The sequence below is a fragment of the Sphingobium sp. CR2-8 genome, assembly GCF_035818615.1.
Classification (GTDB): domain Bacteria; phylum Pseudomonadota; class Alphaproteobacteria; order Sphingomonadales; family Sphingomonadaceae; genus Sphingobium.
Genome location: NZ_JAYKZY010000002.1, coordinates 854479 through 967001, shown reverse-complemented (window position 1 = coordinate 967001; position 112523 = coordinate 854479). Strand labels below are relative to the sequence as shown.

At 66.0% G+C, this 112523-nt stretch carries 109 protein-coding genes, 1 tRNA gene, 1 pseudogene and 1 riboswitch (2 of these 112 only partly in view); of the genes and pseudogenes, 33 read left to right on the top strand and 78 right to left on the bottom strand.

What is annotated here, in order from left to right; genetic code table 11:
• The 3 genes from obgE to U5A82_RS08585 all read left to right on the top strand — a co-directional run.
• Positions 1–716 carry the 3' portion of a GTPase ObgE gene (gene obgE, locus U5A82_RS08595; protein WP_326290158.1) on the top strand. 382 nt of this gene lie to the left of the window's left edge, so only the last 716 of its 1098 coding nucleotides appear in the window; its start codon lies beyond the left edge, outside the window; it ends in the stop codon at positions 714–716.
• A 99-nt stretch (positions 717–815) separates the two neighbouring features.
• A complete protein-coding gene (gene proB / locus U5A82_RS08590; protein WP_326290157.1) occupies positions 816–1958 on the top strand; it encodes a glutamate 5-kinase in 1143 nt (380 codons plus the stop codon).
• 14 nt (positions 1959–1972) lie between these two features.
• Complete coding sequence (locus U5A82_RS08585) at positions 1973–2881, top strand: NAD-dependent epimerase/dehydratase family protein (RefSeq protein WP_326290155.1); 909 nt, start codon at positions 1973–1975, stop codon at positions 2879–2881.
• 230 nt (positions 2882–3111) lie between these two features.
• On the opposite strand, the gene U5A82_RS08580 is transcribed toward U5A82_RS08585, so the two are convergent.
• On the bottom strand, positions 3112–3630 hold the full coding sequence (locus U5A82_RS08580; protein ID WP_326290153.1) for a CvpA family protein: 519 nt from the start codon (positions 3628–3630) through the stop codon (positions 3112–3114).
• A gap of 114 nt (positions 3631–3744) precedes the next feature.
• Positions 3745–5112, bottom strand: coding sequence for a DNA repair protein RadA (radA, locus tag U5A82_RS08575; protein ID WP_326292887.1), 1368 nt, complete (start codon positions 5110–5112; stop codon positions 3745–3747).
• An 88-nt stretch (positions 5113–5200) separates the two neighbouring features.
• Between radA and U5A82_RS08570 the strand changes: the two genes are divergently transcribed.
• From U5A82_RS08570 to U5A82_RS08560, 3 genes are all read left to right on the top strand, one after another.
• The gene (locus U5A82_RS08570; RefSeq protein WP_326290151.1) at positions 5201–5899 is read left to right on the top strand and encodes an endonuclease/exonuclease/phosphatase family protein; all 699 of its coding nucleotides are present in this window, start codon (positions 5201–5203) and stop codon (positions 5897–5899) included.
• Positions 5900–6071: 172 nt separating this feature from the next.
• Positions 6072–8405, top strand: a complete 2334-nt coding sequence (locus tag U5A82_RS08565; RefSeq protein WP_326290150.1) for a patatin-like protein — start codon at positions 6072–6074, stop codon at positions 8403–8405.
• Positions 8402–8908: a hypothetical protein gene (locus tag U5A82_RS08560; RefSeq protein ID WP_326290148.1), complete on the top strand. Its 507-nt coding sequence runs from the start codon at positions 8402–8404 to the stop codon at positions 8906–8908. The genes U5A82_RS08565 and U5A82_RS08560 overlap by 4 nt, the downstream gene beginning before the upstream one ends.
• 174 nt (positions 8909–9082) lie before the next feature.
• On the opposite strand, the gene U5A82_RS08555 is transcribed toward U5A82_RS08560, so the two are convergent.
• Positions 9083–9373, bottom strand: a complete 291-nt coding sequence (locus tag U5A82_RS08555) for a 4a-hydroxytetrahydrobiopterin dehydratase (RefSeq protein WP_326290146.1) — start codon at positions 9371–9373, stop codon at positions 9083–9085.
• A gap of 40 nt (positions 9374–9413) precedes the next feature.
• Here U5A82_RS08555 and U5A82_RS08550 point away from each other — a divergent pair, with 40 nt between their 5' ends.
• The 4 genes from U5A82_RS08550 (at position 9414) to U5A82_RS08535 (ending at position 12416) form a co-directional block, all read left to right on the top strand.
• Positions 9414–9821, top strand: a complete 408-nt coding sequence (locus U5A82_RS08550) for a metallopeptidase family protein (protein ID WP_326290144.1) — start codon at positions 9414–9416, stop codon at positions 9819–9821.
• Positions 9818–10417 carry a heme ABC exporter ATP-binding protein CcmA gene (gene ccmA, locus U5A82_RS08545; RefSeq protein WP_326290143.1) on the top strand — a complete coding sequence of 200 codons (600 nt, stop codon included), beginning with the start codon at positions 9818–9820 and terminating at the stop codon, positions 10415–10417. Before U5A82_RS08550 ends, ccmA begins: the two co-directional genes overlap by 4 nt.
• Positions 10418–10419: 2 nt before the next feature.
• Complete coding sequence (locus U5A82_RS08540; RefSeq protein ID WP_442802162.1) at positions 10420–11061, top strand: heme exporter protein CcmB; 642 nt, start codon at positions 10420–10422, stop codon at positions 11059–11061.
• Between the two features lie 458 nt (positions 11062–11519).
• Positions 11520–12416, top strand: a complete 897-nt coding sequence (locus U5A82_RS08535; RefSeq protein WP_326290139.1) for a DMT family transporter — start codon at positions 11520–11522, stop codon at positions 12414–12416.
• 67 nt (positions 12417–12483) lie between these two features.
• On the opposite strand, the pseudogene U5A82_RS08530 reads toward U5A82_RS08535, so the two are convergent.
• Positions 12484–12761 (bottom strand): annotated as a pseudogene (locus tag U5A82_RS08530) (chorismate mutase).
• Positions 12762–12866: 105 nt separating this feature from the next.
• Here U5A82_RS08530 and U5A82_RS08525 point away from each other — a divergent pair.
• Both U5A82_RS08525 and U5A82_RS08520 read left to right on the top strand, forming a co-directional pair.
• Positions 12867–13895, top strand: coding sequence for a polyprenyl synthetase family protein (locus U5A82_RS08525; protein WP_326290138.1), 1029 nt, complete (start codon positions 12867–12869; stop codon positions 13893–13895).
• A gap of 183 nt (positions 13896–14078) precedes the next feature.
• On the top strand, positions 14079–14858 hold the full coding sequence (locus tag U5A82_RS08520) for a TSUP family transporter (protein ID WP_326290137.1): 780 nt from the start codon (positions 14079–14081) through the stop codon (positions 14856–14858).
• A gap of 76 nt (positions 14859–14934) precedes the next feature.
• Here the strand turns inward: U5A82_RS08520 and U5A82_RS08515 are convergent, their stop codons facing one another.
• Positions 14935–16545 (bottom strand): ATP-binding protein, encoded by a 1611-nt coding sequence (locus U5A82_RS08515; RefSeq protein WP_326290136.1) that lies wholly within the window; start codon positions 16543–16545, stop codon positions 14935–14937.
• A 159-nt stretch (positions 16546–16704) separates the two neighbouring features.
• Between U5A82_RS08515 and hrpB the strand changes: the two genes are divergently transcribed.
• The 5 genes from hrpB (at position 16705) to U5A82_RS08490 (ending at position 23505) form a co-directional block, all read left to right on the top strand.
• On the top strand, positions 16705–19221 hold the full coding sequence (gene hrpB / locus U5A82_RS08510; protein ID WP_326290134.1) for an ATP-dependent helicase HrpB: 2517 nt from the start codon (positions 16705–16707) through the stop codon (positions 19219–19221).
• Between the two features lie 55 nt (positions 19222–19276).
• On the top strand, positions 19277–19555 hold the full coding sequence (locus U5A82_RS08505; RefSeq protein ID WP_326290133.1) for an ETC complex I subunit: 279 nt from the start codon (positions 19277–19279) through the stop codon (positions 19553–19555).
• Positions 19556–19769: 214 nt separating this feature from the next.
• Positions 19770–20012 (top strand): acyl carrier protein, encoded by a 243-nt coding sequence (locus U5A82_RS08500; RefSeq protein WP_326290132.1) that lies wholly within the window; start codon positions 19770–19772, stop codon positions 20010–20012.
• Positions 20013–20116: 104 nt separating this feature from the next.
• Positions 20117–21379, top strand: coding sequence for a serine palmitoyltransferase (spt, locus tag U5A82_RS08495; protein WP_326290131.1), 1263 nt, complete (start codon positions 20117–20119; stop codon positions 21377–21379).
• A gap of 122 nt (positions 21380–21501) precedes the next feature.
• Entirely contained in the window at positions 21502–23505 is a 2004-nt protein-coding gene (locus U5A82_RS08490; RefSeq protein WP_326290130.1) for an ATP-binding protein, read from the top strand.
• Here U5A82_RS08490 and U5A82_RS08485 read toward each other — a convergent pair.
• The 28 genes from U5A82_RS08485 to U5A82_RS08350 all read right to left on the bottom strand — a co-directional run bounded on the left by U5A82_RS08485 (position 23462) and on the right by U5A82_RS08350 (position 55823).
• On the bottom strand, positions 23462–24340 hold the full coding sequence (locus tag U5A82_RS08485) for a hypothetical protein (RefSeq protein ID WP_326290129.1): 879 nt from the start codon (positions 24338–24340) through the stop codon (positions 23462–23464). The genes U5A82_RS08490 and U5A82_RS08485 overlap by 44 nt on opposite strands.
• 95 nt (positions 24341–24435) lie before the next feature.
• The gene (locus tag U5A82_RS08480) at positions 24436–25080 is read right to left on the bottom strand and encodes a DUF938 domain-containing protein (protein WP_326290128.1); all 645 of its coding nucleotides are present in this window, start codon (positions 25078–25080) and stop codon (positions 24436–24438) included.
• Positions 25077–26651, bottom strand: a complete 1575-nt coding sequence (gcvPB, locus tag U5A82_RS08475; RefSeq protein WP_326290127.1) for an aminomethyl-transferring glycine dehydrogenase subunit GcvPB — start codon at positions 26649–26651, stop codon at positions 25077–25079. The genes U5A82_RS08480 and gcvPB overlap by 4 nt, the downstream gene beginning before the upstream one ends.
• A gap of 114 nt (positions 26652–26765) precedes the next feature.
• Complete coding sequence (gcvPA, locus tag U5A82_RS08470; RefSeq protein ID WP_326290126.1) at positions 26766–28124, bottom strand: aminomethyl-transferring glycine dehydrogenase subunit GcvPA; 1359 nt, start codon at positions 28122–28124, stop codon at positions 26766–26768.
• Positions 28125–28333: 209 nt separating this feature from the next.
• Complete coding sequence (gene gcvH / locus U5A82_RS08465) at positions 28334–28705, bottom strand: glycine cleavage system protein GcvH (RefSeq protein ID WP_326290125.1); 372 nt, start codon at positions 28703–28705, stop codon at positions 28334–28336.
• Positions 28706–28735: 30 nt separating this feature from the next.
• Positions 28736–29887: a glycine cleavage system aminomethyltransferase GcvT gene (gcvT, locus tag U5A82_RS08460; RefSeq protein ID WP_326290124.1), complete on the bottom strand. Its 1152-nt coding sequence runs from the start codon at positions 29885–29887 to the stop codon at positions 28736–28738.
• Between the two features lie 179 nt (positions 29888–30066).
• Positions 30067–30166: riboswitch (glycine riboswitch) on the bottom strand.
• Positions 30167–30219: 53 nt separating this feature from the next.
• The gene (locus tag U5A82_RS08455; RefSeq protein ID WP_326290122.1) at positions 30220–31380 is read right to left on the bottom strand and encodes a deoxyguanosinetriphosphate triphosphohydrolase; all 1161 of its coding nucleotides are present in this window, start codon (positions 31378–31380) and stop codon (positions 30220–30222) included.
• Between the two features lie 292 nt (positions 31381–31672).
• Positions 31673–33568 carry a tetratricopeptide repeat protein gene (locus tag U5A82_RS08450; protein WP_326290121.1) on the bottom strand — a complete coding sequence of 632 codons (1896 nt, stop codon included), beginning with the start codon at positions 33566–33568 and terminating at the stop codon, positions 31673–31675.
• Positions 33569–33799: 231 nt separating this feature from the next.
• Positions 33800–35257, bottom strand: coding sequence for a cell division protein FtsZ (gene ftsZ / locus U5A82_RS08445; RefSeq protein WP_326290119.1), 1458 nt, complete (start codon positions 35255–35257; stop codon positions 33800–33802).
• 107 nt (positions 35258–35364) lie between these two features.
• Positions 35365–36648, bottom strand: coding sequence for a cell division protein FtsA (ftsA, locus tag U5A82_RS08440; protein WP_326290117.1), 1284 nt, complete (start codon positions 36646–36648; stop codon positions 35365–35367).
• 5 nt (positions 36649–36653) lie between these two features.
• On the bottom strand, positions 36654–37604 hold the full coding sequence (locus U5A82_RS08435; RefSeq protein WP_326290115.1) for a cell division protein FtsQ/DivIB: 951 nt from the start codon (positions 37602–37604) through the stop codon (positions 36654–36656).
• Complete coding sequence (locus tag U5A82_RS08430) at positions 37597–38553, bottom strand: D-alanine--D-alanine ligase (RefSeq protein ID WP_326290114.1); 957 nt, start codon at positions 38551–38553, stop codon at positions 37597–37599. The genes U5A82_RS08435 and U5A82_RS08430 overlap by 8 nt, the downstream gene beginning before the upstream one ends.
• Before the next feature lie 157 nt (positions 38554–38710).
• A complete protein-coding gene (murB, locus tag U5A82_RS08425; protein ID WP_326290113.1) occupies positions 38711–39625 on the bottom strand; it encodes a UDP-N-acetylmuramate dehydrogenase in 915 nt (304 codons plus the stop codon).
• Positions 39607–39804 (bottom strand): hypothetical protein, encoded by a 198-nt coding sequence (locus tag U5A82_RS08420; RefSeq protein ID WP_326290111.1) that lies wholly within the window; start codon positions 39802–39804, stop codon positions 39607–39609. Before U5A82_RS08420 ends, murB begins: the two co-directional genes overlap by 19 nt.
• Positions 39804–41231, bottom strand: a complete 1428-nt coding sequence (murC, locus tag U5A82_RS08415; protein WP_326290110.1) for a UDP-N-acetylmuramate--L-alanine ligase — start codon at positions 41229–41231, stop codon at positions 39804–39806. The genes U5A82_RS08420 and murC overlap by 1 nt, the downstream gene beginning before the upstream one ends.
• A 163-nt stretch (positions 41232–41394) precedes the next feature.
• Entirely contained in the window at positions 41395–42576 is a 1182-nt protein-coding gene (murG, locus tag U5A82_RS08410; protein WP_326290109.1) for an undecaprenyldiphospho-muramoylpentapeptide beta-N-acetylglucosaminyltransferase, read from the bottom strand.
• A complete protein-coding gene (locus U5A82_RS08405; RefSeq protein WP_326292886.1) occupies positions 42573–43775 on the bottom strand; it encodes an FtsW/RodA/SpoVE family cell cycle protein in 1203 nt (400 codons plus the stop codon). Before U5A82_RS08405 ends, murG begins: the two co-directional genes overlap by 4 nt.
• 46 nt (positions 43776–43821) lie before the next feature.
• Positions 43822–45204 (bottom strand): UDP-N-acetylmuramoyl-L-alanine--D-glutamate ligase, encoded by a 1383-nt coding sequence (gene murD / locus U5A82_RS08400; protein ID WP_326290107.1) that lies wholly within the window; start codon positions 45202–45204, stop codon positions 43822–43824.
• Entirely contained in the window at positions 45201–46274 is a 1074-nt protein-coding gene (mraY, locus tag U5A82_RS08395) for a phospho-N-acetylmuramoyl-pentapeptide-transferase (RefSeq protein ID WP_326290105.1), read from the bottom strand. The genes murD and mraY overlap by 4 nt, the downstream gene beginning before the upstream one ends.
• A complete protein-coding gene (locus U5A82_RS08390) occupies positions 46274–47665 on the bottom strand; it encodes a UDP-N-acetylmuramoyl-tripeptide--D-alanyl-D-alanine ligase (RefSeq protein WP_326292885.1) in 1392 nt (463 codons plus the stop codon). The genes mraY and U5A82_RS08390 overlap by 1 nt, the downstream gene beginning before the upstream one ends.
• Positions 47666–47759: 94 nt before the next feature.
• Positions 47760–49199, bottom strand: coding sequence for a UDP-N-acetylmuramoyl-L-alanyl-D-glutamate--2,6-diaminopimelate ligase (locus tag U5A82_RS08385; protein ID WP_326292884.1), 1440 nt, complete (start codon positions 49197–49199; stop codon positions 47760–47762).
• Positions 49199–50902: a peptidoglycan D,D-transpeptidase FtsI family protein gene (locus U5A82_RS08380; protein WP_326290103.1), complete on the bottom strand. Its 1704-nt coding sequence runs from the start codon at positions 50900–50902 to the stop codon at positions 49199–49201. The genes U5A82_RS08385 and U5A82_RS08380 overlap by 1 nt, the downstream gene beginning before the upstream one ends.
• Complete coding sequence (locus U5A82_RS08375) at positions 50902–51552, bottom strand: colicin transporter (protein ID WP_326290102.1); 651 nt, start codon at positions 51550–51552, stop codon at positions 50902–50904. Before U5A82_RS08375 ends, U5A82_RS08380 begins: the two co-directional genes overlap by 1 nt.
• Positions 51549–52499 carry a 16S rRNA (cytosine(1402)-N(4))-methyltransferase RsmH gene (gene rsmH / locus U5A82_RS08370; protein WP_326290100.1) on the bottom strand — a complete coding sequence of 317 codons (951 nt, stop codon included), beginning with the start codon at positions 52497–52499 and terminating at the stop codon, positions 51549–51551. Before rsmH ends, U5A82_RS08375 begins: the two co-directional genes overlap by 4 nt.
• Entirely contained in the window at positions 52496–52993 is a 498-nt protein-coding gene (locus U5A82_RS08365) for a division/cell wall cluster transcriptional repressor MraZ (RefSeq protein ID WP_326290099.1), read from the bottom strand. The genes rsmH and U5A82_RS08365 overlap by 4 nt, the downstream gene beginning before the upstream one ends.
• A gap of 184 nt (positions 52994–53177) precedes the next feature.
• Positions 53178–54449, bottom strand: coding sequence for a Gldg family protein (locus U5A82_RS08360; protein WP_326292883.1), 1272 nt, complete (start codon positions 54447–54449; stop codon positions 53178–53180).
• 31 nt (positions 54450–54480) lie between these two features.
• Positions 54481–54786, bottom strand: a complete 306-nt coding sequence (locus tag U5A82_RS08355) for a hypothetical protein (protein ID WP_326290097.1) — start codon at positions 54784–54786, stop codon at positions 54481–54483.
• A gap of 41 nt (positions 54787–54827) precedes the next feature.
• Positions 54828–55823, bottom strand: a complete 996-nt coding sequence (locus U5A82_RS08350; RefSeq protein WP_326290096.1) for a cysteine synthase A — start codon at positions 55821–55823, stop codon at positions 54828–54830.
• Positions 55824–56010: 187 nt separating this feature from the next.
• Between U5A82_RS08350 and U5A82_RS08345 the strand changes: the two genes are divergently transcribed.
• Together U5A82_RS08345 and U5A82_RS08340 are read left to right on the top strand one after the other, a co-directional pair.
• Positions 56011–56997, top strand: coding sequence for a cell wall hydrolase (locus U5A82_RS08345; protein ID WP_442802208.1), 987 nt, complete (start codon positions 56011–56013; stop codon positions 56995–56997).
• A 361-nt stretch (positions 56998–57358) separates the two neighbouring features.
• A complete protein-coding gene (locus U5A82_RS08340) occupies positions 57359–57487 on the top strand; it encodes an entericidin A/B family lipoprotein (RefSeq protein WP_326290094.1) in 129 nt (42 codons plus the stop codon).
• A gap of 133 nt (positions 57488–57620) precedes the next feature.
• On the opposite strand, the gene tatC is transcribed toward U5A82_RS08340, so the two are convergent.
• The 9 genes from tatC to U5A82_RS08295 form a co-directional block, all read right to left on the bottom strand.
• On the bottom strand, positions 57621–58400 hold the full coding sequence (tatC, locus tag U5A82_RS08335) for a twin-arginine translocase subunit TatC (protein ID WP_326290093.1): 780 nt from the start codon (positions 58398–58400) through the stop codon (positions 57621–57623).
• The gene (tatB, locus tag U5A82_RS08330) at positions 58397–58882 is read right to left on the bottom strand and encodes a Sec-independent protein translocase protein TatB (protein WP_326290091.1); all 486 of its coding nucleotides are present in this window, start codon (positions 58880–58882) and stop codon (positions 58397–58399) included. Before tatB ends, tatC begins: the two co-directional genes overlap by 4 nt.
• A gap of 27 nt (positions 58883–58909) precedes the next feature.
• The gene (locus U5A82_RS08325) at positions 58910–59158 is read right to left on the bottom strand and encodes a twin-arginine translocase TatA/TatE family subunit (protein WP_326290089.1); all 249 of its coding nucleotides are present in this window, start codon (positions 59156–59158) and stop codon (positions 58910–58912) included.
• A gap of 28 nt (positions 59159–59186) precedes the next feature.
• Positions 59187–59780 (bottom strand): SMC-Scp complex subunit ScpB, encoded by a 594-nt coding sequence (gene scpB, locus U5A82_RS08320; protein WP_326290087.1) that lies wholly within the window; start codon positions 59778–59780, stop codon positions 59187–59189.
• Positions 59777–60568, bottom strand: a complete 792-nt coding sequence (locus U5A82_RS08315; RefSeq protein ID WP_442802161.1) for a segregation and condensation protein A — start codon at positions 60566–60568, stop codon at positions 59777–59779. The genes scpB and U5A82_RS08315 overlap by 4 nt, the downstream gene beginning before the upstream one ends.
• Entirely contained in the window at positions 60565–61578 is a 1014-nt protein-coding gene (gene nagZ / locus U5A82_RS08310) for a beta-N-acetylhexosaminidase (RefSeq protein WP_326290084.1), read from the bottom strand. The genes U5A82_RS08315 and nagZ overlap by 4 nt, the downstream gene beginning before the upstream one ends.
• A gap of 77 nt (positions 61579–61655) precedes the next feature.
• The gene (locus tag U5A82_RS08305) at positions 61656–62378 is read right to left on the bottom strand and encodes an SPOR domain-containing protein (protein WP_326290082.1); all 723 of its coding nucleotides are present in this window, start codon (positions 62376–62378) and stop codon (positions 61656–61658) included.
• Between the two features lie 11 nt (positions 62379–62389).
• Positions 62390–64114, bottom strand: a complete 1725-nt coding sequence (gene argS, locus U5A82_RS08300) for an arginine--tRNA ligase (RefSeq protein ID WP_326290080.1) — start codon at positions 64112–64114, stop codon at positions 62390–62392.
• Between the two features lie 171 nt (positions 64115–64285).
• Complete coding sequence (locus U5A82_RS08295; RefSeq protein ID WP_326292880.1) at positions 64286–64894, bottom strand: hypothetical protein; 609 nt, start codon at positions 64892–64894, stop codon at positions 64286–64288.
• 193 nt (positions 64895–65087) lie between these two features.
• Between U5A82_RS08295 and ispH the strand changes: the two genes are divergently transcribed.
• The 3 genes from ispH (at position 65088) to rnhA (ending at position 67579) form a co-directional block, all read left to right on the top strand.
• A complete protein-coding gene (gene ispH / locus U5A82_RS08290; protein ID WP_326290078.1) occupies positions 65088–66047 on the top strand; it encodes a 4-hydroxy-3-methylbut-2-enyl diphosphate reductase in 960 nt (319 codons plus the stop codon).
• A 3-nt stretch (positions 66048–66050) separates the two neighbouring features.
• Positions 66051–67028 (top strand): homoserine kinase, encoded by a 978-nt coding sequence (thrB, locus tag U5A82_RS08285; protein WP_326290076.1) that lies wholly within the window; start codon positions 66051–66053, stop codon positions 67026–67028.
• Between the two features lie 104 nt (positions 67029–67132).
• Positions 67133–67579 carry a ribonuclease HI gene (rnhA, locus tag U5A82_RS08280; protein ID WP_326290074.1) on the top strand — a complete coding sequence of 149 codons (447 nt, stop codon included), beginning with the start codon at positions 67133–67135 and terminating at the stop codon, positions 67577–67579.
• A 15-nt stretch (positions 67580–67594) separates the two neighbouring features.
• Here rnhA and U5A82_RS08275 read toward each other — a convergent pair whose 3' ends face one another.
• Together U5A82_RS08275 and U5A82_RS08270 are read right to left on the bottom strand one after the other, a co-directional pair.
• Positions 67595–68374 carry a nucleotidyltransferase family protein gene (locus tag U5A82_RS08275; RefSeq protein WP_326290072.1) on the bottom strand — a complete coding sequence of 260 codons (780 nt, stop codon included), beginning with the start codon at positions 68372–68374 and terminating at the stop codon, positions 67595–67597.
• 40 nt (positions 68375–68414) lie between these two features.
• Positions 68415–69944, bottom strand: coding sequence for a peptidoglycan DD-metalloendopeptidase family protein (locus U5A82_RS08270; protein ID WP_473964817.1), 1530 nt, complete (start codon positions 69942–69944; stop codon positions 68415–68417).
• Positions 69945–70166: 222 nt separating this feature from the next.
• Here U5A82_RS08270 and U5A82_RS08265 point away from each other — a divergent pair, with 222 nt between their 5' ends.
• The 4 genes from U5A82_RS08265 to U5A82_RS08250 all read left to right on the top strand — a co-directional run bounded on the left by U5A82_RS08265 (position 70167) and on the right by U5A82_RS08250 (position 74447).
• Positions 70167–72950: a helicase-related protein gene (locus U5A82_RS08265; protein ID WP_326290071.1), complete on the top strand. Its 2784-nt coding sequence runs from the start codon at positions 70167–70169 to the stop codon at positions 72948–72950.
• A complete protein-coding gene (locus U5A82_RS08260; protein WP_326290070.1) occupies positions 72943–73239 on the top strand; it encodes an RNA-binding S4 domain-containing protein in 297 nt (98 codons plus the stop codon). The genes U5A82_RS08265 and U5A82_RS08260 overlap by 8 nt, the downstream gene beginning before the upstream one ends.
• Before the next feature lie 94 nt (positions 73240–73333).
• The gene (fdxA, locus tag U5A82_RS08255) at positions 73334–73672 is read left to right on the top strand and encodes a ferredoxin FdxA (protein WP_326290069.1); all 339 of its coding nucleotides are present in this window, start codon (positions 73334–73336) and stop codon (positions 73670–73672) included.
• Positions 73673–73919: 247 nt separating this feature from the next.
• Positions 73920–74447 (top strand): CarD family transcriptional regulator, encoded by a 528-nt coding sequence (locus U5A82_RS08250; RefSeq protein ID WP_326290068.1) that lies wholly within the window; start codon positions 73920–73922, stop codon positions 74445–74447.
• A 92-nt stretch (positions 74448–74539) separates the two neighbouring features.
• Here U5A82_RS08250 and U5A82_RS08245 read toward each other — a convergent pair whose 3' ends face one another.
• From U5A82_RS08245 to U5A82_RS08195, 11 genes are all read right to left on the bottom strand, one after another.
• Positions 74540–75439: an SGNH/GDSL hydrolase family protein gene (locus U5A82_RS08245; RefSeq protein WP_326290066.1), complete on the bottom strand. Its 900-nt coding sequence runs from the start codon at positions 75437–75439 to the stop codon at positions 74540–74542.
• 155 nt (positions 75440–75594) lie between these two features.
• Positions 75595–75852 (bottom strand): hypothetical protein, encoded by a 258-nt coding sequence (locus tag U5A82_RS08240; protein WP_326290064.1) that lies wholly within the window; start codon positions 75850–75852, stop codon positions 75595–75597.
• A gap of 79 nt (positions 75853–75931) precedes the next feature.
• Positions 75932–76435 carry an asparaginase domain-containing protein gene (locus U5A82_RS08235; protein WP_326290062.1) on the bottom strand — a complete coding sequence of 168 codons (504 nt, stop codon included), beginning with the start codon at positions 76433–76435 and terminating at the stop codon, positions 75932–75934.
• 62 nt (positions 76436–76497) lie between these two features.
• Positions 76498–77307: a pyrroline-5-carboxylate reductase family protein gene (locus U5A82_RS08230; RefSeq protein ID WP_326290060.1), complete on the bottom strand. Its 810-nt coding sequence runs from the start codon at positions 77305–77307 to the stop codon at positions 76498–76500.
• A gap of 4 nt (positions 77308–77311) precedes the next feature.
• Positions 77312–77818, bottom strand: a complete 507-nt coding sequence (locus U5A82_RS08225; RefSeq protein WP_326290058.1) for a type III secretion system chaperone family protein — start codon at positions 77816–77818, stop codon at positions 77312–77314.
• Positions 77819–77860: 42 nt separating this feature from the next.
• Positions 77861–78160 carry an accessory factor UbiK family protein gene (locus U5A82_RS08220; RefSeq protein WP_326290056.1) on the bottom strand — a complete coding sequence of 100 codons (300 nt, stop codon included), beginning with the start codon at positions 78158–78160 and terminating at the stop codon, positions 77861–77863.
• 41 nt (positions 78161–78201) lie between these two features.
• Complete coding sequence (locus tag U5A82_RS08215; protein WP_326290054.1) at positions 78202–78753, bottom strand: TspO/MBR family protein; 552 nt, start codon at positions 78751–78753, stop codon at positions 78202–78204.
• Between the two features lie 26 nt (positions 78754–78779).
• Entirely contained in the window at positions 78780–81884 is a 3105-nt protein-coding gene (locus U5A82_RS08210) for an efflux RND transporter permease subunit (protein ID WP_326290052.1), read from the bottom strand.
• Positions 81884–82963: an efflux RND transporter periplasmic adaptor subunit gene (locus U5A82_RS08205; protein WP_326290051.1), complete on the bottom strand. Its 1080-nt coding sequence runs from the start codon at positions 82961–82963 to the stop codon at positions 81884–81886. Before U5A82_RS08205 ends, U5A82_RS08210 begins: the two co-directional genes overlap by 1 nt.
• Before the next feature lie 97 nt (positions 82964–83060).
• The gene (locus U5A82_RS08200; RefSeq protein ID WP_326290050.1) at positions 83061–83798 is read right to left on the bottom strand and encodes a TlyA family RNA methyltransferase; all 738 of its coding nucleotides are present in this window, start codon (positions 83796–83798) and stop codon (positions 83061–83063) included.
• Positions 83798–85825: a protein-disulfide reductase DsbD family protein gene (locus tag U5A82_RS08195; protein WP_326290048.1), complete on the bottom strand. Its 2028-nt coding sequence runs from the start codon at positions 85823–85825 to the stop codon at positions 83798–83800. Before U5A82_RS08195 ends, U5A82_RS08200 begins: the two co-directional genes overlap by 1 nt.
• 76 nt (positions 85826–85901) lie before the next feature.
• On the opposite strand from U5A82_RS08195, the gene U5A82_RS08190 reads away from it, so the two are divergent.
• Positions 85902–87593, top strand: a complete 1692-nt coding sequence (locus U5A82_RS08190) for an alkaline phosphatase family protein (RefSeq protein WP_326290047.1) — start codon at positions 85902–85904, stop codon at positions 87591–87593.
• 81 nt (positions 87594–87674) lie between these two features.
• Here the strand turns inward: U5A82_RS08190 and epsC are convergent, their stop codons facing one another.
• From epsC to U5A82_RS08145, 9 genes are all read right to left on the bottom strand, one after another.
• Positions 87675–88685 carry a serine O-acetyltransferase EpsC gene (gene epsC / locus U5A82_RS08185; protein ID WP_326290045.1) on the bottom strand — a complete coding sequence of 337 codons (1011 nt, stop codon included), beginning with the start codon at positions 88683–88685 and terminating at the stop codon, positions 87675–87677.
• An 89-nt stretch (positions 88686–88774) separates the two neighbouring features.
• Entirely contained in the window at positions 88775–90115 is a 1341-nt protein-coding gene (locus U5A82_RS08180) for an ATP-binding protein (RefSeq protein ID WP_326290044.1), read from the bottom strand.
• Complete coding sequence (locus U5A82_RS08175; protein ID WP_326290043.1) at positions 90112–90822, bottom strand: response regulator transcription factor; 711 nt, start codon at positions 90820–90822, stop codon at positions 90112–90114. Before U5A82_RS08175 ends, U5A82_RS08180 begins: the two co-directional genes overlap by 4 nt.
• A gap of 192 nt (positions 90823–91014) precedes the next feature.
• On the bottom strand, positions 91015–91860 hold the full coding sequence (locus U5A82_RS08170) for a TorF family putative porin (protein WP_326290042.1): 846 nt from the start codon (positions 91858–91860) through the stop codon (positions 91015–91017).
• A 250-nt stretch (positions 91861–92110) separates the two neighbouring features.
• Positions 92111–93607, bottom strand: coding sequence for a SulP family inorganic anion transporter (locus U5A82_RS08165; RefSeq protein ID WP_326290041.1), 1497 nt, complete (start codon positions 93605–93607; stop codon positions 92111–92113).
• Between the two features lie 3 nt (positions 93608–93610).
• Positions 93611–94309 carry a carbonic anhydrase gene (locus tag U5A82_RS08160; protein WP_326290040.1) on the bottom strand — a complete coding sequence of 233 codons (699 nt, stop codon included), beginning with the start codon at positions 94307–94309 and terminating at the stop codon, positions 93611–93613.
• Positions 94310–94487: 178 nt separating this feature from the next.
• Positions 94488–95198 carry a response regulator transcription factor gene (locus U5A82_RS08155; protein ID WP_326290039.1) on the bottom strand — a complete coding sequence of 237 codons (711 nt, stop codon included), beginning with the start codon at positions 95196–95198 and terminating at the stop codon, positions 94488–94490.
• Positions 95195–95335, bottom strand: coding sequence for a hypothetical protein (locus tag U5A82_RS08150; protein ID WP_326290038.1), 141 nt, complete (start codon positions 95333–95335; stop codon positions 95195–95197). The genes U5A82_RS08155 and U5A82_RS08150 overlap by 4 nt, the downstream gene beginning before the upstream one ends.
• A gap of 100 nt (positions 95336–95435) precedes the next feature.
• A complete protein-coding gene (locus U5A82_RS08145) occupies positions 95436–95966 on the bottom strand; it encodes a 3'-5' exonuclease (RefSeq protein WP_326290037.1) in 531 nt (176 codons plus the stop codon).
• Positions 95967–96177: 211 nt separating this feature from the next.
• Here U5A82_RS08145 and U5A82_RS08140 point away from each other — a divergent pair, with 211 nt between their 5' ends.
• Positions 96178–97146: a magnesium and cobalt transport protein CorA gene (locus tag U5A82_RS08140; protein ID WP_326290035.1), complete on the top strand. Its 969-nt coding sequence runs from the start codon at positions 96178–96180 to the stop codon at positions 97144–97146.
• Between the two features lie 82 nt (positions 97147–97228).
• Here U5A82_RS08140 and U5A82_RS08135 read toward each other — a convergent pair.
• From U5A82_RS08135 to U5A82_RS08115, 5 genes are all read right to left on the bottom strand, one after another.
• Positions 97229–97305, bottom strand: a tRNA-Arg gene (locus U5A82_RS08135).
• 66 nt (positions 97306–97371) lie between these two features.
• Positions 97372–97845 carry a DUF1178 family protein gene (locus U5A82_RS08130; RefSeq protein WP_326290034.1) on the bottom strand — a complete coding sequence of 158 codons (474 nt, stop codon included), beginning with the start codon at positions 97843–97845 and terminating at the stop codon, positions 97372–97374.
• Positions 97842–98672: a carbon-nitrogen hydrolase family protein gene (locus U5A82_RS08125; RefSeq protein WP_326292878.1), complete on the bottom strand. Its 831-nt coding sequence runs from the start codon at positions 98670–98672 to the stop codon at positions 97842–97844. The genes U5A82_RS08130 and U5A82_RS08125 overlap by 4 nt, the downstream gene beginning before the upstream one ends.
• A gap of 8 nt (positions 98673–98680) precedes the next feature.
• Entirely contained in the window at positions 98681–98938 is a 258-nt protein-coding gene (gene grxC / locus U5A82_RS08120; RefSeq protein ID WP_326290033.1) for a glutaredoxin 3, read from the bottom strand.
• Between the two features lie 42 nt (positions 98939–98980).
• On the bottom strand, positions 98981–99718 hold the full coding sequence (locus U5A82_RS08115) for a ComF family protein (RefSeq protein ID WP_326290031.1): 738 nt from the start codon (positions 99716–99718) through the stop codon (positions 98981–98983).
• A gap of 41 nt (positions 99719–99759) precedes the next feature.
• Here U5A82_RS08115 and U5A82_RS08110 point away from each other — a divergent pair, with 41 nt between their 5' ends.
• Positions 99760–100611 carry a methyltransferase domain-containing protein gene (locus U5A82_RS08110; protein ID WP_326290030.1) on the top strand — a complete coding sequence of 284 codons (852 nt, stop codon included), beginning with the start codon at positions 99760–99762 and terminating at the stop codon, positions 100609–100611.
• A 131-nt stretch (positions 100612–100742) separates the two neighbouring features.
• Here the strand turns inward: U5A82_RS08110 and U5A82_RS08105 are convergent, their stop codons facing one another.
• The 3 genes from U5A82_RS08105 to U5A82_RS08095 form a co-directional block, all read right to left on the bottom strand.
• Positions 100743–101135, bottom strand: a complete 393-nt coding sequence (locus U5A82_RS08105) for a PIN-like domain-containing protein (protein ID WP_326290028.1) — start codon at positions 101133–101135, stop codon at positions 100743–100745.
• Positions 101132–101815: a DUF433 domain-containing protein gene (locus U5A82_RS08100; protein ID WP_326290026.1), complete on the bottom strand. Its 684-nt coding sequence runs from the start codon at positions 101813–101815 to the stop codon at positions 101132–101134. Before U5A82_RS08100 ends, U5A82_RS08105 begins: the two co-directional genes overlap by 4 nt.
• Before the next feature lie 334 nt (positions 101816–102149).
• Entirely contained in the window at positions 102150–103028 is an 879-nt protein-coding gene (locus tag U5A82_RS08095) for a metallophosphoesterase family protein (protein ID WP_326290024.1), read from the bottom strand.
• Positions 103029–103110: 82 nt separating this feature from the next.
• On the opposite strand from U5A82_RS08095, the gene U5A82_RS08090 reads away from it, so the two are divergent.
• Entirely contained in the window at positions 103111–104004 is an 894-nt protein-coding gene (locus tag U5A82_RS08090) for a diacylglycerol/lipid kinase family protein (RefSeq protein WP_326290022.1), read from the top strand.
• Between the two features lie 169 nt (positions 104005–104173).
• Here U5A82_RS08090 and rpsI read toward each other — a convergent pair whose 3' ends face one another.
• The 4 genes from rpsI to U5A82_RS08070 form a co-directional block, all read right to left on the bottom strand.
• The gene (gene rpsI / locus U5A82_RS08085) at positions 104174–104740 is read right to left on the bottom strand and encodes a 30S ribosomal protein S9 (protein WP_326290020.1); all 567 of its coding nucleotides are present in this window, start codon (positions 104738–104740) and stop codon (positions 104174–104176) included.
• Positions 104740–105219: a 50S ribosomal protein L13 gene (gene rplM, locus U5A82_RS08080; RefSeq protein WP_326290018.1), complete on the bottom strand. Its 480-nt coding sequence runs from the start codon at positions 105217–105219 to the stop codon at positions 104740–104742. The genes rpsI and rplM overlap by 1 nt, the downstream gene beginning before the upstream one ends.
• Positions 105220–105354: 135 nt before the next feature.
• Complete coding sequence (locus U5A82_RS08075; protein WP_326290017.1) at positions 105355–106143, bottom strand: hypothetical protein; 789 nt, start codon at positions 106141–106143, stop codon at positions 105355–105357.
• Positions 106140–107186 (bottom strand): COX15/CtaA family protein, encoded by a 1047-nt coding sequence (locus U5A82_RS08070; protein WP_326290015.1) that lies wholly within the window; start codon positions 107184–107186, stop codon positions 106140–106142. The genes U5A82_RS08075 and U5A82_RS08070 overlap by 4 nt, the downstream gene beginning before the upstream one ends.
• Positions 107187–107332: 146 nt before the next feature.
• Between U5A82_RS08070 and U5A82_RS08065 the strand changes: the two genes are divergently transcribed.
• Both U5A82_RS08065 and U5A82_RS08060 read left to right on the top strand, forming a co-directional pair.
• Positions 107333–109093, top strand: coding sequence for a hybrid sensor histidine kinase/response regulator (locus U5A82_RS08065; RefSeq protein ID WP_326290013.1), 1761 nt, complete (start codon positions 107333–107335; stop codon positions 109091–109093).
• Positions 109036–109374: a response regulator gene (locus U5A82_RS08060; protein WP_326290011.1), complete on the top strand. Its 339-nt coding sequence runs from the start codon at positions 109036–109038 to the stop codon at positions 109372–109374. Before U5A82_RS08065 ends, U5A82_RS08060 begins: the two co-directional genes overlap by 58 nt.
• Positions 109375–109378: 4 nt before the next feature.
• Here the strand turns inward: U5A82_RS08060 and U5A82_RS08055 are convergent, their stop codons facing one another.
• Entirely contained in the window at positions 109379–110011 is a 633-nt protein-coding gene (locus U5A82_RS08055; protein WP_326290010.1) for a 2-dehydro-3-deoxy-6-phosphogalactonate aldolase, read from the bottom strand.
• Complete coding sequence (locus tag U5A82_RS08050) at positions 110008–110913, bottom strand: 2-dehydro-3-deoxygalactonokinase (RefSeq protein ID WP_326290008.1); 906 nt, start codon at positions 110911–110913, stop codon at positions 110008–110010. Before U5A82_RS08050 ends, U5A82_RS08055 begins: the two co-directional genes overlap by 4 nt.
• Before the next feature lie 139 nt (positions 110914–111052).
• On the opposite strand from U5A82_RS08050, the gene U5A82_RS08045 reads away from it, so the two are divergent.
• Positions 111053–112523: the 5' portion of an IlvD/Edd family dehydratase gene (locus U5A82_RS08045; protein WP_326290006.1), read on the top strand. Its footprint extends 332 nt past the window's final position; 1471 of the gene's 1803 nt are visible here — the first part of the coding sequence; it begins with the start codon at positions 111053–111055; its stop codon lies beyond the right edge, outside the window.

Sequence of the window (112523 nt, the reverse complement as noted above, 5' to 3'; positions counted from 1 at the left end):
GGCAGCGCGTCACCTTCCTGCGCGGAGGCGATGGCGGCCGGGGCAACATGTCCTACAAGACCAGCACCAACCGTGCGCCGCGCCAGCATGGGACGGGCTGGCCGGGCCAGGAAATGTGGGTGTGGCTGCGGCTGAAGCTGCTGGCCGACGTGGGCCTGGTGGGCATGCCCAATGCGGGCAAATCGACCCTGATCAACCAGGTGACGAACACCAAGGCGAAGGTCGGGGCCTATGCCTTCACCACCACCAAGCCGCAACTGGGCGTGGTGCTGCATCGCGACCGCGAGTTCGTGCTGGCGGATATTCCCGGCCTGATCGCGGGTGCGGCGGAAGGCGTGGGCATCGGCGATCGCTTCCTGGGGCATATCGAGCGCTGCCGCGTGCTGCTGCACATGATCGACGCGACGACCGACGATCCGGTCGAGGCGTTCCATATCGTGACCGAGGAACTGGCCGCCTATGGCGAGGGGCTGGACGAAAAGCCGCAGTTGGTGGTGCTGAACAAGGGCGACCTGCTGGGGCAGGAACTGATGGAAGATATTGCCGACCAGTTGCGCGAGGAAGCGGGCGTGGAGGACGTGTTCATCATTTCGGGCGCGACCGGCGAGGGCGTGGGCGCACTGCTGGACGCGGTGCTGCTGATGATGGACGAGGATGCGCGGGACGCGGAAGGCGGCGATGCGGGCGGCGGCGGCGAGGCCTGGTCGCCGATCTGACCATCGGTCAGACCCTCGCGCCGTTCGGGCTGAGCTTGTCGAAGCCCTTTACTATCCTTCAAAGAAGAATGGCCCTTCGACAGGCTCAGGGCGAACGGATTGATAGCTGTGCCTTCTAACCCCCTCTCCGGCTTCCCTCCTGCCCTGGTCCGCCGCCTGGTCGTCAAGATCGGGTCGGCTTTGCTGGTCGATCCGGCGGGCGCGGTGCGGGTGGACTGGTTGCGCACGCTGGTCGCCGACGTCGCGGCGCGCAAAAGCGCGGGGCAGCAGGTCATCATCGTGTCGTCGGGCGCGATCGCGCTGGGTGCGCGGCGGTTGAAGCTGCCCAAAGGCGGGCGCGGCAGTTTGGAAGACGCGCAGGCGGCGGCGGCGACCGGGCAGATCGCGCTGTCGCAATGCTGGGCCAGCCTGCTGGACGAACAGGCCATTACCGCAGCCCAGATGCTGGTGACGCTGGACGACCTGGAAAATCGCCGCCGCTACCTGAATGCGTCGGCGACGCTGGAGCGGCTGATGGCGCTGGGCGTGGTGCCGGTGGTCAATGAAAATGACAGCGTGGCGACAGCCGAAATCCGCTTTGGCGACAATGATCGGCTGGCGGCGCGCATCGGACAGGCGGCACGGGCTGACGCGGTTGTGCTGCTTTCCGATGTCGACGGGCTTTACACCGCGAACCCACACGCCGATGCCAGCGCCATGCTGATTGAAACGATAGAGACGATCGACGCGCGGATCGCGGCGATGGCGGACGGCGGCTCCGCGTCCGGCATGGGATCGGGCGGCATGGTGTCGAAAATCCAGGCGGCGCGGATCGCGACCGGCGCGGGCGCGCATCTGGCGATTATTTCGGGCAAGGTCGATGCGCCGCTGTCGCACTGGGCGGATGGCGGCAAGGGGTCGATCTTCCTCGCGGCGCAAGGAAAAGGGGCGCGCAAGGGCTGGCTGGCCGGGCGATTGACCACGCGTGGGCGGATCATCGTGGATACAGGCGCAGAACGGGCGCTGGGCAAGGGTAACAGCCTGCTGCCCGCAGGCGTCGCCAGCGTCGAGGGCGTGTTCGATCGCGGCGACGTGGTGGATATCGTGGCGCAGGACGGCCGGGTGATCGCGCGCGGGCTGATCGAATATGATAGCGAGGCGGCGGTGAAGATCGCGGGCAGGCGCAGCGAAGATATCGCCGCGCTGCTGGGTGAAATGCCCCGATCGGTGCTGGTCCATCGCGACCATATGGCGATGGTCTGAGGCCGGTGCAGCAGATGCGGATTGCCATAACCGGCGCGACGGGCTTCGTCGGCGCCGAAACGCTGGAACAGGCGCTGAGCGACGGGCTGCGGATCAATGCGCTGACTCGCCGGGCACAGCCGCCGCGCGCGAAGCTGAAATGGGTGCATGGGTCGCTGGAGGATGCAGCCGCGCTGGATACGCTGGTGCGGGATGCCGATGCGGTGATCCATATCGCCGGGGTGGTCAATGCGCCCGATCGCGACGGCTTCGAAGCGGGCAATGCACGCGGCACCATGGCGGTGGTCGATGCGATGCGGAAACGCGGGATCAGGCGGCTGGTCCATGTGTCGTCGCTGGCCGCGCGCGAGCCGGACCTGTCCGACTATGGCTGGTCCAAGGAGCTGGCCGAGAAACATGTGAAGGCGAGCGGGCTGGATTGGACGATCGTGCGGCCGCCCGCCATTTACGGGCCGGGCGACCGGGAGATGCTGGAACTGTTCCGCATGGCCAAGCGCGGGATCATGATGCTGCCGCCGGGCGGGCGGCTGTCGGTGATCCATGTCGGCGACCTGGCGGCGTTGCTGCTGGCGTTGACGCAGGAGCGCGAGAACAGCCTGACGCGCACCTATGAGGTGGATGACGGTACGCCGGGTGGATGGGATCACCAGGATTTCGGCCAGGCGATCGGTCGCGCGGTCGGCAAATCGGTCAGGACATTCGCAACGCCGCAATGGCTGCTGAACGTCGCCGCGCGGACCGACCGGATGCTGCGCGGCCGCCATGCGAAGCTGACGCCCGACAGGGTCGATTATTTCTGCCATCCCGACTGGGTCGTTGGGAAGCGCAGGCAGCCGCCCAAAAGGCTGTGGCTGCCGCAGGTGCGGACCGAGGACGGCCTGCGCGCGACGGTTGCGGCCTATCGGGAGAAGGGGTGGCTTTAGGCGTGGAGTTTCGCAGAATTCGGCGTCGATAGGGGGATGGTTTGGGTGGATTGCCGACATATAGCCCCTCCCTTTTAGGGAGGGGTTGGGGTGGGTAGTGAGCGCAGCGAACACCGGCTCCAGCGACGGTAGAGCGCCGCTAACGCGGCGCACCCACCCCCGGCCCCTCCCTAAAAGGGAGGGGAGCAGAATGAGCGCCTTCTGACCGCCACCTGACACGCCCGCCCAATTCACCGATCCTCTACCGCTGGCTTGCTCGCCCGCTGTTCGGCCAGAAATTCGCTGATCGCCTGGCCGCTGGCGTTGAGCAGCGGGTAGGTGCGCGCGTCGGATAGCCAGTCGGGGCGGCGTGCGCCGCTGCCGTAGAAGGTGTCGTAGACGAGGCTGAAGGTCAGGAAGAGGAGGGTCGCGCCGATGAGGCCCTTCACCGCGCCGAAGCCTGCGCCCAGCACGCGGTCGACGGGGCCGAGGATCGACTGGCGCGTGCGGCGGCCGATGGCGTGGGCGATGAGCTTTCCGGCGCCGAAGGTCACCCCGAACACGAGGACCAGCGCCAGCATCGCCGCGCCGCTGCTGTTGCCGACGAAGGCGCTGAGCAATTCGGTGGCCGACGCATGGAACAGGCGGATCGCGAAGATCGCCAGCACCCAGGCGATGAGCGAGAGGGTTTCCAGCACGAACCCGCGCAGGAGGCCCAGCACGGCGCAACCGCCGATGGCGAGCAGGACGAGGATGTCGATGGCGTTCATGGGCGAGCCTGTATGTCCTGACGCTGTTCCCAGGCGAATGCCGGGTTCCAGTTCCACGCTCTCAACTGGACCCCGGCCTGCGCCGGGGAACAAGCTGGAGATTTCCCGTTGTCGCTATCCGCGTCCCAGCATCTGGTCAACAAGCTGTGCGAGGGTGCGGAAACCGCTGACCGTGATTCCCTTCACCCCATCGACGGCAGACGCGGGGATATAGGCGCGGTTGAAACCGAGCTTCGCGGCTTCGCGCAGGCGCAGCGGGCTATGGGCGACGGGGCGGATCTCGCTCGACAGGGCGACTTCGCCGAACAGGACGATGTCGACGGGGACCGGCCGTTCCGACATGGCGGAGATGAGCGCCGCCGCGACGGCCAGGTCGGCGGCCGGGTCCGACAGGCGATAGCCGCCCGCGACGTTCAGATAGACTTCGCAGGTGGAGAAGCTGAGGCCGCAGCGCGCCTCCAGCACCGCCAGGATCATCGCGAGTCGGCCGCTGTCCCAGCCGACCACCGCGCGCCGGGGCGTCGCGCCGCTGGACAGGCGCACGACCAGCGCCTGGATTTCGACCAGCACCGGGCGGGTGCCCTCCAGCGCGGGGAAGACGGTGGCGCCCGTCACCGTCTCGTCCCGGTTGGTGAGGAACAGGGCGGACGGGTTGGCGACTTCCTCCAGCCCCTCCGCCACCATGGCGAAGACGCCGATCTCGTCCGTGCCGCCGAAGCGGTTCTTGACCGCGCGCAGGATGCGATATTGGTGGCTGCGTTCGCCCTCGAACGCCAGCACCGTGTCGACCATATGTTCCAGCACGCGGGGCCCGGCGATGCTGCCATCCTTGGTCACATGGCCGACCAGGATCAGCGCGGTGCCGCGCTGCTTGGCGAATTTGATGAGTTCCTGGGACGAGGCGCGGACCTGGCTGACGGTGCCGGGTGCGCCTTCGATCAAGTCACTGTGCATGGTCTGGATCGAATCGATCACGAGCAGGGCGGGCGGCGGCCCCTCCGACAGCGTCGTCAGGATATCGCGGACCGAGGTGGCACTGGCGAGCATGACCGGGGCGTTGCCCAGGCCGAGGCGCTGGGCGCGCAGGCGGACCTGATCGGCGGCTTCTTCCCCGCTGATATAGGCCACGGAAAGCCCACGCGCGGCGATGCGGGCGGCGGCCTGCAGCAGCAGGGTCGATTTGCCGATGCCCGGATCGCCGCCGATGAGCGTCGCGGAGCCATGGACGATGCCGCCGCCCAGCGCCCGGTCGAATTCGGCGATGCCGGTGCTGGTGCGCGGGGGCAGTTCGATCCTGCTGTCGAGGCCGACCAGCGTGATGGCGCGTCCGCCATTTTGCAGATCGTGGCGGGCGGAGAAGACGGTTTCAGCCGCTTCCTCCACGATGCTGTTCCATTCGCCGCAATCCTCGCACTGGCCCTGCCACCGGCTGGCGACCGTGCCGCATTGCTGACAGACGAATTTGCGTTTTGCCTTGGCCATGATCGCGATATGCAGCGCGTGCGCGAACATTGCAAGAACATCGAACCCCTGGCTGGAAACATCCCACGCGCTGGCGCATTGGAGGGGCATGAAGACAATCCGCGTCGCGAGCTACAATATCCGCAAGGCCATAGGCACCGATCGACGGCGGATGCCGGAACGGGTGCTGGAGGTGCTGGCGGAAGTGGATGCGGATATCATCGCCCTGCAGGAGGCGGATCGGCGGTTCGGTGTGCGGTCTGCGGCGATCCCGCCGCTGCTGCTGGACAGCCAGAGCGGCTACAAATCCGTGCCGTTGAACGTGCAGGCCGATTCGATGGGCTGGCACGGCAATGCGCTGCTGGTGCGCAAGGACGCCGAACTGGGCGCGCATGACGTGCTGCACCTGCCCTATCTGGAGCCGCGCGGGGCGACCATGGCGGAGGTGACGGTGAAGGGCGCCGCCGTGCGGGTGTTCGGCATGCATCTGGACCTGTCGGGCCTGTGGCGTCGTCGGCAGGCAGCGGCGGTGATCCATGCTGCGGGTCAGGGCCAGGACATGCCGACCGTACTGATGGGCGACCTCAACGAATGGAGCGCCGGACGCGGCTGCCTGGCCGATTTTGGGCGGCACTATAGCTTTGCCCCGTGCGGGCGGAGTTTCCATGCGCGGCGGCCGGTGGCCTGCCTCGACCGGATCATGCATTGCGGGAAACTGACGCTGCAAGATTGCGGCGTGCATGCCAGCGCGGCGGCGCGGAAGGCGTCGGACCATCTGCCGATCTGGGCGGAGTTTGCGGTTGGGTAGAGGCTCCTTTCCCACTTTCTCCAAGAAAGAAGAAAGGCCCCCCTTCGACTGCCTGCCTGCAGCAGTCGCTCAGGACAGGCTTCGACGGGCTCAGGGCGAACGGATTGAGAGGTCGGCACAAGGCTATGGCTAAACCCTCGACAAGTCCCCTGCCCTCTGCGACGTTCGCGGCATGAAGGAGCGGGAATTGCGCCTGGCGCTGGTCTGCTATGGCGGCATCAGCCTGGCGATCTACATGCATGGCATCACCAAGGAGGTGTGGCACCTGGCGCGCGCCAGCCGGGCTTTCCATGAAGGCGGGCCGCCCGGCACGGGGAGCGAGGCGGTCTATCGCCGCCTGCTGGCGGATATGGAAACAGCGAGCGGGGTGCGGTTGCGCGTCATGCCCGACATCATCGCGGGGGCGAGCGCAGGCGGCATCAACGGCATATTCCTGGCGCAGGCGATCGAGACGGGCCAGTCGCTGGAGCCGCTGACCACCCTGTGGCTGGACAATGCCGATGTCGACCAACTGCTGGACCCCGACGCCCGCCCCGCCCGCGCGTTGACCAAATTCTGGGCGACGCCGCTGGTATGGATGGCGGCGCGGCGGCCGGGCGATGCGGTGGAGCGGACCGTCGCGCCCGACACGCGCGAGGAAGTGCGGATGAAGCTGTCCCGCTTCATCCGATCCCGCTGGTTCGAGCCACCCTTTGGCGGGGACATATTCTCCAACATGCTGATCGACGCCTTCGACGCGATGGCCGCGTCGGAGCGGGGCGCGCCCTTGCTGCCCGACGGGCATCCGCTCGACCTGTTCGTGACCGTCACCGATTTCGAAGGCCATCCGCAGAGCCTGAACCTCAACAGTCCAGCGCAGGTGATCGAGACGGAGCATCGTCTGTCGATCGGCTTCAAGGCGCGCGGGCGAGGTGAACGCGCCTTTGCCGATCCGGCGGAACTGGTGTTTGCGGCGCGGGCGACGGCGAGTTTTCCGGGGGCGTTCCCGCCCTTCACCGTGCGCGAACTGGACCGGGTATTGCACCGTCGGCATCGCGGCTGGCCGACGCGCGACGCTTTCCTGGCGCGCGCCCTGCCCCGCCATGCCGCGCGCGGGACGGTGGAGGACGCCGTCCTGATCGACGGATCGGTGCTGGCCAACGCCCCCTTCGCCCAGGCGATCGGCGCGCTGCGCAACCGCCCGTCGCGGCGCGAGGTCGACCGGCGGTTCGTCTATATCGACCCCAAGCCGGGGCACCGATCGATCCGCCTGAACAAGGAAGGCGAACAGCAGGACATCCAGGCGGGCGAGCATCCGCCGCTGCCGGGATTTTTCCGCACCATATTCGGCGCGCTGTCCGACATTCCGCGCGAACAGCCGATCCGCGACAATCTGGATGCGATCGATCGCCATTCGACCGGCATCCGGCGGATCAGGCGCATATTGGACGCGCTGCGCCCCGGGATCGAAGCGGAGGTCGAAAGCGCGATCGGCAAGATGCTGTTCCTGGACCGGCCGACGCCTGCGCGCCTGTCCGCCTGGCGCGCCAAGGCGCAGCAGCGGGCGGCGAGCGCGGCGGGCTTCGCCTATCCGGCCTATGGGCATCTGAAATTATCGGGCATCGTCGAATTGCTTGGCGCGCTGCTGTTCCGACTGAGCGGCGAGGACAGCGCAATGATGCGCGAAAGCTATCGCCAAGCGATCTGGGCCGTCATCCGCGCCGAGGGGGCGGACCAGTTGAGCGAGGCGAACGGGTCGGCCTCCGCCCCGGTGGCGTTCTTTCGCGCCCACGATCTGGCGTTCCGCATTCGCCGCCTGCGCTATCTGGCGCGGCGGCTGGCCGACACGCTGGAACTGGAAGCAGAGGCCGATGACCCGGCGGTGCAGGCGATGCACGACGCCATCTATGGCGCGCTGGCGCTCTATGCCGAATGCGAGGATAGCGATTTTCATGGGGCGGAAGTCGTCGCCGCGGCGAAGAACGTGCCGACCGACGCTGCCGCCGCGCTGGCCGCAGTGGCGCAGGGGCGCGACCTGCAAAAGCGGGATCAGGCGGCCGACCTGTTGCTGGCCGACGCCTTCGCCGCGCTGCCCAAGGCGGGGCGGCGAACGATGCTGCTGGCCTATCTGGGCTTTCCCTTCACCGATATCGCCACATTACCGTTGCTCCAGGGTGACACTCTGGATGAATATGATCCGGTGAAGGTCGACCGGATTTCGCCCGAAGATTGTTCAGCGATCCGTAGCGGCGGCGCGGCCGCCACGCTCAAAGGGATTGAATTCAACAACTTCGGCGCGTTCTTCAGCAGGGTCTATCGCGAAAACGACTATCTATGGGGCCGCCTGCATGGCGTCGAACGCCTTCTGGACATCGTGATTTCGGCAATGCCCATGGCAAGCCGCCTTTCGCCCGAGGCGCTGGCCGACTATAGGCGGGCCGCGTTTCTGGCGATCCTGGACGAAGAAGAGTTGCGGCTGCCCCATGTAGCCGATTTGATCGCCAGCTTGCGGGAGGAGATCGGGTGAGCGGGCGTTTTGGTCTGGTTCCTATGCTGCTGACGCTGACCTTGCTGGTCGGCTGTCGCGGCGCATCCGCCGACAGTGCGCAGACCGACAATGGCGCCGCGCCGCCCGTCGATGTCGCCGCCACGGTAGAGCCGCAACCCGCGCCCTTGCCGCTCGAAAATACCGTCGCTCCGGTCAAGGCGTCGCCGGTCGTGACGGTGCGCGCCCAGCCTGCGCCGCTGCACGCGCTGGACCTGCCCCCGTCCGACGACGACATGTCCGCGCTGCCCTTCCCCCAGGAAGTCACCAGCTTCATGGTCGACCGCGACGGATGCGACCATTTCCGGGGCGAGCAGCCCTATGATGCCGAGCGCCGCGCCTATATCGCCGAGAATATCGCGGAATTGTGCCAGGGCACCGATGCGCGGCTGGCGATGTTGCGGCGGCGCTATGCCGGGGATCGATCCGTGACGGCGGCGCTCAAGGGCTATGAGGCGCATATCGAGGGTGTGACGAGCTATTGAGGACTGGGGATTTAGGATTGGGGGGCATCCCTGCCATTCTTGCTGCCGTCATGCTGAACGTGTTTCAGCATCCATCCAGCCCCTCCAGCATCGCACGATGTGGAGAGATGGACCCTGAAACAAGTTCAGGGTGACGATAAGGACTGCATTCCATTTTAGCCGCATCCGCCGCAATCACCCCGCCAGCGCGTCGATCGCCTTCGCCAAATCGATGTCGCGTTGCGACAGGCCGCCGGCGTCGTGGGTGGTGAGGACGATGTCCACGCGATTATAGACGTTGGACCATTCGGGATGATGATCCGCCTTTTCCGCCAGGATCGCGACCTGCGTCATGAAGCCGAAGGCCCCGACGAAATCGGTGAAGGTGAAGCGGCGCGATATGCCGTCCGGATCGGCGACGCTGGTCCATTGCGGCAGGTCGGCGAGCGCCAGGGCGCGGCTTTCGTCGCTGAGTTTATCGATCATGTCCCTATCCTCATGAAATAGCTTGGGCTATGTGGCAGGCATGTCGCATCACGGTCAACCGCCCCGCTTTGCCCCGACGCCCCAGGAGATCGAGACGCTGGCGCTGGAGGCGTTGAGCCGCCTGCCCGACCCGTTCAACGCGCATCTGTCCGATGTCGTTTTGTTCGTGGAGGAATTTGCGAGCGCAGACATATTGAAAGAGATGGAGATCGACGATCCGTTCGGGCTGACCGGCCTGTATAGCGGACGCCCTGTGGGGCAGGAGGCGCAGACGGGGGACATCCCGCCGACCGTCCATCTGTTCCGCCGTCCACTGCTGGACGAATGGGTGGAAACGGGCGTGCCGCTGGACGTGCTGATCACCCACGTAGTGGTGCATGAAATCGGCCATCATTTCGGCCTGTCCGACATCGACATGCATGTGCTGGAGGATATGGTCGCTCCATGAGCGAGGCGGCGTTGCGCCTGGACGACGTCGCCTGCCTGCGCGGCGGGCGGATGCTGTTTCGGGGCGTGACCCTGGACCTGCGGCCGGGCGGCGGGGCGTTGCTGACCGGGCCGAACGGTGTGGGGAAATCGAGCATCTTGCGGGTCTGCGCGGGGCTGTTGCCCGCCTTTGCCGGGACGGTGGCGCGGGGCGGCGGCGTGGCGATGACCGACGGGCGGCTGGCGCTGGATGGCGAATTGCCGCTGGGACGCGCGCTGCTGTTCTGGGCCACGCTGGACCGGGCGGGGCCAGACGCGGTCGAGGCCGCGCTGGGGGCGATGGCGCTGACTGGCCTCGCCCATGTGCCGGTGCGGATGCTGTCCACGGGGCAACGCAAGCGCGCGATGCTGGCGCGGGTGATCGCCAGCGGGGCGGGCGTCTGGCTGCTGGACGAGCCGGGCAACGGGCTCGATAGGGCGTCGCTGGACCTGCTGGGCCGTGCGGTGGCGGGGCATCTGGCGACGGGCGGGATCGTGGTCGCCGCGTCGCACCAGCCCCTGCCGATCAATGCGCCCGTCACGCTGGACCTGACGGCCTATCAGGCGGACGGGATGTGAGGATGCTCTGGCTGCTTGGCGCGCGCGATCTGCGGCAGGCCTGGGCTTCGGCGGGGCTGTGGCTGCCGGTCGCTTTCCTGCTGCTGGTCGCGAGCCTCTATCCCTTTGCGGTCGGGCCGGATGCGGCGCTGCTGGCGCGGACCGGCGGGGGTATGTTGTGGATCGCGGCCTTGCTCGCCAGCCTGTTGCCGGTCGACCGGCTGGTCGCGCCCGACATGCAGGCGGGAGTGCTGGACCAGATCGCGCTGCGCGGGGTCGGCGAGGAGACGGTGGTGACGGCGCGGCTGGTCGCGCACTGGCTGGGCTTCGGGCCGCCGCTGATGATCGCCACCCTGCCCGCCGCCGCGCTGCTGAAACTGGACGGCGCGACGATCCTGCGGCTGGAAATGGGCCTGTTGATCGGGACGCCCGCGCTGGCGGCGCTGGGGCTGCTGGTGGCGACGCTGACCGCGGGATTGCGGTCGAGCGGCGCGCTGGCCGGGTTGCTGGCGCTGCCGCTGGCGGTGCCGCTGCTGATCTTTGGCGCGGGGACGCTGGGCGACGGCAGCGGGGCGGCGTTGAAGTTCCTGGGCGCGGCGTCGCTGCTGCTGGTGGCCATCACGCCCTTTGCCGGCGGGGCGGCGATCCGGGCGGGGCGGGAATAGGATTATCGCCGCTTAACTTCGCATATTTCCCGTTCGTTTTGAAATTTCGTTGCTTGGGCGTGATCCTATCGGGATGTCCTGGGCGGGCGCAAGGACGATGGGAAAGAACCGGTCGGTTATGGCATGAATGGGAAGCGGTAGGACAGGTCGGTCCGATACGGGCTTCGCTCAGCATGAACGCGCGGGGGTTTGGGCGCTCCGCTGTTGATAGGCTTGGCGTTCGCTTCGCTCGCGACCCACCCCAACCCCTCCCTGGAAGGGAGGGGCTATTAGATCATTGTTCCCCGGGCTGACCCGGGATCCCGCTTCTCCATTTTATGTGCCTGTGCAGTAGCAAAAAGAATAGCGGGACCCCGGATCAAGCCCGGGGTGACGAGATGGCGAGTGAGCGACACTCCCCCCTCTCTTTCCCCTCCCACATCTCGACATTATCCTGTCCTTGGCGCAAAGGCGGCGGCATGTTCGGTCTTGTCGCGCCCCTGTTGTTCGTCCTGATCTGGTCCACCGGCTTCATCGTCGCGCGGGCGATGGTGCCGCATGGCGCGCCGGAGCTGATCCTGGCGATACGGTTGAGCGCGACCGCGCTGCTGCTGAGCGGCGCGGCGCTGTATGCGCGGCAGCGCTGGCCGCGCGGGCGACGGCTGGCCTTGCATATGGCGGCGGGCGCGATGCTGCATGGTTTTTACCTGACGCTGAGTTGGTGGGCGGTGGGCCATGGGATGCCCGCCGGGGTCATGTCGCTGCTGGGGTCGCTCCAGCCGCTGATGGTCGCGGTCGTGAGCGTCGCGCTGCTGGGCGAGCGATTGCCGGGGCGGGCCTGGGGCGGGCTGGGCATCGCGATCGTCGGCGTGGGGTGCGTGCTGATGCCCGCGATCGAGCGGTCGGGCGCGGGCGGGATCGCCATCCTGCCCGTGGTGGCCGGCATGGTCGCGGTGCTGGCGATGGCGGGCGGCACGCTGATCCAGCGCGGTGCGATTGCGGGTGACGGCATCGCCGTGTCGGGCGCGGCGCAGAATATGGGCGGGGCGCTGGTGGCGATCGCCGCGACCCTGCTGGTCGGCGAATATCGCTGGGACGGGGCGCCGATCCTGTGGATCGGCCTGGCCTGGTCGGTGCTGGGGCTGTCGGCGGGCGGGCTGTCGCTGCTGGTATGGCTGGTGCGCCATCAGGGCGCGACGCGCATGTCGATGCTGTTGCTGCTGGTGCCGCCGCTGGCCGCGATCGAGGCGTGGTTGCTTTTTGGCGAGCGGCTGGGCGCGGTGCAGCTTGTGGGCTTTGCGCTTGCGCTGGGCGGCGTGCTGATCGGGCGGGCGCAGGGGAAGCGGGTGGAGGCAGCGGTCGTGGAGCCCGCCTGAAAACTGCGCTGCGGCTTTTCGACAGGCTCGAAGCGAACGGAGGTTGGGTTAAGCCTACGCCGGCCGTTTAAGCTTCGCGCAGTTGCTCGTGGTGGCGGATGACTTCGTCGATGATGAAGCGCAGGAATTTTTCGGTGAAGTCGGGATCGAGCCTCGCGTCGAGCGCCAGCTGGCGCAGACGGGCAATCTGGCGATCTTCCCGACCGGGGTCGGCGGGGGCAGATCGTGAGTCGCCTTATATTCGCCGACGGCCTGCGTCACCTTGAACCGTTCGGCCAGCATGAACACCAGCGCCGCGTCGATATTGTCGATGCTTTCGCGATAGCGGTTCAATGTTTCGTCCATTTACGGTGGCTCCGGTTCCAGATGGCGCGCTTTTTGCCGCATCCGCCGCGTCGTGCAAGCTATTCCCGCTTGCCTTTCACATTTTGCGCCGCCACATGCGCGGTCATGACAGCACCTGCCCCCGGTAACGTCCACCCGATCGGCCGCGCATCCGCCGCGCCATCGCTCGCCCCCATCATGGCGCTGGTCGCCGATGGCATGAACCAGGTCAACGCCGTGATCCTGGACCGGATGCAATCGCGCATCCCGCTGATCCCGGAACTGGCGGGGCACCTGATCGCAGGCGGCGGCAAACGGCTGCGGCCGATGCTGACTTTGGCCTGCGCCGACCTGGTCGGATATGCCGGGTCGCGCCATTACAAGCTGTCGGCGGCGGTCGAGTTCATCCATACCGCCACGCTGCTGCACGACGATGTGGTCGACGGGTCGGGGCTTCGTCGGGGTCGCAAGACCGCCAACATCATCTGGGGCAACAGCGCCAGCGTGCTGGTGGGCGATTTCCTCTTCTCCCGCTCGTTCGAACTGATGGTCGAGGCCGAGTCGCTCAAGGTGCTCAAGATCCTGGCCAATGCGTCGGCGGTGATCGCCGAGGGCGAGGTCAACCAGTTGACCGCGCAGCGCAAGATCGACACCAGCGAAGAGCAATATCTGGACATCATCGGCGCGAAGACCGCCGCCCTGTTCGCCGCCGCATGCCGCATTTCCGCCGTGGTCGCCGACCGCAGCGAGCGCGAGGAGCAGGCGCTGGACGTCTATGGCCGCAACCTTGGCATCGCTTTCCAGCTGATCGACGACGCGATCGATTATGAATCGGACGGCGCGACGATGGGCAAGGATGCGGGCGACGATTTCCGCGACGGCAAGGTGACTTTGCCGGTGATCCTGGCCTATGCGCGGGGCAGCGAGGCGGATCGCGCCTTCTGGAAGGCGGCGATCGCCGGGCACAAGATCAGCGACGAGGATCTGGCCCATGCGACCGGCCTGCTGCGCCAGACCGGCGCGATCGCCGACACGATGGCGCGCGCGCGCCATTATGGGCAGCGGGCGATCGACGCGCTGGGCATGTTCGATGCCGGCAAGGCCAAAGCGGCCCTTACCGAAGCGGTCGAGTTCGCTATAGCGCGGGCCTATTGAGGATTTCGGCAATTGTGTCGTTTATCACGATGATAGCGTTCCGTTCGCCCTGAGCTTGTGGAAGCCTGTCCTGAGCGACTGCTGCAAGCAGTCAGTCGAAGGGGGCTGTTCTTCTTTGTCCGGAAAGGAAGAGGCTTCGACAGGCTCAGCCCGAACGGTTGAGAGGGTGGAGCCTGACCGCCCATGATCCTGTCTCCCGAAACCATCGCCTTCCTCATGGCCGCAGCAACGTTGGCCGGCTGTATCGACGCGATGGCGGGCGGCGGGGGCCTCATCACCCTGCCCGCTTTGATGGCCGCGGGGATACCGCCGGTGCAGGCGGTCGCAACCAACAAGCTGCAAAGCTGTTTCGGGACGTTCGGCGCCTGCGTCGCCTATGCGCGGCGCGGGCATATGGATTTGCGGACCTATAAATGGCCGATCGTCGCCGCCTTTTTCGGGTCGGTGGCCGGGGCGTGGCTGTTGCAGCGGGTCGATCCGTCGATCCTGGCGGGGCTGATGCCCGCGCTGCTGATCGCGATGGCGGCCTATTTCACCTTCTCGCCCAAGCTGGGCGACGCCGACCGCCATGCGCGGGTGGGGATTGGGGGCCTGACCGGGCTGGTCGGCGTGGTCGGCTTTTACGACGGCTTTTTCGGGCCGGGCGCGGGCGCTTTCTATACTACCATCCTGCTGGCGCTGGGCGGCCTGTCGATCCTGCGCGCGACGGCCCAGACCAAGGCCGCCAATTTCGCGAGCAACCTGGCGGGCCTGCTGACCATGATTGCGGGCGGGCATGTGATCTGGATCGCCGGGCTGTGCATGGCAGCGGGCAGCCTGGTCGGCGGGCAGATCGGGTCGCATCTGGCGATGCGCTTCGGGTCGCGACTGATCAAACCGCTGCTGATCGTCATGTCGCTGGCGCTGACCGCGAAGATGCTGCTGGACCCGAAGAACCCGATCCATATCTATCTGTTCGGGTGAGCGCTGCTGGACCCCGGCCTTCGCCGGGGAACAGGTGGCCGGCCCCTATAGGCCCGCTTTGGTTGAACGACGACCTTTATTCCGCCTGCACCAAGGTCGCCACGCGGCGGCTGAGATCGTCCACGGCGAAGGGCTTGGTCAGGACTTCCATGCCATGTTCGATATGGCCGTGGTTCAGCACGGCGTTTTCGGCATAGCCGGTGACGAACAGGATCTTGAGATCCGGGCGCAGGGTGCGGGCGGCGTCGGCGACCTGGCGGCCGTTAAGGCCCCCGGGCAGGCCGACATCGGTGATGAGCAGATCGATCCGGGTCCGCGATTCCAGGATGCGCAGGCCCGATGGGCCATCGCCCGCCTCCAGACAGGCATAGCCGCGATCGTGGAGCGCATCGACGATCAGCATGCGCACCGAGGGTTCGTCGTCGATCACCAGGATCGTCTCGCCCGCGTCGGTTTCCGCCGCAGGCTCGGCCATGGTCGGTTCGTCTTCATCCGCTTCGCCACGATGGCGGGGCAGGTAGATGCAGACCATCGTGCCCTGGCCGGGTTCGGAATAGATGCGGATATGGCCGTTGCTCTGGCGCGCAAAGCCATAGACCATCGAGAGGCCAAGGCCCGTGCCCTGCCCGATCGGCTTGGTGGTGAAGAAGGGGTCGAACACCCGGTCGATGATCGACTTGTCGATGCCCGTACCAGTGTCGCTGGTGCAGATAGTCACATATTGGCCGGGCGTCAGGCCATGTTCGCGCGCGGTGCGATCGTCCAGCCAGCGATTGCCCGTCTCGATCGTGATCGTGCCGCCCGCAGGCATGGCGTCGCGCGCGTTGATGCAGAGGTTGAGCAGCGCATTTTCCAGCTGGTTCGCATCAACCTGCGCGGCCCAGAGGCCGGACGCGGCGATCGTCTGCACCTCTATCTGCGGACCGACGGTGCGGCGGACCAGCTCGGAAAAATCGCCGAGCAGCCGGTTGACGATGGTCGGCTTGGGGTTCAACGTCTGGCGGCGGGAGAAGGCGAGCAGCCGGTGGGTAAGCGCGGCGGCGCGGCGGGCGGCGCCCTGCCCCGCGGTCAGATATTTGTCGACATCTGCCGTTCTGCCCTGCGCCAGTCGCACGCCGATCATTTCGAACGCGCCGGAAATACCGGCGAGCAAATTGTTGAAATCATGGGCAAGGCCGCCGGTCAGCTGACCCACCGCCTCCATCTTCTGCGCCTGGCGCAGCGCGCTTTCGGCCTGTTCGCGTTCTTCCAGCGCTTGGGCGATGCGGGCTTCGAGCGTTTCGTTGAGGGCCTGTTGCGCCCTTTCCGCCGCGACCCGATCGGTAATGTCGTTGAAGAGGACGGCGACCTGCCGGTTTTCGAACGGGCCGACGCGGAAGGAGGAAACTTCCAGATGATGGCCGGTGGCTTCCAGTTCGCGCTGGAAGCGGATCGGCTTGCCGCTGTGCAGGACGCCGCCATAGAGTTCGACCCAGCCGTCCGCTTCGTCCGGCACCATTTCGCGCAGCTTCTGCCCCACGACATTGGGGATGCCGGCATGGCGTTCATAGGCGGCGTTCGCCTCGACATGGATATAGTCGCTCAAGGGACCATGGGGACCATCGAAAAATTCGATGATGCAGAATCCTTCATCCATGGTTTCAAACAGGGTGCGATAGCGGTCGGCATCCCCCACAAGACTGGCCATTCCCCACTCATTCCTTCCGCGCGCGCCACGCGCATGGGCGTGGCATGATCTGGATCAACTTCTGTGCGCCTAACGTACAAGATGGCAACTCTTTCCGCTCACCACCGCGATTTTTCGCGCATCTTGCGCTGCGCCGCGATTGGCGCGAGAGGACGCGCAATGCGTGACCTGCCGATCCCCCTGCCCATTCATGCCGTCCTGCCCGACCTGCTGGCCGCGTTGCGGACGGGCAGCAACGCCGTGCTGGTGGCGCCGCCGGGCGCGGGCAAGACGACGGCGGTGGCGCCCGCGCTGCTGGACGAGCCGTGGTGCAGCGGTCAGGTGCTGCTGCTGTCGCCGCGCAGGCTGGCGGCGCGTGCGGCGGCGGAGCGGATCGCCGAGATGATGGGCGAGCAGCCGGGCGGCACGGTCGGCTATGCGACGCGGATGGACAGCAAGGTCAGCGCGAAAACGCGGTTGCTGGTGCTGACCGAGGGTATCTTCGTGCGGCGGATCCAGGATGATCCCGAACTGGCGGGCGTATCGGCGGTACTGTTCGACGAAGTGCATGAGCGCAGCCTGGACAGCGATTTCGGGCTGGCATTGGCTCTGGATGCGCAAGGCGCGCTGCGGCCGGATTTGCGGATCGTGCCGATGTCGGCGACCTTGGACGGGGCGCGCTTTGCTGCCCTTCTGGATGGCGCGCCGATGATCGAGAGCGAGGGGCGGATCCAGCCGCTGGAACTGCGGCATGTCGGTCGGGCGTCGGAAAAGAAAATCGAGGATGAGATGGCGGCGACGATCCGCCGCGCGCTAAGCGAAGAGGCGGAGGGCGACCTGCTCGCCTTCCTGCCCGGGGTGCGGGAGATCGAGCGGACGGCGGAGCGGATCGAAGGCATAGCGGAGGTGCATATGCTGCATGGGTCGCTCGACCCCGGGGCGCAGCGGGCGGCGATACGGCCATCGCGCAATGGGCACCGCAAGGTGATCCTGGCGACGTCCATCGCCGAGACCAGCCTGACGATCGATGGCGTGCGGATCGTGGTTGACAGCGGCCTTGCGCGCCGACCGCGCTACGACCGGGCGGCGGGGGTGACGCGGCTGGTGACGGAACGGGCGAGCCAGGCGTCGGCGACGCAGCGGGCGGGGCGCGCGGCGCGGCAGCGGCCCGGCGTCGCCTATCGGCTGTGGGAAGCGGCGGCGAGCGCGGGGATGCCGCCCTTCGACCCGCCTGAGATTTTGGAGAGCGACCTGTCGAGCCTGTTGCTGGATTGCGCGCTGTGGGGGGTGAGCGATCCGGCTACGCTGCGCTGGCTGGATGCCCCGCCTGCCGCGGCGCTGGAGGAAGCCCGGGCGCGGCTGACCGTGCTGGAGGCGCTGGGCGATGACGGGCGCATCAGCGCGCATGGCAAGGCGCTGGCGAAGCTGCCGCTGTCGCCCCGGATCGCGCATATGCTGGTGCGGGCAGGCGCAATGGGGCTGGCGGCGGTGGCGGCCGAGGTCGCGGTGTTGCTGGGCGAGCGCGGGATCGGCGGGCAGGATACCGACCTGACGCTGCGGCGGCAACGCTGGCGGCGGGAGAGCGGCAAGCGCGCGGATGCGGCCAGAGGATTGGCGCGGCGGTGGGCGAGCCTGATAAAGCCCCTCCCTTCTACCTTCGCAGGAGGCTCGCTCCGCTCGCCACCCACCCCCGGCCCCTCCCTGGGAGGGAGGGGAGAAGATAGCGTCGGCCTCTGCCTCGCGCTTGCCTTTCCCGATCGTGTGGCCAAGCGCCGGTCGGCCGATGGCGCGGACTGGGCGAGCGTGGGCGGGCGCGGCTTTCGGCTCGATCCGCTGTCCCCGCTGGCACGCGAAGACTGGCTGGCGGTGGGCGAGGTGCAGGGCAGCGCCGCAGGTGCGCGGATCCTGTCGGCCGCGCCGATCGGCGAGGAGGATGTGATCGCCCTGTTCGGCAGCCGGATCGCAGAGCATCGCACGGTGCGTTTCCGCCCTGCCAATGGCGGGATCGAGGCGTTGCGCGAGCGGCGGCTGGGCGCGGTGCGGCTGTCGAGCGGGTCGGACGACAAGCCGGACCCGGACGCCGTGGTCGCCGCCTTGGTCGATGGGGTGCGGCAGGGCGGGATCGACCTGCTCCCCTGGTCGGAGGCAGCGCAATCGCTGCGGATGCGCGGGGCCTTTGCAGGATTGGCGGCGCTGTCCGACGCGGCGCTGGTGGCGAGCCTGGACGAATGGCTGCCGCCTTTGCTCACCGGCAAGCGGCGGCTGTCGGATATCGACCGGTCGCAGCTTTCCGGCGTGCTGGAGGGGCTGATCGGCTGGGACGGCAAGCAGGAACTCGACCGTCTGGCCCCGCCCGATTTCCGGTCGCCTGCCGGGAGCCATCATGCCATCAACTATGCCGCCGAAGGGGGGCCGCGCGTGGAATTGCGGGTGCAGGCGCTGTTCGGTCTGAGCGCGCATCCCACCGTGGGCAGCCAGCGCATTCCGCTGGTCCTGTCGCTGACGTCGCCGGCCGGGCGGCCGATCCAGACGACGCGCGACCTGCCCGGTTTCTGGGCGGGGAACTGGCGCGACGTGGCGAAGGAGATGCGGGGGCGCTATCCGCGCCATCCCTGGCCCGACGATCCCGCCGCCGCCAGCGCGACATTGCGCACCAAAAATGCCGATGCCAGGAAGCAGGAGGGCCGCAAGCCTTGACTTGGGCGCGCGCGCTGGTGCAACGCAGCATGAGGAATTACCGGAGTCTTTCGCGATGAGCGCGCGCATCTACCAAGTCCAGAAGAACGCCCTCCAGTCCGGCAAGGCGCTGACCCATAAATGGGTGCTGGAATATGCGCCCGCCGAAGCCAAGCAGGCGGACCCGCTGACCGGCTGGGCCGGATCGGGCGACACCAAGCAGCAGTTGAAGCTGAGCTTCCCCTCGCAGGAAGCGGCCGTGGCCTATGCGGAAAAGCAGGGTGTGCCCTACACCGTCATCGCGACCCCGCCCAAGACACTGAAATTGCAGGCCTACGCCGACAATTTTCGTTAAGCGACCGATTTTCCCTTGCACATTCGGGCGCGATGCTGCCCGATTGACGCCTTATTCCGCTGCCAAAGGGCGGGTCAGAGGTTCATCCGATTGCATCGGATAATGAGCTGATTATTTTTGCTTACCGCATTTTGCGAGTCGTCGGCTGTTCCAGCCGACTTCAAAATGCTCTGGGCGGCAAATGCCGCGCTTTGACGGAAAGATTTTCACGATAATGACGGATCGCACCGCAATTTTCGACAGCATCGCGACGCAGGTCGCGCCCTTCAACAAGAAGGGCGTCGAACTGACCGAAGCCACCACATTCGCCGGCGACCTGGAGTGGGACAGCCTGACGGTGATGGATTTCGTCGCGGCGATCGAGGATGAATTCGACATCATCATCACCATGAACATGCAGGCCGAAATCGAGACCGTCGGCCAACTGGTGGACGCGGTCGCGAAGTTGAAGGGCTAAGCCGCCTTTCCTTTTCCGTTCGGTTCGAGCCTGTCGAGAACGATGCGCTTGGTTCTCGACAGGCTCGAACCGAACGGAGGTTTTGAACCGAACGGATTTTACATATGACCGACGCTGCCGCCACCGCGAACGACACCCGCACGCCCGCCGAAACGCCCGGCGCGCGCGACCTTTTTTCCAAGTTCGATCCCCTGATCGCCGAGCGCGAGGCGCTGATGGCGACGGGCGTGCGCGATCCCTTCGCGATCGTGATGGACGAGGTGAAGTCGCCGACCCAGGCCGTCATCAAGGGCAAGGACACGATCCTGCTGGGCACCTATAACTATATGGGCATGACGTTCGACCCCGACGTGGTCGCGGCGGGCAAGAAGGCACTGGACGAATTCGGCGCGGGCACGACGGGCAGCCGCGTGCTGAACGGCACCTATCAGGGCCACAAGGCGGTCGAGGACGCGCTCAAGGATTTTTACGGCACGTCGGGCGCGATGGTCTTTTCTACCGGATACCAGGCCAATCTGGGCGTGATTTCGACGCTGGCGGGCCGGGGCGACTATGTCATCCTGGACGCCGACAGCCATGCGTCCATCTATGACGGCTGCTTCCTGGGCGACGCAGAGATCGTGCGCTTCCGCCACAACAGCGTCGAGGATCTGGACAAGCGCCTCGCTCGCCTGCCCGCCGATGCGCTGAAACTGGTCGTGCTGGAAGGCGTCTATTCGATGCTGGGCGATGTCGCCCCCCTGCCCGAGATGGTCGCGGCGGTGCGCAAGCACGCCAATTGCATGATCCTGGTGGACGAAGCCCATGGCATGGGCTTTTTCGGTGAGCATGGCCGGGGCGTCTATGAAGAACAGGGGGTCGAGAAGGATATCGACTTCGTGGTCGGCACCTTCTCCAAATCGGTCGGCACCGTCGGTGGCTTCTGCGTATCCAATCACCCCAAGTTCGAGATTTTGCGGCTGGTGTGCCGTCCCTATGTCTTCACCGCGTCGCTGCCGCCCAGCGTCGTCGCCACCGCCGCGACCAGCATCCGCAAGCTGATGCATGCGGGCGACAAGCGCGCCCATCTGTGGAAGAACAGCCAGCGCCTGCACAAGGGGCTGACCGATCTGGGCTTCACGCTGGGGACGAAGACGCCGCAGTCGGCGATCATCGCCGTCATCCTGACCGATCAGGCGCAGGCCGTCGCGATGTGGCAGACGCTGCTGGAACTGGGCCTGTACGTCAATATGGCGCGCCCGCCGGCGACGCCGACCGGCACGTTCCTGCTGCGCTGTTCGCTGTGCGCCGAACATAGCGACGCGCAGGTCGAGCAGATCATCGGCATGTTCGAGGCGGCGGGCAAGGCGACCGGCGCCATCGATTGAGCCACGCTGCGGGCATATTTCACGCCTGAAAGAGCCGAGCGTGCGACGAAATGTCGAGCGGGTATGGAACTTTTAATCCGTGATGTTTCGCGGGCGACGTTGTTCGTCTAGTGTAACGGTCGATGATCGACAGCGACATTCATGACGGTCCATTTCCTGTCGACCCGGACGGGGGCTGGCGCGGGCGGGTGCAGCGCGCCCTGCCATTGTTGCTGGCCGTCCTGCTGGTAGGGTCGCTGGGGGCACTGCTCTACAATGCCAGCCAAGCCTCGCGCGACCATGCGCAGGCCCTGGCCGAACAACAGAATAGTTTCGAGGTGATGGCGCTGGCGCGCGGGTTCGAGGCGCGGATGGCGCGGGCGGAGGTGACGCTGGCCCGCTATGTCATCAGCCTGGACCCCGATACCGGCCGCCTGTTCCAGGACCAGTGGCGCGGCGCGGCCAGCCAGTTGAAGGCATTGACCTACGCCACGCGCGGGTCCGGCTGGCAGAACGGCAATGTCGCGGCTTTGCGCTACGCCTTCATCGCGCGGGGCAAGACGCTGAGCGAAGTGGGCCTGCGCACGACGTACGACCAGAAGATGGCGGCGCTGGCCCGTTTCCATGAAGCCGGGAAGTCGCAGGATCTGCGGCGCATCACCGCCCTGCTCGACCTGGTCATCAAGGCCGAGAATCAGCGGTTGCGCGAACGCAGCCTGGCGGTGACGCTGGCGGGGGATCGCAGCGAATGGGTGGGCAGGACATCACGGCTGGTGGGCCTTGCGATGCTGGTATGCATCCTGTTCGGCGCCTGGTTCGCCCATGTCGCCTATCGCGAACGGCGCAGCGCGCGCCGGATAGCGGATGTGGAAACCGAGCGCGCCGACCGGCTGGAGGCGGCGGTCAAGGCGCGTACCGCAGAACTATCCTACGCCTATGAGCAGCTGAAAGAAGAATTGGCGGAGCGCGCGGCGGCGCAGGACCATCTGCGTCAGATGCAGAAGATGGATGCGGTGGGCCAGCTGACCGGTGGCATCGCGCATGATTTCAACAATATGCTGGCCGTCGTCGTCGGCGGGCTGGAACTGGCCAAGCGCAAGATGCGGTTGCAGCCCGAAGAGGCGAGTCGCCATCTGGACAATGCGATGGAGGGCGCGAACCGGGCGTCCGCGCTGACCCGCCGCCTGCTGGCCTTTGCCCGGTCGGAGCCTTTGTTGCCCAGCGCGGTCGATCCCGATGCGCTGCTGTCGGGCATGGCCGACCTGATCGACCGCACCATCGGCGACCAGATCACCGTCGGCTTCGTGCAGGGGGCCAGCGGCTGGCGCATCTTCGTCGACCAGCATCAGATGGAGAATGCGATCCTGAACCTGTGCGTCAATGCGCGCGATGCGATGGACGGACGCGGCCGGTTGACGCTGGCGACGGGACAGGCGTTGCTGTCCGATGGCGAGGTCGGCGAATGCGCGGCGGGCGATTATGTGACGCTGTGCGTGACCGACGATGGATGCGGCATGACGCCCGAGGTGCTGGCGCGAGTGTTCGAACCCTTTTTCACCACCAAGCCGGTGGGCAAGGGCACGGGCCTGGGCCTGAGCCAGATCTTCGGGTTCGTGCGCCAATGCGGTGGCGAGATCCGGATCGAATCGACACCGGGCCGGGGCAGCAGCGTACATCTCTATCTGCCGCGATCGGCGCTGGCGGAGGACGCCGTGCGCCAGCGTGCCAGTTTCGCGCATGCGCCGGTCGAACATCCCCCTGCCCGCATCCTGGTGGTCGAGGATGATGCGCGCGTGCTGAACCAGACCATGGCGGCGCTGGCGGAGCTGGGGCATCTGCCGATCGCCTGCGACCATCCGTCCAAGGCGGCCAAATTGCTGGCCAGTCATGGCGATGTGCGCCTGATCGTCAGCGATGTGATGATGCCCGACATGACCGGGCCGGAAATGGTGAAGGCACTGCCTGCCCGGTTCCAGAGCCTGCCGGTGCTGTTCGTCACCGGCTATACCGGCGATGCGAACGATAGTGCGGATTTCGAAGGGCATGCCGTGTTGCGCAAGCCCTATACGCTGATGGCGCTGGGGCAGGCTTTGACGAGCGCGCTCAGCGAATTGCGCCACCCCGCAGCAGCCGCGGCAGCAGAGTGATCGCGCCCAGCAGCGGCCAGCGCCGTTGCCAGGGCTGGATGCTGATCTGCGTGCCCGCATGGCGGTTGATCTTCCACGCCAGATAATCGATGCCGCCCGCATAGGTGAAGCTGGCCTTGGCCAGGCGCATCACCGACAGGCGCTTGCCGCGCCGCTGGAGCGCGCGCCAGCGGGCTGGCGCATCCTGCGGGGGCGGTGGCAGGCCGTCGGCGAGCGCGGCATCCCCGAAGCGGCGATAGCGGTCGGGATCGGCGTCCACGATCGAGACGGAACGGCCGGTCTTTTCGGCGCGCAATTCGGCATTATAGGTCTGGGTGAAACCGGCCTTCCACAGGGCCAGCGCATCCCCCTGCCCCGCCGCCATCGGCTGTGCCAGGGAAAGCAGGGTCGGCGCGGCCTGCGCCACGGCGGCGATGGCGCGCTGACGGGCGAGATCGTCGGCGGCCCAGAGCAGGCGCGAGGGCTGGGCGAAGCGCGCCCAGACCGAGACATTGTCGGCCGCCGGGCTGTTGAGACGCGCGAAGTCGGCTTCGGACAGGACCGCATATTTGGCGATCAGGCCATTATGTTCGAAGGGAAAAACGTTGGGCGGGATCAGGCGGTTGGCGCGCGCCAGCCAGCTTTTGCCATAGGCGGCCGCATAGTCCGACACGATCAGGTAGAAATCGAGCATCAGCCCGTCGAGATTGGCCTCCCGCAGGCAGGAGCCGTAGAAGAGGACGGCGCGGGCGGCCTGCGGATATTGGGCGGCGAGTGCGCCGGCCATGGCGGCGGCGCGCGGATCGGCCGGGGCGGCGAGTTCGGCCGTGACGAGGGGGAGGAGATGGCTGGGCATTAGTCCCTAATATGTGCGGCGTGTTCCCGCGAAGGCGGGAACCCAGTTCGAAGGGCGGGGCTGGGTTCCCGCCTTCGCGGGAACACACTATTATTTCAAGTCCGCCGCCTGAAAAGCAATGACAGGTTGTTCGCAGGCATGGCGATCAGCTTGTCCAAGCGCAAGCCCTGCGCCTGCGCCGCGGCGACGACATCCTCGACTCGGCGCAGGCCCCAGCGCGGGTCGCGAGCCTTGAGCGAGGCGTCGAAGGTCAGGTTGCTGGGAGCGGTCTCCACGCCGACGCGGGTGTAGGGGCCGTAGAGATAGAGCAGGCCGCCGGGCGGCAGCGCCTGCCCTGCCCCCTTGAACAATCCCAGCGTCGCTTCCCATGGGGCGATGTGGACCATGTTGATGCAGAGGATGGCGGCGGCCTGCGCGATCGGCCAGTCGGCTGCCGCGTCCAGCGGGATCGGGGCGCGCAGATTGGGCGCGCGCGCCTCTTCCCGCCAAGCGGCGATCGAGTTGATCGCGGTCGGATCGGGATCGGTCGGTTGCCAGTCGAGATCGGGGAAAGAGACAGCGAAATGGACAGCATGTTCGCCGCTCCCGCTCGCCACCTCCAGCACGAGGCCGGCGGGTGGGAGGGCGTCGCGCAGGACGGCGGCGATCGCGTCGCGATTGCGTTCCGTTGCGGGAGCGAAACGTTTTCCGGCTATGGCAGGGTCGGAACCCGGTTGCCAGGGTTCCGGCCCGTCCGTCATTCCGCCGCCTGGGCCAGCGCCGGATCGGTCCAGGTCAGGATGGGCTTTCGCGCGGCGAGCGTTTCGTCGAGGCGGCGGCGCGGGGCGTGGTAGGGTGCGCCCTTGAGCGCTTCGTCCCCGGCCTTGGCGCGTTCGGCGAGGCTGCGCAGGGCCATGATGAACTGGTCCAGCGCGGCCTTGCTTTCGGTTTCGGTCGGTTCGACCAGCATCGCGCCATGGACGACCAGCGGGAAATACATGGTCATCGGGTGGAAGCCTTCGTCGATCAGCCCCTTGGCGATGTCGAGCGTGGTGAAGCCTTCGGCCAGTCCCTTGTCGCTGAACAGCGCCTCATGCATGCAGGGGCCGCTTTGCCCAAAGGGCGCGTCCAGCACATCGTCCAGGCTGCGCAGGATATAGTTGGCGTTGAGGACGGCGTCCTCCGCCACCTGACGCAGGCCGTCCGCGCCATGAGACAGGATATAGGCCAGCGCGCGCGTGAACATGCCCATCTGGCCGTGGAAGGCGGACATGCGACCGAAGCTTTGCGGCATTTCCTCGCCGACATTCTCCTCCTCTATGAGGTGGATCGTGCCGTCCGCCATGCGCGCGGTATAGGGCAGCGGCCCGAAGGGCGAGAGCGCTTCGGACAATACCACCGGGCCGGAGCCGGGACCACCGCCGCCATGGGGCGTGGAGAAGGTCTTGTGCAGGTTGATGTGCATCGCGTCGACGCCCAGGTCGCCGGGACGGACCCGGCCGACGATGGCGTTGAAGTTCGCGCCGTCGCAATAGACGAAGGCCCCGGCGGCGTGGACCGCGTCGGAGATGGTCTTCATGTCGCGTTCCAACAGGCCGCAGGTATTGGGGTTGGTGATCATCACCGCCGCCACGTCCGGGCCGAGGCGCGCCTTGAGCGCCTCCAAGTCCACGCGCCCTTCGGGGGTCGCGGGGATATCCTCCACCCTGTAGCCGCAGAAGGCGGCGGTCGCGGGGTTGGTGCCGTGGGCGCTTTCGGGGACCAGCACGACCTGCCGCGCGTCGCCGCGGGCTTCGAGCGCGGCGCGGATGCAGAGCAGTCCGCACAATTCACCATGCGCGCCCGCCTTGGGCGTCATGGCGACGCCGTGCATGCCGGTCAGCTTGATGAGCCAGACCGCCAGTTCGTTGATGACGCCCAGCGCGCCCTGCACCGTCGATTGCGGGGCGAGCGGGTGGAGGTCGGCGAAACCGGGCATCCGCGCGACCTTTTCATTCAGGCGCGGATTATGCTTCATCGTGCAGGAGCCGAGTGGGAACAGGCCGAGATCGATGGCGTAGTTCTGGCGGCTGAGACGCGTGTAGTGGCGCACCGTTTCCTGTTCGGACAGGCCCGGCAGGCCGATGGCGTCGGTGCGGGCGAGCGCGCCGAGGCGGCTGGCGACGTTGGGCGCGTCCGCGAAGTCTACGCCGGTGGTGTCGGTCGATCCGATCTCGAAGATCAGGGCTTCTTCCAGCATCAGCGCGCGATTGCCGGTGGCGGTTGCCGGAGACATATGGGCTTCCTCGACAGGGACTGGCGTGGTGGGGCGGCCTTCCTTGAGCATCGTCATCTTACAGCCCTCTTTCCAAAACCGTTCGGGCTGAGCCTGTCGAAGCCCTGCCCTTTTCTTCAAAGAAAGTGCGGCCCTTCGACAGGCTCAGGGCGAACGGATTAAGAGGGCTGTTCATACCAGTTCCTCCTCAAGCGCCTTGGCCAGGGCTTCGATATCTTCCGGCGTGACCGTTTCAGTGACGGCGACGACCAGGCCGTTGCCGATCTGGGGCGCTGCCGGGAACAGGCGGCCGAGCGAGACGCCCGCCAGCACGCCCTTGTCGGCCAGGGTGCGGACGACCTCGCGCGCATCCTTCGACAGGATCAGGGTGAATTCGTTGAAGAAGCTGTCGTTGACCAGCGTGACGCCCGGCACCTGGCTCAGGCGATCGGCGGCCTGGCAAGCGAGGGCGTGGTTGAGGGTCGCCAGTTCGCGCAGGCCGCGTTCGCCGAGCAGGGTCATGTGGATGCTGAACGCGAGCGCGCACAGGCCCGAGTTGGTGCAGATGTTCGACGTGGCCTTCTCCCGCCGGATATGCTGCTCGCGGGTCGAGAGGGTCAGCACGAAACCGCGCTTCCCCGCGGCATCCACCGTCTCACCGCACAGGCGGCCCGGCATCTGGCGGACATATTTCTGCTTGCAGGCGAAGAGGCCAAGATAGGGGCCGCCGAACTGGAGGCCGACGCCGATCGACTGGCCTTCACCCACGACGATATCCGCGCCCATAGCCCCAGGTGCCTTGATGGCTCCAAGAGCGACGGGTTCGGTGACGACCGCGACCAGCAGCGCGCCCACCGCATGGGCGGCGTCGGCGAGTGGGGTCAGGTCGGCGATGCGACCGAGAATGTCGGGATATTGGACGACGACGCAGCTCGTATCCTTGTCGATGCCCGCGATCAGGGCGTCGATGTCGGTCGCGGCGTCCAGCGTCGGGGCTTCATGCGCCAGCACGTCGCCGGTGAACTTCGCCATGGTGTTGGCGACCGACACATAATGGGGGTGAAGGCCCGACGACAGGATCGCCTTGCCGCGCTTGGTGATGCGGCGGGCCATGACGATCGCTTCCCAGCAGGCGGTCGAGCCGTCATACATGGACGCATTGGCGACGTCGCAGCCCAGCAGGCGCGCGACCTGGGTCTGGAATTCGAACAGCACCTGCAACGTGCCCTGCGCGATTTCGGGCTGATAGGGGGTGTAGGCGGTCAGGAATTCGCCGCGCTGGATCAGATGATCGACGCTGGCGGGGACATGATGCTTGTACGCGCCCGCGCCCAGGAAGAAGGGCGCCTCCCCCGCCGACAGATTTTGCCGCGCGAGCGCCGCCATGTGACGTTCGACCGCCAGTTCGCTGGCGTGATCGGGCAGGCCCGCGATCTTGTCGGTCAGGCGGGCTTCGGCAGGCACGTCCACGAACAGATCGTCGATCGAGGATGCGCCGATGACGGCCAGCATGTCCTGCCGGTCGGTGTCGGTAAGGGGTAGGTAGCGCATGTCCAAAACTCCCCCCTCCCTTTTAGGGAGGGGTAAGGGGGTGGGTCCGCCGCGCCAGCGGCGGCTCTTTGGGATAGGATTGAGGCTCCCTACGGTCGCCACCCACCCCGTTTACAGGTGAACAGCGCCCCGCGCTGTTCAGGTCAAGCCGGGGGCTTGACCGACCTGAAACGCCCTCCCTTGGAAGGGAGGGGCTTATTTTTTGTCCTTTACAGCGCGGCCACGAACTTCTTGTAGGCCGCTTCGTTCATCAGGCCTTCCAGCTCGCTGGTGTCGGCGATGCGCAGTTTGAAGAACCAGCCATCCTCCTCCGCGTCGCTGTTCACGAGCGCGGGTTCGTCTTCCAGCGCGCTGTTGGATTCGACCACTTCGCCCGAAATCGGCGCATAGACGTCGGAGGCGGCCTTGACCAATTCCACGACGGCGGCGTCGTCGCCCTTGTCGAAATTGGTGCCTTCGGCCGGCAGTTCGACGAACACGATGTCGCCCAACTGTTCCTGCGCATAGTCGGTGATGCCCACGGTGGCGATTTCGCCCTCGACATCGATCCATTCATGTTCGTCGGTGAAATAACGGCTCATGGATTTACTACCCTCCAAGGAAATGAAGAATCAGGCCTTGCGGCGATAACGATGGGAAACGAACGGCATCGGCGCAACCTCAGCGGCGATGCGTTTGCCCCGGACGTCGATTTCGAGCGCCTGGCCGATCGCGGCATGCGGCAGGCTGACCCAGCCCATGGCGATCGGCGCGCCCACCGACGGCGCGAAGCCGCCCGACGTGACTTCCCCGACGAGGACGTCGCCAGCGTAGATCTGCGCACCTTCGCGCGCAGGCAGGCGGCCGGTGATGGTGAGGCCCACGCGCTTCGATCCCGGACCGTCGGCCAGTTCCTTCAACACGCGGGCATGGCCGATGAAGCCCCCCTCCTCGCGGCGGCGCTTTTGAATGGCGAAGCCCAGGTCCGCGCCGATGGTGCTGACGGCGGGCGAAAGGTCATGGCCGTAGAGCGGCAGGCCCGCCTCCAGACGCAGCGAGTCGCGCGCGCCCAGGCCAATGGGCTTCACCTGCGGCAACGCGCACAGCGCATCGGCAAGCAGGGTCGCGTCGTCGGCGGGCAGGCTGATTTCGAAGCCGTCCTCACCGGTATAGCCCGAACGGCTGATCCACAGCGTGACGCCGCGCCAGATGAACTGGCCCGACTGCATGAAGAGGAGGTCGGCGGTTTCCGGGATGAGCGCGGCCAGCGCTTCGCCCGCTTCCGGGCCTTGCAGGGCGAGCAGCGCCTGGTCGGCCATGTGGTTCATGACGACGGCGTCGGGCAGATGTTCGATCATCCAGCCGATATCGTCATATTTGGTCGCGCCGTTGACGACCATGTAAATGTCCGCGCCGTCGAACGCGCCATCGCCGAGGCGCGATACCATCAGGTCGTCCAGGATGCCGCCTTCCTGGTCGAGCAGCATCGAATAACGCTGGCGGAAGGGCTTCAGCCCCTTGATGTCGCTGGGCAGCAGATGTTCGAGCGCTGCATCGACAGCTTCGCCCGAAAAGCTGAGCTGGCCCATATGGCTGACGTCGAACAGGCCGGCATGTTCGCGGGTCCAGCTATGTTCGGCCATGATGCCTTCATATTGGATCGGCATATGATAGCCCGCAAAGCCGACCATGCGCGCGCCGCGGGCACGGTGCCAGGCGTCGAGCGGCAGGGCCTCCAGCGGCAGTTCCTCGGCGAGGGTGGCGATATCGTCATTGCCGGACATGAAGCGTCCTTTCCGTGCGGGGTTGATGGCGAACAGAAACCAGCGCCCGGATTCGGACCGCTGGCATAGGCCACCCCCTCTGTCACGGAACCTGAGAGCTTTGACCAGCGGCCTTGCGGCCACATGGCTTACCCCTTCGGTGGGACAATCGCGCGACTGTCCGCTTTCCAGAGTGCCTTGCGCGCGATGCGGTCCTTTAACCTGAGAGATTCCGGGGCGGTTGCTCCTTCGGTGACGGGGTGGCCTTCAAGGCTTCCCATGCTCTCCCGCATCATGCCCGACGGACGAATCCATCGGAGACGCTGCCGCATTGCTTCAAACGCAGGGGCGCGTCAATCCGCCAGCGCCATGGCGCCGTAGATTTCCGCATGACGCTTTTCGGCGTAGCGATCGGTCATGCCCGCGATGAAGTCCGCAATGTGGCGGCTGCGGGCGGGTTCTTCCAGCACGCAATCGTCGCGCCATTCGGGCGGCATCAGGGCTGGGTCGTCGCGATAGGCGCGGAACAGGTCGGTGACGATCACCCGCGCGCGATCAGCGGCGGCAAGCTGTTCGGGATGATGATAGAGGGTGGCGTACATGAAGCGTTTGAGTTCGCGCTCCTGCGCGGCGAGGTCCGGCGAGAAGGCGACGAGGGTTTCGCCGAAGGCACGGACGTCCGCGACCGTCTCCACGCCCGATGCGGCGATGTTGGCGCGGGTGGAGTCGATGAGGTCGGTGGCCATCACGCCGATCTGCTCGCGCACCAGTTCGCGCAGCAGCCGGTCCTGCGCCACATCGGGATAGCGGGCGCGCACCCGGTCCCAGCAGGTCGCGACGAAAGGCACGTCCATCAACTGGTCGAGCGTCAGCAGGCCCGCGCGCAGGCCATCGTCTATGTCGTGATTGTCATAGGCAATGTCGTCCGCGATCGCGGCCAGCTGCGCCTCCAGCGAGGCATGGCTGGCAAGGTCGAGCGGACAGAGCGTGTCGAGTTCGCGCATAGCCCAGCCGGGGTGGGTGACGGGGCCATTATGCTTGGCCAGCCCCTCCAGCATTTCCCAGCTGAGATTGAGACCGGGGAAACGCGGATAGGGGCTTTCGAGCAGCATCAGCGTGCGCAGCGTATGGGCGTTGTGATCGAAGCCGCCATGATCCTCCATCGCCGCTTCCAGCGCGTCCTCCCCGGCATGGCCGAAGGGGGGATGGCCGATGTCGTGGGCAAGGCAGAGCGCTTCGGTCAGATCTTCGTTGAGGCCCAGCGTGCGCGCGGTGGTGCGGCCGATCTGCGCGACTTCCAGGCTGTGGGTCAGGCGGACGCGAAAATGATCGCCGTCGGGCGAGACGAACACCTGCGTCTTGTGACGCAGCCGCCGGAACGCGATCGAGTGGATGATGCGATCGCGGTCGCGCTGAAACATATCGCGCGGCCCGCGCCTTTCCCCGCCCTCTTCGGGATAGAGGCGACCGCGGCTGGCGGCGGGATGGCAGGCATAGGAGGCGAGCGTCGTCATGGGCGCGCTCTTAGAGCATTTGGGCGGCGGCTGGAACAGCGGAAGGTCGGCTTTCCGTGACGCCGATTTGTGGCGCACGGGATAGGTCTTCACGGTTAGCCCGCTTGGGGTAGGCAGCTATCACATAGCGCCTCCCCTCCAGGGAGGATTGGGAGGGTGTGAGCGAAGCGAGCAACTTGCTTGCTGACGGCAGAGCGCCACTGCGTGGCGCACCCACCCCCGGCCCCTCCCTGATAGGGAGGGGAGTAGAGGAAGCCATTAGGTGGAGGCAGGTGGATTGCCCCCGACGCCATCAATCGCCCAGCTTCTCCACGACTTCCCCGGCGTCGCTTTTCCAGGCGAAGGCGTCGGCGCCGTCTTTCTTGAGGCTGGTTTCCAGTTCCCTGGCGCGGGTGAAGCTGGCGAAGGGACCGACCAGCAGGCGGTTGGTGCGGCCCCAGGCAGCGCTCCAGCCATCCTGTTTGGCGAGGATCGTATATTTCCTGCGCAGCGCATTCATGGTGAAGCCCAGCGCGCCCTTGCTCTGGCCGACGCCGACTTGCAGCCAGTTGCGCGAGGGATTGTCGGCGAGGCGCTTCTTTTCCTCGGCCTCCTTCTTCGCCTTGGCGGCAGCCTCCGCCTTGGCCTTGGCCGTGGCCTCCTTCTTCGCCTTTTCGGCGGCGGAGGCGGCGGCGGCCTGGCGTTCGGCGCGGCGGGCGGCCTGGACGGCGGCGATTTCGGCCAGGTCCACGGCGGCGACGGTGGGCTGCCGTTCCGCTTCGGGCACGTCGATGGCGCGGATGATGTCCGCCAGACTGCGCGTGGCTTCCGGATCAGGCTGCGGCGTGGGTGGAAGGGACTGGGTCGGGGCCTGGGTTGCGGCCGCCGATGGCTGGGTGGCAGGCGGGGACGCCTGTGCAAGAGCCGTCGGGGTCTGCGGCGCTACGCTTGTAGACGGCTGGCTTTGGGGCAGCGTGGTGCGGGTAGGCGCGCGATCGACCGAATCGAAGCCGGGCGCGGGTGGTCCCTGCACGGCGGCGGGCGCGGTTGTCGGACGTGACGTGGTCGGTTGGGGTGTTGGGTCCGGTGCGCTGGCAGCAGGGGTTGCCGGTAGTGGCTGGACCTGCGGTGCGGGCGGCGTGCGGCTGGACTGTGGCGTCGGCTGTTGCGCAGGCTGGGGCGCGGTCTGTTGCGGGGTCCGGGCGGCGGGCGGGTTGGCAGGCGGCGTCGTGTCGGCCTGCGCCAGTCGCGGCTGGGCCGGACGGCGGGCAGCGGCCTGCCGCTCCGCGCGCGCGAGCCGGGCCGCCTCGCGCTGTTGGCGGCGCTGTTCGCTGCGGCTGAGCGGTTTCGTCCTGGCCGGGGTTGCCGCCGCGACGGTGGTCGGCGGCGGACTGGCGGCGACGGCGACGCCCGGTGCGGGCGGGGTCGGCGTGATCGCGACGATGCTGGTGCCGATCTGCGCCGGGAAATGGCCGAAATGCACGGCTGCGGCCTTTTGCGCGGCGGTCAGATAGGGCATTTTTTCCATATAGGGGATGATGGCAGTGGCCAGTTGGGCGGGCATGGTCTGCAACGCCAGCTTCTTGGCATCCGCCTGCCGGTTGTTCATCGCCAGGATGAACGCGCGATAGCGCCAGGCGGCGCGATCGCTCTTGTAGAGCAAAGGTTGCAGGATTTTTTCGGACGCCGCGACCTGTCCGGAAATGCCGAGCGATGCGGCATAGCGGCGCACCAGTTCATCGTCGTCGGGGGTGCGTTGCAGCGCCGCCTGATAGTCGCGCTGCGCCCCGGCCTGATCGCCGGTCATGTCCCGCGCCAGGCCGCGATCGGAGAACAGGGTCGTTTCGGCATAGCCCAGCCGCGTGGCGAGATCGAACTGGCGCAGGGCTTCACGGGGGTTTTGCAGCTTGAGCATCACTCGCCCCAGCCCGGCCTTGATCCGGCCGTTGCTGCCCTCGATCGCTTCGGCGCGGGCGAAGAAGCCGGTGGCCGCGCGGGGATCGTCCAGCGCCAGCGCGGCTTCGCCAGCACCGATCAGCGCGGAGACATCGCGCGGGTTGGACGCGAGGCGCGCCAGGTTGGTGTTGAGGTCGGCGGCGCCCAGCGGACGGACCAGTTGCGACTGGTCCAGTTGCGCCAGCGCGACGCCGGGAAGGAGGAACGCGCCGGGAAGGCAAAGACCGACGATCCAAGAAGACGTACGTTTCACATTCGGTCCCTAGAACATCTCCAAGCCGGGCGAAGGGTCATCGGCATAGGGGAGATACGGAAGACAAAAGATACATTGGCTGCGTCGGGAGCGAGATGCGCTCCGGAGAGTCGATCCTCTAGCCGATATCGCGCCGGACAGGGAATTGGCCCCATGAAAAAGCGCGCCGGGCCGCCCCAGGCGACCGACAGCGCGCTTGATCAAAGCGTGCGGCCTTGGCCGCACGCGCGGTTACTGGTTGCTCTGGCGATTGAGGAAGCGGGGGATGTCGACGCCAGGCGCCGCGTCGTCAGCGCCCGGCGCTTTTTCCGTGCCACGGGTCAGGCCCGCCATCCGTTCGAACAGCGTGCCACCGGCGGCGACGCGCGGCGCGGGGGCGGCAGGCGCTGGCGCGGCGGGCGCGGCCGGTTCGGCGGCGTCCGCGCCCAGGATCAGTTCGTCCTGGTCGGGATCTTCGTCGGAAAAGATAGCGGCCGGCTTCTTCGGGGCGAAAGCAGGCGTCGGCGCTGCGGGAGCAGGCTGGGCCGGGGCGGCGGGCACGTCGAGTTCGAGCGTTTCGGGCTGCACGGGGGCAGGCGTCGGTGCAGGCGCGGGCGCGGGAGCCGCCGGTGCGGGCTGCTGCGCGACGGGCGCGGGCTTAGGCGCGGCGGACTGCGGAACGGACACGGCGGGCCGGTTGGCGAAGCTGAACGGCTGCGTCAGCGGCGCGGCGTGATTGCCCACTTCATTATCGATGCCGGTGGCGACCACCGACACGCGGATCTTGCCGTTGAGGCCATCGTTGAAGGCGCTGCCCCAAATGATGTTCGCGTCCGGATCGACCAGTTCGCGGATATGGTTGGCGGCTTCGTCCACTTCCATCAGGCGCATGTCGTCGCCGCCCACGATCGAGACGATGACGCCCTTCGCGCCGCGCATCGACACGCCGTCGAGCAGCGGGTTGGCGATCGCCTTTTCGGCGGCCTGAAGCGCACGGCCGTCGCCCTCCGCTTCGCCGGTGCCCATCATCGCCTTACCCATTTCGCCCATCACCGACCGCACGTCGGCAAAGTCGAGGTTGATGAGGCCCGGCATGATCATGAGATCGGTGATGGAGCGCACGCCCTGTTGCAGCACTTCGTCCGCCATCTGGAACGCTTCCTTGAAGGTCGTGTTCGGGTTGGCGATAAGGAAGAGATTCTGGTTCGGAATGACGATGAGGGTATCGACATGCTTTTGCAGCTCCTCGATCCCCGCGTCCGCCGACTTCATGCGGCGATTGCCCTCGAAGGTGAAGGGCTTGGTCACGACACCGACGGTCAGGATGCCGCGATCGCGCGCAGCCTTCGCGATGACCGGGGCTGCACCCGTGCCGGTGCCGCCGCCCATGCCCGCGGTGATGAAGCACATATGCGCGCCCTGCAGCGCCTCTTCGACCGAAGCGATGGTCTCTTCCGCCGCCGCCTTGCCGATTTCGGGACGCGATCCGGCGCCGAGGCCTTCGGTGATCTGCGGGCCAAGCTGGATGCGGCGTTCGGCGGGCGAGCTGTTGAGCGCCTGCGCGTCGGTGTTCGCCACGATGAAGTCCACGCCCTCGACATGGGCGGCGATCATGTTTGCGATGGCATTGCCGCCCGCGCCGCCGACGCCGATGACCGCGATCCGCGGCTTCAGTTCGTCCACATGCGGTGGGCTGATTTCAATGCTCATATATACTGCTCCCTCAGCTTCCTCGTCAGGAAGCAACGCCGTCATTTAATGTTAACACCAGAAAATAGGGGAATTCACTACCTATTTTCGTCTTGGTTCAATTTCGTTCAATAGTTGGTCTTCATCGCGCGCATCATACGTTGCCACCAGAGCGGCGCCCCCAGGCGATGCACCGTTTGCGGCGCGGGCGCCATCGTGCGGAGATCAACCGGGTTGGAAGCGCCGTAAAGCGCGAGTCCCGCCAATGTCGCGAAGGCTGGCCCACTATGCGCTTCGGGCATGGCGGACAAGCCCCTGGGTCGTCCGATCCGCACCGCGCGGCCCAGCGCGCCCTGCGCATAGTCGGCGATGCCCTTCATTTCCGCGCCACCGCCGGTCAGCACGACCTGTCGCCCGTTGCTGTTGAAACCCATGCCCGCCAGCGCGGCGTTCACGTCCGTCATGATCTGGTTCAGCCGTTCGCAGATGACGCCGACCAGCGCGGCGCGGGTGATCTTGCCCCCTTCCGCATTCAGGCCAGCGGCCTGCCCCGGTATCGCGGCTTCGCCATGGGGCGGCGCGATTTCGATCATCTCGCGGAAATCGCGGGGATTCTGCATAGCGGAGCCATAGAAGCATTTGACCCGCTCCGCCTGGCTGCGGCGGATGCCGAAGGCGGAGGCTATGTCGTCGGTGATGTCGGCCGCGCCGAAGGGAATCGAATGGAGACCGACCAGCATGCCGCCCGCATAGAGCGAAACGTTGGTAACGCCCGCGCCCATTTCTACCAGCGCGACGCCCAGGTCGCGTTCCTCTTCCGACAGGCAAGCCAGGCCCGTCGCGATCGGGGAGGCGACGATCGAATTGACGTTGAGATAGGCGCCGCGCACGCACAGGTCGAGATTGGCGAGCGGCGCACCATCCGCCAGCACGACATGGATGTCCACGCCCAACAGATCGGCATGCATGCCCAGCGGTTTCTTGACCGGCACCCGGCCGTTGATCGTGAAGCAGGTCGGTTGGGCGTGAAGGACGATGCGGCCATCGGGGTCGATACCCTGTTGCCCGGTGGTGAGCAGATCGTCGATATCGGGCTGTTCGATGCGATAGCCGCTCATGTCGCGTTCCACCGTGACGACGTCGCTGACCAGGCTGCCGCCCGAAAAGCTGACCCAGACATCCTCTATATTGGTGCCCGCGACGCGTTCGGCCTGTTCGACCGTTTCGCGGACGGCCAGTTCGGTGCGTTCCATGTCGGCGATGAAGCCGCGACGCACGCCCCGGCTTTCGCGCTGGCCGGTGCCCAGGATCGCCAGCTCGCCCGTGTCGGTCCGGCCCGCGATGAGCGCGGACACTTTCCACGATCCGATGTCGATGGCGGTGATGAGCTTTTCGACCTTGGGCTGGGCCATGGCTTTTAGCCTTCCTCGCCTTCGATCGGCGTGGCGGCGGTCTTGGCCGTGTCGTCCATCGGCTTTTCCTCGACCCGGCCCTGCGGCAGGCGCAGGACGAAACGGTCGGGATCGCGCATGTCGAACTTCACGATGCCGCGACCGAGCAGCCGGTTGACGCCATCCATGCGTGCGAAATTCACCAATGCACCCGCCGAATCCTTGTCGCCCTCAGGCAGGGAGAGCGTTTCACCCGACTGAAAGCGCAGATCCCAGCGGCGGTTCCCCACCCAGGTCGCGCCCGCCAGCATCGGCTTCAAGGCGGGGGCGTTTTCCATCAGGCGATTGAGGCCGGCGGTCTGGCGGTTGGCGTTGGGACCGACGACCAGCGGCAGGTCGGGCATCGCGCTGGCGGACACCGACTGCAACACCACGCCCTGGACATCGATCAGGTGCAGCTGGCCATTATGCTGCCAGACGGCGACCGGATCGCGCTCTACGATGTCGACCACCAGCGTATCGGGCAGGCGGCGGGAAATACGCGCATCCTTGACCCAGCCGAGCTTGAGCATGTCGGCCCGCACCTTGGGCAGGTCGAGCGAGAGCATGGAGCGATCCACCTGGCCCAGCGCGATGTTGTAGACCGGCAGTTCGTCCATCCGTTCGACGCCGCGCACCTCGACCTTGTCGACTTCGAAGCCCGCGCGGGCGGCGATGTCAGCCGCCTGCTGGCGCGCCATGCCGGGCAGGCCCATGAAAATGGCGATGGCGATGACGATTGCGGCGAAGATGCCGACGATCGCCCAGCTGGCCATGCGTTGCAGCGTGGCTTCGCTGACGGGCAGATATTCGATGAGGCTGTCGACCCAGCTGCGGCGCTTAAGCGCGCGGCCGCGAGCTCCCCGTCCTCCGGTCGCCCTCCCCTTCGCGCTGCTCAGTCGCGCGGTGCCGCCGCGCCTGATCCGTGCTTCAGCCATGTTCGCCACCCGCCTTCCGGGCGCGATTGAGCGCCTCTTCGACAATAGTCTCCACCAGCGTGGCATAGTCAATGCCCAGCTTCGCGGCCTGTTCGGGGACGAGGCTCAAGGGCGTCATGCCCGGCTGGGTATTGACCTCCAGCAGGAACAGCCCGTCGATGCCGCGTTCGTCGTCCCAGCGGAAGTCCGCGCGCGACGCGCCTTTGCAGCCCAGCAGCTGATGGGCGCGCAGGGCGATCGCCTTGCAGGCCTGCGTGATTTCGGGCGGCAGGTCGGCGGGACAGACATGCTCTGTCATGCCGTCGGTATATTTGGCGTCGAAATCGTAGAAGCCGCTCTTGGGTCGCAGTTCGGTGACGAGCAACGCCTCATCGCCCAGCACGGCGGTCGTCAGTTCGCGGCCGCGAATATAGGGTTCGGCGAGCAGTTCGGGGAAATCCTGCCACGGGCCGACGCTGTCGCGGGCAATGGGGTTGCCATAATTGCCCTCCGCCGTGACGATGGCGACGCCGACCGAACTGCCTTCGTTGACGGGTTTGAGCACATAGGGGCGCGGCAGCGGATCGGCGGTGAACAGGCTTTCGCTCGAAACGATATGGCCGCCGGGCATGGGGATGCCGTGGGGGACCAGGGCCTGCTTGGTCAGTTGCTTGTCGATCGCGATGACCGAGGTGGCGAGGCCGCTATGGGTGTAGGTGAGGCCCATCAAGTCCATCATGCCCTGCACCGTGCCGTCTTCGCCGGGCACGCCGTGGAGCGCGTTGAAGATCACGTCCGCCTTGATTTCAGCGAGGCGCGCGGCGACGTTGCGGTCCATGTCGATGCGGGTGACTGTGTGGCCGCGCAATTCCAGCGCCTTGGCGACGCCTTCGCCGGACGACAGCGAGACGGGGCGCTCCGCCGACCAGCCGCCCATGAGGACGGCGACATGCCAGGGGCCACGGGTCATGCGATATGCTCCAAATTACATCCGTTCGGGCTGAGCTTGTCGAAGCCCTTCCCTTCACTTTTTGAAGAAGAAAAGCCCCCTTCGACTGACTGCTTGCAGCAGTCGCTCAGGACAGGCTTCGACAGGCTCAGGGCGAACGGGGTGAGAGGATGATGCATCACGTCGCCACCCCAACCCGCTGGATTTCCCATTCCAGTTCGACGCCGCTCTTCTCCTTCACGCGACGGCGGACTTCTTCGCCCAGGGCTTCGATGTCGGTGCTGGTGGCGTCGCCGGTGTTGAGGAGGAAGTTGGTGTGTTTCTCGCTCACCTGTGCGCCGCCAAGCTGGAGGCCGCGACAGCCCGCTTCGTCTACCAACTGCCAGGCCTTGTGCCCGTCCGGGTTTTTGAACGTCGAGCCGCCGGTCTTGCTGCGCAGAGGCTGGCTTTCCTCACGCGCGGCGGCGATGCGGTCCATTTCGGCCTGGATCGCGGCGGGTTCGCCGGGTTCGCCGCGAAAAGTCGCGCTGACCACGATCGCGCCATCAGTCAGGTTCGAGTGGCGATAGGTATAGGCGAGGTCGCGGTTGAGCAGCGTCACCTGTTCGCCCGAACGGAGGATGACCTCGCAGGACAGCAATATGTCGCGGGTTTCGCGGCCATAGGCGCCGCCGTTCATGCGCACGAAACCGCCGACCGTGCCGGGGATGGAGCGCAGGAATTCCAGCCCCGCTATGCCTGCGTCACGCGCGGTCGAGGAGACGAGGATGCCCGACGCGCCGCCGCCGCAGACCAGCGTCGTTTCGTCCTGGGCGACGACCTTCGCGAAGGGCTTGCCCAGCCGCACGACCACGCCCGACACGCCGCCGTCGCGGACGATGAGGTTGGAGCCGAGGCCAAGCGCCATCACCGGCACTTGCGGATCGAGCATGGCGAGGAAGTCGGACAGGTCGTCCGCATCCTTGGGTTCGAACAGCCATTGCGCCGTGCCGCCCGCCTTGAACCAGACGAGCGGCGCCAGCGGGGCGTCGGCCTTCAACGTGCCGCGTACGGGCGGGAGGGGTATGTTCACGCTCAACCGCGCATGCCCCACAGGTTCATCCAGCTTTTCATCGCCTTCAGGCTCGCGTCATTGGCCTGCGCTGCGGCCATGCCGGTTTGGACCTGGCGCTGGGCCGCCTCCACCATGTCGCGCGCAGCCTCAACGCCCTGCATCTGGGCGTCGATCATGCGCTTCTGCATTTCGAAACCTACGGCGAACAGTTCGAACATCAGGCGGTTTCCTGGACTTTGGCCGAGACGGCGGCAGCAAGGCCCGCCGCCCATTTGGTGATGTCGCCTGCGCCGAGGCAGATGACCATGTCGTCGGGCTGGATGTCGGCGGCAATGACGGCGGCGAGGTCTGCGGCGTCGGCGACGGTGGCGGCGTTGCGATGGCCGCGCCGCTTGAGACCGGCGACCAGCGCCGCGCTGTCCGTGCCCTCGATCGGCTGTTCGCCTGCGGTATAGACCGGGGCGGCATAGACGATGTCGGCGTCGTTGAACGCCTGCTGAAATTCATCCATCAGGTCGCGCAGACGGGTGAAGCGGTGCGGCTGGACCACGGCGATGACGCGGCCTTTTGCGCCTTCGCGTGCGGCGGCGAGCACCGCCTTGATCTCCACCGGGTGGTGGCCATAATCGTCTATGACGGTGGCGGCGCCGCCCGCGACGGCGATCTCGCCGACCTTGGTAAAGCGGCGCTTGACCCCGCCGAACTTGGCAAAGCCGGTCTGGATCGTCGTGTCGTCAATGCCCATTTGCAGCGCCACGCCGATCGCCGCCATGGCGTTCAGCACATTATGGCGGCCGGGCATCGGCATTTCGATCCCCTCGATCCGGCGGGTCGAACCGTCGCGCTCGCGGATCTGGATGTCGAAGCGGTTGCCGCCGGGGATGGGCTGGACATTGTCGCCGCGAATGTCGGCCTGGGCGGAGAAACCGTAGGTGACGATCCGGCGGTCCTGCACGCGCGGCAGGATGGCCTGCACTTCGGGATGGTCGAGGCAGAGCATCGCCGCACCGTAAAAGGGGACGTTGCCGACGAATTCGACGAAGGCGTCCTTGACGCGATCGAAGCTGCCATAATGGTCGAGATGTTCGGGATCGATATTGGTGACGACCGCGATCGTGCCGTCGAGGCGCAGGAAGCTGCCGTCGCTCTCATCGGCCTCCACCACCATCCAGTCGCTATTGCCCAGGCGCGCGTTGGAGCCATAGCTGTTGATGATGCCGCCGTTGATGACGGTCGGGTCCACCCCGCCCGCGTCGAGCAGCGCGGCGACCATCGACGTCGTCGTGGTCTTGCCATGGGTGCCCGCGATCGCGACGGTGGATTTGAGGCGCATCAGTTCGGCCAGCATTTCGGCGCGGCGGATGACGGGGACGCGGGTTTCCAGCGCCAGTTCGACCTCCGGATTGCCGCGCTTGATCGCGGTGGAGGTGACGACCACGGCGGCGTCGCCCAGATTTTCGGCCTTGTGGCCGATCATCACGTTGATGCCCTTCTTGCGCAGGCCATCCACGACATAGCCTTCGGCCACGTCGGACCCCTGCACGCTATAGCCGAGATTATGCATCACTTCGGCGATGCCGGACATGCCGATGCCGCCGATACCGATGAAATGGATCGTGCCGATGTCCGTGCCGACACCCTTCATGTATTCTCTTCCTCGTAAAAAAATCCGTTCGGGCTGAGCCTGTCGAAGCCCAGTCCTTTCTTCAAAGGAGAAGTGTAGCCCCCTTCGACTGACTGCTTGCAGCAGTCGCTCAGGACAGGCTTCGACAAGCGCAGGGCGAACGGAGGTAGGGTGACTACAATCTTCACGCCGGAACACCCTGCAGATTGAGCGTGGTGGGCGTCGGGCCGACCTTGACCGGATCGTTCATGATCGGCGCGCGGCCGATGCTTTCGAGCAGGTCGGCCATGTCGCGCGCGGCGTTGGGGCGGCCGCACGTGCGCGCGCGCTTGGCCGCATTCTGAAGCGCGCCGGGTTCCAGCGCCATCTTCTGCATCTGTTTGGCGAGTTCGATCGCGGTGAAGCGCGCCTGCGTAATCGTGCGTGCGCCGCCCGCTTCCGTCATTTCGCGGGCGTTGGCGGTCTGGTGATCGTCCATCGCGCTGGGCAGCGGGATGAGGATCGCGGGGCGGCCCGCGCAGGTCAGTTCGGCGAGCGTCGAGGCCCCCGCCCGCGCGATCACCAGATGCGACCAGCCCAGCTTTTCGGGCACATCGTTGAAATAGGTGGCGAGGTCGGCGGGGATTTCCATCTCCGCATAGACTTTGCGCACACGGTCGATGTCTTCGGCGCGGCACTGCTGCGTCACTTGCAGGCGGCGGCGCAGCGCGACCGGCAGCATCGAGAGGCCTTCGGGCACGACGCTGGACAGGATGGACGCGCCCTGGCTGCCGCCGATCACCAGCACGCGGAACACGCTTTCGTCGGTGAGCGCTGGAAAATCCTCCTCACGCAACTGCTTTACTTCTTCGCGCACCGGATTGCCGATCAGATGGACCTTGGCCGCATAGGCGTCCTTGAGCCGCTCCACATTCGGATAGGCGGTGGCGATGGCGTCGACCCGGCCGCTGAGCAGGCGGTTGACCCGGCCCAGCACGGCGTTCTGCTCATGAATGGCGGTGGGGATGCCGTCCGCCAGCGCGCCCAGCAATGCGGGCATGGCGGGATAGCCGCCGAAGCCGACGACGGCGGTGGGGCGGAAGGTTTCGTTAAGGCGGCGGGCCATGGCGCGGCCCGACAGGATGGCCTTCAACGCGCCGGGCCAACTCGCCGGATTCTTGGTCATGCGGCCAGCGGGCATGACATGGACCTGCGCGCGATTGTCCGGCGCATGATCGAAGATGCCGGGGATCTTCGCGCCGCGCTCATCGGTGACGAGCGCGACATGATGGCCGCGCGCCATCAGCTCTTCGGCCACGGCGTGCGCTGGAATCATATGACCCCCCGTCCCGCCGGCGGCGAGGACGAAGTGACGGGAAATGCTCATCGACCACTCCATTTGACCACGGTATGCCGGCCCATGAAGGGATTGCGCCGCGTGAAGGCGAGCAGCAGGCCGACCCCGATGCAAAGCGCCAGCATAGAGGAGCCGCCATAGCTGATAAAGGGCAGCGTCATACCCTTTGACGGAAATATCTGCGCATTGACGCCCATATTGATGATCGCCTGCAAGCCGAACTGGGTGGTGAGACCCGCGGCGGCGAGGATGGTGAACACATCTTCTTCATCCAGCAGGCGCAGCAGCACCCGCACCACGATGGCGAGATAGACGCAGGCGATGGCGATGCAGGCGAGCAGGCCGAATTCTTCGCCGATCACGGAAAAGATATAGTCGGTATGCGCTTCGGGCAGGCGGAACTTGTTCTGGCCGCCGCCAGGGCCGACGCCGGTGAAGCCACCGTGGGAGATGGTGCGGAAGGCGAGGTCGGTCTGGTCGGGACCGGCGTCGATCTGGACACCGATGCCGAGGAAGTCGTTCACGCGCTGACGACCATTTTCATAGAACATATAGACCGCGATGAGCCCGGCGAGCGCCACCCCGCCCATCGCGCCGATGAAGCGCATCGACACACCCGACAGCAGCAGCAACACGCCCAGGCAGGCGGCGAAGATGACGGTCTGGCCGAAGTCGGGCTGGCGCATCAGGACGACGGCGATGAGGCCGGTGACGCAGAAGCTTAAGGGCACGACCGGCAGGCTCATATCCTTGGCGCGGAGCGAAAGCAGCCAGGCGAGCGCGACGACAAAGACGGGTTTCAGGAACTCGGACGGCTGGAAGCGGAAGCCGGGCAGGTCGATCCAGCGCTTCGCGCCGTTCACGGTCGATCCCAGGATCGGCACGCACAGCAGCATGACGAAGAAGAAGGCGCAGCCGAAAATCGCCAGCCGCCGCGCCTGCGGGCGGGGCAGCATGGAGATGACCAGCATGATCGGCAGGCCGATGAACACCCACATCAATTGGCGGTAGAAATAGATGAGCGGATTGACCGCGACGCTGGCGGTCGACCGATCGATCGCGGCGACCGGGGAGGCTGCGGCGACGGCGACCAGGCCGATCGCCATCAGCGTGACGATCAGCGACAGCAGGACGCGGTCGATTTCCCAGAACCAGATGGCGAGCGCGGTGCGTTCGCGCGGCACGGTGCGGGTGCGGAAACCCTTCACCAGTTCGCCAGCCTTGAACATGCCCGTCGTCCCTTCCCTGTTCATCGTCGCCCCCGACTATGATGGTTTATTCCAGCGCCGCAACGGCCGCGGCAAAGGCATCGCCGCGCGCTTCGAAATCGCGAAACTGGTCGAAACTGGCGCAGGCGGGCGACAACAGCACCACGTCCCCCGGCTGCGCGATGCGCGCGGCGCGGCGGACGGCGGCGCTTAGCATCTCGCTATCGTCCACGGCCATATGGGTGCGCAGCAGATCGGCGAACATATGCCCCGCTTCGCCGATGGTGTAGGCATGGGCGACGTTGCCGAAATGGGGCGCGCACTCGTCCAGATTGTCCGACTTGGCGACGCCGCCCAAGATCCAGTGGATGCGGGGGCGTCCGTCGACCGGCGGCCAGGCGGCGAGCGCCGGGGCGGTCGAGGCGGCGTTGGTCGCCTTGCTGTCGTTGACGTAGAGGACGCCTTTGCGGGTCGCGACGGCCTGCATCCGGTGGGGGAGCGAGGCGTAGCTGGTGAGCGCGTTGGCGATGGTAGATTCGTCGATGCCCAGTGCTTTTGCGACAGCGATGGCGACAGCGGCGTTTTGCGCGTTGTGCGGGCCTTGCAGGGCGGGCCAGGTCAGTTGGGCGGCGGGGTCGATGTCGGAGGACGTCACCTGCCCCAAACCGTTCGCCGGCGCAGGCCGGAGTCCAGGGCCGGATGACACCGCGTTCAACACTGGACTCCGGCCTGCGCCGGAGAACAGGTTGGTAGCGATCGCTTTGCTCGGCTCGTCATCGGTCGCGATGACAGCGATATGGTCCGCCGACTGCATCGCAAACAGCCGTGCCTTCGACGCGACATAGCCTTCGAAGCCATCATAGCGATCCAGATGATCGGGCGTGATGTTGAGCAGCACCGCGACGTCGCAATCCAGGCTATGCGTCAGGTCGATCTGGTAGCTGGACAGTTCCAGCACATAGACGCCCACGCCGTGCAGATTGGGTTCCAGCGGCGGCTGGCTGAGGATCGGCAGGCCGATATTGCCGCCCATGACAGTGGGATAGCCCGCCTGTTCGATGATGTGGTGGATGAGCGCGGTGGTGGTCGACTTGCCGTTGGTGCCGGTGATGCCGACCACCTTGTGCGGCGGCAGCGTCGGGCGGGCGAGCGCGAACAGTTCGATGTCGCCGATGATCGGCACGCCCGCGATCTTCGCGCGCATGGCGATGGGGTGGCGGTTCAATGGCACGCCCGGCGACACCACGATGCCGTCGAAGCCGGTCAGGTCGATCTCCATCGGGTCGCCGATTTCCGCCCGTCCCTCGACCAGCGCGCGGGCTTCCTCCCGGCTATCCCAGGCGACGACGCGCGCGCCGCTGGCGACCAGCGTCTCGACCGTGGCGAGGCCAGACCGCGCCAGCCCCAGCACGGCGTAGGTTTTCCCCGCAAAGGCGCTGCTGACGATCATCGCAGCTTCAACGTCGCAAGACCGGCGAGCGCCAGTACGAAGGCGATGATCCAGAAACGGATCACGACGGTCGGCTCGGCCCAGCCCAGTTGTTCGAAATGATGATGGATGGGGGCCATCTTGAACACGCGCTTGCCGGTGCGCTTGTAGAAGAAGACCTGGATGATGACGCTGAGCGCCTCCACGACGAACAGGCCGCCGATGATGCCCAGCACGATTTCATGATGGGCGGTGACGGCGATGACGCCGATCGTGCCGCCCAGCGCAAGGCTGCCGGTGTCGCCCATGAAAACGGCGGCGGGCGGCGCGTTGAACCACAGGAAGGCCAGGCCCGCGCCGATGATCGCGCCGCACAGGATCGTCAGATTGCCCGCGCCGGGCACATGCGGGATGCCCAGATATTCGGCGAAGTCCGCGCGGCCGACCAGATAGACGATCAGCATGAAGGCCAGGCTGGCGATGATGACCGGCATGGTGGCGAGGCCGTCGAGGCCGTCCGTCAGGTTCACCGCATTGCCGAACGCCACGATGACGAAGGCGGCGAAGCAGAAATAGAACGGCCCCAGCTCGATCGCCGGGCCGTTGTAGAAGGGCACGTACAGCGCGGTATTGCCATGTTGATGCACGATCATCCAGGCGGCGACCCCGGCGATCAGAAATTCGAACGCCAGGCGCATCTTGCCCGACAGCCCCTTGTGGCTGGCCTTCGTCACCTTGTCATAATCGTCCAGGAAGCCGATCGCGCCGAAACCCAGGGTGACGAACAGGCAGGCCCAGACATAGGTGGACGACAGGTCCATCCACAGCAGCACTGAAACGACCATCGACGTCAGGATCATCAGGCCGCCCATGGTGGGCGTGCCGCGTTTGGCGAGGTGGCTTTGCGGGCCGTCGTCGCGGATCGGTTGCCCCTTGCCCTGACGGACGCGCAGCCAGCCAATGAATTTGGGACCGATCACCAGACCGATGATGAGCGACGTGAAGATCGCCGCGCCCGCGCGAAAGGACAGGTAGCGGATGAGGTTGAATATACCTGCGAAATCCAGGGTTTCGGCCAGCCAGTAGAGCATTATTCTGTGTCTCCGTCGCGGGCGGCCTGCGCCAGGGCTGCGACCAGGCGGGACAGGCCCACGCCGTTGGAGCCCTTGACCAGGATCGCGTCGCCCGCGCGCATTTCCGTTTGAATGAGGGGGATGGCCGCCGCCGTGTCGGCGACATGGACATGGGGGATGGCGCTACCCAAAGCGTCGGCGAGCGGCGCCATTTCCGCGCCGACCAATATGGCGTAGTCGACCCGGCCTGCGCCCAGCGGTTCGGCAAGGCCCGCATGCAATTCGACGCTGCGGTCTCCCAGTTCGCGCATGCCGCCCAATATGGCGATGCGGCGATCGGCCTTTTCGCGGCCGAGTTGCGTCAGCGTCGCGGTCATCGACAGGGGGTTGGCGTTGTAGCTTTCGTCGATCAGCAGCGCCTCGCCGCCCGCCACGGGCAGGATGCGGCGTTCGCCCCGGCCCGGCAGGCCCGGCATTTCAGCCAGCGCAAGGCCCGCTGCCGCCAGATCGCCGCCAACCGCCGCGACCGCCGCCAGCACGGCGAGCGCGTTCGACACCCAATGGTCGCCCGGCGCGGCCACGGTGAAGCAGAGTTCGGCGTCGGGCAGCGTCGCGGTGACGAGGGTGCCGCCGCCCGGCGCGGGCACGGCTTCGCGCACGCAGACGTCTGCCTGCGCGCTGGTGCCGAAGGTCAGGATGCGCGCGGCGTGACGTTCCGCCTTGTTATAGAGCAGCGTGACATGGGGGCTGTCATAGGGGATGATCGCGGTGCCGCCGGGTTGCAGGCCCTCGAAAATCTCCGCCTTGGCTTCGGCGATCTTCGCCTCCGTACCGAAAAATTCGATATGGGCGGGCGCGATGGCGGTGACGATCGCGACATCGGGACGGACCTGCCGGGTCAGCGCCGCCAGTTCGCCCGCATGGTTCATGCCCATTTCGAACACGCCATAGGCAGCGCCGCGCGGCATGCGCGACAGGCTCAAGGGCACGCCGACATGGTTGTTGTAGCTTTTGACCGAGCGGTGGACGTCGCCAGGCGCGGCGCGATCCAGCGCCTGATAGAGCGCTTCCTTCGTGCCGGTCTTGCCGACCGACCCGGTGACACCGATCACCTTGCCAGCCATGCGCGCGCGCGCCGCCAGTCCCAGCGCGTCCAGTGCCGCAGCGCTTTCTGGGACGAGGATATGGGGGTGGGCGACAGGTTCGCTGACGATCACGCCGGATGCGCCCTGATCGAAGGCCTTGTCCACGAACTTATGACCGTCGGTGGTTTCGCCCTTCATCGCGACGAACAGATCGCCCGGCCCCACTTCGCGGCTGTCGAAGGCGACGCCCGAAACGGCAAACGGCGCCGACGCGGCGCCGCCTGTGGCCTTGGCGATGTCGGCGGAGGTCCAGAGGGTGGTCATCAACACCAACCTCCGATCGGTTCGAGCTTGTCGAGAACCGCTGAGTGATGGTTCTCGACAAGCTCGAACCGAAGGGATGTGGTCGGGTGTATAATCACCCCGCGCACTCCCGCGCGACGGTCACATCGTCGAAGGGCAGCACGCGGTCGCCGATGATCTGGCCCTGTTCATGGCCCTTGCCCGCCAGCAGCACGATGTCGTCCGCCCCGGCCTGCGCGATGGCGGCGGCAATGGCGGCGCGGCGGCCGCCGATTTCCTTGGCTCCCGGCGCGCCCGCCATGACGGCTGCGCGGATGGCGGAGGGTTCCTCGGAACGTGGATTGTCGTCGGTGACGATGACGTGATCGGCCAGTTCCGCCGCGACCTGGCCCATCAGGGGACGCTTGCCCGCGTCGCGATCACCGCCCGCGCCGAACAGGGCGATGAGCTTGCCACGGGTGTGCGGGCGCAAGGCTTCGATCGCGGCGCGCAGGCCGTCCGGGGTATGGGCGTAATCGACATAGACCGGCGCGCCCGCCTTGCTGATGACGGCGCGTTCCAGACGTCCGCGGACGGGCTGGACCCGGCCCAGCAGTTCCAGCACCCTGGCGATATCGCTGCCGGTGGCGATGGCGAGGCCTGCGGCGGTCAGGGCGTTGGCGGCCTGATAGGCACCGATCAGCGGCAGATTGACCTTGTAGCCTTTGCCTTCGACTTCGATTTCCAGCGTCTGGCCCAACTGGGTCGGGGTGCGGTTGGTGAGGCGGAGCGCCTGCCCCTGCACCCCGACGCTCAGCACACGAAGCCCCCGCTTCGTAGCCCGCGCGATGACCTTGTCCGACCAGGCGTCGTCCGCCCAGACGACCACCGCGCCGTCGGGCGCGACCACTTCGTCGAACAGCCGCATCTTGGCGTCGAAATAGGCCTCCATATCGCCATGATAGTCGAGATGATCGCGCGACAGGTTTGTGAAGGCTCCGGCGACAACCGGCAGGCCTTCGGTGCGATATTGGTCCAGGCCATGGCTGGACGCTTCGAACGCGGCGTGGGTGATGCCTTCGCGACGCAGGCCCGACATGTTGGCAAGGAAGGTGACGATGTCCGGCGTGGTAAGGCCGGTGGACACCTGATCGACTGCGGTCGTCACGCCCAGCGTGCCGATCGACGCAGACTTGTGCCCCAGCATGCGCCAGAGCTGACGCGCCAGTTCCACGGTGCTGGTCTTGCCATTGGTGCCGGTAACGGCGACGGTCACATCGGGGAAGGGCGCGAAATAGCGCGCGGCGAGCAGCGCCAGCAGGCGGCGCGGATTGGCGTGGGCGATGTGGATCGCCCCTTCGACCTTCGCTTCCGGGCGGGCGACCACGGCGATCGCGCCGGATCTGACCGCATCGGCGATATAATCCTCTCCATTGACGCGCAGGCCCTGGAAGGCGCCGAAGACGGTGCCGGGCGCAACCTTGCGATTGTCGATGGCAAAGCCGGTGACGTTGGCGTCGAGGCCTTCACCGATCACCGTCGCATCCAGCCCTGCGACCAGCGAGCCGAGGCGCATCATTCTTTCTCCTTGTCGCCGTGCAGCAGCGGCATGAGGTCGGAAATGTCGACATCGCGACTTTCGTCCGGCATCACGCCCAGCATCGGGCCGGTCCGCTCGACCACGCGCTTCACCACGGGCGCGGCGGTCCAGGCGGCAGTGCGCAGGCCGTACTGGCCCGTCGCCTCGTCCATGATCGCGACGACGACGTAGCGGGGATTGTCCATGGGGAAAGCAGAAGCGAAAGTCGTCACCAGCGAAGTCTTGTTATAGCGCCCCTCTTGAGGCTTTTCGGCGGAACCCGTCTTGCCGCCCACCCGGAATCCCTTGGCGTCGGCGCTACGCCCTGTACCCGCCGACACGATCATCCGCAACAGTTGCCGCATCCGCGCGCTGGTGGCGGCGGAAAAGACGCGGCGACCTTCGGGCACTTCGTCGGGGCGCAGCTTGCGCACGGTTGCGGGACGCCAGATGCCGCCATTGACCAGAGCGGCGTACGCGCTCGCCAGATGGAGCGGCGTGACGGCGATGCCATGGCCATAGGCGGTCGTCATGCTGGTGATGCGGCCCCAACTAGACGGCCAGATGCCCTTGGCGCGCTCGTTGAACTCGATCGGCGCGCGCTGGTCGAAATCTAGGCTGCGGAACATCTTTTGCAGCGGTGCGGCGCCCATTTCGTCGGCGATGCGCGCGGTGCCGATGTTGGAGCTGTGCACCAAGATTTCCGGTACGTTGATCCAGCGGCCCATCGCATGGTCGTCCTTGATGCGGAAGCCCGCGACGGCGAGCGGGGCGGTCGCGTCATAGCGCTTGCTCATCGACGTCACGACGCCCGCGTCCATCGCGGCGGCGATCGACAGCGGCTTGAAGGACGAACCCAGTTCGTAGCGGGCCTGCACCATATGGTTGCAAAGCGGCGATTCGCTGCACGTCTTGCCCGCGTAATTCTGCAACTTGTTGGGATCGAAGACGGGGATGGACGCCATGGCGATCACTTCGCCGGTATTGGCGTCTAGGATGATGCCGCCCGCGCCCTTCGCCCGGGTCTGCACCAGCTGCGCATAAAGCTCGCTTTCCAGCGCGCCCTGCACCCGGCTGTCGATCGACACGGCGAAGGGCTGACCGCGCTGTGCTGCGTCAGTCAACCGGTCGTTGAAGGCCGCCTCCACGCCCATGCCGCCCACGCCATCGGCATTGGGGGCAAAGCCCAGCACATGCGCCGCGAGCGTGCGCTGCGGATAGAGCCGTTCCTTCTCACGCGGGAATTCGATGCCGATTTCGCCCAGCGCGTTCACAGCCGCCACTTCTTCGGGCAGAGCGCGACGGCGCAGATAGGCCCAGCCCCGGCCGGCCAGCTTCTTGTAGAAGGCGGATTCGGGTTCGTCGGGAAAGATTTCGTGCAGCTTGCGCGCCAATTCGGACGGTTCGCCGATCAGCTTGGACGGGCGCACCGCCACCGAATAGGCGTCCATCGTGCGCGCCAGCGGCACGCCGTTGCGGTCCACGATATCGGCGCGCGCGGGCAGGAAGGGCGACAGCGTGCCGTCCCCCGCCGACCCATGCGCAAAAATGCCGACCCATGCGAGTCGGCCGATCAGGATGGTCGTAATGGCTAGGAACAGGATGAGCAGCAGCATCAACCGGTTGTGAGCCATGGCGGTCAGGTTGACCCTTTGCCGCCCTGCCCGTTCGCCGCCGGGCTGAACAATGATCGTGGCCATCAGCGCGCCTCCCTGCGCTTCTCGCGCGCCGCCTTGGCGCTGAGGTCACCCAAGGTGCTGTCGTCCAGCAGCTTGGCATCGAGCATCGCCATCCGCTCCGCCTTGCGCGCGATCGGATTGGGCCTGGACATGTCGGCGTCGACCTTCGCCTGGACCGCCGGGGTGCGGGGCGCGGGCTTGGGCAGCTTGTCGACGGCGTCGGCCGCGTGAGCTTCGCGGATCACGGCGATTTCGCTGCGAATCTGGGTCGCGGCCGGGCTTTCTGGCGCCTTTTGCGGGGCGGACGGCAGGTCGGCGGGGGTCTGGACCATCGCGACCATCACCGGCGGCGCGACATAATCGGGGCCGTTGGGCTGGATACCGTCGAGATTGGCGAGCGCCCGTTCGCCGCCCAGATATTGCTGGGCGGTGGGCGTGGCGTACATGAAATCGTCCTGGTTCCAACGTTCCAGCTGGCGCATCGAGGCGCGCGCGCTGAATTCCGTTTCCAGATAGCGGATGTCGCTCTTCGCCCGCGCGATCTGCGCCCGCACATACATCAGCTCGTTGCGCTCGGTCGCGACCTTGAGCGACACCATGTACGCGCCGAGCGCGCCCAGCGCGACCAGGATCACCCAGATCAGGCTCTGCAACCTTTTGACGGCGATCATGCGCTGTTACTCCGGATGGAAGCGGACTGGGCTGGGGCAGAGGTACGAACGGCGGCGCGCAGGGTCGCGGAGCGGGCGCGGGGGTTGCGCGCCAGTTCCGCATCGCCAGGACGCACCGCCTTGGCAGGCTTGGCGAAGGTCGGCTGCGGTCCGGCCGCGCGTTCGGGCAAATGCCTGGACCCGGCCCCTTCACCGCCGCTGCGCTTGCGCAGGAATTGCTTGACGATGCGATCTTCCAGACTGTGGAAGGTGACGATCGCCAGCCGACCGCCCTCTTCCAGCAGCGCCTCGGCCGCGTCCAGCGCCAGTTCCAATTCCTCCAGCTCGCGATTTACATGGATGCGGATCGCCTGGAAGGTGCGGGTCGCCGGGTCCTTCTTGTCATGCGGCTTGTGGCCCAGCGCGCGGCGGACCACGGCGGCCAGCTGGCCGGTGCGCTCCAGCGGACGGGCGTCGACGATCGCATGCGCGACCCGGCGCGAGCGGGGTTCGTCGCCATAGCGATAGATGACGTTGGCGATATCCTCTTCGGACGCCGTATTGAGGAAGTCGGCGGCGCTCATGCCGTCCTGACTCATCGTCATGGTGAGCGGGCCATCGGACTGGAAGGAAAAGCCGCGCTCCGCCCGATCGAGTTGCATCGAGGAGACGCCGATGTCGAGCGTGATGCCCGACACCTTCTCTATGCCGCGTTCGGCCAGCAAGTCGGCCATGCGCGAAAATTCGCCCGCGATTAGCGTGATGCCATGCGCATCGGCCACCGCCTGCCCTTCGCGGATCGCATCGGGGTCGCGATCGAAGGCGAAGACCTGCGCGCCCGCGCGCGCCATGGCGCTGCTGTAGCCGCCCGCGCCGAAGGTGCCGTCGACATGAATCTCGCCGGGGGTGATGGCAAGGGCGTCCAGCACTTCATCGATCAGGACGGGAATGTGGGGAGCGTGGCTCATTTGCCGCCCCCTGCCGCGCGCGCGTCGAGCCAGCGGCGGACCTTGTTGCGGATCAGCGCCGGGCGTTCGGGGCTTTCGACCAGGGCTTGGGGATGCCAGATCTGGAAATAGCGGCCCACGCCATAGAAGAAGATCGCGTCCGTGATGCCCGCTTCTTCCTTGATATCGGGGTGCAGGAAGAAACGGCCGCCATCATCGAAATTGACGTCCTCGATCGTGCCGAGCCGATTTTCCCGCTCCAGATCGCCATTGAAGGGGCGGTTCGCCTCCCGCGCCAGCCGTTCCAGTTCGGCGACTTCATCGAAGAGGAACTGCTTGTGCGACAGGCCAAAGCCAGTGGCGCAACCATTGTCCATATGGACCGAGAGGCACAGGCGGTTTTCGTCGCCGCTCGCCTGCCGGACCAGCTTGCGCATCTCCAGGGGCAGCACGAACCGGCCTTTGCCGTCCGCGACGCTGAACGCGTTGCCCGAATAGAGAGTGACGTCCGACACGGTAGCGACTGGCCCCTTATGAACCGGGGCACAGGCCGCCCGTCGCCGGAATCACGATAAGACCATCCAGCGCACAGGACTGCACAAAGCCTGACGAACCCCAATGCCATTTTCCTATCAAGCATGAGGCCGACTGGGAAGGGAAAAGATGGGTGTAGTCGGGAAAATCAGGTGAAATTTGGGACTAGTCGGATTTCCTGGCATTATTGATGTAGGTTTCACTTTTTGTTCCGCCGGGTGTGCCGCGCTTTTCCTGCCGGAAGAGGATCGCGCCCAGAATTGCCCAGATCATCCCGGCCAAAAGCGCCCAGCGGAGTGCGGCGGTCACGTCCGCAGCCTCCCGCATCCAGTGCCGCGCGCCGGGGATGGATGCGCCCAGCCACTGCGCGACGCGGGCGGGCGTGTCCGCCACCCATAGACGGGGATCGAGCGGATGGGCGGGATCGGCCAGCCAGAGCCGGTCGTCGATCGGGTCTGCATCGCCCAGCAGCAGCACCTGACCCTCGCCGACGCGCTTGCGCTGGATGTCGCGATCCCCATCGGCGCCGAAAAATTGCGCGCCCGACACGGTTATGAGGGCGCCATCGGGCGAAAAATGGCGGATTTCCGTGTTGTCACGGCCGGATGGTTCAAAACCCCAATGGTCGAGCAGCGGCGCAAGCGAATGCGCCGACGGCGCGCGGCGACGATCGCCCAACGGCAAAGTGGAGGGCCAGCGCAGCAGAGGATCGGCGAGGACGAGCGCGGTGCCGCCATCCCGCACCCATCGGTCGATCGCCACCCGTTGCGGCGGCGTGAGCGCGCGCGGTTGGGCCAGCAGCAGGCGGCGCGCGCGTGATGCGGACAGCTGTAGCGGGTCGTCCAGCGGCACGACTGTGAAACGGGTGCGCAGGACCGTGATGATGGGGGCATCCTGCGGCCCATCCTGTCCCGACTCCGCCCAGAAAAGCGGCAGGCCCGTGACGACAGCGAGTTTGGGGCGGTCCGGGACAGGCTGGAGCTGCTGGGTGGGGCCACGCCATAGGATCAGCCCGGCGAGGATGAGGAAGGCCATTCCCACAAGCCTTCTCTTCCAGCGCAGTCGAGAAGTGGAGCGTGCCGCGCTGCTGGTTCTCGACAGGCTCGCACCGAACGGAGGTTGGCGCAGGGCAGACCCGCCGAACAGTGCCAGCAGGGCGACCGCCAGCAAGCCCAGCGCCGCAACCACATCTGGCGCGCGCGCCGCGGCGATGGTGCAGAATATCAGCGCCGTCCCGATGCCACCCATCGCCACCCAGGCGAGCATCGCCCAGCTACGCCGCGCGAGCAGTAGCCCGACCGCCGCTGAAACCATGGCCGCAGGCAGGCCCCAGTCCCAGGGATCGGCTTGTCCCGTCAGCCAGGCGCGCTTAAGGCCGATGAGAAAGATCAGAAGCGACGGCAGCCAGATCCCAAGGAATTGCCTGACCCCCGCCATCACGGGTGACGCCCCCTCCCCGGTCGCAGCATCAACGTTGCTGCTGCGGGGCTTCGCGATCGATGGATTTGCGAATATTGGGATCGGGCTGGAGGTCGGGCACGATCGGGGCCTGTTCCGGGGCGGGTTGCACGCCCAGTTCGGCCAGCGGATCTTTGGGCGCGACGGCATTTTGCGGCAGCGTCGGCACGACCGGCGGCGGCAGCGCGGCGTCGTCCATCCGCGCCTTTTCGATGACGATATTGGCAAGGCCCACGAGCAGAACGACACCCGCCAGACCGGTCAGGCCGATCTGGACGCGCTGCAACCCTTCCTGTCGGCGGGGTGTTTCAGCCATGCCTGCGCTCTTATTGTCTTCGCCGCGACCCGTGTCGACGATCATGCAGTGTGCGCGAGCCAGGGGAAGACCGTCAAGCCCTTAGATTCCAGCCATTGCCGGTTGTAGAGGGTCGACAGATAGCGGAAGCCGGTGTCGCACAGGATGGTTGCGATCCGCTTGCCCGGCCCCAGTTGCTTCGCCAGCGCGACCGCGCCCGCGACGTTGATGCCCGACGACAGGCCCAGGCACAGCCCCTCCTCGGCCAGCAGACGGCGCACCCACTCCAGCCCCTCTTCGTCGGAGATACGGAATTGGGTATCGATCGGCGCGCCTTCCAGATTGGCGGTGATGCGCCCCTGCCCGATGCCTTCGGCGACGCTGCTGCCCTCCGACTTGAGTTCGCCTTCCGCATAATAGCTGTAGAGCGCCGCACCGTGGGGATCGCTGAGCGCGATGGTGACGGCTTCGTCCTTGGCTTTGAGGCCCAATCCCACCCCCGCGATCGTACCGCCGGTGCCCGCCGCGCAGGTGAAGCCGTCGATCCGGCCGTCCATCTGGGTCCAGATTTCCTCGGCCGTGCCGATGATATGCGCCTTGCGATTGGCGATATTGTCGAATTGGTTGGCCCAGATCGCGCCTTCCGTCTCTTCCGCCAGGCGGCGCGAGGTGTGGACGAAATGGCCGGGGTTGGAATAGGGCGCGGCCGGGACCGTGACCAGTTCCGCGCCGAGCGCGCGCAGCGTGTCCATCTTTTCGCGGCTCTGGGTTTCAGGCATGACGATGATCGTCTTATACCCCTTGGCATTGGCCACCAGCGCCAGACCGATGCCGGTATTGCCTGCCGTCCCCTCGACAATGGTGCCGCCGGGCTTGAGCAGGCCCTTCTCCTCGGCATCGTTGACGATGAACAACGCCGCCCGGTCCTTCACGGACGCACCCGGATTGGCAAATTCACATTTGGCGAAAATATCGCACCCCGTCTCTTCCGAGGGGCCGACGAGGCGCACCATCGGCGTATTGCCGATCAGCGCGAGACTATGGGGTTGAAGCAGCATGGCCCCCGCATAGCGGAGCGGGCGCGGCTTTGCCAAGCAAGGGAATGATGATCGGGCGAAAGCGCGCATTTAGCTGCGCCGATTAACCTTTGCCTTCATTGCCGTCCCATTGCGGCACATAGGAAATGTAGTGAGGAAAGCGGAAGGATTTTGGCGTAAGGGCAGGCTGGGCGACGCGTGGTCGTCGATGATGGGATTTGCCATGCGGCTGTCGGCGCAGTTTCGGGGATGGAAGGGGCATGGCGCGATTCTGATGATCGCGCTGCTGGCCCTGGTTGCCCCGCGCCTGATCACCGCCGCGCCGCTCGACATGCTGGGTGGCGATCGCGCGGCGGCCGCTGCCGATCCGTCGGAGGATTCGGGCGCGAATTTCCCCGGCTCCGCCTTCTTCTACGCGCAGGGTGCGTTCGATCCGGTGCCGGGCGTCGCCACGGTGCAGAGCGAACATGTGCTGGGCCTGGACGAGGTCAAGGCGGCACCCGCCATGGTGTTTCGCGGGCTGACCGGCGTGGACAGCTATCGCGCGCTCAACTGCCTGACGTCGGCCATCTATTATGAAGCGGGCAACGAGCCGGACGACGGACAACGCGCGGTGGCGCAGGTGGTGCTCAATCGGGTGCGCAGTCAGCTTTGGCCGAACACGGTGTGCGGCGTCGTCTATCAGGGGTCGGAACGCACCGACTATAAATGCCAGTTCACTTTCAGCTGCGACGGGGCGATGGCGCGGCTGCCCGCTGCTGCTGCCTGGGTCCGGGCGCGGCATGTGGCGGAAGAGGCGCTGGCAGGCAGGGTCTATGCGCCGGTCGGCCTTGCCACCCATTATCACACGCTGGCGGTGCGGCCCGACTGGTCGTCCAGCCTGCAGGCGGTGGCGGTGGTCGGCGCGCATATATTCTACCGCAATCCGGGCTTCATCGGCACGCCAGCAGCGTTCCACGCCACCTATCTGGGACGCGAGACGATCGCCGGTCCAGCGCGCACCAGTTGGCCCGCCCGCCCCGTGCAGCCGGTCGAAACGCTGGCGCCGCTTTATGGGGGCCCTCTTCCCGCACAAGCGCCCGTTTCGCCACGCGGCGGATGGACGCCCGCACCGGTGCCCGCCCCGGTGGACGATGGCCTGCCGGAATCGACCATACGCCCGGAATATCGCAACAGCGGCCGCCCGCTGATCTGAACTTTTCCCTGCGTACGGCGATCTTTTTTGCGGTTAACGACAGCGCCACCATCGAAGCGACTGGAAAAAAAGCACTTAAAAAAATGCATTTTGGCGAAGGCTACGGGAACCGATCCGGGCGGTAAGAGGTTTTATATTCCGGATAGCAAATCTTTTGCCCCCCGCTCTTGCTATCCACATAATATGAGCCCGGAATGTTTCCCCCCGACGCATTCCGGGCTCAGACTTTTTTCAGGGGCAATCTTCCTTTTGAAATCATTATTCTTTTCGGCTGCGGAACGTATTTCGGCAGTGCGGGTTCTTCCCTCGTCACTGCGATGGCCTGGCCATCCGGTCACAGATTTTGAGGAGGAGATTTCCGATGTCGAAGAAAATTCTGGCCGCTGTGCTGCTCACCGGATCACTCATGGTCGCCGCATGCAACACCGTCGAAGGCGCAGGCCGCGACGTGCAGAGTGCTGGCAAGGCCGTGGAAAAATCGGCGAACTAAATAGACGCTATCCGCGTTTACTACCCCGCTCCCTAGCATGGCCCGCCCGTAACAAGGCGGGCCCTTTTTTTGTGTGCGGGGAGAGACGCGGTGATGCGAAGGGCCGTTTCTCACCCTTCCCAAAAATCCCCGATCAGGCTGACGCTTCCTCGGCCGCCTCGACCTTGGCCGCGCGTCGGTCAGTGAACCAGATGGCGATGATGGTGATTTCGTAGAGCAGCAACAGCGGGATAGCGAGCATCAGCTGCGACACGACATCCGGCGGGGTCAGGACCGCGGCCAGGATGAAGGCGGCAACGATCATGTAGCGGCGCATGCCGATCAGTTGCGCCCGGGTGACGAAGCCCGCACGGTTAAGCAGCATCAACAGCACCGGCATCAGGAAACTGATGCCAAAGGCCAGGATGAACTGCATGACGAGGCCCAGATAGGCGTCGGCGCTTGGCAGAGCCTCGACCGACAAACCACTGCTATTACCCTGAAATTCCAGGAAGAAGTGAAAAGCGGTCGGCATCACCACGAAATAGGCCAGGCTCGCGCCCATGGCGAACAGGAAGGGCGTCGCGAGGATGAAGGGCAGCAGCGCCTTCTTTTCCTTGGCATAGAGGCCGGGCGCGACGAAGGCCCAGAGCTGGTTGGCGATGATCGGGAAGGACAGGCAGAAAGCGCCAAAAAAGGCGATCTTCACCTGTACGAAAAAAGCCTCGTACAACTTGGTGTAGACCAGCTTGCCGCCGCCGTCGCCAAAGGCTTCCTTGAGGGGGTGGACCAGAATCGCGAAGAGCTGCTCGGAGAAGTAGAAGCAGACCGCGCCGCTGACCACCAGCGCATAGACGCATTTGAGCAGACGGCCGCGTAGTTCGATCAGATGGTCGAGCAAGGGCGCCTTGCTGTCGTCGATGTCACCGATCATGCCGCTGCATCGCCCTTATGCGGGGTGGCGTGCGAGTGGGACGCAGGCGCTTCGGCGACATAGGGCGGGCCTTCGCTGGCCGCCGGGGCCGCCGGGGCCGCCGGGGCCGCCGGGGCCGCCGCAGCGGGTACAGGCGCCAATTCGGCCACGAAGGCGGGCGTTTCGGCCGACGCTTCCGCGACATAGGGTGGCACATCCTGCGCCGATGATTCGACCGGGGCCGGCAAGGCGTCGGGCGCGGTTTCGGGTGGATGTTCGTCCATGATCCGCTTGTTCTGCGCCGCCCACTTCTTTTCCAGCTCTTCCAGTTCCACTTCGCGGACCATGGCGTCGATGCCGGTGCGGAAATGCCGGGCCATGCCCTGCGCCTTGCCGACGATCTGGCCCACCTTGTAAAGGGCGCGCGGCAAATCCTTCGGCCCGATCACGATCACGGCGATGATCACGATCACCAGAAATTCGGACGAATCGATACCAAACATGCGGGACTACCGGCCTGCGCTAGAGGATCAGGCCTTGGTCTTTTCTTCGGTCGCGCTGGGCGTCGGCGCGTCCTGTTCAGGCACGCGGTGCCCCTCCAGGCGCGTCGCGGGCTTCGTCGGCGTCACGTCGTCGTCACTGTCGTCGGCCATGCCCTTCTTGAAGCTCTTGATGCCCTTGGCCACGTCACCCATGAGGCCGGAAATCCGGCCGCCGCCGAACAGCAGCATGACGACCAGGAGCACGATCACCCAGTGCATCAGCGAAAAGGAACCCATTTTTCAATACTCCAAGTAGAAGGCCTATCTAGGCGTCTTCCTCATCATTTTCCACAACGGATTGACCGCCCAGACCCTCCAGCGCCAAATCGACGGGGTCGAGCAGGCCGGCGGCGCGCAAATCATCCATCCCGGGAAGGTCGCGACGGCTGCTAAGCCCGAAATGTGACAGAAAATCTACGCTGGTCGCATAGGTGAGCGGACGACCGGGCACTTCGCGCCGTCCGGCGGGGCGGACCCACCCCGCCTCCATCAGCACGTCGAGCGTGCCCTTGGCCACCTGGACGCCGCGGATCGCTTCGATCTCGGCCCGGCTGACCGGTTCGTGATAGGCGATGATCGCCAGCGTCTCCATGGCGGCGCGCGACAATTTGCGCGGCTCGTCCTTTTCGCGGCGCAGGATATGGGCCAGGTCGCTGGCGGTCTGGAAATGCCAGCGACCGCCCCGTTCGACCAGATTGACGCCGCGCCCGGCATAATGATCGGACAGGGCCGCCAGCGCGGCCGACAGGTTGCCGCGATCGCCCACATGGAGTTTGAGTTCGGCGGGAGTCAGCGGCGCTTCGGCCACGAACAGCGCCGCCTCCACCGCGCGCAGGAAATCGTCGGGTTCCGGGGTCATGCCCTAGCACCTTGATTCGATGGTGCAGCGCGAAGATAGAGGGGCGCGAAGATACCGTCCTGCCGCATCTCCAGCCGCCCCTGCCGGGCGAGTTCCAACGCCGCGACGAAGCTGCTGGCGAGCGCCGACTTCGCCTTGGGCGCGTCGAGATCGGGCGGCAGGAAGGATTCGAGCCGGGTCCAGTCGATCGCAACGCCGACCAGCCTGCCGACCCGCTGGATCGCCTCGTCCAGCGTCATGACCGGGCGCACGGCGATGGTATGGACGACCGGCTGGGTGCGGGCGCGAATCTGGCCATAGGCCTGGATCAGGTCGTAGAGGCTGGCGCGCCATTGCGCCTTGCGCACCAGCCGCAGGCCTTCGGGCTTGCGACGGGCGAAGACGTCGCGGCCGATCCGGTCGCGGGCCATCAGCCGGGCGGCGGCGTCGCGCATCGCATGGAGCCGCTGGAGCCGCAATTGCAGGCGCAGCGCCAGGTCTTCGGGGCTGGGATCTTCCTGCTCCTGCCGGGGCAGCAACAGCGAGGATTTGAGATAGGCGAGCCAGGCCGCCATCACGAGATAATCCGCCGCCAGTTCCAGCCGCAATTCCCGCGCGCCGTCGATGAACCCCAGATATTGTTCGGTCAGCGCCAGTATTGAAATTTCGCGCAGATCCACCTTCTGCGCGCGCGCGAGGCTGAGCAGCAGGTCGAGCGGCCCCTCCCACGCGTCGAAGCTGACGTTCAGGGTTTCGGGCAGCGTCCCGGCGCTGAAAATGGTCGGTGGATGGAACAGATCGTCGGTCAAGCGGCTACCAGGTCCAGCAGCGAATCGCGGGTGGCCAGCAGCGTATCGAGCGGCGGCTGGTCCGCGCGTCCCGTCACCGACGCCATCGCCCGGTCGAGCCGCGCCCGGCCCGCATCTGTGATTTCCGGCAACAGCGTGGCGATGCCGACCATATCGTCCATCCGACCCCAGCAGTTGAGCGCCAGGTCGCATCCCGCCGCGACCACGGCGGCGGCCAGTTCGGGGATGCTGCCGTTCAGCGCCTTCATATCGAGATCGTCGGACATCAACAGTCCGTCGAAACCGATGCGTTGCCGGATAATCTCCTCGATGATCGTGGGCGACAGGCTGGCGGGGTGCTGTGCGTCCCAGGCGGTATAGACGACATGGGCGGTCATCCCGATCGGCGCCTGATTGAGCGTGCGGAAGGGGGCGAGGTCGGTCTCCAGCGCGTTCAGATCTGCATCGACCACCGGCAGGTCGAGATGGCTGTCCACCAGTGCCCGGCCATGGCCCGGCATATGCTTGACGATGCCGACCACCCCGCCATCGGCCAGCCCCTCCAGCGTGGCGCGGCCCAGCGCCGCCACCCGCATCGGCTCCGCGCCCAGCGTCCGGTCGCCCATGATGTCGCTGGCCCCATCCTGTCGCACGTCGAGCAGCGGCAGCGCGTCCACGGTGATCCCGACCTCCGCCAGCGTCAGCGCGATGGCATGGGCGTTGGCGCGCGCGGCGGCGATCGCGCTGGACGGGGAGAGATCGTACAGCCGGTCGAACACCGCGCCGGGCGGGAAGCTGGGCCAGACGGGCGCCTGCATCCGCGCGACGCGTCCGCCCTCCTGATCGATCATGATCAGCAGGTCTTCGCGCCCGTGCAGGCTGCGCAGATCGTCCGTCAGCGCGCGCAATTGCGCCCGGTCGGCAATGTTCCGCTTGAACAGGATATAGCCGGCGGGCTGCGCGTCATGGAAGAAGGCGCGCTCGTCGGAAGTCAGTGTTGCGCCGGACAGGCCGAAGATGACGGGTTTCATGGACGCAATCGTAGCGGGACGCAGGTGGTTCGCGCAACCTGTTCCCTCTCCCCTTTGCGAGGATAGGGAAGCACGGATCAGTTGACCACCAGGCAGCTTTCGCCCGCGACCTTGAGCTTGCCGCAGATCGTTCCGGCCTGGCCGCCCGCGCTGGCGCGCAGGCGATAGACGGTGCCGCCGCCGACCTGCGCCGGTTCCACCGTCATGGCGAGGGGGGCGAGATAAGCGAAACGCTTGGACAGCTTGGTCCAGGCATCCTTGGCCCCCGATGCGCTGCCATAGGCGCCCAGCTGGATCATCGCGCCGCCTGCCGTCGGCCTGGGCGCGGCGGCGGGGCGGGCGCTCGTTTCGTCGGTGACGCGGGTCGTGACGCTTTGCGCGGGCTTGTTCGGCGTGGCAGCCGCGGGTTTGGCAGGCGCGGGCGCGGTCTTGGCGATCGGCGCTTCGGGCACGCGGCTGGGATCGATGCGCCCGTCGCGCAGCACGCCTTCGCTGGCGGCGAAGCTGGCGTCGCCTTCGCCATCGAACTTCTTGGCGTCGGCTTCGTTGGCGGCGATCTTATAGTCCTGCGTCGGGGCCGCGATCAGCTGGCCTTCGCCCGCACCGCCTGCGCCGTTGCGGTTCTGCATCCACCATATGCCCGCGACGACCGCACCGATCAGCACGAGGCCGAGCAGGATCAGGCCAAGCAACCGCAAGGGCGAAATCGGGTCTTCCGCATCGTCATCGATCGCCGGTTCCAGCCAGGGCAGACGATCCTCATCGTCCAGATCCAGTCGTCCGCGCGCATAATCGCCCATGTTTCAGCGCCTCACTGCATTTCCGTCAGGGCCTCAACGCCCATCAGCGCCAGCCCGTTGCGGATAATCTGCCCTATTCCTTGCGCGAGGAAAAGGCGCGTGGCGGTGAGCGCCGGATCGTCGGCCAGGATGACGCGCGCGCGTGGATCGTCATTGCCCATATTCCACCATCCGTGGAAGGCGGAAGCCAAGTCGTTGAGATAGAAGGCGATACGATGCGGTTCGCGGGCCTGGGCAGACCCCTCCACCACGCGCGGGAACTGCGCCGCGAGCTTGACGATGGCGAGTTCGGCCGTCCCAAGAAGGGACAGGTCGGGCGCAGGCAGGACGATCCCCGCCTCTTCGGCCCGCCGTCCGAGCGAGGAAATCCGCGCATGGGCATATTGGACGTAGAAGACCGGATTGTCCTTCGACGCCTCCACCACCTTGGCGAAATCGAAGTCCATCTGGGCATCAGCCTTGCGCGTCAGCATGGTGAAGCGGACGACATCCTTGCCCACTTCCTGCACGACATCGGCCAGCGTCACGAAATTGCCCGCGCGCTTGGACATTTTCACCGGCTCGCCGTCGCGCAGCAGGCGGACCATCTGAATGAGCTTGACGTCGAAGCGCGCCTTGCCCTCCGTCAGGGCGGCGACGGCGGCCTGGATGCGCTTGACCGTGCCGGCATGGTCCGCGCCCCAGATGTCGATCAACTGGTCCGCGCTCTGGGCCTTCTGGTAATGATAGGCCATGTCCGCGCCGAAATAGGTCCAGCTGCCGTTCGACTTCTTGATCGGGCGATCCTGATCGTCGCCGAAGCGGGTCGATCGGAACAGCGGCAGCTCGACCGGCTCCCAATCATCAGGCAGTTCGCCCTTGGGTGCTTCGAGCACGCCATCATAGACGAGGTCATGCGCGCGCAGCCAGGCTTCGGCCTGTTCGGGCTTGCCCGCCGCCTGCAATTCGGCCTCCGACGAGAAGATGTCGTGATGGATGCCGAGCAGCGCCAGGTCGCTGCGGATCATGTCCATCATCTTTTCCACGGCGAAGCTGCGGAAGGTGACGAGCCATTCGCTTTCGGGCGCGCCGACATAGGTGTCGCCATATTCGGCGGCCAGGGCCTGTCCCACCGGCACCAGATAGTCGCCGGGGTAAAGGCCTTCGGGGATAGCGATGCTTTCGCCCAGCGCCTCGCGGTAGCGCAGATGCGCCGACCGGGCGAGGACATCGACCTGACCGCCCGCGTCGTTGATATAATATTCGCGCGTCACCTTGTGCCCGGCATATTCCAACAAGGTTGCGAGCGCATCGCCCACCACCGCGCCGCGGCAATGGCCCATATGCATGGGGCCGGTCGGGTTGGCCGAGACATATTCGACGTTGACGGTCACACCCTGCCCGATGTCGGACCGGCCATAATCGGCGGCGTCCACATGGATCGCGGCCAGTTCTGCCCGCCATGTCGGGTCGGTCAGGGTCAGGTTGATGAAGCCGGGACCAGCGATGGTCGCGCTTTCGACTTCGTCCAGCGCCTGGAGCTTCGTCACGATCGCGTCGGCCAACGCGCGCGGATTGGTGCCTGCGGGCTTGGCCAGCACCATGGCGGCGTTGGTGGCCAAATCGCCATGGCTGGGGTCGCGCGGCGGCTCCACCGTCACCGGCTTGCGGTTGAGGCCTGCGGGCAAGGTGCCGTCGGCCTCCAGCGCGTCGAGCACGGCGTCGAGATGGGTGGTGAAACGGGTGTAAAGGGACACGGGGCAGTTCCTCGAAAACACGGATTCTGTTTGTTTACATGAACCCTTGTTCCCCGGCGCAGGCCGGGGTCCAGTTCTACATGGCGGGACTGGACCCGGCCTGCGCCGGGGAACAAGGCTCGCTTCAAAAAAGTCGGCTTTGCAACGAGTGTGCAAGCGTCGACAAAACGCTTAACGCGTCGCGTTATATCGGAGCTGGTCCTGGGTCAGGTTGAAACCCACGAGCAGTTCGAAACTGGTTTTCAGCAGCGCCGCCTTCACGTCGGGCTGGGCGAAGGGATCGATCGCGGCGTCGGCGTCGCCCGCCTTGCGCTTTTGCACGATCTTCTGCTGGATGTCGGCGGGCAGCGTGGCCGCGCCCTTGTCGACATAGGAACCAGCCTGGCCCTGCGCGCTGGCGCGATAGTCGCCCGCCGCGAAATTGAGCGTCACCTGCCCCACCCGCTTGGCGACCACGGCATTGCCGCCGCGCACCACGGCCGAGAAATAGGGCAAGGTCACCTGCCGCGCCGCGGTGGCGTCGCTGCGCCGCGCGTTCACGATGAAGGTCGCTTCGGTATAGAATTGCGCCCCGTCGGTGCAGGTCGACCGCAAATTCGTGATGTTGGCGACGACATCGATTGCCGACGCGTCGGTGCGGCCCGCAGGATCGAACAGGGTGATATCGCCGGTCTGCGCGGGCACGGCGGCGGTCGGGCAGGCCGAACGCACGGCGACGATCCCGCCGGTCGCGTCGATTTCACCCCGGCGCGAACAGCCTGCCAGGGCCAGAGCGAGCATGGCAGTCAGGGCGATATGAGACACTTTCACAGGCAGATATTCCTTCGCACGGCCCCATAGGCCAGAAGCTTTGCGCTTCCTTATCCATCCGCCGCCCGCCACGCAACCGCAAGGACGCGGCTTTCGGGTTCGCACTGTCGCCCTGGCCGGTTCGCCCTTTCCTCTGGCCCAACATTCGCCTAAGCGGCAGGACATGACGAACGCGCCCTCCGCCCGCCCGCCGATGAAGCTTCTGATCGCCGCGCCGCGCGGCTTTTGCGCGGGAGTCGACCGCGCGATCATCATCGTGGAAAAGGCGATCGAGGCCTATGGCGCGCCGGTCTATGTCCGCCACGAGATCGTTCACAACAAGTTCGTCGTCGACGGGCTGAAGGCCAAGGGCGCGATTTTCGTGGAGAGCCTGGATCAGGTCCCCGACGGCGTGCCGGTCGTCTTTTCCGCCCATGGCGTGCCCAAGGCGGTGCCGGCCAAGGCGGAAAAGCGTGGCCTGTCCTATCTGGACGCCACCTGCCCGCTGGTCAGCAAAGTGCATCGCCAGGCGGAACGGCAGGTGGAGGCCGGACGCCATATCCTGTTCATCGGCCATAAGGGGCACCCCGAAGTGATCGGCACCTTCGGCCAGGTGCCCGAAGGCACGATGACGCTGATCGAAACGGTCGAGGACGCCGAGGCCTTTGCGCCGACCGATGCCGACAATCTGGCGTTCCTGACGCAGACGACCCTGTCGGTGGACGATACCGCCGCGATCGTGGCGGTGCTGGAACGCCGCTTCCCGACCATCGCCGCGCCCAAGGGCGAGGATATCTGTTACGCCACGTCGAATCGCCAGACGTCGGTCAAGGCGATCGCGCCGCGATGCGACGCGCTTTATGTCATCGGCGCGCCCAACAGTTCCAATTCGCTGAGACTGGTCGAAGTGGCGGAACGCGAAGGGACACGCGCCCGGCTGATCCAGCGCGCGTCGGAAATCGACTTCGCATGGCTGGACGGCGTCGAAACGCTGGGCCTGACCGCTGGCGCGTCCGCCCCGGAAATATTGGTACGCGAAGTGGTCGACCGGCTGGCGGAGCGTTTCGCGGTCGAGGAGGAGCAGGTGGAAACCGCGCGCGAGACGATCGCCTTCAAACTGCCGCGCGGGCTGGAGACGGCATAAGCGATGGCCGTCTATACGCATGTGCCCGCCGAAGAGATCGACGCCTTCCTCACCCGCTACGACGCCGGCCGCCTGGTGTCGGCCAAGGGGATCGCGGAAGGGGTGGAGAACAGCAATTATCTGCTGGAAACCACGGGGCATGACGGTGCGGGCCATCGCTACATCCTGACCCTGTACGAAAAGCGGGTGGATGAGGCGGACCTGCCTTTCTTCATGGACCTGCTCGATCATCTGGGCGCGCGCGGTTGCCTAGTGCCCCGCTTCATCGCCGATCGCGACGGCAAGCGGTTGCAACAATTATCGGGCCGTCCCGCCTGCCTGATCGAATTCCTGACCGGCATTTCCGTCACCGAGCCGACCCCGGGCCAAGCCCGCGCGGCGGGCGTGGCGCTGGGCGAACTGCACAAGGCAGCGCGGGGCTTTGCGGGCGAGCGGCGCAATGCGCTCGACAAGGATGGCTGGCATGCGCTGGCGGCCAAATGCGGCGACGATTTCGACCAGATCCAGCCCGGCCTTGCCGCGCGTGTGGGCAAAGAACTGGCGTTTCTCGACGCGCACTGGCCCGGCGACCTGCCGCGATCGGTGATCCATGCCGACCTGTTCCCCGACAATGTGCTGATGCTGGGCGAAGAGGTCACGGGCCTGATCGACTTCTATTTCAGCTGCACCGACATTCGCGCCTATGATCTGGCCGTCACCCATAGTGCCTGGTGTTTCAGCAATAACGGCGCGACATGGTATAGCGCGCGCGGGGCGGCGATCGGCGCTGGCTATGCGGAGGCGCATGGATTGAGCGATGCCGAGCGCGCCGCCTTCCCCCTATTGTGCCGGGGCGCGGCGCTCCGCTTTCTGCTAACGCGCGCCTATGACTGGATCAACACACCCGCCGATGCGCTGGTGACGCGCAAAGACCCGCTCGCCTATCTGCGCCGGCTGGACTTCTATGCCAGCGCCGAACCAGCGGCATTGCTGGGCCGATAGACATGATCCCGTTCGGGCTGAGCCTGTCGAAGCCCTTCTCTTCTTCAAAGAAGAATGGCCCTTCGACAAGCTCAGGGCGAACGGAAATATAGGTTTTCGCTTCAATGACCGACCTCCCCACCGTAGAGATTTTCACAGACGGCGCCTGCAAGGGCAATCCCGGCCCCGGCGGCTGGGGGGCCGTGCTGCGTTTCGGCGCGACGGAGAAGGAAATTTCGGGCGGCGAAGCGCAGACTACCAATAACCGCATGGAGATGATGGCGGCGGTCGAGGCGCTCAATATGCTCAAGAAACCTTGCCGCGTGACGCTTTATACCGACAGCAAATATGTGCTGGACGGCATCACCAAATGGATTTTCGGCTGGCAGAAACGCGGCTGGCGGACCGCCGACAACAAGCCGGTCAAGAATGTCGAAATCTGGCAGGCGCTGGTGAAGGCCATCGCGCCGCATCAGGTGACGTGGCAATGGGTCAAGGGCCATGCCGGCCACCCGGAAAACGAGCGCGCCGACCAATTGGCCTGCGCGGCGGCGGAGCGTTTTCGGAAGTAACGGCCCCATACGACGCTATGTGCGCAGGATCGCCTCGATCAGCGTCACGTCCTCCGGCTTGTCCGCGTCGATGCAGGCTTCCGGACTATCCATCGCCACCAGCCGCGCGGTCAGCCCGAATTTGCGGCCGCTCCGCGCGATCCCGCCGCGCAGGGTCAGCATGCGCAGCAGTGCGCCGATCAGGGCGAACGGCCCGAAAGCGGCCAATATTTTCCAGCCCTTCTTGCGATCCTGCTCCATTTCCTGCCACAGCGCGATGATGGGACGGGCCTTGGCGCTGCCGAACCAGAAGATGTTCGCGCCGGACCACCAGCCGTCGCGGAATTTAAGCCAGGTCCGGCGCGACTGCGGATAGCGCGCCAGCAACGTGGCGCGCTCGACCATGGCGACGGCGATGTCCGCACCGGTCGCTTGCCCGACGAACTGGTCCAGCATCGCGGCGTCCAGCAGCACATGGTCTGCGGTGGTCAGCAGGATGGGGAAAGGCAGGTCGTCCGCTTCCAGCAACCCCAGCAGCGATGAGGCAATCCCCTGCCCACCCCGTTCGAACCGGACGCGCGGATCGCTGGCGAGCCAGGCGGTGGCGGGATCGGCGGCAAAATATTCGGGGGCCTGGGTCAGGATGATGACGCGATCGATGGCGGCATGCGCCAACAGGGCGCGGGCGGGTCGGTTGATCATGGGTTCGCCGCCCACAGGCACGAGCGGCTTAACTGGAACGCCCGCCGCGATGGCGAGCGGATCGGCTATGGGGCGAGCGCCTGCAAGCAGGATGGCGGTGATCGAACCAGTCATCGCCGTGCGTTAGCCGAGCCTGCCCTTTACGGAAAGGGACTTACTTGCCCGATGCGGTCGGCCCTGCCTCCGCCTTTTGCGCGAACGCGTCATGCGTCCCCACGCGCAACCCCTGATATTGCGCCAGCCGGGCGCGGAAGGCGGACAGTTCCGCGCCTGCCAGTTGCGCGGTGGTGGTGAACTTCACCGACAGCGGATTGACCGTCGCGCCGTTGCGATAGAGTTCGTAATGGAGATGCGGGCCGGTCGACAGCCCGGTCGATCCGACATAGCCGATCACTTGGCCGCGCCGCACCCGTTGACCCGGCGCTGCGGCAATACGGCTCATATGGGCGTAGCCGGTGGCAAGCCCCCCGCCATGCTGGATACGGACATAATTGCCATGGCCGCCATGCCGCCCGGCAAAGGCGACCACGCCATCGGTCACGGCATAGATGGGCGAACCGTAGCGGGCGGCGAAATCGATACCGGCGTGCATGCGGGTATAGCCCAATATCGGATGGCGGCGCTGACCATAGCCCGACGACATGCGACCGGAAACGGGCGCGGACAGGACGCCGCGTCGTTCGCCGACGCCGGACGCCTCGAACCATTCGGTGCGGCCGTCCTTAGTCCATTTGAGCATGTCGACCGACTTGCCACGCGCGCGCTTCAGCCCGGCATAGAGCAGGTCGCCGACCTCCACATCCCCGGTTTCCGCGCGGCGATATGCGGTGACGATGTCATAGCGGTCGCCAGCGGCTATGCCGCCCAGGTCCACCTGCCCCGCAATGACGCGGAGGAACGCCTGCACCGCCTTGGGCGGTGCCCCTGCGGCGCGGGCCGATCGATAGATGCTGTCGCCGACCACCCCCTGGATGCGCAGCGGCGTATCGTCGACGCGGATGGGTATGCGCTTGACCGAGAGCACGCCCCCTGCCCGCGTCAGTTCCAGACCCAGGTCCAGCCGGGCGCGGAAAGCCAGCTTGTCGAGCGGACGGGGCCGGTCGCGGCTGGCGCGGCGACCCAGGACGATATCGAGTCGCGTGCCGGGCTTCCCCCCTTCGCTGATGTCGCCACCGACCATGGACGTGATCGTCGCGACGTCGCCGCCGCTGACCCCGGCGCGCGACAGGGCGCGGGCCAGCGTATCACTGCTGCCGATCTGGGCGCTGAGCTCTATCTGCGGGCGTTCGGGCGTTTCACGCAGCGGCTGCACCGCATCGGTCGCGCCCATATGACGACCGCTGTCCGCGCCGAGCGCGAGCGGCGTGATCATCTGACTGCGCACTTCGTCATAATGCGCGTCGCTCAGGCGCGGGCCGGGCAATCCGGGAATCGGCTGGAAGGCGGGCGAAAGATAGAGGGCGGTGGCGCAGAGGCCGAAGCAGGTGGCGAGGCCCCGGAACCAGGTGAGACTGCCGACGCGCTGGCCTAGATCGGGCGTCAGGTCGACTTCATCGGCCCAGTCGCGCAGGCGTGTGCGCCAGTCCGTTAGCGCCGCAGCGGGCGCGCGGGCGAGCGAATCGGCCATCCAGAGCGACATGGACGCGCCGCCCTGCTGCGATCCCAACTGACTATCCTGAAACAAACCCGCAACCCCAAAGGCTTTTTCATTGCTGCGCCGACGCGCATCCCCGCGTCCTGCGTGGGCGGGACTGTTGTGAAGGCACAGGGTTAAAGTCAAATAAAGACGTTGCCATGACCGCTGACGCTGCGACGAACCGTGCCGAGCCTTCGACGGGATCGATAGCAGCGAGGGAACCGGCAAATCCGCTTGCTCCCCAACCGCTCCTGCCCGACATAGGCTCCTATGGCCCAGTTCGCCCGTTCCCCCATAACCGCCGTCCTGGGTCCGACCAATACCGGCAAGACGCACCTCGCCGTCGAGCGGATGTGTGGCCATTCCAGCGGCATGATGGGCTTTCCGCTGCGGCTGCTGGCGCGTGAAGTCTATGACCGGGTGGTCGCGATCAAGGGACCGGCGCAGGTCGCGCTCATCACCGGAGAGGAAAAGATCGTGCCGCCGGGCGCACGCTATTTTCTCTGCACGGCGGAATCCATGCCAATCGGTGGAGGACAGGATAAGGATGCCACGGCCAATGGCCTGAAGGATTTCGCCTTCGTCGCGCTGGACGAGGCGCAACTGGGCGCGGACCCGGAGCGCGGGCATATCTTTACCGACCGGCTGCTCCGCGCGCGGGGCCGGGCAGAAACGATGATCCTGGGGTCCGCCAGCATCAGCCGCCTGGTCAAGGCGCTGGTGCCCGATGTCGAGATTGTCGGCCGCCCACGCTTTTCCACCCTGTCCTATGCGGGCGCCAAGAAGCTGTCCCGCCTGCCCAAGCGATCCGCCATCGTCGCCTTCTCCGCCGAGGAGGTCTATGCCGTGGCCGAGATGCTGCGGCGCTTCCGCGGCGGCGCGGCGGTGGTGATGGGCGCGCTAACCCCCCGCACCCGCAACGCGCAGGTGCAGATGTTCCTGAATGGCGAGGTCGACTATCTGGTCGCGACCGATGCGATCGGGATGGGGCTGAACCTCGACGTCGCGCATGTCGCCTTTGCCTCGCTGCGCAAATATGACGGGCATCGCAGCCGCCGCCTGACCGTCAGCGAAATGGCGCAGATCGCCGGACGCGCGGGACGCCATCACAAGGACGGCACTTTCGGCAGCCTGGGCGGGGAGGATGGCAATGCCGCCTTCACGCCCGAAGAGATAGAGGCGATCGAGGCGCATCGCTTCCCGCCGATCGAGCAACTGTTCTGGCGCGACGGCACGCCGTGCACCGACCGGCTCGACATGCTGATCGCCGACCTGGAGGAAAGGCCCGATCGCCCAGAGCTGCGCGCTGCGCCGCAGGCGGTGGATTTGGCGGTGCTCAAGCGGCTGGCCGAAGACCCGCTGGTGATCGAGCGCGTCATAGGCAAACGCCAGGTCGAACAACTCTGGGCCGCCAGCAGCCTGCCCGATTTCCAGAAGCTGGGCGCGGATCATCATGCCCGCGCCGTCGGCCGCATCTGGCGCTTTCTGTCGGAGGGGAACGGCTACATTCCGCGAGACTGGTTTGCGCAGAATCTGGCGCGACTCGATTCGGTACAGGGGGATATCGATACGATTTCGGGCCGGATCGCCGCCGCGCGCACCTGGTCCTATATCGCCCACCGCCCCGATTGGCTGCAATATCCCGCCGAAATGGCCGAGCGTACCCGCGTGCTGGAAGAAAAGCTGTCCGATGCGCTGCATGCCGCGCTGACCCAGCGTTTCGTGGACCGGCGCACGTCCGTGCTGCTGCGTGACATGGGCCAGAATGCGAGCAACCTGCCGGTCATCGTGGAGCCGGACGGGCGCGTCTGTGTCGATGGCGAGACGATCGGAAAACTTGACGGCTTCCGATTCTCGGTCGATCCCGCTACGCGACATCAGGATCGAAAGATGTTGCTGGCGGCCGCGGAACGGCGCCTTGGAAAGGTATTGCGAGTGAAGGCAGACGAATTGGTGGGCGCGGCGGATACGGATTTCGCGCTCATGGACGAAGCGGGACAAGCGCCAGGCATCGCCTGGGGCGAAACGCCGGTGGCGTCGCTGCTGGCGGGGCCAGGCCTGCTGTCGCCGGAAATTCGGCTGGATCGCGCGCTACTTAGCCTAGACCAGGACGTTCAGAAGCAGGTCGCCAACCGCCTCGCCACCTGGGTCGAAGCGCAGAAGCAGAAGCATCTCCTCCCCCTCGTCAAGATGAGCGAAAGCGCGTCCGATCCGGACGTGCCCGCCGTGGTGCGCGCAGTCTTTGCGCAGCTCGCCGATGCGGGCGGCGTGATCGCGCGGACCGAACTCAATTCGGCGCTGGGCCATCTGGACAAGGATCAGCGCCATCTGCTGCGCAAGGCGGGCATCGATATCGGTGTCCTCGACATTTATCATGCGGGCCTGTTGAAGCCCGGCGCGGCGCGCTGGCGCTCTGCCTTGCTGGCTGCGCGGATCGGCAAGCCGTGCCTGCCTTTGCCCGGCCCCGGCCTGACCCTGATCCCGGCGGGCGACGACCGTCATGCCCAGATGGGCGCGCGGATCGCGGGCTTCCGTGGGTTCGGCGACCAGATGTTGCGGATCGACATGGCCGAACGCATGGCCCGCACCGCCCATGAAGCGATCGCCAAGAACGAAGCCTTCACCCATGTCAGCCCGCAGATCGTGTCGCTTGGCCTGTCCGAACCTTCCTTCCTGCAACTGATGCGCCTCGCCGGCTTCCGCCCCATCGAAGCGCCTGCCCCGAAACCGGCCGCGGAGACGGTTGAAGGCGTGGAAGCGAGCGAAGGCGCAGAAGCATCCGAAGCCGCCGAGGCGCCCGTCGTCAACGCAGCCAACTGGGTGTTCAGGGGTCGGCAGAAGCCCCGCCCCGAACGCGCCCAGGCATCGCGCGGGCCGCGACGCGCCGACAAGCAGGGCGACGGCAAAGCCAATGACGGCAAACGCGGCAGTGGCAAGCCCGGCGGCGAACGGCAACAGCGCGACCGCGCTGGCGCTCCGGCCCATCGCAGCGCGCCAGCGCCCGTCAACAACGCCTTTGCCGGCTTGGCCGACCTGTTGGGCCGCAATGGCTGACCCGGTGACCGGCGTCGGTCACGGGCCGACGCTGCGCATCGACAAGTTCCTCTGGTTCGCGCGGCTGTCCAAGAGCCGCTCGATCGCCCAGAAGCTGGCGGAGGATGGGCATATCCGCTTGAATGGGCGCCGCATCGAGCGTGCCCATGCGCCGGTGCGGCCGGGCGACCTCATCACATTTCCCCATGGCGACGCGGTGCGGGTAGTGCGCATCGTCGCCCTGCCGACGCGGCGCGGCCCCGCGCCCGAAGCGCAGGCATGCTATGAGGAATTGATGGTCGGCGGCTGAAGTTCAGGCTGTCGCCCGGCAACAATATCCTCATTGACCTTCGGCCTGCCTGAGCATAGCAGGGCCGCGTTTCCAACCCAAGAGTGCCCAGCCAATGACCTATGTCGTGACCGACAACTGCATCCGCTGCAAATATATGGATTGCGTCGAGGTCTGCCCCGTAGATTGTTTCTACGAGGGCGAGAACATGCTGGTCATCAATCCCAGCGAATGCATCGACTGCGGCGTGTGCGAACCCGAATGCCCGGCCGAAGCGATCCTGCCCGATACCGAGAACGGCCTGGAAAAATGGCTGGAACTCAACACCAAATATTCCGCCGAATGGCCCAATATCACGGTGAAGGGCGAAGCGCCTGCCGACGCCGACGCGATGAGCGGCGTGGAAGGCAAGCTGGAGAAATTCTTCTCGCCGGAGCCTGGCGCGGGCAACTGACCACTGGCGGCCTGTGCCGCCATGCCCCCCGACCCGTTTTGCGCCACACTCCGGACCTTTATGTCCAGGGGTGGTAATTTTGTTACGAATCTGCTAAATGGCGCTGCAACGGCCGGACATCCCCCTGTCCGTCCCTGGAGAATACGCTTCATGTCTTGACGGTGGCGCCGTGGACCTCCCGGCATTTGCTTCTCGCGCATTTGTCCCCGCGACGGCCCGTCCCCCGGTCGAATTGGAAAGGTATCAAATGGCTGCCAAAGCGCTGTCCTTTGACGTTGGTGATTATGTCGTTTACCCCAAGCACGGCGTTGGCCGTGTGATCGAACTGCAAAAGGAGCAGATCGCGGGCATGGAATTGGAGCTGTATGTGCTCCGTTTCGAAAAGGAGCGCATGACGCTTCGCGTGCCGACCAATAAAGCCGAAGGCGTGGGCATGCGCAAGCTGTCGTCCAACAAGACGCTTGAAGAATTGATGGAAACATTGAAGGGCAAGCCCAAGGTCAAGCGCACCATGTGGTCGCGCCGCGCCCAGGAATATGAAGCGAAGATCAATTCGGGCGACCTGGTGTCGATCGCCGAAGTGACCCGCGACCTGTTCCGCGCCGACGACCAGCCCGAGCAGAGCTATTCGGAACGCCAGATCTTCGAAGCGGCCTCCAGCCGCCTGGCGCGCGAACTGGCGGCGATGGAAGAAACGGACGAGCCGACCGCGCTCAAGAAGATCCTGTTCATCCTGAACGAAGCCGCACCCAAATATGTGAAGGTCGAAGGCTGATCTTCGCGTTCTGCCGCACTGGCAGGCCTGAATAGCAAAAGGGGCGTTCCGATCGGTCGGAACGCCCCTTTTTCATTGTCTTTTGCCGGCGATCAGTGGCCGAGCTGGCGATCCAGCGCTGCCGCGATCGCGGTCATGCCCGCCAGATTGGGATGATAGGGCGTAAAGGGATCGACACCCGGCCGCGCCACGAATCCATTGGCCCATGGGTCCGCCGCGCAGGCATCATGCCCCGCCGACATGGCCGACGCGCGCAGGACATCCGCCCCATTCCGCCGGGCGACCTCCGCCGTCAACTGCGCCAGCCGCGCCGCCGTCGCCCGCGCGGTCATGAGGGCTTGCGGCGATAGCGGCACCTGCGGGCAGGCCGCACCCGACGGCAGCAAAGTGACATAATCGACGAAGATCAAGCGCGAACCGGGTGCCCGGTGACGAACCTCCATCGCGATTTTGTCCATATCCGCCGCCAGTTTGGACCAGGCCGCCTCGGTCGGCGCGCCGGGTGCCGCAGTGGGCGGTTGTCGCGCTGCCATCGCCTTGCACATGTCGGCCGCCTTGCCGAGATCGGGTCGGTCGGCAGCGCCCTTGCAGGATTCGGTGAACAAATAGCCGACATAGCTGACGTCGTTGCCGCCGATCGTGATCGTCACCAGCGCCGTGTCAGGCGTCAACGCGTCGAGCTGAGGCGCCAGTTCCTTCCATGGTCCCAGCAGATGCGCCGTGGTCGCGCCGCCGCAGCTGACATCGACCAGGTTCAGCTGCCGCAATCGCGCGAGTTGCCGGGCATAATTATCCGCCGATCGCGTGCAGCGCGTCGCTGGCGTGTCCGCCGATACCGTGACTCCCGGCCCTGCCGCAAAAGAACTGCCCATGGCGACATAACGCGCCGCTGGCGCAATCGACGCGGGCGAGGGCACAGGCGTGGAGGCACAACCGGCCAAGAGAATAAAGGGGCAAAGCGCCGCCAGAGCCGATCGATACTGTCTGTGCACGCCGTCATCTCCTGCCGCAGGTAGGCGGCCATAACTAAGGCCTATCAGCCTTACGTAGGCGAGAAAACAGCATATGTCCGAACGACGGGCATCATGGCGACGCATGGTGATAAGGGCTGACGCACCGTATCAGCCCTTCTTACATCGCAATCCGGTTAGTCCGCCTTGGCGGCGCCTGCGGCATCCTTCGCCGCGTCGCCCACGTCGCTGGCAGCCTGGCCAACCTGCGTTGCCGCAGTCGATACGGCGTTGTCCTTGTTCGTCTGGCTGCTGACGAGGAAGAAGGCTGCGACCGCCACCACGACCACTAGCAGCAGCACAGCTATGGTTGTGCCACCACCCCCACGCTTTTCGATAATGGTCGTGGTCGTCGTTGCCGGACGTTCCTGATAGTCGGACCTGTTGTCGGTCATGTCTCTTTCCTCCTCATCACGCCACCCGCCTGTTTCAATGCCGGGCGATAGGGATTGTTCCGGGAGCGAGACGGTCCGCTCAGTCGCCGGTTGGCACGAAAGCACCCTTGGCCCGATCCTTGACCACTTTGTCGGCGCGGAAGACCGAACCGCTCATGGTGATGTAGACGCCCGGCTCAGCGACCTGCGCGGTGGCGAACGCCATGCCCAGATTGAAGCTGGCGTCGCTTTCCCCGAAGCGCGCGGGGGCCAGCGCGCCGACCAGCACGATCGTCTTGTCGGTAATCGCGGCGAGTTCCTTCGCCGTATCTGTCATGGTGTCGGTGCCATGGGTGATGACGATATGGCGTTCGGGCGCGGCGGCAACGCGCGCGTAGATCAGCGCGCGATCAGTCGCGTCCAGTTCCAGGCTGTCCTTGCGCGCCACCTCCTCGATACGGAAGGGGCGCTTGACGCGGGCGACCTCCAGCAGCTTGGCCATCACCGTTTCGCCGACCTGGTAGTCGGACAGCGCGTCGAAATAGACCTTGTCGATCGTCCCGCCGGTGGTGAGCAGCAGGATCGGGGTTTCTGGGGGCAGCATGCAGGACTCCGGGATCAATGAGCGCGCGCCTTAGCGCAAAAGCCCCGTGGTCGAAACCGTCCTTAGCCGCCCCGTGCCATCGCCTCGCCGCGATTGCGGGCCGCAGCGAGCGTGTCGGTGAGCAGCGCCAGCAGCCGGTCGTCGGCGTCCAGCATGTTGAGACCTTCGCGCGTCATGCCCCCGGGGCTGGCGACGCGATCGGCCAGCACGGCCGCGCTGTCACTGGCGCGAGCGGCCATGTTCGCCGATCCCTGCACCGTCGCCAGCGCCATGCGCGCGGCCTGATCGGCGGGAATGCCGATCGCTTCGCCCGCGCGGGCGAGCGCATCGATGAAGCGGAACAGGAAGGCCGGGCCGCAGCCCGACAGCGCCGTCACCTGATTGAACAGCGCTTCGTCCGCGATCCATTCGGTCAGGCCCAGCGGCCGGATCAGGGCGTCGACGTCACCCTTTGCCTCCGCCGATGTCCTGTCGTCGGTGAAGATCGCCGTGACCCCCTCCCCCAGACCGACCGGCAGGTTGGGCATGGCGCGGACGATATCGCGGGACGGGAAGCGATCGCGCAAATCGGCAAGGGTCGTGCCAGCCAGGATCGACACGATCCGCGTATCGGCCGAGCAAAGCGGCCCCAGCGCCGCGGCGATGTCGGCGATCTGATAGGGTTTCATGCCCAGCAGCACCGTCGTTCCGGCGGGCAGCGTAGCGGGATAGTCGGTAACGACGGCCACGCCATCGGCCACCGGCTTGCCGCTGGGGCGCAGCACGGTAACGCGCGCGGGGTCCAGACCGCAGTCCAGCCAGCGCGTCAGCATCTGCCCCGCCATATTGCCGCAGCCCACCATGAACAGGCGATCGGGCCAGACTTGCGTCATGGGATCAGGCCTCGCCGCGCGTTTCGATCAGGCTGGCGGAGATCGCATCGGCAGGCGACTTGCCGCCCCACAACACGAACTGGAACACAGGATAGAAGCGTTCGCATTCGTCGATCGCGGTTTCGACCAGCAATTGCGCCTGGTCCAGCGTCAACGTGCCGCCCGCGCCCAGAAGAGCGCCATGACGGAACAGGATGATGCCGCTGGACGACCACAGCTCGAAATGGCCGAGCCATAGCTGTTCGTTGATCAGCCCCAGCGTCTCGTAGATGGTGCTACGCTTTTCCTCGGTCACGCGAATGTCGGGCAGGGCCAGCAGTTGCAGCACCTGATCCTCGTCGCGCCAGATGCCGCGCAGCTCATATTGCGCCCACGACCCCTGGGTATTCGCGACGATTTCATCCTCGCCGGCCTGCTCGTAGCTCCAGCCATGCGCCTCGAAATAGGCGGCCAGCATGTCGATCGGCGCGGCTTCCCCGCCGCCATGTTCAAATTCGTCGCTATCCATCATCGGCGCGCCTTATCACCGCGCAGGGTGAAAGGACAGATGGGATCAGTCCGCGTCCGAAGGCTTGGGCTTGCTCGTATTCACGCTGCTCTTGACCGGCTCGCCCGCCTTGCCTTCCAGCGCGTCGATCCGGGCCTTGAGCAGGTCGACTTCCTCGCGGGCCGCTGCGGCGATCGCCTTGACCGCGTCGAACTCCTCGCGCGTCACGAAGTCCATGCCGCCGATCCATTCCTTCGCGCGCTCGCGGGCATTGGCTTCGAATTCGCGCGACACACCGGCCACGGTGCCAGCGGCGCCGTTCACCAGCTTGGCCAGATCGTCGAAGAAGCGGTTTTCGCTCTGCATTGCACTTGTCCTTCTTGCGGCACGCGGTCGGCGCGGCCAGTCTATCTAACTTGGGTCTTGAGCGCCGGGGCGACAAGGGTCGCCGCATCGGGGTTCAGGCGGCCGATCTCATAGTTGAGGAAGGAGGCGAAGGCCAGCCACGCCAGATAAGGCAGCAGCAGCACGCCCGCAAAGCGCCGGATGCGCCAGAAAAGCGCGGTCGTTACGGCCACCAGCACGAGCAGGATCAGGATCAGCGCCAGCGCGCTGCCGACCTGATGCGCGCGAAAAAACAGTGGGGACCAGAGCAGGTTCAGGATTAATTGGGTCAGGAACAGCGCTATCGCCCCGCCCCGCCCGTTTGCGCCGCGCGCATGCAGCACGATGGCGAAGGCCAGCGCCATCATGACATAGAGAATGGTCCAGGCGACGCCGAACGCCCAGCCCGGCGGCATGAGCGTCGGCTTTTCCAGCGCGTCGAACCAGCGATTGCCATAGCCGCTATTGGCCAGACGCCCCGATAGGAAGCCCAGAAACACGATCGCAGGAACGGTGACGAGCGCCCAACGCAAATAGGCGAGGCGCAACTGACCGGGGGACGCGATCTGGTTCATCGGCAACGCAGCTCCAAAAACCTATGTTATTCGGCCGGTTCCGGCGAATCCTTGAGCGCCGAATCCAGTTTCCGGCTGACGGTTTGCGGAGAAACCGTGCGCTTGGCAACGCGCGAATAGAAGATCGGGATCAGGAACAATGTGATGAGCGTCGCCAGGCTGACGCCGAACACCACCACGGTGCCGATCGAATGACGCGCTGCAGCCCCGGCACCACCCCGAATGACCAGCGGCACCGCGCCGATCACGGTCGCGATGGAGGTCATCAGGATCGGGCGCAGGCGGCGCTTGGCGGCCTCGCGAATGGCCTCGGCCACCGCCATGCCTTCGTCGCGCAACTGGTTGGCGAACTCGACGATCAGGATGCCGTTCTTGGCCGCCAGCCCCACCAGCATGACGATGCCGATCTGGCTGTAGAGGTTGATGGTCCCACCGGTGATCGCCAGCCCCAGCGCGCCGCCGGCCACCGCCAGCGGCACCGTGGCGATGATGACGCCGGGATGGACGAAGCTTTCGAACTGCGCGGCAAGCAGCAGATAGACCAGCAGGATGGTGAGGCCGAAGATCACCCAGATCGAGCCGCCGGTTTCGCGCAACGACTGGCTTTCGCCGCGATAGCCGATCGCCAGCACTTCGGGCGACTGACGCGCCTGATCCTCCAGGAAGCCGAGCGCTTCGCCCAGCGAGGTGCCGGGCGCAAGCGCGGCGGTCAGGGTGATGGCGCGCAGCTTGTTGTACCGGTTGAGCTGGCGCGGCCCGGCGACTTCGCGCACGGTGACCAGCGCGGACAGCGGCACCAGCGCGCCGGTGCGCGAGCGGACGTTGATCCGCTCCAGATCGGCCACGGTGCGGCGGCCATCCTCCTCCGCCTGCACCAGCACGCGATATTCCTCGCCCCGGTCAACATAGGTGCCCACGCGCCGCGAACCGAGCAGGCTTTGCAGCGCCTGGCTGACGTCGTTCACCGAAACGCCCAGGTCGCCCGCGCGCGCCAGGTTGGTTTCGATCCGCATCTGCGGCTTGGTTTCCTTATAATCGCTGTCCACGTTGATGAGGCCCGGATAGGCCGCCGCCGCCGCCATGATCCGGTCGCGTGCGGCCACCAGCCCTTCATAGGTGGACCCCGCCAGCACGATGTTGACCGGCAGCCCGCGCCCGCGCCCCAGCCCCGATCGCGGCGCCGCATTGCCGCGCACGCCGGGCTGGTCGGCGATCACCTTGTTCACGATCGTGGCGACCTCGGCCGTCGTGATGGTGCGATCTTCCCATGGCCGCAGGAAGGCGATGACGTTGCCGCTGTTATAATCGTCGGTCGCCCCGAACCCGGCAGGCGCGCGAATGACCAGATTCTGGAGCGTGCCATCCTTGCGCAGGAAGGCAAGGTCATCCTCGATCTTCTTCATATAGGCCATCATCCGGGCAAAGCCGGTGCCTTCGGGCGCGCTGATCTGCGCTTCGACCACGCCGGTATCTTCCGCCGGGGCCAGTTCGCTCGGCAGGCGGGTGAAGAAGAAACCCGCGACTCCCAGGAACAGCAGCACGCCCAGCAGCGGCAGCAGCGGTTTGCGCAGCGCGCCGTCCAGCCATCGGGCATAGCCATTTTCCAGCCGCTGGAACCGCGCGTCGATCCAGCGCGCCAGCCGGCCCCGTTCGGCATTTTTCAGCAGCTTGGAACAGAGCATCGGCGCGAGGCTGAGCGAGATGAAGCCGGAAAAGGCGATCGCCGCGATCATCGCGATCGCCAGCTCGCGGAACAGCAGGCCGGTCTGCCCCGCCAGGAACATGACGGGCACGAACACGGCGCACACGACCAGCGTGGTGGAGATGATCGCAAAGCCCACCTGCCGCGTGCCGAGATAGGCGGCGACCAGCGGGTCTTCGCCCTGTTCGATGCGGTGATAGACATTTTCCAGCACGACGATGGCGTCGTCCACCACCAGGCCGATCGCCAGCACGAAGGCGAGCAGGGTCAGCAGGTTGATCGACAGGCCGAGCAGCCACATGACGGCGCAGGTGGCGAGCAGGCAGATGGGCACCGTCACCGCCGGGATGATGGTGGCGCGCACCGACCCCAGGAACAGGAAGATGACCAGGATCACGAGCAGCGCCGCTTCGATCAGCGTGTCGTACACATTGGCGATGGCGCGTTCGATGAAGAGGGATTCGTCGGTGCCGATGGCGACGCGCATCCCCTGCGGCAGGGTCGGCTCCAGCTCCTTGATCAGCGCCTTGGCCTTTTGCGCGACGTCCAGCGTGTTCGCGCCCGACTGGCGGATGATGCCGATGCCGATCGCGGTGCCCTGGTTCGACCGGAAGCTGGTATAGGGGTTTTCCGCCCCTTCCTCGATCCGCGCGACGTCGCCCAGCCGCACCTGATAGCCATCGGTGCCGCGTCCCACGACCAGCCCGGCAAATTCAGCGGGCGTGGCGAAGGGGCGCTCGACCCGCAGCGTCTGGTTCTGATCCTGCGATTCGAAACGACCGGCGGGCAGTTCGACATTCTGCGCCCGCAGCGCGGATTCGACATCGGCGGGAGTCAGGCCGAAGGCGGCGAGTTTTTCGGCGTTGAACCAGATGCGGGTGGACGGGCGCGCTTCACCGCTGATGTTGACGCGGGCGACGCCGTCGATCGCGGCGAACCGGTCGGCGACGTTGCGGTCGAGATAGTCGCTGATCTGGATCGGCGTCCAGCCGGGCCGGGAAAAGGCGAGGAACAGGATGGCGCGCGCATCTGAATCGACCTTGCGGATTTCAGGCGCCAGCGCGTCTTCGGGCAGATCTTCCACCACCGATCCCACGCGGTCGCGCACGTCGTTGGCGGCGGTGTCGATATCGCGTGAGGGGTCGAATTCGATATTGATGTTCGACGTGCCGTCCTGCGACGTGGACGTGATCGTCTGGATGCCCTGCACGCCTGCGACCGCATCTTCGATCAACTGGGTGATGCGGCTTTCCACGACGGATGCCGCCGCGCCGGTATAGCTGGTTTCGACCGACACGATCGGCGGATCGGTGTCGGGATATTCGCGCACCGACAGGCTCATCCAGCCGACGACGCCGACGATGCAGAGCAGCACCGCGACGACCGCGGCGAAGACCGGGCGGCGGACGGAAAGGTCGGAAAGCTGCATCAGCGCGCGGCCTTGCCGGCAGCATCCCCGGACATGCCATCCTTGCCAGCGCCACCCTTGGGCTTGTCACCAGCCAGCCGCACGGTCGCGCCGTCGGTCAGCTTGACCACGCCTTCGGTCACGACCATCTGGCCCGGCTTCACGCCGCTCAATATCTCGACCCGTCCATCCTGGCGGATGCCGGTGTCGACCTTCACCCGCTTGGCGGTGCGATCCTCGATCACGAAGACATAGCGTTCGTCGCCGTCCCCCACCACAGAGAGTTCGGGTAGGCCAAGCGACCGGCGCTGGCGGGCCAGCACGCTGACGGTCAGCAACATGCCGGGTTTCAGCGCCCGGTCGGGATTGGGCAGGATCGCGCGCACCCGCACCGCGCGGGTGGCGGGGTCGATCACGGGATCGATGGTGGCGATCGTGCCGTTGAAGGGCCGGTCGGGCCAGGCGGCCGACACCGCCTTGATCGGCATGCCGGTGCGGATCATCGCCAGCCGGGTTTCAGGAATGGTGAAGTCCAGCTTGATGCGGCTGATGTCGCTGACCGTGGCGATCGGCGTGCCCGCAGTGACGATCGCGCCGGGCGACACGGTGCGCAGACTGACCCAGCCGGCAAAGGGTGCGCGGATCACCCGGTCGCCGATCGAGGCGCGGGCCAGTTGCGCATTGGCGCGGGCGGCGTTGGCGAGCGCCACCTGCTGTTCCAGCGTCGCACCGGTGGCGAAGCCGCGCGCCTTGAGCGCCTGGATGCGCTGGAGCTGCTGGCCCGCCTGTAGCGCGGTCGCTTCGGCCGATGCAAGTTCGGCCTTTTCCTGCCCGACGGCCAGCCGCGCGATCACCTGCCCCTTGGCCACATAGCCGCCATCGGAGAAGTTGAGGGTTTCGATCCGTTCGGTCACAGGCGCGGACAGCACCACCTGTTCATTGGCGAGCGCCGTGCCGACCGCTTCGATATCGTCGGTAAAGGCGACAGGCGCGATCGGCTGCACCTCGACCAGCGGGACGAGGCGGGGCTTTTGCGGCTTTTCGCCGCTGCAACCGGCAACACAAAGGGCGGTGATAAGGGCAGGCAGGAACGGGCGCATGGCAGGGGGCTATCGGGCCTTTCGGGGCGACACAATGGGGAGGTTTGTCGCAATATGTATCAACAGGTGTCGGGGTCAGAAAACGAACAGGGGTCCATTATCCGCCAAGGCGGGCATAGAGCAGAAATTCGACATTGCCCTGCGGTCCGGTAATCGGGCTTTGCGTCAGACCCGCGACGGTCCAGCCCTGCGCGACGACCCAGTCCTGCACTTCCGTGCAGACCCGGTCGTGGACGGCGGGATCGCGGATCACGCCATTCTTGCCCACCTCCTCGCGCCGCGCTTCGAACTGCGGCTTGATCAGCGCGACCATCTGCGCGCCGGGCTTGACGAAGCCGATCGGCTTTTCCAGTACCTTGGAGAGCGCGATGAAGCTGGCGTCGCACACGATGATGTCGGCCGGTTCGGGAATGTGCGCGTCGGTCAATATCCGGGCGCTGGTCTGTTCATGGACGATAACCCGGTCGTCGGAGCGCAGTTTCCAGGCGAGCTGGTTGGTGCCGCTGTCGACCGCATAGACCTTCGCCGCGCCGTTCGTCAGCAGCACGTCGGTAAAGCCCCCGGTCGAGGAACCGACGTCGATGGCGACGAAGCCGGTCACGTCGATCGCGAATGCGTCCAGCGCATGGGCCAGCTTGATGCCGCCGCGCGAGACCCAGGGATGGTCGCGACCGCGCACGTCGAGTTCTGCGTCGGCCGCCACCTGCTGCCCGGCCTTCTCCACTTTCTTGTCGCCCAGGAAGACGAGGCCCGCGAGGATCAACGCCTGCGCGCGCGCCCTGCTTTCGGCAAGACCGCTATCGACGAGCAACTGGTCGGCGCGGACCTTCGCCATCAGGGCACCAGCCCGGCGAGCGTGGCGGGGGTCAGGAGTTGCGGCAGGGTCTGCGCCTCCTTGCCCGGCGCGTACCAGAGGTAGAGGGGGACGCCCGAGCGGCCCTGGCTTTCCAGGAAGCGGGTGATGGCCGGATCGGCATTGGTCCAGTCGCCGACCATGACCGTCACCCCACCCTTGTTGAACGCGTCGCGGGTTTCGGCGCGGTCGATCGCGGCGGCCTCATTCGCCTTGCAGGTCAGGCACCAGTCGGCGGTGAAATAGAGGAAGACCGGCTTGCTCGCGGCGCGCAGTTCGGCCAGTTTTGCGACATCGAAATGGACAGTTGTTTCGCTTTTTTCGACAGCGGTCGGCGCGTGGGTCGGCAGGGCGTAGCTGGCGCCCGCGAGCAGCGCAAACCCGACGATCAGGGCGATCAGACCACCGCCCTTGCCGCTGCGCTGGCGACCACCTAGCCACCAGAGGAGCAGCGCCAGCAACAGCGCTGCCGCCAGCCCGATCGTCATGCCGGAGACACCGCGTTGCTGGCCCAGCAGCCAGGCGAGGCCGAGCGCGGTCAGGAACATGGGGATGGCGAGGATCTTCTGGAAAAGGCCCATCCAGCCACCTGGTTTGGGCAAGCGGTTGCGCAGCGCGGGTATGTAGGCGAGCAGCAGGAAGGGCAGCGCCAGCCCCAACCCCAGCCCCGCGAAGACCGCCAGCGCGGCGGGCAGGGGCAGGAGCAGCGCCGCCCCCATCGCCGCCGCCATGAACGGGCCGGTGCAAGGTGTCGCAACGAAGGCGACCAGCGCGCCGGTCCAGAAGGAACCGGCCACGCCGCCCTTCCCCGCCAGCCCCTCGCCACCGCCATAGGCGCTGAGGTCGAACAAGCCCGCCAAGTTGAAGGCGATGCCGGTCACCAGCAGCAGCAGCGCCAGGATGATGCGCGGATCCTGCAACTGGAACGCCCAGCCGACCGCCCCGCCCGCCGCGCGCAGCGCCAGCAGCAGGCCGCCCAGCGCCAGACAGGTCAGGATGATGCCGAGCGTATAGGCCAGTGCTTCGCGCCGCACGGCGCGCTCGTCGCCGCCCGCCTTGGCGAGCTTCATGGCTTTGAGACCCAGGATCGGGAAGACGCAGGGCATGATGTTGAGCAGCAGGCCGCCCAGCAACGCGCCACCCAGTGCGGCAAGGATCGCACCCATCTGGCTACCGCTCGCAGGCACGGCGATATCGCCGGGTTTCGCCGTCAGCAGGAAGCCGACATGCTCGCCGGTCCGCAGCACCGCCTGCACGATGCCGCCTTTTCCACCCTCCGCCGCGTCGGTTTCCAGCAGCAGCCGGTCACCCTGACGCGTCACCGTCTGCGGCGCGGCGTAGCGGGCCAGCCCTTCGGCCAGCGGGAAGAGATGGACGTCGCGCGCCTGGGCGTCCGCCGGGAACGGCACGGACAGGCGCAGCTTGCCGTCCTTGATCGCATAGGTTGCTTCCGACCCGAGCGGCCGGGGCATATGGGTGCGCCAGTCGTCGAAACGGGCGCGGGCCGCAGGCGCGACGCTGCCGTCGCCCACGATCAGGTCGAGCGTCAGGTCGCCGCTTTCGGGCACGCACACCTTGTCGGTGCAGACCAGCCATTGCGCCTTCGCCCGGATCGGCAGCCGCGTGCCCGGCGCGATGCCCGGCGCGACCTTCAGGTCGGCCAGCACCGCATAGGGGCCTTCATAGACATGGTTCATCAGGCCGGAAATCAGCAGCGTTTCGGGCACCGGATAGCGCAGCGGGCCAACGGTCACGCCTTGGGGCAGCGTCCAGTCGACCGTCATGCCAAGGCCCGCATCGCCCGGATTTTCCCAATAGCCGTGCCAGCCCTTTTCCGGCGCCATGGCAAAGGCGATAGTCGTCCCCTCGCCCGCTTTGGGCGCGGCGCTTTCGGCGGCCAGGCCAGCGACGATATGCGCCGGGCCGGTGGCGAACGCGCCCTGCGCCTGTGCGGCGGGCAGACCCGCCAGCAGGGCAAGCGTCATGAATATGACTTGAAAAATCCGCATCGGGCCTCTGGTCGCAAGAATGCAAGGGGGCTAGGTCGCTCCCATAGCGCCGTCAAGGCATGAGAAGGCATAGCATATGTTGAAACGAGTTGTCGCCGCCCTGTTGATCGCCACTGCCATGGCCCCCGTCATGCCGACCATGGCGCAAAGCCCAGCGCCCGCGTCGGCCACCGTCCGGTCCGCCGCGACGACAGCTGCGACGCCGCCCAAGCTGATCGTCGCGATCAGCGTGGACCAGTTTTCCGCCGACCTGTTCAGCGAATATCGCCAATATTATACCGGCGGCCTCAAGCGGCTGACGAGCGAGGGCGCGGTCTTCCCGCGCGGCTATCAAAGCCATGCCGCGACCGAAACCTGCCCCGGCCATTCGACCATCCTGACCGGCAGCCGCCCGTCGCGCACCGGCATCATCGCCAATAACTGGTTCGACCTGTCGACCGGGCGCGCCGACAAGAATGTCTATTGCGCCGAGGATGAAAGCCAGCCGGGCAGCGACAGCGATAATTATGTCGCCTCCCCCCTGCACCTCAAAGTCCCGACGCTGGGCGGCCGAATGAAGGCGGCCAACCCCGCCACCCGCGTCGTGTCGGTCGCGGGGAAGGATCGCGCCGCGATCATGATGGGCGGCGGCACCGCCGATCATGTCTGGTGGCTGGGCGGACCGCAGGGCTATGTCAGTTACAAGGGCGTCGCCACCCCGCCGCTGGTCGCCAAGGTGAACGAAGCGATGGCCGGGCGACTGGCGCAGGCCAATCCGGGCTTTGCCCTGCCCGCACAATGCGTGTCGAAGGATTTCGCCGTGAAAGCGGGCGACCGCAGCGTGGGCACCGGCCGCTTCGCGCGCGCGGCGGGCGACTATAAGGGCTTTCGCATCTCGCCCGAGCAGGACGCGATGACTTTGGCGTTCGCTGCGGCCGCGATCGAAAATCTGGACCTGGGCAAGCAGGCGCAGACAGACATCATATCGATCGGCCTGTCGGCGACCGACTATGTCGGCCACACCTATGGCACCGAAGGGACCGAAAGCTGCATCCAGGTCGATCGGCTCGACCATGAACTGGGCGCCTTCTTCGACCGGCTGGACAAGGACGGCATCGACTATGTCGTCGTGCTGACCGCCGACCATGGCGGCCACGACCTGCCCGAACGCCACCAGCTGAACGCCATGCCCATGGAACAGCGCGTCGACATGGCGCTGACGCCCAAGGCGCTTAATGCCGCCATCGCGGACAAGGCGGGGCTGCCCGGCAAAAAGGTCATCTGGGGCGACGGTCCTTCGGGCGACCTCTATTTCGACAAGGGGCTGACCGCGCCGCAGCGCGCGCGCGTGGAGGCCGAAGCGCTCAAGCTGCTTCGCGCGCATCCCCAGGTCGAAACCGTGTTCACCAAGGCGCAGATCGCCGCCACCCCTTCCCCCTCCGGCCCGCCCGAAAGCTGGAGCCTGATTCAGGAAGCGCGCGCCAGCTTCTATCCCGAACGCTCGGGCGACCTGCTGCTGCTGTTGAAGCCGCGCGTGATGTCCATCCCCGAACAGGCGGTGATGGGATCGGTCGCGACCCATGGTTCGCCCTGGGACACCGACCGCCGCGTGCCGATCCTGTTCTGGCGCAAGGGCATGCAGCATTTCGAACAGCCGCTGGGCATAGAGACGGTGGATATCCTGCCCAGCCTGGCCGCGCTGATCGCCCTGCCAGTGCCCAAAAGCGAGATCGACGGCCGCTGCCTGGACCTGATCGCAGGCAACGGGGATAGCTGCGCTGGACGATAAATTTGGCTGCTCCCCGGCGAAGGCCGGGGTCCAGTTGCTTGGATGGGACTGGACCCCGGCCTTCGCCGGGGAACAGCGAACCTAGATATTCTCCCCGATCCCGTCGCTTGCCTCCTCCACCCAGGCGTGAACGCGGTGGGGGGCGGAGACGTCGACGCGGCTGGTCACTTCATAATGGGCCTTGGCCTGGCGGACGTTGCTGTCGGCGGGCACGCTGTCGGTCAGCCAGACATTGCCGCCGATCACCGACCGGCTGCCCACGATGATCCGCCCCAGCACGGCCGCCCCGGCGTAGATCACCACATCATCCTCTATGATCGGATGGCGGGGCAGCGCCTTTTCCAGATGCCCCTTCTCGTCCGCGGGAAAGCTGCGCGCGCCCAGCGTCACGCCCTGATACAGGCGCACCCGGTCGCCCACGATCGCAGTTTCGCCGATGACGACGCCGGTGCCATGATCGATGAAGAAGGACTGGCCGATGGTCGCGCCGGGATGGATGTCGATCCCCGTCTTCCCATGGGCGATTTCCGAGATGATCCGCGCGACCAGTGGCGCGCCCAGTGCATGCAGGCGATGCGCCAGCCGGTGGTGGATGATCGCCAGCATGGACGGATAGCAGATCAGCACTTCGTCCACGCTGCGCGCGGCGGGATCGCCCAGGAACGCCGCGTCGACATCGGTATCCAGCAGCACGCGCAAGGCGGGCAGGCTCTGGGCGAAGCTGCCGATGATGCGCGCGGCCTCCCGATCCACCGCATCGGCCGGCTCGCCCTTCAGCGCATAAATCTGTTCCAGCCGGATCTGGCCGTAGAGGCGGCTGAGCACCGTTTGCAGGGTTTCGGCGACATAGGCGTCTTCATTGTGGAGCCGCACGAAGCTGGGACCAAGGCGCAGCGGAAACAGCGCGCCGCACAGCGACTGCATGATCTTGGTCAGGTTGGCGCGCGAGGGAAAACCTTCAGCGCCATATTCGGCATGATGTTTCTGCCCCTGCCGCCAGCGGCTGCGCGCCGCGCCCAGTGCGACGACCAGCTGGTCCAGATCCCAATAGCCTTCGACGATCCGATCGTCATCCTGTCCGTCCAATATCATATCCGCCTCATGCGCTTGTCGCCATGGGCATAGCGTGATGACACAGACAGGGATAAACGAGTTTTGCTTGGGGACGGACAGTTTCTCTTTTAGCGGTGCGCCGCTCCGCCGCGCGTCGCGGACCTGGGCAGGTTCAGGCAGATTTCCGCGCGCAGCCCGCCTTCGGGCCGATTGGCGAGGATCAGCTGCCCTCCTTCGGCTCGCACGACCTTGTGGACGATGGCAAGGCCAAGGCCCAGCCCGCGCGTGTTGCGCTGGCGCGCGTCATCCAGACGCGAAAAAGGCTGGAGTACCTTGTCCAGCTGGTCGCGCGGGATGCCGGGACCATCGTCATCCACGCGGATCAGCACCTCATCGCCTTTACGCTCCAGAGACACGCGGGCGCGATCGCCGTAATGGAGCGCATTTTCGATGAGGTTGCGGACCGCGCGGCGCAGCGACAGGCCGCGCACGTCCATTTCCAGATGGTCCGGCCCGTCATAGGTGACGTCCTGGTCATGATCCTGAAACGCGTCGACGATCGTCGCGATGCTGACGGCGATGTCGTTGCGGACGCGCGGCTCGGGATCTTTCTCCCCCAGGAAGGCGAGCAGCGATTCGAGCATCGCGCCCATTTCCTCCAGGTCGCCGCCCATGGCCTGCTGGACCTCCGGGTCCTTCACCAGTTCCAGCCGCAGCTGCAACCGGGCGAGCGGCGTGCGCAGGTCATGGCCCACCGCCGCCAGCGTTTCGGTGCGTTCGTCGATCAGGCGATGGATGCGCGCCTGCATCGCGTTGAAGGCGCTGATGAGGTTGCGGACATCGTTGGTGCCCGCTTCGGGCACGATCACTTCCGATCCGCGCCCGATCTTGTGCGTGGCATGGGTCAGGTCGCGCAGCGGCGCCAGCGTCCGCCGGATCAGCAGCAGCCCCGCCAGCAGCAACGCCAGCACCGGGATCAGCGCCAGGCCCATGCGGCCGATGGTGAAGGCCCATTTCCCGCCGCTATGATGCATGCCGAAATAGAGCCAGCTGCCATCGGTCAGCCGCAACCCGCCATTGATTTCGGAATGGCGACCGGGCGTCAGGCGCAGCCAGAGACCGGATTTTTCAAGGCCGGGCTCCCATGTCACGATCTGCTCGCGCATCCGCTCCAGTTCGGGGGATAGCGGCGGCGGCGGCGGCGCGGCCGGCGACCAGTGGACGTCGTACCGATCGGTGGTCAGTTGCAGGCTAAGCCCCGGCCGCTCCCCGCTGGGCTGTTCGACCAGCAGCTTGCGGGCGATGACCAGATGTTCGGCCAGCCGCCGTGCCTCATCATCCTGCAACGACAATTGGCTGGTCCGCTCATAGATGAGCGTGCCCACGGCAAATTCCAGCACGACCGTGACCAGCAGGATCGCGAACAGGCGGCCCAGCAGCCCCAGCGATCCCCTGACGTGCCGTCTCAAGCGCGGCTGACCTCTGCATTGAACATATAGCCGACGCCGCGCACGGTGGTGATGGGCGCGCCCTTGTCCGCAGTGGACAGCTTGCGGCGCAGGCGGCTGACCAGCACGTCGATGCTGCGATCGCTGCTGTCGCCCATGCGCGTGCGCGACAGTTCGATCAGCCGCTCGCGCGCGATCACGCGCTGCGGGTGGCTGAGGAAGGAGCCGAGCAGGTCGAACTCCGCGCCGGTCAGTTCCACGATCGCGCCGGTGGGAGAGCGCAGTTCGCGCCGGGGGAAATTGACATTCCAGCCGTCGAAATGCGCTTCGCTCTCACGATGGTCGTCCGGGCCGCGCTCCACGCCGACGCGGCGCAGGATGGCGCGGATGCGGGCGATGAGTTCACGGGTGCCGAAGGGCTTGGGCAGATAGTCGTCCGCGCCCAGTTCCAGGCCCACGATACGGTCAGTTTCGCTGCCCTTGGCGCTGATGAAGATGATGGGCACGTCGCTCTTGCGCCGGATCTGGCGGCAGAGGTCGATGCCGTTGGTGCCCGGCAGCATGACGTCGAGCACGACCAGGTCGACCGGGCCTGCGTCGAACGCCACCCACATTTCGGGGCCGGAAGATGCGGGGCGCACCTGATAGCCATGTTCCTGAAGCGCGCGGGCCGTGAGCGTGCGCAGCGGCGGATCGTCTTCGACGAGGATGATCGACGGGGCGGTCATGAAGGCGTCAGCGCACAAAATGTCATGGCCGGGAAACTAGGCGGCGGCGGATCGGGGGTCAACCACGCGGGCAGCGGGAAGCTGCGGAAACGCAAGCGCAGCAACAATTTGTCACGGCCTGGGTCACTTATCGGCCCGGCCAGCGGCGCAGGCGATGCGCCGGGCCTGGCGAACCAGGCCCGGCACAACAGATCAGAAAGCCGCGGTGACCGAGAAGACGACCGTGCTGCGCGCGATCGACTTGCCGAAATCCTTGCTGTCGTTGACCATGAAGTTGGGACGGATGTAATTTTCCTCCACGCGGGCGATGTCGGTGTCGACATAGGCCACGCCCACGGTCAGCGGCGTGCCGGGGATGGCAACATCGGCGCCGACCAGCCAGTCGAGATACTTGCCCGTGGGCGCCACCGACGTGCCATTGGGGCCAAGGCCCGGATTACCGTTCGACCAGCCCACATGCGTCTTGAGCGTGACGGGCGTGTTGGGCACCGCGCCGCTCAGGTCGAGCCAGCCGTAGAAATTATCTTCCTTGTCGCCCGGATTGTCGATGCCGCTGGTGGCGCTGCTCTGCCAGTTGCCCAGCGCCTGCTGCTTGGGTGCATAGGCGCCGCCGACCAGGGCCTTTACCGGGCCGAACTGGTGCGACAGCTTGACATAGGGTTCAGCGAAATCGGTTTCATCCGCGCCCGACGGATACATATACCAGGTGAGGCCGACATCCACCGTGGTGCCTTCGCCCAGAGATGCGGAATAGCCCCCGATCAGGTCCAGCTCCATGTTCGCGCCGCCGAAACGGCCCCAGCCGCCCAGATTCGATCCCCAGGTGCCGACATAGAAGCCGCTTTCATGGGTAACGGTGATGCCGCCCTGCACCGCCATGCCGCGGTCGCTTTGCGACACGCCACGGAAGCGGTAATCGGACACGAGACCGACGCTGCCGGTAACGGTGACGGGGCTGGTGGGTGCTTCCTGCGCGAAAGCCGGCACGCTGGACATGAGCGCGAGGGCGGCACAGGCGATTTGATACTTCATGAACATTCCCCTTTACGTTGGAATGTTCCGTCCTGCATCCGTGGTCCAAAGATCTGTTTCAATCGCCTTCGATCCCGACGGATAGGCATGGATTATGCGCTGGGAATTTTCAGGTAAACCCTATTCTCGCAACTGCGAAGGATTGCGACCATGGTGTCGCCAAAAAAGCACACCCGAGCTGCCGCCCCAAAAAGAAGAGCCGCCATGCCGGACCTGGCATGGCGGCTCCAGACGTCGCCCGCTTCTGGGGGAAGGGTCAGGCGACGAGTTGACGCATCCGGCCGGTGGCGCCGAACAGTTCGACGGGCGCGCCGGTCCCACGACGGCGATCGACCCATTCGCGCAGCATTTCCGCGCAAGTATGGTCGATATGGCCGAGCCGTTCGACGTTCAGGATGACGAGACCCGCGGCCGGCAGCGCTTCCAGCTTCGCCGACAGCTTGGGCAGGCTGAGGAAGGTCGCGGTGCCGCGCAGCGCAACCTCATGCGCTTCGCCCCGGCTTTCTTCATCCACCTTCAGACGCAGGCGGGTGGCATGGGGCAGCAGTTCCAGCATTGACAGGCCGATGCCGACCAGCACGCCGGTCAGAAGGTCGGTCGCCACGACGCAAATCAGCGTCGCCCCCCACACGATCGCGGGCAGCGGGCCATAGAGGTGGAACAGATGCTTCACATGCGCGACGCTGACCAGGCGAACGCCGGTGATGACCAGGATGCCGGCGAGGGCGGCCATCGGGATTTCGCGCAGCAACCAGGGCAGCAGCGCGACGAAACCCAATATCCAGGCGCCGTGCAGGATGGTGGACAGGCGGGTCTTCGCCCCGGCCTGTACGTTGGCGGAACTGCGCACGATGACGCCGGTCATCGGCAGCGCGCCGGCAAAGCCGCACAGCAGATTGCCGACGCCCTGTGCGCTGAGTTCCCGGTTGTAGTTGGTGCGCACGCCATCATGCATGCGGTCGACGGCGGCCGCCGACAGCAAGGTTTCGGCGCTGGCGATGAACGCGATGGCGATCGCGGTGGTGATGACGGTCGGGTTGAGGAACTGCGCGAGCAGGCCCTGTTCGGGCAGGCTGATCGCCGAGACGATCAATTCGGGCACGGTTACACGCGCCACCGGCAGGCCGAGCATGAAGGCGACCAGCGTGGCCGCGACGACGCCGACCAGCGCGCCGGGCACTTGCTTCATCGATGCGGGACGGAATTTTTCCCAGCCCAGCATGCCGAAGATCGTGACCAGGCCGACGGCGAAGGCCGTGACCGTGTCGCCGTTCGACAGGCCGAAAATCTGGCCCGGCATGGCGATCAGATTGTGCAGACCACTGGACAGGGGCTTGTCGTCGAACAGGACATGGAACTGGCCGACCACGATCAACACGCCGATGCCCGCCAGCATGCCATGTACGACGGCAGGGGAAATGGCGCGGAACCAGCCGCCGACCCGCAACAGGCCGGCGGCGACCTGAATCGCGCCTGCCAGAATGAGGATCGGGCCAAGGGCCGAAAGCCCCTGTTCGCGCACGATTTCAAAGACGATGACCGCAAGACCGGCGGCCGGGCCGCTGACCTGCAACGGCGAACCGGCCAGCAGACCGACGACCAGGCCGCCGATGATGCCGGTGATCAGGCCCTTTTCCGGCGGCACGCCGGATGCGATGGCGATACCCATGCAGAGCGGCATCGCCACGAGGAATACGACGATCGACGCCGTGAAGTCGCGGCCCAGATTGCCGCCGGAAAGCGCTTTCAACATGATTTACTCCGCCGCTTGGGCATAGGCCGCTTCGCCGGCAAGGCGGCGGCCGTGGGAAAGAGCTACGGGCATATGTTCGCCTTCACGCAGCGGCGTGAAGCGGCCGGTTTCGCCGTCGAGGCCGAGCACCTGCCCGGCATGGATGTCGACATACCAGCCATGGAGCGCGATCTCGCCGCGGGCGATGCCCGATGCGACCGACGGATGGGTGCGCAGATGCGCCAGCTGCACCACGACATTTTCCAGCGCCATGTTGCGCAGCTTTTCCGCGTCGGTCAGGTCGGTGGGATAATTTTCGCGGCACACCTTCTGCGCGGCATGGCTGTTGCGCAACCAGGCGGCAACATTGGGCATGGACGTCAGGTCGGCGTCGGTGGCCAGCGCCTTCATCGCGCCGCAATCGCTATGGCCGCACACGATGATGTCGCGCACGCCCAGCACCATGACCGCATATTCGACCGTGGCGGTCACGCCGCCCAGCTGGCTGGCGTGCGGCGGCACGATGTTGCCCGCATTGCGGCATACGAACAGGTCGCCCGGCGCGGCCTGCATGATCTGTTCGGGCACGATGCGCGAGTTGGCGCAGGAAATCATCAGCGCCTTGGGGCTTTGCCCATGGCTGGCCAACTGATTGTACAGGGCGCTTTCCTTGGGGAACACCTTGGTTTCGAAGCTGAAAACACGACCGAGCAGCTCATTCATGGGAGCCTATCCTCTTCTCAATATGGCTGGTCAGGGGGCGGACCGGCTTATTGTGAAGAATAGAGGTCTGATCTTGCTGCAACGCAGCGGGATTGTTAAAAAATGTGTCTGAGCATTGCGCGACGCGATTGTGCAGGAAACTGCGGGAATCCGCGCTTTCGCGTGTCGAGCCACGCTGTCAGCGCCGGTCGACCACCGCGCTGAACATGTAGCCGACGCCGCGGACTGTAACAATCGGCGCGGCCCGTCCGCCCGCACCCAGTTTTCGGCGCAACCGGCTGACCAGCACGTCGATGCTGCGGTCGGATGACGGCGCATCGCGCACCCCGGCCAGTTCCATCAGCCGCGCCCGTGCGATCACCGCCTGCGCATGGTCCAGAAACACCGACAGCAACGCAAATTCGGCGGCGGTCAGCGCGATCGGTCCGCCGTCCGGATCGGTGACTTCGCGCCGGGCGAAATCCACCGTCCAACCATCGAACACCGCTATGGTCTGGCGGCGCAGGCTGAGCGCGCGCTCACCCCGCCCCCGGCGCAGCACGGCGCGCAGGCGGGCGGCCAGTTCACGCTTCGAATAGGGCTTGGCCATATAATCGTCCGCGCCTAGTTCCAGCCCGACCACCCGGTCGACCTCCGAACTGTTCGATCCGGCCAGAATGATCGGCACATCGCTGCGTTCGCGCACGTCGCGACACAGGTCCATGCCATCCGATCCGCGCAGCCCGGCATCCAGCACGAGCGCGCCGACGGGCGTCGTGGACAAGGCGCTGAAAATATCGTTGGCCGATGCTGCGGGCAGCACGCGAAACCCGGTCTGCTCCAGATATTCGCGCACCGTCTGCCGCAGATCCTGGTGCGTCTCGGCAATCAATATCAGGGGCGAACTCATCCGCCTTTGACGACGCTCTTCGCGTCCTGGCGGATCGTGACGGCGGCGGGGCGGATAGTGGCGGACGGGGTCAGCCTGTCGGACGCCGGGGTCTGGATCATGCGCGTCTCCTCTGCGACATGGGCGATCTGCGCCATCGGGGCCTTGCAGATACGAGCAATGGGAAGAGTAAGGCTGGCGGATGTCTCCCTCATTGACCCAGTGTAACAAATCATTGCCATGGCCAGGCTCAACCCTTCATTGCGCCGCGAGCAACATTGGATCGGACGCATCGCAATCCGTGCCATCCAGATGCGCGATCACCGCCGACAGCCACAGCGCGTCCCCGGCGGCGCGATGCCGCGCGACCACCCGACCGTCGGCAAAAGCGACCGCGGCAGCGACCTGCGCCGCGTTCGCGCCCTGCCGGTCGATCAGGGTCGAGACATGCTGGATCGTAAAGGGCGACGCTGCGCCCGCCGCGATAGCCAGCGTATCGAGCCAATATTGGTCGATCAGGCTGTCAGCTACCATGTGCCGCCCCTGCGTTGCGGCCGCCAGTTCGGCCAGCACGTCGGCGGCCGGTTGCCCGTCGCGCGCGATCCGCTCGCGGCTCAGGCCATGGAGCGCTTCCGCCTCCGCCGTCCAGTCCCATCCCGCCCAGCTGTCATGCGGCCGGATCAGCCAGCTGCGTGACAGGGTGCCCTCCGCTATCCCCACTTCGATCGGAAAGGATCGTCCGTGGCGCGGCAGGCAGGACGCTTCGAAATCAATGGTCATGATGGGCATGACGCGGCTCCGTAACTGTCGCGCGGCCTGCCCCCTCCCGGCATGGTCCGTGCGTATCGATGCGCCCCCTTTCCACCCGAACTATGTCAGACGAAAGTCACTCGCCACCCCCTTCAGCAAAAATCATATGCAATGCAGCCGGGATGCGGCGAAAGGCGAGACGACGTCGCCATCTTCTGCTAGGCGGCGGAAACCCAAGGGAAACATCTGCATGACCGTCGTTGCCGCCTATCTGTATCGCCATGGTCAGCGGGTCCGCCAAGTTGCGATCGACGAGCGGGTCGAGTGCGCGCCGGACAAGTCCGAATTCATCTGGATCGGCGTCGCCGACCCGACCGAGGACGAGATGCAGATATTGGCCCGCACCCACGGCCTGCATCCGCTGGCGGTGGAGGATGCGCTCAACGCGAACCAGCTGCCCAAGGTCGATATCTATGGCGACCAGCTGTTCGTGGTCGCGCGCACCGCCCATGTCGAGGGCGACACCATCTGCTACGGCGAAACCGCCCTGTTCGTCGGTCCCAACCACATCATCAGCGTCCGCCACGGATCGGCGCGCGCGCATCTGGCGCTGCGCGAGGAACTGGAGGCCGTGCCATCTCGGCTCGCCCAGGGGGTGGACTATGTGCTGCATGCCATCCTGGATTTCATCGTCGATGGCTATCTGCCGATCATCGAGGGGATCGAGGAAGAGGTGCTGGAAATGGAGCAGCAGATGGTCGACCATTTCCTGCGCCGCGAAGACATCACCCGCATCTTCAGCCTGCGCCGCCAGCTGATCCGGTTCCAGCGCATCCTGCTGCCCATGCAGGAGGTCGCGACCAAATTCGTGAAGATGGACCTGCCCAGCATCGACCCCGAAGCCCGCCCCTATTTCAGCGATGTGCGCGACCATGTGCGCCGGGTGCAGACCATGGTGGACGACCTGCGCGAAATCCTGAACAGCGTGTTCGAATCCAGCAACCTTCTGGAACAGCAGCGCACCGGCGAGATCACCCGGCAGCTGGCCGCCTGGGCCGCGATCCTGGCCGTGCCGACCGCGATTGCGGGGATTTACGGCATGAATTTCGAACATATGCCCGAACTCAAGACCCGCTACGGCTATTTCGTGGTGCTGGGCGTCATCACGGTCATCTGCGCGCTGCTCTACACCCGCTTCAAGAAGCTGAAATGGCTTTGACAGGCCATGGGGCGCTTGATCGAACCTTAAAAGGGTTCGCAAGACCGACCGGGCGCCCGGCGCTTGAGGGCTAAGACAAAGGTGGTGCACCCGACGGGATTCGAACCCATGGCCCTTAGATTAGGAATTTAATGCTCTATCCTGCTGAGCTACGGGTGCACTCAGCCAAGCGCTCTATTGCCAGCAGCGCGCCCGGTCAATTCTTCGCATGCGCATGCGGCCGCCTTAATTCTTCGCCTGGGGCGGGATGACCGGGAAGGGGAGCGGCGCAACCTCCACCCCTTCGGCGATCAGCGCCTTGGCTTCGGCCGGGGCGACTTCGCCATGGATGCTGGCGCGGTCCTTTTCGCCATAATGCATCGCGCGCGCCTGTTCGGCGAAATTGCGGCCGACCCAGGTGCTGTCCTGCAACGCCTTGGTCTGCGCTGTGGCGAGCGCTTCGACCAAGGCCTTCATCTTCGCCTGATCCACGCCGGCCATCGCAGGGGCGGTCGCTTCTTCGCGCGGGACGGCGACCGCGCGGCTGTTGCCCTTGGCGCCGACCGCAGGGGCCATCACCGCCTTGGTCACGTCCGCGTCGCCGCAGATCGGGCAGGCCAGCATGCCGCGCGCCTTCTGATCCTCATAATCCGCGCTGGACCCGAACCAGGCTTCGAACACATGGGCGTGGGATTGGCATTTGAGGTCGAACACGATCACGAAATTGTCACGTCCCTGGGTATCACACGGCGGTTGGCGAGCGCGGGCACGCGCCCGCGCACCTCCCCTATGCGCCCAAGATCGAGTTCCGCAAGCCCCAGCCCCGCAGGCGTCCCCATGTCGAGCAGCGTTTCGCCCCACGGATCGATCACCACGCTATGGCCATAGGTGGTTCGCCCGTCGTCATGCGCGCCCGTCTGCGCCGTGGCGATGACGAAGCAGCCCGCCTCGATCGCTCGCGCGCGCAGCAGCACATGCCAATGCGCCTGGCCGGTCGGCACGGTGAAGGCGGCGGGCGCGAGCAATATCGTCGCCCCCGCATTGGTCAGCGCGCGATAGAGGTCGGGGAAGCGCATATCGTAGCAAATGGAAAAGCCCATCCGGCCCCAGGGCGTGTCGACCGCGACCACCTGCTCTCCCGGCCCATAGACCGCCGATTCGCGCCAACTCTCCCCCGTCGCCAGATCGACGTCGAACAAATGGATCTTGTCGTAGCGCGCGCGGATGGCGCCGCTGTCGTCGATCAGGAAGCTGCGATTGGCCCAGCGCCCATCGGCGCGCTCGTCCTTCAACGGCAGCGATCCGATATGCACCCACAGCCCCTCGCGCGCCGCCGCGTCGCGCACCGCGGCCAGCACCACATCCTCCGCCTCGCTGCGCAGCGTGTCCGCCGCCCGCTGCCGGTTGCTGTCGAGATAGCCCGCCATTTCGGGCGTGAAGAGCATGTCCGCCCCCTCGCCCTTGGCGCGCTTCACCATCGCCACGATGGCGGTGGCGTTGGCGGCGGGATCGATCCCGCTGGTCATCTGGAACAGGGCGGCGCGCAGCGTGCCGGTCACAGGCCGAGCAACGCGTCCAGCTTGCCCGCACGGTTGAGCGCGGACAGGTCGTCACTGCCGCCGATCATTTGCCCGTCGATGAAGATTTGCGGCACGGTGCTGCTGCCCGGCGCCCGTTCCTGCATTTCGTCCCGCTTGGGGCCGCCCATGCTGATATCATATTCCTCGAACGCGACGCCTTTTTCGGTCAGCAGCGCCTTTGCCCGTGCGCAATAGCCGCACCAGGCCTTCGTATAGATTTCGACATTCGCCATGATAGCTCCTTTCCCTGGAAAATGGGGGATCGCGCCGCTTTGTCAATCCATGGCGTCCGGCAGGACGCGCGCCCAGCAGAGCAACCGTACCGCCGAAGCCCCGCCGCCTTTCAGCGCACGCGTGCAGGCCGCCGCCGTCGCGCCGCTGGTATGCACGTCATCGATCAGCAGGATGCGCCGTCCCTTCACCGCCTGCGCATCGGCCAGCGCGAAGGCGCCGCGCACCGCCTTCGCCCGCGCCGCCGGGTTCATGCCGCGCAGCGGGGCGGTGCGCTTCACGCGCAGCAGGGCGCGCTTGTCGACCGGCCATCCGGTCAGCCGCCCCAGATGATCGGCGATCAGCGCCGCCTGGTTGAATCCGCGATGCCACAGCCGCCAGCGGTGCAGCGGCACCGGCACGATCAGCGCCGCCTCATCCCCGACATGGCGCAGCATCTGCCGCGCGATCAGCCGCGCCAGCCCGATGCGCCGCCCATATTTCAGCCGCAGCGCCACCGTGCGCGCGACATCGCCATAGGCCAGCACCGCCCGCGCGCCGTCCCAAGCGGGCGGGTCGGCCAGGCATGCGCCGCATTGCGCCTCCTCACCCATATCATGCGCGAAAGGGACGCCGCATCGCGCGCAACAGGGGTCACCCAGAAACGCCATCCCGCCCCAGCAGGACAGGCAGAAGGCGAAATCCTCCCCCACGATGGCGCCGCAGCCGGGGCAACGCGGCGGCAGCGCGTAATCGACGGCCGGGCGCAGGACATGCTTGAGAAGCGGGGCGAGCGACATCATCTGCCTTGTCCGCACTTCCCGCCCGATGCACAAGGCCCACCATGGATTCCCGCCCCGACATTTTCGACCGCGCCCGCCGCGCGCGCCATCGCGACCGGATGCTGCCCGCCTTCGCCGATCACGACTTCCTCTATCGCGCGATGCTGGACGAACTGCTCGACCGACTGGGCGACGTGCAGCGCGACCTGCCCGAAGCGCTGGTGATCGGCTGCCCGGACGGCAGCGCGAAGGCGGCGCTGGAGGCGATGGGCAAGCGTGTCGCCTGCGCCGATCCCGGATTTCTGGCGGCCAGGGCAGCGCATGGCGTGCAGGCGGACGAGGATGCCCTGCCATTTGCCGACGACAGTTTCGATCTGGTGATCGCCTGCGGCACGCTGGACAGCGTCAACGACCTGCCCGGCGCGCTGATCCTGATGCGGCGCGTGCTGCGACCCGATGGGCTGATGCTGGCGGCGTTCACGGGTGCGGGCAGCCTGCCGCGCCTCAAATCCGCGCTGCTTGCGGCGGAAGGGGACCGACCGGGCCAGCATGTCCACCCACAGGTCGATGTGCGCTCGGCGGGCGATCTGCTCAGCCGTGCGGGCTTCGCCATGCCGGTCGCGGATGGGGAGACGCTGACCATCCGCTATGGCGACATCATGCGCCTGATGCACGACCTGCGCGGCATGGGCGCTGGCAATGTGCTCGACACGCGCGCGCCTGCCCTGACGCGCGCTGTGCTGATGCGCGCAGCGAGCCACTTCGCGGACGCCGCCGATCCGGATGGGCGCACAGCGGAGCAGATGGCGCTGGTCTATCTGTCCGGCTGGAAACCCGATCCCAGCCAGGCTGCCCCGGCGAAGCGCGGCAGCGCGACGGTATCGCTGGCGGCGGCGTTGAAGGGGAAGGGGTGATTGGCTCTATGCCCCGGCATGTTGGGGCTGAGCCTGTCGAGGCGCTTTGTTGATTTGGCAGGGGTGCGCCAGTTTTTGCCACTCGCTTGTAATTTCATTGCGCTGACAAGCGGACGTTCACGCCTAGCACGTCATAACCCACGCAGGCGGTCGCCTGTCGCGCTGATTTCATAACAGCCTGAACTCACCGATTCGGATAAGTTGACGAGTGATGGCCACAGCGTCAGCAGTCGCGCTGCGATACGCTCCGTTGGCCATTTGGCAACCGATGATGATGGAAAAAATCCGATCAGGCCGGAGGCTAAGAATAGCTGCCGAGACGGACGCTTCTTCGCAATATTGCGATCTCCAGTCAGCACGCACCAGCGTCCTTCCTGCCCGAGCATCTTGATCCAGTCTTCGTCGGAAAGGTTACCTCTCCCAAATTTGTCCCTAATGTGGATGACGACATGGTCGTCATCAAAGAACGCGCCCAGCCCTCGGGCAAGGCGTGGAGGCAGGTTGTTATCGACTAGGAGCTTCACGCTGCTCTGCGATTGCCGATGCTGACCTCGTAGGCAATCGCATCACGAATTACGCGTGGTTTGATCTCATAAACCTTCGCTGCTCGATCCACCGAACCTTCTGCCTCTACAATCTCAACAATTCGTGCAGTGGAGATCCCATGATCCGCCAAGATCGGTTGGCCGAATGAACGAGTGGGGTCTGCCACAACCGTCCTCTTGCCATGCAGCAGCCACCAGCGCTCTGCGCCAGTCGGGCCAAAATCCAAATCCTGTAGGCTTGGCTCTATTACCCTTTTAAAAACACCTTGGCTCTTGCGAAGGTCGATGAAAACTGGCTCATCGAGGTTACGGGTTATCTCAAGAAAGATCGTCTTTCCATCGGTCTTGAACTGTTGCGTCGAAAATGGACGCTCATCGCCTACAATCTCTCGGGCGCGTTCGATGCACTTCCTGATCGTAGGTAGGCCGATACGCTTCTCGCGCAATGCGTTAACAATTCTCGCTTCAATGAGGTCGCGAAACCCTAGTAGAACGCCGTCTTCGTCAAGCGCATATTGTGAGCGCCATAAGGCTTCTTCTGAACGACCATCATGTGCATAGCCGAGAACCCACCGACGCAGCGTAGCGGGACTCATCCCGACCATCCGGGCCGCCTCCAGTGCGGTATATACGCCTATGCCAAATTCAGCGGTTTCCATGTTGGCTGTATAGCCACAGCGTTTACTGAGCGCAAAGTGCTTTGGTTGCAATTGGCTTCTGCGTAGTTCGCTGGCCGCGCTGCCTCAAGGTAACGGCGTCTCGACCTTCAGGCAAAGCAGATATTGTGCCCGCCGGTAAGCGGACCCTCCCTCACCGGCCAAATGCAACCTTCTGCCACCTGTCCTACTCGAAAACCCGATAGTAACATTCGCAACCGCTCCTTCTCACCATCGGCATCTCCAACCACACACAGCGCACGGAAATTTCCTACCTGCCTCACAATATTTCAATATCAGCGGGAAATATGGGAAGTTAAGCGGCGCATTGCCTATTTCACGCCCGTGCCGCCTCTACCGCCAGTTCCCCCACGATCGGCCCGTCATCCACAGCCCGCGACGCCCAGCCGTCGTCGCCATGCCGATATTCCACATGGCTCGCGCGGCGGAAGGCGGCGCCGTCCCAGACGATCACCTGCAACTCCATTTCGTTGTTGCGGCGGACGTGGAGCCAGTTGAAGCTTTGCGGTTCGGCGTTGCGCAGGCGGGTCGATGTCGCCGTGCCCGCCTGGATCACCAGCGCGCCGCCGCTATGTTCGACCATCTTCTGCGCCGACTCCGCATAGGTGCGGTGGAAATGACCGGCCAGCGCCAGATGCACCCCGGCCTCGCACGCGGCCTTCACCGCATCGTCATGCTGGCCCACCGCCTCGCTCAATTCCCCGCCCCGGCCGATCGGCATGGAAAAGAGCGGATGGTGCGTCACCAGGATGCGGGTCTTGTCGGGCGCAACCCGGGCGAACCGATCGCGCAGCATGTCCATCTGGTCATGATTGATCCGCCCGTCCTTGATCGTCAGCGACCGGGCAGTGTTGAGGCCCAGGATCGCGACCTCGCCATCCTCGTAAAAGGGGCAGATGTCGTTGCTGATATAGCGTTTGTAGCGCGCCAGCGGCCGCGCGAAGCGGCGCACCACGTCATAGAGCGGCACGTCGTGATTGCCCGGAATGACCAGCGTCTTGAGGCCCGCAGCGTGCAGCCGGTTGAGCCAGGCGGCGGCCTGCCGGAACTGCGCCACCCGCGCCCGCTGCGTGAAATCGCCGCTGATGACGACCAGGTCGGGCCGGCGTTCCTCCAGCCAGGCGGTGGCGGCGTCGACGATCTTGGGATCGTTCGCGCCAAAGTGGATGTCGGACAGATGAGCGATGCGGGCCATGTCAGGGTAACGAATCCATGGGAGATGGTTTCCCCTGCGCTTTCCCATGCACCCGAAATCGATTTGGCGGAGTTATTGCGGCATGGAAACGAAGCCCCTTCCCAAGGACGCCATATTGGTCGTCAACGCCCACAGCCGCCGCGGACAGGATGTCTTTGCGGAGGCCAAGGAAAAGCTGGAGGCGGCGGGCGTCAGGCTGATCGCCGCCCATGCGGTGGAAGATCCCGAGCAGATGGCGGCCACGGTGCGGGACGCTGTCGCCAGCGGCGCACCGATGGTGATCGTGGGCGGCGGCGACGGCTCCATGTCGGGCACGGTGGACGAACTGGTGGGCAAGGATTGCGTGTTCGGGGTGCTGCCGCTCGGCACCGCGAACAGCTTCGCCCGGACATTGGGCCTGCCGCTCGACCTGGATGGCGCGGTGCAGGCGATCGCCAAGGGCAGGCGGCGCCGGGTCGACCTGGGCATGATCGACAATGATTATTTCGTCAACGCAGCCTCGCTCGGCCTGTCGCCCATGATCGGGCGGACGGTGCCGCATAAGCTCAAACGCTATCTGGGGCGGGTCGGCTATCTGATGTGGGCGGTCAAATGCTCGGTCGGCTTTCGCGCGTTCCGCCTGACGATCGACGATGGCGTGAAGGAACGGCGCATGTGGTCGACGGAGGTGCGCATCCTGAACGGTCCCTATCATGGCGGGGTCGAACTGTCCGACCATGCCGACGTCGATACCGGGGAAATCGTGGTGCAGGCCGTGGTCGGGCGCAGCAAGCCCCGTCTCGCCTGGGACTGGTACGCCAAATTCGTCAAGCTGCGCGATCGCGACGCCCATACCGAGGAATATCACGGCACGACGTTCCGGATCGACACCGTGCCGCGCCAGCGCATCTCCATCGACGGCGAAGTGCTGGCCAAGACGCCGGTGACGGTGAAGATCGCGGCGGGCGCTGTCGAGGTCGCGGTGCCGGGGAGATAGCTAAGGAGTTCCCAGCGCAGGCCAGGGTTCAGAAGCCGCGTGCGCCCGTCTAGAACTCTGGGCCCCGGCCTGCGCCGGGGAACAGGCCTGAAGTGTAATCGCCCTATCGCGGACAACAAAAAAGGGACCGGAAACCGGCCCCTTCTCTGTTTCCCAAGTTCGGTAGCGCTTAGCGCTTCGAGAACTGGAAGCTCTTGCGGGCCTTCGCCTTGCCGTACTTCTTACGTTCGACGACGCGGCTGTCGCGGGTCAGGAAGCCTTCGGCCTTGACCGCGCTGCGCAGCGCCGGTTCGTACTTCGACAGCGCCTGGGCGATGCCGTGCTTGACCGCACCGGCCTGGCCGGACAGACCGCCGCCCTTGACGGTGGCGATGACGTCATACTGACCGTTACGTTCGGTCACGCCGAACGGCTGGTTGATGACCAGACGCAGGGTCGGACGGGCGAAATAGACTTCCTGATCGCGGCCGTTGACCGTGATCTTGCCGGTGCCGGGCTTTACCCAGACGCGGGCGACGGCGTCCTTACGACGGCCGGTCGCATAGGCGCGGCCGAGGCTGTCGATTTCCTGTTCGCGCAGCGGCGCGGACGGCTGGACCGGTGCGGCGATGACGGGCGCGGCTTCTTCGCCTTCGACGGCGGGCGCAGCAGCGGCAGCGGCAGGCGCGGCGGCGACGGGCGCAGGCGTGTTGGTCAGCGACGCGAGGTCGGACAGGGACTGGCGGTTATCGGACATTATGCACCCACCTTGTTCTTGCGGTTGCGCGACGCGAAATCGAGCACTTCGGGGTTCTGGGCTTCATGCGCATGCTCGGCGCCGGCGAAGATGCGCAGGTTGCGCATCTGCTGACGGCCCAGCGGACCACGGGGGATCATACGCTCGACGGCCTTTTCCAGGACGCGCTCGGGGAAACGGCCTTCCAGAATCTTCTGGGGGGTGGTTTCCTTGATGCCGCCGGCATAGCCGGTATGCTTGTAATAGACCTTGTCGGTCAGCTTGCGACCGGTGAACTTCACCTTGCCCGCGTTGATGATGATGACATTGTCACCGCAATCGACGTGAGGCGTGAAGCTGGTCTTGTGCTTGCCGCGCAGGATATTCGCGACGGTCGAAGCGAGACGGCCCACGACGGCGCCTTCGGCGTCGATCAGGATCCACTTCTTTTCGACCGTTGCCGGGGTCGCCGGCTTGGTGGTCTTCATCAGCGCCTTCATGGTGCCAATACTCCAGAATGTAAAAAGGAACCGGGCGCCGTTGCCGACACCCGGAAGTGGGGCGCTAATGACGGGTGAGGCCCGACAAGTCAAGAGATTCTGCCCCTTTGCTGACGGGTAAAATGATACCGTCGTTTATGGAGCGGGTGTCAGCGTCCGGATTTCGGTCAACGCCAGCGACCCGAGGGCCAGACTGCGGCGTTGGGTTTCAACGAGGCCGGTGATGCGCGAAAGATGATAGTCGATGCCGACTTGCACCCCCTCCCCCGCCAGCTTTTCCGCCAGATCCACACCCTGGGTCGATTGGCCCACGACGCGCAGCGTACCTTCCACCGGCACGGGCCGACCGAGCGGCGATCCCGCCACGGTGCGCAGTCCGCGCCCCTCGCCGCCCTCCACGCCGCTGCCCGCGAACAGGAAGAGCGGCTGGATCTCCCCCGCTAGCAGCGCCAGCCGTCCCTCGGGCGACAGGCTGGCGAAGAGCGCCTGCACCTTCGCGGCGGCCTTGTGGCGCGGCGTGTCGGGCGCGAATGTCGCCAGCATGGCGTCGACCCCGGCCTGCACCACGCCCCAGGCCGCATCTTGATCGTCCAGGCCGATGATCCGCCCCTGCCCGTTCAACCGGAACCGCAGCGTCAGGCCGACCATCGGGCCGAGCGCGGCACGATAGGGTTCCGATCCTGCGGGCGGCGCGTCGCTGTCTATGTCCCGCAAAGTGGCAGCAAGACTATAGCCGTCCCCGGCCTTTTCGAAGCGCAGGTCGCGGGTTGCGCTGAAACGCCGGGTCGCGCCCTCCACCGGCCGATGCTGCTCGATCCGGTAAACGAGCGGACGATCGACGGGCGGCGCGAAGGGGATGGCGATGCTCTGCGCAGCGGCCGGCTGCGCCAGCGCAACGAGCGCGACGGCGATCAGCCGCCTCAACGGCGCGCGCCGATGGCATGCGCACCCCAGGTGGCCGAAGCGACAAGCAGTGCGCCCACCGCCTGGTGCAGCACGGCGAGCGGCAGGGCGATGCCGCTGATGACCGTGGCGATGCCGAGCAATATCTGTGTGCCAAGCATGGCGTTGATCGCGATCGACGCGCCCCGCTGCCCCGCCTGCTTCGCACGGCGGGCCAACAGGATCAGCACGACGGCCGCGACCCACGCCCACCAGCGATGGAGGAAGTGGACGAGATAGGGATCGCTCGACACCGTCGCCCAGAGCGACCCCAGCCATGTGATCCCTTCGGGCACCAGATGGTCGTTCATCAGCGGCCATGTGTTGGAAACATAGCCCGCGTCCAGCCCGGCGGTGAAAGCGCCCAGCATCAACTGGACCAGCAAGATGAGGAACACGACCAGCGCGAAGGGACGCAGCGCGGCGGGCTGCGCGCGGGTCGATCGCGCCAGCGCGCGCAGATCGAGCGCCGTCCAGATCAGACCGCCGATGATGAACAGGGCCGTCAGCAGATGCACCGCCAGCCGATAATGGCTGACGTCGGTGCGGACCGACAGGCCCGACTTTACCATCCACCAGCCGATCGCGCCCTGCAATCCACCCAGCGCCAGCAGCGCCACGAGTCGCCAGCCATAACCAGCGGGAATAGCGCGCCGCGCCGCGAACCAGATCAACGGCAGGGCAAAGGCGACGCCGATCAACCGGCCGAGCAGCCGGTGCAACCATTCCCAAAAGAAGATGAACTGGAAATCCGACAGCGTCATGGCGTGGCGTAGCTGCTGATATTCGGGGATCTGCTGGTACAGGCGGAACGCGTCCATCCACTGGTCGTGGGTCAGCGGCGGGATGGCGCCGGTGATCGGCTTCCACTGGGTGATGGACAGGCCCGATTCTGTCAGGCGCGTTATACCCCCCACCACGACCATGCAGAACACCAAGAAGGCCACGATCAGCAGCCATCGCGCGATGGCCGCCGGACGCGGGTTGGACGAGCGGCGGGAACGGGAAAAGGCGGATGCTGTCATGCCCGGTCCATGCGCCCAACCCAGCCCCTTTTCAAGGCGTCGCACCCGATGTCGGGCATGGACAAATCATCCCGGGGGCTGCCAGAGAGGAAACATATCGTCCGACGGGCGTATCCGACCGACTGGATATAATGCAGGGATTTGCCATGACCGCCGCATCGACGGGGCCAGCCGCGATGATCGCCACGCAGGGACCGATGGGCGCCCTGATCGCGCAACTGGACGCATCATCCCCGCTCGGCTCGGTCGATAGCTGGTCTCCCAACCTGATTTCGACCGTCCGTCTGATGCTGTCTTCCAAGGCGGAAATCGCGCTGTTGTGGGGGCCGCAATTTTGTGCGCTCTATAATGAAAGCTACCGGCCCACGATCGGCGACAAGCATCCGCGCGCGCTGGGCCGTCCCGGACATGAGGTATGGGCGGAACTTTGGGACGATCTTGGTCCTCTGCTTCATTCGGTGCTGGATAGCGGCGAAACCGTCCATGCCAAGGATCGCCCCTTCTATATCGAGCGCGATGGCGGACGCGGGGAGACCGTCTATTTCGACATCTCCTACTCGCCGGTGTTCGAAGCGGATGGCGCGGTCGGCGGCGTCCTGTGCATCGTCAGCGAGACGACGCAGCGCGTCGAGGCGGAACGCGCGATGCTGGCGGACCGCAACCGCCTATGGGCGCTGGCGCGCGACCCCTTCCTGATCGCCGATACGCGTGGGGTCTGGCTGGCCGCCAGTCCTGCCTGGACCGATATATTGGGATGGCGCGAAGACGAACTGATTGGCCGACGGTCGCAATGGATGGAACATCCCGACGACCTGTCGCGGACGCAGGAACGGCTTGACGAGCTGGCCAATGGCCAGCCCGTGCTGCGTTTCGACAACCGGTTCCGGGCCAGGGATGGCAGCTATCGCACGTTCAGCTGGACCGCCGTGCCAGACGGCGACCTTATCTACTGCGTCGCCCGCGACGTGACGCAGCAGCGCGCCGACGCCCGTGCGTTGAGCGAGGCAGAAGCGGCCCTGCGTCAGGCGCAGAAGATGGAGACGCTGGGCCAGCTGACTGGTGGGGTCGCGCATGATTTCAACAATCTGCTGCAAATCGTGACCGGCAATCTGGACCTGCTGCAACGCGCCCTGCCGGCCGACGATGCCCGGCTCCAGCGCATGGTCGCTCGCGCGGCGGCGGGCGCGGACCGCGCGGCGATATTGACCCAGCGCCTGCTCGCCTTTTCACGCCGCCAGCCGCTCGATCCGCGCCCCGCCGATCCCAACCGGCTGGTCGCTGGCATGTCCGACCTGCTGCACCGCACATTGGGCGAAACCATCACGGTCGCGACGACGGGACCGGCCCAGTCCTGGCCGATCGAGGTGGACGTCAACCAGATGGAGAATGCGCTGCTCAACCTGGCGGTCAATGCGCGCGACGCCATGCCGGACGGTGGCAGGCTGACCATCGAGGTCACGAACCAGTTGATCGCCACGGACCAAGCGGCTGAGGAGGCCGAGGTCGCGCCTGGCGCCTATGTCGTGATCGGCGTGGCGGACAGCGGCGAAGGGATGGACGCCGCGATCCTGGCCCAGGCGATCGAACCCTTCTTCACCACCAAGGAGGTCGGACGGGGCACCGGGCTGGGCCTGTCGATGGTCTATGGCTTCATCAAACAGTCGGGCGGCCATATGCGCGTCCAGTCCGAACCCGGCCAGGGGACGCATGTCCTGCTGTATCTGCCCCGCCATCATGGCAGTGTCGCAGCCAATGATGCGCATGATACGGTCGCCCCGGTTCCGTCGGGGGAGGCGAGCGCATCCTGCTGTGCGAGGATGACGACAATGTCCGCGCCTACTCGCTCGAAGTGCTACGCGAGCTGGGTTATGATGTCATCCCGGTCGCCGACGGCCCGGCTGCCTTAGCGGCGCTGGAAGCGGCGGACGCGCCGATCGACCTGCTGTTCACCGACGTGGTGCTGCCCGGCGGCATGACCGGGGCAGATCTGGGCCATATCGCCAGGGCGCGCTGGCCGGACATGAAAATCCTGTTCACCACGGGCTATGCTCGCGACGCCATCGTCCATCATGGCCGACTGGACATGGGCGTCGATCTGTTGCCCAAGCCGTTCGGCTATGCCGACCTGGCCGCCAAGATACGCGAGATACTCGATCGCCCGGTGGAAAGAACAGAGGGCGTGGCCTGACGGGTCAGGCCTTGATCGCCTTCCATGCCGCCACCAGATCGCGGCCGCGCTGGCCCACGATCGTCGCATCGTCGCCCGGCTTGTAGAGCGCGCCGCCCACGCCGATGCCTTCGCAGCCACCGGCCAGCCATTGCCGGATCGTGTCCGCGCCGGTGCCGCCCACGGCCCATACGCCGACATGTTTGGGCAGCACATCCTTCACCGCCTTCACATAGGCCACGCCCAGCTGGGCGGCCGGGAACAGCTTGATCCGCTTTGCGCCAGCGGCGATCGCGGCAAAGGCTTCGCTGGGCGTCATGAAGCCGGGCAACAGTTCCAGCCCCAGTTCCGCGCCGCGCGCGATCACGGCCGGATGGGTGTTGGGCGTCACCATGATGCGCCCGCCCGCATCATGCAGCGCCTCGACCGCCGCGACGCTCAGCACCGTGCCGCCACCGATCAGCGCGCGGTCGCCGAAGGCCGCCTGCATCGCGGCGATGCTTTCGAGCGGATCGGGCGAGTTGAACGGCACTTCCAGAATGCGGATGCCCGCGTCGACCAGGGCGGCGCTGACGTCGACCGCTTCGCTCGGCTTGATCCCGCGCAGGATCGCGCAGACCGGCGGCGCGCCGTCGGCCAGCAATTCGTCGAGGGTCATGCCACTATCTCTCCCATGAAACCAAGGCCCGCCAGCGCGCAGGCGTCGCCGTCCAGCACGTGCGAACCGATGCCCCGCGCCGCCAGCGCCTGCGCATAGCGGGCCGAAAGCCGTTTGTCGCCGATCAGGACGACATCCTCCACCACGCCCATCGTCGCGCATATTTCCGCGACTTCGCAGCCGATCAGCAGCCCGGACAGATAGCCCAGCGCCCAGTCAGGCGAACGCCCGCTGCGCAGCCGCATGGCGCGGGCGGCGAACAACGAAAGCAACAGTTGTGCGCTGCCCGCGCGATCCAGCCCTTCGGCAAAACCGGCGGATTCCTGGGCGAGGTCGGTGACGTCGACCTTCGGCCCCAGCGTCGATTGATCGCGCAGCAGCGCGAAAAGTTCGCCGGTCGGCACGGTGCGGAAGGCCAGGATGCGGCCGTCTTCCACCAGCGACCATTTATTGTGGGTGCCGGGCAGCACGATCAGGCGACGCCCCTGCGCCAGGGCGGTATCGCGGGCGATCGCGCCGAAAATCTGGGTTTCCTCGCCGCGCATCACATCGGGCATGCCGACCGCATCTTCGCAGGCCAGCCCCGCCATGATGGCGAGCGGCGCGCCGCGCCAGTCGAAGCGCACCGCCGCCTGCCGCCATGTGTCGGCGTCGGCCGGGCAGTCGGCATAGGGCGCCTCGACCCAACCGTCACGCGCGCCGACCATGCCGCACAGGGTGATGGATTGCGGCGTGCCATCGGCCAGCCAGGGGGCGATCGTATCGGCAAGCGCCGCCTCTGCCGCGCGACCGACCGCGCCTATCCCGGGTCCGTCGCGACGGGCAACGATCACGCCGTCCTCCACGCGAAACAACCGCAGGCGGCTGGTGCCCCAATCGCCAATCACGGCAAAACCGCTCATCGAGACATGCTCGCCATTTTAGTTATGGTAGCGCTCACATATCCTCACTTCGAATGCTTGAAATTCCATTTGTCTGAGTATATCAGGAGGCCAAGCGCGTCAACGCGCCGTGCCCCAATTTTGCGTCAGGATGCCCCCGATGAGCGATTCGCCCAAGACCTTCCCCAAGCTGCGCAGCCGCGCCTGGTTCGATAATCCGGACAATATCGACATGACGTCGCTCTATCTGGAACGCTATCTGAACTTCGGCCTGAGCCTGGACGAATTGCGCAGCGGTAAGCCCATCATCGGCATCGCCCAGACCGGCAGCGACCTGTCGCCCTGCAACCGCCACCATATCGTCCTGGCCGAGCGTATGCGCGAAGGCATCCGCGAAATGGGCGGTATCGCGCTGGAATTCCCCGTCCATCCGATCCAGGAAACCGGCAAGCGCCCGACCGCCGGCCTGGACCGCAACCTCGCCTATCTGGGCCTGGTCGAAGCGATGTACGGCTATCCGCTGGACGGCGTCATCCTGACCACCGGCTGCGACAAGACCACGCCCGCACTGCTGATGGCCGCCGCCACCGTCAACATCCCCGCCATCGCCCTGTCGGTCGGCCCGATGCTGAACGGCTGGTTCAAGGGCGAACGCACCGGATCGGGCACGATCGTGTGGAAGGGGCGCCAGTTGCTGGCCGCCGGCAAGATCGATGACGAAGGCTTCATCAAGCTCGTCGCGTCCTCCGCGCCGTCGACCGGCTATTGCAACACCATGGGCACGGCATCGACCATGAACAGCCTGGCCGAAGCGCTGGGCATGATGCTGCCCGGGTCGGCGGCGATCCCCGCCCCCTATCGCGATCGCCAGGAAGTCGCCTATCTGACTGGCAAGCGCATCGTGGAAATGGTCGCCGAAGACCTCAAGCCATCGGACATCATGACGCTGGACGCCTTCCACAACGCCATCGTCGTCAATAGCGCGATCGGCGGATCGACCAACGCGCCGATCCATCTGTCCGCCATCGCCCGCCACATGGGCGTCGAACTGCCGCTCAAGGATTGGGAGACGGTCGGGCACAAGGTGCCGTTGCTGGTGAACCTCCAGCCCGCCGGCGAATATCTGGGCGAGGATTATTATCGCGCCGGTGGCGTGCCCGCCGTGGTCAGCCAGCTGATCGACCAGGGCCTGATCCGGACAAGCGCGATGACCGTCAATGGCAAGACCATGGGCGACAATTGCAAGGGCGTGGAGATCGAGGATGAAAAGGTCATCCGTCCGTTCGACCAGCCGCTGGTCACGGATGCGGGCTTCCTGGTCCTGTCGGGCAATCTGTTCGACGCCGCCGTCATGAAGACCAGCGTCATCAGCCCGGAGTTCCGCGATCGTTACCTGTCCAACCCGGACGATCCCGACGCCTTCGAAGGCCCGGCGGTCGTGTTCGACGGGCCGGAGGATTATCATCACCGCATCGACGATCCGGCGACCGGCATCACTGCCAACACGCTGTTGTTCATGCGTGGCGCGGGGCCGATCGGCTATCCCGGCGCGGCCGAGGTTGTGAACATGCGTCCGCCTTCCTATCTTATCACCGAAGGCGTTTCGGCCCTCCCCTGCATCGGCGACGGTC

What these genes read in the sequence shown, in the direction of transcription:
- U5A82_RS08585 (WP_326290155.1), top strand. Translation starts at nt 1,973, where the DNA reads ATGCGGATTGCCATAACCGGCGCGACGGGCTTCGTCGGCGCCGAAACG.
- U5A82_RS08580 (WP_326290153.1), bottom strand. Translation starts at nt 3,630, where the DNA reads ATGAACGCCATCGACATCCTCGTCCTGCTCGCCATCGGCGGTTGCGCC.
- radA (WP_326292887.1), bottom strand. Translation starts at nt 5,112, where the DNA reads ATGGCCAAGGCAAAACGCAAATTCGTCTGTCAGCAATGCGGCACGGTC.
- U5A82_RS08570 (WP_326290151.1), top strand. Translation starts at nt 5,201, where the DNA reads ATGAAGACAATCCGCGTCGCGAGCTACAATATCCGCAAGGCCATAGGC.
- U5A82_RS08565 (WP_326290150.1), top strand. Translation starts at nt 6,072, where the DNA reads ATGAAGGAGCGGGAATTGCGCCTGGCGCTGGTCTGCTATGGCGGCATC.
- U5A82_RS08555 (WP_326290146.1), bottom strand. Translation starts at nt 9,373, where the DNA reads ATGATCGATAAACTCAGCGACGAAAGCCGCGCCCTGGCGCTCGCCGAC.
- U5A82_RS08550 (WP_326290144.1), top strand. Translation starts at nt 9,414, where the DNA reads ATGTCGCATCACGGTCAACCGCCCCGCTTTGCCCCGACGCCCCAGGAG.
- ccmA (WP_326290143.1), top strand. Translation starts at nt 9,818, where the DNA reads ATGAGCGAGGCGGCGTTGCGCCTGGACGACGTCGCCTGCCTGCGCGGC.
- U5A82_RS08540 (WP_442802162.1), top strand. Translation starts at nt 10,420, where the DNA reads ATGCTCTGGCTGCTTGGCGCGCGCGATCTGCGGCAGGCCTGGGCTTCG.
- U5A82_RS08535 (WP_326290139.1), top strand. Translation starts at nt 11,520, where the DNA reads ATGTTCGGTCTTGTCGCGCCCCTGTTGTTCGTCCTGATCTGGTCCACC.
- U5A82_RS08525 (WP_326290138.1), top strand. Translation starts at nt 12,867, where the DNA reads ATGACAGCACCTGCCCCCGGTAACGTCCACCCGATCGGCCGCGCATCC.
- U5A82_RS08520 (WP_326290137.1), top strand. Translation starts at nt 14,079, where the DNA reads ATGATCCTGTCTCCCGAAACCATCGCCTTCCTCATGGCCGCAGCAACG.
- U5A82_RS08515 (WP_326290136.1), bottom strand. Translation starts at nt 16,545, where the DNA reads ATGGCCAGTCTTGTGGGGGATGCCGACCGCTATCGCACCCTGTTTGAA.
- hrpB (WP_326290134.1), top strand. Translation starts at nt 16,705, where the DNA reads ATGCGTGACCTGCCGATCCCCCTGCCCATTCATGCCGTCCTGCCCGAC.
- U5A82_RS08505 (WP_326290133.1), top strand. Translation starts at nt 19,277, where the DNA reads ATGAGCGCGCGCATCTACCAAGTCCAGAAGAACGCCCTCCAGTCCGGC.
- U5A82_RS08500 (WP_326290132.1), top strand. Translation starts at nt 19,770, where the DNA reads ATGACGGATCGCACCGCAATTTTCGACAGCATCGCGACGCAGGTCGCG.
- spt (WP_326290131.1), top strand. Translation starts at nt 20,117, where the DNA reads ATGACCGACGCTGCCGCCACCGCGAACGACACCCGCACGCCCGCCGAA.
- U5A82_RS08490 (WP_326290130.1), top strand. Translation starts at nt 21,502, where the DNA reads ATGATCGACAGCGACATTCATGACGGTCCATTTCCTGTCGACCCGGAC.
- U5A82_RS08485 (WP_326290129.1), bottom strand. Translation starts at nt 24,340, where the DNA reads ATGCCCAGCCATCTCCTCCCCCTCGTCACGGCCGAACTCGCCGCCCCG.
- U5A82_RS08480 (WP_326290128.1), bottom strand. Translation starts at nt 25,080, where the DNA reads ATGACGGACGGGCCGGAACCCTGGCAACCGGGTTCCGACCCTGCCATA.
- gcvPB (WP_326290127.1), bottom strand. Translation starts at nt 26,651, where the DNA reads ATGACGATGCTCAAGGAAGGCCGCCCCACCACGCCAGTCCCTGTCGAG.
- gcvPA (WP_326290126.1), bottom strand. Translation starts at nt 28,124, where the DNA reads ATGCGCTACCTACCCCTTACCGACACCGACCGGCAGGACATGCTGGCC.
- gcvH (WP_326290125.1), bottom strand. Translation starts at nt 28,705, where the DNA reads ATGAGCCGTTATTTCACCGACGAACATGAATGGATCGATGTCGAGGGC.
- gcvT (WP_326290124.1), bottom strand. Translation starts at nt 29,887, where the DNA reads ATGTCCGGCAATGACGATATCGCCACCCTCGCCGAGGAACTGCCGCTG.
- U5A82_RS08455 (WP_326290122.1), bottom strand. Translation starts at nt 31,380, where the DNA reads ATGACGACGCTCGCCTCCTATGCCTGCCATCCCGCCGCCAGCCGCGGT.
- ftsZ (WP_326290119.1), bottom strand. Translation starts at nt 35,257, where the DNA reads ATGAGCATTGAAATCAGCCCACCGCATGTGGACGAACTGAAGCCGCGG.
- ftsA (WP_326290117.1), bottom strand. Translation starts at nt 36,648, where the DNA reads ATGGCCCAGCCCAAGGTCGAAAAGCTCATCACCGCCATCGACATCGGA.
- U5A82_RS08435 (WP_326290115.1), bottom strand. Translation starts at nt 37,604, where the DNA reads ATGGCTGAAGCACGGATCAGGCGCGGCGGCACCGCGCGACTGAGCAGC.
- U5A82_RS08430 (WP_326290114.1), bottom strand. Translation starts at nt 38,553, where the DNA reads ATGACCCGTGGCCCCTGGCATGTCGCCGTCCTCATGGGCGGCTGGTCG.
- U5A82_RS08420 (WP_326290111.1), bottom strand. Translation starts at nt 39,804, where the DNA reads ATGTTCGAACTGTTCGCCGTAGGTTTCGAAATGCAGAAGCGCATGATC.
- murC (WP_326290110.1), bottom strand. Translation starts at nt 41,231, where the DNA reads ATGAAGGGTGTCGGCACGGACATCGGCACGATCCATTTCATCGGTATC.
- murG (WP_326290109.1), bottom strand. Translation starts at nt 42,576, where the DNA reads ATGAGCATTTCCCGTCACTTCGTCCTCGCCGCCGGCGGGACGGGGGGT.
- U5A82_RS08405 (WP_326292886.1), bottom strand. Translation starts at nt 43,775, where the DNA reads ATGTTCAAGGCTGGCGAACTGGTGAAGGGTTTCCGCACCCGCACCGTG.
- murD (WP_326290107.1), bottom strand. Translation starts at nt 45,204, where the DNA reads ATGATCGTCAGCAGCGCCTTTGCGGGGAAAACCTACGCCGTGCTGGGG.
- mraY (WP_326290105.1), bottom strand. Translation starts at nt 46,274, where the DNA reads ATGCTCTACTGGCTGGCCGAAACCCTGGATTTCGCAGGTATATTCAAC.
- U5A82_RS08390 (WP_326292885.1), bottom strand. Translation starts at nt 47,665, where the DNA reads ATGACCACCCTCTGGACCTCCGCCGACATCGCCAAGGCCACAGGCGGC.
- U5A82_RS08385 (WP_326292884.1), bottom strand. Translation starts at nt 49,199, where the DNA reads ATGCGCCTCGGCTCGCTGGTCGCAGGGCTGGATGCGACGGTGATCGGT.
- U5A82_RS08380 (WP_326290103.1), bottom strand. Translation starts at nt 50,902, where the DNA reads ATGGCCACGATCATTGTTCAGCCCGGCGGCGAACGGGCAGGGCGGCAA.
- U5A82_RS08375 (WP_326290102.1), bottom strand. Translation starts at nt 51,552, where the DNA reads ATGATCGCCGTCAAAAGGTTGCAGAGCCTGATCTGGGTGATCCTGGTC.
- rsmH (WP_326290100.1), bottom strand. Translation starts at nt 52,499, where the DNA reads ATGAGCCACGCTCCCCACATTCCCGTCCTGATCGATGAAGTGCTGGAC.
- U5A82_RS08360 (WP_326292883.1), bottom strand. Translation starts at nt 54,449, where the DNA reads ATGGCGGGGGTCAGGCAATTCCTTGGGATCTGGCTGCCGTCGCTTCTG.
- U5A82_RS08355 (WP_326290097.1), bottom strand. Translation starts at nt 54,786, where the DNA reads ATGGCTGAAACACCCCGCCGACAGGAAGGGTTGCAGCGCGTCCAGATC.
- U5A82_RS08350 (WP_326290096.1), bottom strand. Translation starts at nt 55,823, where the DNA reads ATGCTGCTTCAACCCCATAGTCTCGCGCTGATCGGCAATACGCCGATG.
- U5A82_RS08345 (WP_442802208.1), top strand. Translation starts at nt 56,011, where the DNA reads ATGATGGGATTTGCCATGCGGCTGTCGGCGCAGTTTCGGGGATGGAAG.
- U5A82_RS08340 (WP_326290094.1), top strand. Translation starts at nt 57,359, where the DNA reads ATGTCGAAGAAAATTCTGGCCGCTGTGCTGCTCACCGGATCACTCATG.
- tatC (WP_326290093.1), bottom strand. Translation starts at nt 58,400, where the DNA reads ATGATCGGTGACATCGACGACAGCAAGGCGCCCTTGCTCGACCATCTG.
- tatB (WP_326290091.1), bottom strand. Translation starts at nt 58,882, where the DNA reads ATGTTTGGTATCGATTCGTCCGAATTTCTGGTGATCGTGATCATCGCC.
- U5A82_RS08325 (WP_326290089.1), bottom strand. Translation starts at nt 59,158, where the DNA reads ATGGGTTCCTTTTCGCTGATGCACTGGGTGATCGTGCTCCTGGTCGTC.
- scpB (WP_326290087.1), bottom strand. Translation starts at nt 59,780, where the DNA reads ATGACCCCGGAACCCGACGATTTCCTGCGCGCGGTGGAGGCGGCGCTG.
- nagZ (WP_326290084.1), bottom strand. Translation starts at nt 61,578, where the DNA reads ATGAAACCCGTCATCTTCGGCCTGTCCGGCGCAACACTGACTTCCGAC.
- U5A82_RS08305 (WP_326290082.1), bottom strand. Translation starts at nt 62,378, where the DNA reads ATGGGCGATTATGCGCGCGGACGACTGGATCTGGACGATGAGGATCGT.
- U5A82_RS08295 (WP_326292880.1), bottom strand. Translation starts at nt 64,894, where the DNA reads ATGCTCGCTCTGGCCCTGGCAGGCTGTTCGCGCCGGGGTGAAATCGAC.
- ispH (WP_326290078.1), top strand. Translation starts at nt 65,088, where the DNA reads ATGACGAACGCGCCCTCCGCCCGCCCGCCGATGAAGCTTCTGATCGCC.
- thrB (WP_326290076.1), top strand. Translation starts at nt 66,051, where the DNA reads ATGGCCGTCTATACGCATGTGCCCGCCGAAGAGATCGACGCCTTCCTC.
- rnhA (WP_326290074.1), top strand. Translation starts at nt 67,133, where the DNA reads ATGACCGACCTCCCCACCGTAGAGATTTTCACAGACGGCGCCTGCAAG.
- U5A82_RS08275 (WP_326290072.1), bottom strand. Translation starts at nt 68,374, where the DNA reads ATGACTGGTTCGATCACCGCCATCCTGCTTGCAGGCGCTCGCCCCATA.
- U5A82_RS08265 (WP_326290071.1), top strand. Translation starts at nt 70,167, where the DNA reads ATGGCCCAGTTCGCCCGTTCCCCCATAACCGCCGTCCTGGGTCCGACC.
- U5A82_RS08260 (WP_326290070.1), top strand. Translation starts at nt 72,943, where the DNA reads ATGGCTGACCCGGTGACCGGCGTCGGTCACGGGCCGACGCTGCGCATC.
- fdxA (WP_326290069.1), top strand. Translation starts at nt 73,334, where the DNA reads ATGACCTATGTCGTGACCGACAACTGCATCCGCTGCAAATATATGGAT.
- U5A82_RS08250 (WP_326290068.1), top strand. Translation starts at nt 73,920, where the DNA reads ATGGCTGCCAAAGCGCTGTCCTTTGACGTTGGTGATTATGTCGTTTAC.
- U5A82_RS08240 (WP_326290064.1), bottom strand. Translation starts at nt 75,852, where the DNA reads ATGACCGACAACAGGTCCGACTATCAGGAACGTCCGGCAACGACGACC.
- U5A82_RS08235 (WP_326290062.1), bottom strand. Translation starts at nt 76,435, where the DNA reads ATGCTGCCCCCAGAAACCCCGATCCTGCTGCTCACCACCGGCGGGACG.
- U5A82_RS08230 (WP_326290060.1), bottom strand. Translation starts at nt 77,307, where the DNA reads ATGACGCAAGTCTGGCCCGATCGCCTGTTCATGGTGGGCTGCGGCAAT.
- U5A82_RS08225 (WP_326290058.1), bottom strand. Translation starts at nt 77,818, where the DNA reads ATGATGGATAGCGACGAATTTGAACATGGCGGCGGGGAAGCCGCGCCG.
- U5A82_RS08220 (WP_326290056.1), bottom strand. Translation starts at nt 78,160, where the DNA reads ATGCAGAGCGAAAACCGCTTCTTCGACGATCTGGCCAAGCTGGTGAAC.
- U5A82_RS08215 (WP_326290054.1), bottom strand. Translation starts at nt 78,753, where the DNA reads ATGAACCAGATCGCGTCCCCCGGTCAGTTGCGCCTCGCCTATTTGCGT.
- U5A82_RS08210 (WP_326290052.1), bottom strand. Translation starts at nt 81,884, where the DNA reads ATGCAGCTTTCCGACCTTTCCGTCCGCCGCCCGGTCTTCGCCGCGGTC.
- U5A82_RS08205 (WP_326290051.1), bottom strand. Translation starts at nt 82,963, where the DNA reads ATGCGCCCGTTCCTGCCTGCCCTTATCACCGCCCTTTGTGTTGCCGGT.
- U5A82_RS08200 (WP_326290050.1), bottom strand. Translation starts at nt 83,798, where the DNA reads ATGGCGAAGGTCCGCGCCGACCAGTTGCTCGTCGATAGCGGTCTTGCC.
- U5A82_RS08195 (WP_326290048.1), bottom strand. Translation starts at nt 85,825, where the DNA reads ATGCGGATTTTTCAAGTCATATTCATGACGCTTGCCCTGCTGGCGGGT.
- U5A82_RS08190 (WP_326290047.1), top strand. Translation starts at nt 85,902, where the DNA reads ATGTTGAAACGAGTTGTCGCCGCCCTGTTGATCGCCACTGCCATGGCC.
- epsC (WP_326290045.1), bottom strand. Translation starts at nt 88,685, where the DNA reads ATGATATTGGACGGACAGGATGACGATCGGATCGTCGAAGGCTATTGG.
- U5A82_RS08175 (WP_326290043.1), bottom strand. Translation starts at nt 90,822, where the DNA reads ATGACCGCCCCGTCGATCATCCTCGTCGAAGACGATCCGCCGCTGCGC.
- U5A82_RS08170 (WP_326290042.1), bottom strand. Translation starts at nt 91,860, where the DNA reads ATGTTCATGAAGTATCAAATCGCCTGTGCCGCCCTCGCGCTCATGTCC.
- U5A82_RS08165 (WP_326290041.1), bottom strand. Translation starts at nt 93,607, where the DNA reads ATGTTGAAAGCGCTTTCCGGCGGCAATCTGGGCCGCGACTTCACGGCG.
- U5A82_RS08160 (WP_326290040.1), bottom strand. Translation starts at nt 94,309, where the DNA reads ATGAATGAGCTGCTCGGTCGTGTTTTCAGCTTCGAAACCAAGGTGTTC.
- U5A82_RS08155 (WP_326290039.1), bottom strand. Translation starts at nt 95,198, where the DNA reads ATGAGTTCGCCCCTGATATTGATTGCCGAGACGCACCAGGATCTGCGG.
- U5A82_RS08150 (WP_326290038.1), bottom strand. Translation starts at nt 95,335, where the DNA reads ATGGCGCAGATCGCCCATGTCGCAGAGGAGACGCGCATGATCCAGACC.
- U5A82_RS08145 (WP_326290037.1), bottom strand. Translation starts at nt 95,966, where the DNA reads ATGCCCATCATGACCATTGATTTCGAAGCGTCCTGCCTGCCGCGCCAC.
- U5A82_RS08140 (WP_326290035.1), top strand. Translation starts at nt 96,178, where the DNA reads ATGACCGTCGTTGCCGCCTATCTGTATCGCCATGGTCAGCGGGTCCGC.
- grxC (WP_326290033.1), bottom strand. Translation starts at nt 98,938, where the DNA reads ATGGCGAATGTCGAAATCTATACGAAGGCCTGGTGCGGCTATTGCGCA.
- U5A82_RS08115 (WP_326290031.1), bottom strand. Translation starts at nt 99,718, where the DNA reads ATGATGTCGCTCGCCCCGCTTCTCAAGCATGTCCTGCGCCCGGCCGTC.
- U5A82_RS08110 (WP_326290030.1), top strand. Translation starts at nt 99,760, where the DNA reads ATGGATTCCCGCCCCGACATTTTCGACCGCGCCCGCCGCGCGCGCCAT.
- U5A82_RS08100 (WP_326290026.1), bottom strand. Translation starts at nt 101,815, where the DNA reads ATGGAAACCGCTGAATTTGGCATAGGCGTATATACCGCACTGGAGGCG.
- U5A82_RS08095 (WP_326290024.1), bottom strand. Translation starts at nt 103,028, where the DNA reads ATGGCCCGCATCGCTCATCTGTCCGACATCCACTTTGGCGCGAACGAT.
- U5A82_RS08090 (WP_326290022.1), top strand. Translation starts at nt 103,111, where the DNA reads ATGGAAACGAAGCCCCTTCCCAAGGACGCCATATTGGTCGTCAACGCC.
- rpsI (WP_326290020.1), bottom strand. Translation starts at nt 104,740, where the DNA reads ATGTCCGATAACCGCCAGTCCCTGTCCGACCTCGCGTCGCTGACCAAC.
- rplM (WP_326290018.1), bottom strand. Translation starts at nt 105,219, where the DNA reads ATGAAGGCGCTGATGAAGACCACCAAGCCGGCGACCCCGGCAACGGTC.
- U5A82_RS08070 (WP_326290015.1), bottom strand. Translation starts at nt 107,186, where the DNA reads ATGACAGCATCCGCCTTTTCCCGTTCCCGCCGCTCGTCCAACCCGCGT.
- U5A82_RS08065 (WP_326290013.1), top strand. Translation starts at nt 107,333, where the DNA reads ATGACCGCCGCATCGACGGGGCCAGCCGCGATGATCGCCACGCAGGGA.
- U5A82_RS08055 (WP_326290010.1), bottom strand. Translation starts at nt 110,011, where the DNA reads ATGACCCTCGACGAATTGCTGGCCGACGGCGCGCCGCCGGTCTGCGCG.
- U5A82_RS08050 (WP_326290008.1), bottom strand. Translation starts at nt 110,913, where the DNA reads ATGAGCGGTTTTGCCGTGATTGGCGATTGGGGCACCAGCCGCCTGCGG.